The following is a 109,303-nucleotide window of genomic DNA, read 5'->3' as shown; positions in this document are numbered from 1 at the left end:
AGGACGACCGGGGCGCCGTCGCGCACAAAGCCCAGGTGGCAGACGTACCCCTCGTCGAGGATCGCGTGCACCGTCGCCTCGTCGTACGACGCGCGCTCGCGGGAGCGGGTGGGCGTGGTGCGCTCGGTCGGGGCAAAAGACTTCGCCTGCGTCATTGCGGTCTCCATTGCACTAGTGCATAATCAAGTTTGTGCTAGGAGAGTATCGGATCGAAGGGCGGCGCGCATCGGACATCGCCGCCAGTGTCGAGCGAGCTGTCGGTGCGGGAGAGCTCCAACCAGGCGAAGTGCTGCCGCCGCTAAGGGAGTTGGCGGTCTATCTGGAGGTCAATCCCAATACGGTCGCCGCCGCATATCGCACGCTCCGCGATCGTGGAGTGATCGAAACCGCGGGCCGGCGCGGCAGCCGGGTGCGCCCGAGGCCCGCCAGCACCTCACGCGAGGCGCTGCGGGTGCAGGTGCCACCGGGCGTCCGGGACGCCTCCGACGGCAATCCCGACCCGGCCCTGTTCCCCTCGCTGGAACAGGCACTGGCGGAGGCCGCGGCGCGCAACGCCCGGCGCCCCGTGCTCTACGGCATGCCCGCCGTCGACGAGGACTTGGCGGCCCTGGCCCGCTCGGCCTTCGACGACGACGGGGTGGCCGAGGGGCCGGTGGCCGTCGCCAGTGGCTCGCTCGACGCCATCGAGCGCGTGCTCGCCGCGCACCTTCGGCCCGGCGACGCGGTGGCCGTCGAAGACCCGGGGTGGGGCAGCCTGCTGGACCTGATCCCGGCTCTGGGGCTCCGCCCCGTACCGGTCGGCGTGGACGACGAAGGGCCGCTCCCCGAACGGCTGGCGCCGGCGCTCGCGGAAGGTGTCCGCGCGGTCGTCGTCACCGACCGGGCGCAGAACCCCACGGGTGCCGCCATCAGCCGACCCCGCGCCGCCGAACTCCGCACCCTCCTGTCCGGACACCCCGATGTGCTCCTCATAGAGGACGACCACGGTCACGGCATAGTCGACCTCCCGCTCCACTCGCTCTCCGGGACCACCGACCACTGGGTTCTGGTGCGTTCGACGGCCAAGGCGTACGGTCCCGACCTGCGGCTGGCGGTGTTCACGGGCGATGCCGTGACCATCGACCGGGTGCGCGGACGGCAGCGCCTCGGTCCCGGCTGGGTCAGCCACCTCCTCCAGGACGTGGTGGCGCATCTCTGGCGGACGTCCGCGCTCGACCCCCCAACGGTGGCCGGCGCGTACGGCGAGCGACGGGACGCGCTGGTACGGGCTCTGGAGGAGCGAGGAGTGCGGGCGCGCGGGCGCAGCGGCATGAACGTCTGGGTACCGGTCCCGGACGAGACGGGTGCGGTGGCCCGGCTCCTGCACTCCGGCTGGGCGGTCGCACCGGGCGCGCGCTTCCGTCTGCATTCGCCCCCCGGCATACGGATCACCGTCTCCGGGCTCACCGCCGACGACATCGTCCCGCTCGCCGACGCGGTCGCCGCAGCCACGGGGGTCGGGGAGGCGCGGCGGTACGAGTGAGGCGGGCGGCTTGCACATGACATCTGACGCCCGACACCTGACTCCTGCTCCTGCTCCTGCTCCTGGTGGTGGAGGTTGGCGGGGTGCGGTGGGGTGGGGGCTGGTGTCTATGTGCTGCGCGGCTTGCTCTGGGTGAGGGCGGCGCCGGCCAGGACGATGAGGGCGCCTACGGGGGTGTTCCACGCCAGGTGCTCGTTGAGCAGGGCCACGCCTGAGGCGGTGGCGATGACGGGGATGAAGTAGGTGACCATCTGGGCTGTGGTGGGCCCGATCTCGGCGACCAGGCCGTACTGGAGGAGGAACGCGACGCCGGTGCCCAGGGCGCCGAGGGCGAAGACGGCGAGCAGCGGGATGATCGGGTACGCCGTCGGCGGAGGGCTGAACAGGAGGGTGACCACGGCGAGTTGGAGGGTGGCGAGCAGGAGCTGGGTGCTGGACATGGCGAGGTGCGAGTGCTGGGTACCGCCCAGGGTGCGGCGGACGTAGATCCAGCCGATGGGGTAGCTGAGGGAGGCGCCGAGCGCCATCGCGGTGCCCGTCAGGTCCGTGCCGGCGAAGCCCTGCCAGGCGCCGAGGACGGTGAGCACGCCCAGGAAGCCGATGCCCAGCCCGGCGACCCGGCGGCGCGTGGGGCGGTCCTCCGAGAGCGCGACGACCGAGAGTGCCATGCCCCACAGCGGTGAGGTGGCGTTGCAGATGCTGGCCAGGGTGGAGGGGATCGTCAGCTCGGAGTAGGCGAAGAGGGAGAACGGCAGCGCGTTGAGGAGGAACGCGGCGACCGCGAGGTGACCCCAGGTCCGTGCCGACCGCGGAAGCCGTTCGCGCTTGATCACGAGGATCGCCAGCAGTACCAGCGCGCCGAACGCCACGCGGCCCAGCGTGACCTGGAGCGGCGCGAAGCCCTCGGTGCCCACCTTGATGAAGAGGAAGCTGAAGCCCCAGACCAGGCAGAGGAAGGCGAAGCGGATCCGCCAGCCGAAGGCGCGCCGGCGGGTGCGCCCACCGCCGGGGGCGGTGGTGTCGGCGGCGGTGGCTCGGGCGGGGCCGGTCGCCGCCCTTGAGGTCGTCGCGCCCGTAGCGGCTATCGCAGGTGATGCGGTCGTGTCAGGCGTCGCGGGTGCCGCGGGTGTCGCGGACAGTGCGGTCGTCCTGGGCGTTCCTGACGTCGCGGGCATCCCCGGCGTCGCGGTGATCGCGGTGGTCGTGGCGGGAGGGGCTGGGGTGTTGCTGGAGGCGGTGGGTGTGCCCGCGGCGGTGCTCATGGCGTCTACGATGCGGTCTGCAAATACGTAGCACAAGTGAGAATTCGTGGCAGGTATCGCTTAGCATTGCTTACATGTTGAATCTTGATCGCCTCCGGACGTTGTCTGCGATCGCCCGGCACGGTTCGGTGAGTGCGGCGGCCGACGGTTTGCATGTGACGACCTCGGCGGTCTCGCAGCAGATCGCCAAGCTGGAACGCGAGACCGGGCAGCAACTGCTGGCCAAGAACGGGCGCGGGGTGCGGCTCACCGACGCCGGACGGCTGCTCGCCGATCATGCCGGGCGCATCCTCTCCCAGGTCGAGCTGGCGCAGGCCGATCTGGAAGCGCATCGCGGCCAGGCGGTGGGTGAGCTGCGACTGGGCGCGTTCCCCACCGCGGCGCGCGGCCTCTTTCCGTTCGCGCTCGTCTCGCTCCGCGCCGAACACCCGCAGTTGCGTCCCCGGCTGACGGAGCTGGAGCCGGACGAGTCGGTGCGTGGCGTGGTCCGCGGCGACCTCGATCTGGCGGTCGTACTGGACTGGTACAACCGGCCGTTGTCACTGCCCGACGGGTTGGCCAAGGCTCCGCTGCTCGACGATCCGGCGGATGTGGCGATGCCGTCGGACCATCCGCTGGCCGGACGGCGGTCGGTGGAGCTGGAGGACTTCGCGGACGATGAGTGGATCTCCTGGCCGCAGGGGGAGTTCTGCCACGACTGGCTGATGTTCACCCTGCGCAGCAGGGGAGTTGAACCGCGGATCGCGCATATGGCCGAGGAGCATCACACTCAACTCTCCCTGATTGCGGCCGGGTTGGGCGTCGCGGTGGCCCCGCGGCTGGGGCGTGGGCCGGTGCCGGCGGGGGTGAGCGTGGTGCCGGTACGGCACACGATGCGCCGCCACGTTTACGCCATCTGGCGCGCGGACGCCGACCGTCGTCCCTCGATCCGTGCCGCCGTGCGAGCGCTGCGGACGGCAGGGGAGAGCGTCGGCGCGGAGGTGGGAGCCGGAGGCTCCTGAGAAGCGGAGTCCGCGGCGGAACGCGGCACAAAGGGAGGGGGAGGAAGAGAGAGGGGGGGAGGAAGGGAGGGGAGAACGGGGTGCGGAGCGGCTGTCGCGCTGTCCCGCTGATCCTCTATCCATTGCACCTCTATCCGCTGGTCCTCCGTCCGCTGATCCCCTCTTCTGCTGGTCTCGCAGTCCCGTGATTGCGGCCTCTCTCGTGCCGGGTGTGCCCACCCTCCCCCGCGACGGGTGCGCTCACCCATCCTCGCGCCGGGCGTGCCCACCCTTCCACCGCTCTCCCCGCCGGCCCCGGTCGCTCACCTCCTGCCGACGATCTCGCGGATGACGCCCAGTTCCAGCAAGTCCTGTGGGCGGATGCGGAGTTGGTCGGCGGTCTCCTGGACCTGGTGTGTGTCGCGTTTGAGGATGGCGGCGGCCAGTTCCGGGGCGATCACCGAGAAGTAGCTGTCCGGGGTGGCCCAGAGCCGGTCCGGTGCGGCGAGGGCCAGCGCGCCGCCCGATCCACCCTCGCCGATGAGGAGCGAGGTGACCGGCACTCGGGCGGAGGCCAGCGCGGCAAAGGTGTCGGCGATGGCCGCGCCGGCGCCCGCGCGCTCCGCGTCCGCGTCGTTGGCGGCGCCCGGGGTGTCCACCAGGGTGAGGACCGGGATGCCGAGCCGGTCCGCGAGCCGGACCAGGCGGGTCGCGGTACGGAAGCCCGCCGGGCGGGTGGCCGTGCCGCACTGGGCCGCGAAGGCGATGGTCCGGCCGTCGCGGTGGCCGAATCCGCACCGTATGCCGGGGTCGCGTCCGCCGCACCGGTCGCCGCTGATCTCCTCCCGGTCGTCGAAGTACGCGCGCAGATACGACTCGGCGCGCGGCCGGCGGGCATCGCGGGCCCGGCCCACCGCGTCCCAGCCGGTTTCCGGGAGGTCGGCCGCGCCGAGGGCATCCGGTGCGGTGGCCGGTTCGGCGGGATCGTGGGGCAACCCTCTTGCACCGCCGAGGAGTCGGAGCCAGCGCTGGAGGGTGGCACGGAGCCGGTCGGCCGGGACGACGGCGTCGACCTGGCCGGCGGCGAACTGCCCCTCGGCGGAGTACGCGGCGGGGTCGGCGTCCGGGGGGCGTACCCGTGAGCCCGCGAAGCCGACCTGGGCCTTGGGCAGCGCCAGGATCACATCGGCTCCGGCGCCGAGCGTCGCCCAGCCGCCGCCGGTGGTCGGATCGCGCAGTACGGCGATCTGCGGGAGCCCCGCGGCGCGGTTCAGCGCCGACTGCCGGGCGACGCGCTGGAGTTGTGTCAGGGCGCGCATGCCTTCCTGCATCCGGCTGCCGCCCGTGGCGATCAGCGAGACGAGTGGCAGCCTCCGCTCACGCGCCTCGGTGTATGCGGCTTCCAGCCGGTCGCCGGTGCGTTCGCCGAGTGAGCCGCCCAGGAAGCCGAACTCGAAGGAGAGCACGATGGCTTCGGCGCCGCCTATCGTCCCGCGCGCGGTGATCACCGACTCGTCCTCGCCGGTCCGGGCTCGGGCGCGCTCCCGCGAGGCGCCGTAGCCGCGCCAGCCGAGCGGGCCGTCGTCCTGCGGGCCGTGCTCCGGTGTGCCGGGCCCCGGAGCGCCGGGCAGGGGTGCTGCCGCGGAAGGGTGGGCTGCTTCGGGCGTTCCCGGCCCCCGGGAGCCCTCGCCGCCGCCCTCGGTCAGCTCCACATACGCATCCGTTACGGCCGCCAGGGCTTGACGGGCCGTCAGCCGCTGGCTCGGCAGGGGCGCCGGCGCATGCTCATGCATGGAGCTCTCGCTTCAGCACCTTGCCCATGTCATTGCGGGGCAGTGCCGCCACGAAGTGGACGGTGCGTGGTCGCTTGTGGGGTGCCAGCTGGCGGGCGACGTGGTCGGCGAGCTCGTCGGCGGTGGGCGCGGGGCCGGCGTCGGGGCCGGTCTCGGTGACGACCCAGGCGACGATCCGTTCGCCGAGGTCCTCGTCCGGGGCACCGGTGACGGCGGCCTCGGCGACCCCCGGGTGTGCCAGGAGGGCGTTCTCGATCTCGCCCGCGCCGATCTTGTAGCCGCCGCTCTTGATCAGGTCGGTGGCCTTGCGGCCGACGATGCGGTAGTTCCCGGCGGCGTCGCGGACGGCCATGTCGCCCGTACGGAACCAGCCGCCGTCGAAGGCGGCGTCGGTGGCGTCGGGGCGGTTCAGGTACTCGGCGAAGAGGTTCGGGCCGCGGACCTGGATTTCGCCGACGGTCTCGCCGTCGTTCGCCTCGATGGCCTGGCCCGCGTCGTCGACGAGCCGGACATACACCCCCGGGAGCGGCACCCCGACCGTGCCCGTGGCGTCCGGGCCGTCAGCCCGGACGCTGGTGTTCATCAGCGTCTCCGTCATGCCGTAGCGCTCGATCACCCGCCGGCCGGTGGCGGCCGTGATCCGCTCGTGGTCGGTGAGCGGCAGTGCGGCGGAGCCGGAGACCAGCAGCCGGGCCCGGCTCAGTGCCTTGGCGAGAACCGGGTCCCGGCCGGCGTCGAGCGCCAGGCGGTGGTACATCGTCGGTACGCCGAAGAGCATCGTGCCGTCCGCGGAGAGCTCCCGGGCGACTGCTGCGGTGCTGAAGCGCCCCAGGTGGTGGACGCTGCCGCCGCGCCGCAGCGGACCGAGGACGCCCAGGATCAGGCCGTGGACGTGGAACAGCGGCAGGGCGTGCACCAGCACGTCGCCGGCCGTCCACTGCCAGGCGTCCTCCAGGGCGTCGAGGGTGTGCGCGATGGCGCGCCGCGGGAGGACGACGCCCTTGGGCGGCCCGGTCGTACCTGAGGTGTAGACGATCAGCGCCGGCGTCTCGTCGCCGGGCTCCAGCGGGAGCGGACCCGGCGCGGCCTCCTCGGCGGGTGCGGCGACCTCGATGTCGACGCGGGGCAGCCCGGCGAGCGGGCCCGGCAGGTCGGCCCCCGGCTCGGCCAGCACGAGCGACGGCGTGCTGTCCGCCACGATGTGCGCCAGCTCGCTCTCGCCGATCTTCGGATTCACCGGCACCGCGGCCACTCCGGCGAGCAGCGCGGCCACCACGCCGACGGCGGTCTCCAGCGTCGGCGTCGCCCAGACCGCGATCCGGGCCGCGCCGCCCGCCGGGCTCCGGTCGACGATCCGGTCGGCGAGCCGGCCCGCCACCGCGGCCAGTTGGCGATGGCTCAGCGCACGGTCGCCGAAGCGCAGCGCGGGGGCGGGTGAGCCGTCGCGCAGCGCGGGGAAGAGCACGTTCACCGGATCTCCTTCGTCCTCGTCGGCGCCCGGCCGTCGCGGCCGGAGCTGCCCCGCCCCGCAGGCGCCGCCGAGCGGAGCGGGCTGACCTACCCCACTCTCGCAGAGACCACTGACAATGTGATCGCCGCACGGCCGACGAGAGGACCGGTGCGCGGTGCCCCGCGCGCCCTCACCCCGGGATCTTGCGGAAGTCCCAGGACACCACGGACTCCGGTGCCAGGCGCAGCCAGGCGTGCCGCCCGTCGTGCGGCATCTCCTCGATGCCGAAGTACTTCTCGGCGAACAGCCGCTCCGGAGCGGCCAGTTCCGGACACGGGTCGCCGCGGCGCGGGGACTCGCCGACGAACTCCGCGCGGCCCGTCAGCTCGGCGCCGCGCAGCTCTCCGTACTCGTGTCCGTCGTCGACGAGCACCGAGGCCCGCGGATCCTTGCGGAGCTGCGCCCGCCGCTTGCTGCGGGTGATCGAATACAGCCACAGCGCGGTTCCGTCCCAGACGAACCACAGCGCCCCTAGATGTGGCGATCCGTCCCCGCCGACCGTCGCCACCCGGCAGGTCCGCTGCGCCGCCAGGAACGCCTCCAGTTCGGACGGGGTCATCATGATCCGGCGTCCGTGCCGCTGTGTGTCGGTCATCCCCACTGCCCTCCGCGAATCTGAAAGAGTGTCAGAAATCATGGGGGCTCTTCCGGACGGGCGCAATGGTGGATACTCTCGCGCGTCTTCACCCCACCCGCCGCAGCCGCGGATACGGCCGTGGGCGGGGACGGGGGCGCCTGCGCCGTGGGCGCGGACCTCAACGCATACGCGGACGCCGGTGCGCGCGTCCGCAGAGGGGACTGGCAATGCCTTCGGACGCCCGGCTCATCGAGCAGCTGGACCCGGCCTCCACTGTGCTGCTCACCGTCGAGTGCCAGCGCGGCGTGGTCGGTACGGACAGCGCGCTGCCCGAACTGGCCGAAGCGGCCCGCACATCAGGAGCGTTGGCGAATATCGCACGCCTCGTGGCGGCGGCGCACGACGCCGGTGTCCAGGTACTGCACGCGGTCGCCGAACGGCGACCCGACGGCCGCGGGGCCAGCCGCAACGCCCGGCTCTTCACGGCGGCCGAGCGGCTGCCCGTGCAGCAGATCAGCGGGTCCACGGCCGTACGGATCGCCGACCCGATACCGGTGTCGGAGAACGACCTGGTGGTGCGCAGACTGCACGGGCTCTCACCGGTCGCCGGCACCGAAGTCGACGCGCTGCTGCGCAACTTCGGGTGCCGCACGCTCGTCGTGACCGGGGTCTCGGCGAATGTGGCGATCCCCAATGCGGTGTTCGACGCGGTCAACCTCGGCTATGTGGCGGTGGTGCCCGCGGACGCCATTGCGGGGGTGCCCGCCGAGTACACCCCCGCGATGGTCCGCAACACCCTCGCCCTGGTGGCCACCGTCACCACGACCGACGAGGTGCGCAGCTGCTGGAAGCGACCGCGCCGCGCCCGCTGACCCCGGAGGACCGCGGCGCCCCTCAGGACGCACGGCCTACCGTGCCGCGTGCCGGGGGCGCCGCCCTCCTCACTCCCCGATGGACCGCTTCCCGATCTCCTTCTCCCGGGCCCGCAGGGCGTCCTTGAGGAAGTCCCGCTGTATGTGGAGCAGGTTCTCGGTGACCGCGTCGTCGGCCGGCAGATGGGTGGCGCCGGGCAGTGGCAGTACGGTGTGCGGCCTGCCCGCCGCGAGCAGTTCGGCCGAGAAGCGCAGGGTGTGCGCGGCGGCCACGTTGTCGTCCGCGAGGCCGTGGATGAGCAGCAGCGGGCGGCTCAGCAGATGGCCGTGGCCGGCCAGAGAGGAGCGCGCGTAGTTCTCCGGGTGCGTGTCGGGGTGCCCCAGGAACCGCTCCTTCCAGTGGGTGTCGTACATCCGCTGGTCGGTGGGCGGGGCGCCGGCGACCGCCGCGTGGAAGACGTCGGGGCGGTGCAGTACGGCCGCCGCCGCGAGGAAGCCGCCGAACGACCAGCCGCGGATCGCCACCCGCTCCAGATCCAGATCGGGGAAGCGCGCCCCGGCGGCCTGCAATGCCGCCACCTGGTCCTCCAGGGCGGGCCACAACTGGTCGCCGTGCACGGCCTTCTCCCAGGCCGGCCCGCGCCCCGGCGTACCGCGCCCGTCGACCACCAGGACCGCGAAGCCCTGCTCGGCGAACCACTGGGAAACACAGGTGAACCACCCCCGTGCCTGTACGGCGAGCTGCATCGCGGGGCCGCCGTACGGGTCGAGCAGTACCGGCAGCCGCCCACTGCCCTCCTCGTGCCACGACGGAAGGTAGAGGGCCGCACGCAACGCGCGCTCCCCGAGGGGGAGATGGACGGGACGGGGGGAGACCACCGGCTCCTCGGCGAGCGAGGCGATGCCCTCGTAGGAGGCGGGCTCCAGTTCCCCCTCCCGTATGACGCCGACCTCGCTGCCACGCGGTGTCAGCCCCGCCACCACGGCCGTCCCGCCGCGCCCCGCACCCGTGTAGCGGCCCGGTCCGCGGCTCAGTCGACGGTTGCCGGTGCCGGGCTCATGGCGCCACACATGGGTCTCCTCGGGGGCCTCACTCGCGGTGAACAGCACGCTCTCCCCCTCGATGCCGAGGACCTCGCGCAGTTGCAGCCCGGCGGGTGTGACCCGCCGGCCGCCGACGGTCAGATGGCGGGTCTCGCCGTCGTCCTCAGGGAGCACCAGGGCGCCGGAGGAGGTACGGGCCGGGGTGCCGGGCACGATCTCCACCCAGGCGGGATCGGTCTGCTCGTGCAGCACCTCGGTGCCACCGGTCGCCGGATCGACCGCGAGCGTCCGCAGCACGCGCTGGTCACGGCTCTGTACGGCGATCAGCGGGCCGTGCGCGTCCCACCGGGCATCGACGAGGTATTCGTAGGCCACGCGGTCCCAGGTCACCTCGGTGCGCTCGCCGTCCACGGAGAGCAGATGCAGGGTGACCTCCGCGTTGGCGGTGCCCGCCGACGGATAGCGGATCACCTGCGGGGGCCGCGCCGGGTCGGCCGGATCGGTGAGGTAACGCCGTTCCACGGGCGAGGTGTCCACCCTGGCCACAAGAAGGCGGCGGCTGTCCGGTGCCCACCAGTAGCCGCGCGTCCGGCCCATCGACTCGGCGGCGACGTACTCGGCGAGCCCGTAGGAGACCTCCGGCCCCTCCGCCCGCGCCAACTGCCGGTCGTCGCCGTCCAGTCCCACGACGTGTACGGACCGGTTGCTCACATACGCGATCAACCGGCCGTCCGGAGACGGGCGCGGGTCGACCACGGGCCCGGCCGCCGGCACCGGAAACGGTGCGCCGCCCTCCGTACGCACTGCCCACAGCGCGCCGGACAGCGCGAACGCGACAACGCGCGTGGCGTCATCCGCCGCGTACCCCACCACGCCGGCGGTGCGGTCGCGGGCCCGCTCCCGCCGCAGCCGCTCGTCCTCGGGCACGTCCTCGGCACCGGTGCCCACCAGGACCGCCGGATCGGCCAGCAGCCGCTCCGCGCCGTCCTCGTACTGCCACAGCCGTCCTACGGGATCGATGCCCGACCCCGTACGGACGAAGAGCACCCGCCGGCCGTCCGGAGAGACGCCGAACTGCCGGGGCACACCCAGGGAGAAGCGGCGGGTGCGGGCGAACTGCCGGGGGAATTCTGCTGCGTCGACGGTGCCGGGGGCGTTCTGCGGGTGCTGTGTGGTCCGCGCGGTCGGTTCCACGGTGCGGTCCTCCTGGGGCCGGTGAATCGGTTGTGGGCATGCGAAAGCCCAACGGCATCGGGCCGTTGGGCTTCGGGAGTACAGGCGGAGCGCGCGTGGGTACGCAGGTCGCACGGTGTGGGCTTCGCCGGAATGCGGGGGCCGGGCGGTTCGGATGCCGCCGGCCGGGGCGTCGCGCTCGCGTTCAGCTCAGCTCATCGCCGCGACGCCAAGGAGAACATACCCCGAAACACCGTTGCCCGCGGGCCTATTCCTCGGATCGCTGGGTGATGGCCGCCTCGGTGCGGTCGCCCAGGAACTCGTACCAGCGGCGTTCCAGGCAGACGTAGCGCACATCGGCTTCCACGAGACTGAGGAATCCGGCCACGGTTTCGGCCAGCCGCTCCCGCAACCCGGAGTCGATGAGCGTGCCGTCCTCGGCGAAGGCCGAGTAGCAGTTGGCGAGGCTGAACATGTCCGGATAGACGCGGGTGCCGAGGTGCTCCAGCGGAACCCGCAGCGCCCACAGCCCCCGATTGCCGCCGACCAGCGACGGCGAGGCGGAGACCAGCATCGCGTGCTTGGTCTTGAACGGCTGCGGCCGGACGCGCGAGACCCAGTCGATCGCGTTCTTCAGCACCCCCGGTACGGAGCCGTTGTACTCGGGGGAGGAGATGACGAAGGCATCGCACCGCTCCAGCCGGTCGCGCAGCGCGAGGGCGCCCGGCGGCAGCCCTTCGGCGACCTCCATGTCGCCGTCGTACATCGGCATGGCGAAGTCGCGCATCGCGGCGTGGTCGACGGTGGCGCCGGCGTCGGCGATCAGCCGGGCCACGAGGGAGGCGAGGCGGGCGTTGGCCGACTCGGCCCGCAGCGCGCCGCCGAAGACCAGTACCCGAAGCGGGCTGGGGCCGGCATCCGAGGGCATGGGCGGGTCCTTCCTTCGCGGGGCTCGCCCCCGGCGGACGGCACCCCTCGGACCATTCTGGTCCCGCACCGGCAGTCGTGCGACAGGACCTGGGCCCTCCGGACGAGTGCCCCCGGCCGGCCCGCGCCGCGCTACGCCGCTCCACTGGCCCGCTCCCAGACCGAGACGTGCCGGCTGCTCTCGCTCGTGAACGGTTCCCCCGTCCAGCCGTCCCACCGCTCACGCAGCCGCAGCCCGGCGAGCTGCGCCATCAGGTCGAGCTCCGCCGGCCACACATAGCGGAACGGGATCGACCGGTAGGAGGCGCGGCCCTCGCCGACCTCGACGTAGTGCGACCGCAGTGCCTGGGTGGCGATGTCGTAGGAGTCGAACGCCCACCGCGTCGGGCTCGTGTGCCAGGGCACGACGTTCTGCCCGGCCGGCAGCTTGCGCAGTTCGGGGGTCATGACCTCGATGACGAAGCATCCTCCGGGGGCGAGGTGCGCCGCGGCGTTGCGGAAGCAGGCCACCTGGGCCGCCTGGGTCGTCAGGTTCATGATGGTGTTGAAGACCAGGTAGGCGACCGAGAACGACCCGCCCACCCGCGTGGTCGCGAAGTCGCCGATCGTCACGCCGACCGCGTCGCCACCGGGCTTCGCGCGCAGCCGGGCGACCATCGCCCGCGACATGTCGATGCCGTGGACCGGCACCCCGCGGGCGGCCAGCGGCAGCGCGATCCGCCCCGTGCCGATGCCCAGCTCAAGGGCCCGGCCGCCGCCGGCGAGGCCCGCCAGCACATCGACCGTGGGACCCACCACGCCCGGCTCGAACATGTCCGCCGACGTCTCGTCGTACGTCGCCGCCACGGGCTCGCCGAAGTGACCGTCGCCATCGGGGATTTCGGGATGACCTGCTCCGTCGTCCATGGCCGGACGGTACTGCGCGAGGCGTCGCGGGCGCCCGGAATTTCCGGCGGGGCGCCGGCACCTGGGGATGCGCGGGCGGGGGAGCGCCGGACGTGCCCCTGCTGGTGACGGGGACACCGGCCGCTCGTGGAAATCCGTGGATCGCACCCCTGGAGCGCCGGTTAACCTGGTGAAATGTTGACCGAAGTCGTTGCGACGCGCTACGTCACGCCGTTGCGTGAGGGCGGATCGCTGCCGGGGATCGTCGAGGGGGACGATCTCGGCACGTACATCATGAAGTTCACGGGCGCGGGGCAAGGCCGTAAGACGCTCGTCGCCGAGGTGATCTGCGGTGAGCTCGGGCGCCGGCTCGGGCTGCGGGTGCCGGACCTGGTGCAGATGCAGCTCGATCCCGTCATCGGGCTGAGCGAACCCGACCAGGAGGTCCAGGCGCTGCTGAAGGCCAGCGGCGGGCTGAACCTGGGGATGGACTACCTCCCCGGGGCGCTCGGTTTCGACCCGCTCGCCTTTGAGGTGAGCGCCCGCGAGGCGGGACGGGTGGTGTGGTTCGACGCCCTGATCAACAACGTCGACCGCTCGTGGCGCAATCCCAATCTGCTGGTGTGGCACGGCGAGTTGTGGCTGATCGACCATGGTGCGGCGATGATCTGGCACCACAACTGGCCGAGCGCGGAGCAGGCTTCGGCCCGCCCGTACAACGCCTCCGATCATGTGCTGGCCACCTTCGGCCCCGATGTCGCGGCGGCGGCAGCGGAGTTCGGGCCGCAGATCACCGAGGAGCTGCTGACCGGGATCGCGGCCGATGTGCCGGAGGAATGGCTGCTCGACGAGCCCGGCTTCGACTCGCCGGACGAGCTGCGACGGGCGTATGTGCGCACGCTGATGGCCCGTGCGCGGACCATCAGCGACCGCATCACCATCGGGGAGCCGACGAAGGACAAGCCCTCGCAGGCGCCGGAGTGGCTGGCGGGCAAGCTGCCGCGGAGGGCCGTGAAGTGACTGGATTGCATAACGGGCGCGACGTTTTCGAGTACGCGCTGCTGAGGATCGTGCCGAGGGTCGAGCGCGGAGAAATGATCAACGCGGGGGTCGTCGTGTACTGCGGCGCCCGGCGGTTCGTCGAGGCCCGGACCCATCTGGACGAGGCCCGGCTGCTGGCCCTGGACCCGACGGTGGACGTGGCCGGTGTACGGGCCGCGCTGGGTGCCGTGGAGGGACTCTGCGAGGGCGGCGCACGGGCCGGGCAGGCGGCCGGGGAGGACGCGGGGCGGCGCTTCCGCTGGCTGATCGCACCGCGCAGCACGATCGTCCAGCCGGGCCCGGTGCACACCGGTCTGACCGCCGATCCCGCGGCCGAGGTGGCGCGCCTGCTGGAGCTGCTGGTGCGGTGAGGTGAGGAGTTGCCCGGGCACGTTGCGTGGGCAGACCCGGCATGAGGACACGTTGCGTGCGGAGGCGTGACGTGCGGTGAGGCGTGCGGGGCGGGCTTCCGTACGGGTGGGAGTGGCTTCCGTCGGGCGGCCGGCTGGTGCCGGAGGGCCGGTGCGGGGCCGCGCTCGGCTCGTACGGGGTCCGCCCCGCCCCGTATGGCGCCCGCCCTCGGCCCGTGCGGGGTTGGCCCGCCCGTGTGTGGCGTGCCCGACCGCTCGGTGGTGGGGCGTTGACAGCGGGTGGCCGGGCTTCTAGCGTCAGCCCTGCTGAGGCTACTAAGCGGTTGCTCACCCGCACCGGGGCGGCGGACCGCTTGTCGAGGTTTCGAGGTTTCGAGGATTCGAGGGTGAGGAGAACCCGCATGTCCACCACCGAACAGCGTGTCGCCATCGTGACGGGCGCGGCCCGCGGTATCGGCGCGGCCACCGCCGTACGCCTGGCCGCCGAGGGTCGCGCCGTCGCCGTGCTCGACCTCGACGAGGCGGCCTGCAAGGACACCGTCGGCAAGATCACCGCGGCCGGCGGCAAGGCCGTCGCGGTCGGCTGCGACGTCTCCGACGCGGAACAGGTGGCGGCGGCCGTCGAGCGGGTCGCGTCGGAGCTCGGCGCGCCGACCGTCCTCGTCAACAACGCGGGTGTGCTCCGCGACAACCTGCTGTTCAAGATGAGCGAAACCGACTGGGACACCGTCATGAACGTGCATCTGCGGGGCGCGTTCCTGATGTCGCGGGCCTGTCAGAAGCACATGGTGGACGCCAAGTTCGGCCGGATCGTCAACCTCTCCTCCAGCTCGGCACTGGGCAACCGCGGCCAGGTCAACTACTCGGCAGCCAAGGCCGGCCTCCAGGGCTTCACCAAGACCCTCGCCATCGAGCTCGGCAAGTTCGGCGTCACCGCGAACGCCGTCGCCCCCGGCTTCATCGCCACCGACATGACCGCCGCCACCGCCGAGCGCGTCGGCATGGGCTTCGAGGACTTCCAGGCCGCCGCCGCCACGCAGATCCCGGTGCAGCGCGTCGGCACGCCCGAGGACATCGCCAACGCGATCGCCTTCTTCACGGGCGAGGCCGCCGGATTCGTCTCCGGCCAGGTCCTGTACGTCGCCGGTGGCCCGCTCTGCTGACCGCCGCACCGACCGCAGAAGTACAGGAGCAGGAGAACCGCACATGACCGACATGACCGAGCAGGACAGCGGGCGCCCCGCACTCTCCGGCAAGGTGGCACTGGTCACCGGGGCCAGCCGCGGCATCGGGTACGGCATAGCGGAGGCGCTGGTCGCCCGCGGGGACCGGGTCGTCATCACCGGCCGCAATGAGGACGCCCTCAAGGAGGCCGCCGAGACGCTGGGCGCGGACCGGGTGCTCGCCGTCGCCGGCAAGGCGCACGACGAGGCACACCAGGCCCACGCCGTCGAGCGGGCGATGGAGACCTTCGGCCGGGTCGACTACCTCGTCAACAACGCCGGTACGAACCCGGTGTTCGGCCCGATAGCCGACCTCGACCTCAACGTGGCGCGCAAGGTGTACGAGACCAACGTGGTCTCGGCGCTCGGCTTCGCGCAGCGCACCTGGCACGCCTGGCAGAAGGACAACGGCGGCGCGATCGTCAACATCGCGTCGATCGCCGGGGTCAGCGCCTCGCCGTTCCTCGGCTCCTACGGGATGAGCAAGGCCGCGATGCTGAATCTTTCGCTCCAACTGGCGCACGAGTTCGCGCCGGTGGTGCGGGTCAACTCCATCGCACCCGCGGTGATCAAGACCAAGTTCGCGGCGGCGCTCTACGAGAACCGCGAGGAGGAGGCGGCGGCCGGCTACCCCATGGGGCGGCTGGGCGTCCCAGAGGACATCGGCGGGGCCGCGGCCTTCCTGCTGTCCGACGCGGCCGGCTGGATCACCGGCCAGACGCTGGTCGTCGACGGCGGGCTGTTCCTGAACGCCGGGGTGTAACGCCGGGGTGCGGGGACGGCGGCCGGCGGCGGTCGAGCGGTCGGTCGACCGGTTGCTCGGCCGCCTGGCCGTCAATGATCGGCGGGACGGGGCGTGGAGGGGGAACCCACAGGCCGGTCGGGCGTCGTGCCCGGTGCGTGATCGCTCCCGCCTTCCCCCGGCGGCTTGCCTTCGCGTGCGCTTCAAGAGGCAGAGTCGGTGGTGCCGGTCCCTCAAGGGGCCGGCACCACTTGCGTCAGCGGACCTGCCAGGAGGCACGCCATGCACTACCGCACGCTCGGTGGCGACCGGGGGCCACGGATCAGCGCCGTCTGCCTGGGGACGATGCCGTTCGGCACCACGGTGGACGAACCGACCTCCCTCGCCATCCTGGACCGCTTCGCCGAGGCCGGCGGTACCTTCGTCGACACCGCGAACAACTACGCCTGCTGGGTGCCCGGCGCGACCGGTGACGAGAGCGAGGTGCTGCTCGGCCGCTGGTTGCGCAGCCGGCGCGCGGCGGACCGTACGGTCGTCGCCACCAAGGCAGGGGCCCGGCCCGACCCGGCCCGCGGCCCCCGATGGCCCGGCAATGCCGAGGGCCTGGGCGCGACCGCCCTGCGCACCGCCGTCGAGGGCAGCCTCCGCCGGCTGGGCACCGACCGGGTGGATCTCTACTACGCGCACGTCGAGGACCGCGGCATCCCCCTGGAGGAGACCGTCGGGACGCTGGCCGGGTTCGTCCAGGACGGGCGCGTGGGCACTCTGGGGGCCAGCAACCATGCGACCTGGCGGCTCGCCGAGGCCCGGCAGACCGCCGCCGGGCGCGGACTGCCCGGCTTCCGGGCCGTACAGCAGCGGCACACGTATCTGCGCCCGCGCCGGGACCTGTCACCCGGTCCCCAACGGGAGACCGACGAGGAACTCCTCGACTACGCAGCCGCGCACCCCGATCTGACCCTGCTCGGCTATTCGCCCCTGATGGAGGGCGCCTACACCCGCGAGGACAGGCCGCTGCCGGAGCGCTACGACCATCCCGGCTCGGTGGTGCGGCTGCGGGTCCTGGCGGAGGTGGCCGCGGAGTGCGGGGCCACCGCGAACCAGGTGGTGCTGGCGTGGCTGATGGGCGGTCCGGCGCCGGTGGTGCCGGTGATCGGCGTCAGCTCCGTGGCCCAGCTCGACGAATGCCTGGCCGCGCTGGACCTCGTCCTGGACCCGTACCAGCGCGCCCGGCTGGACACGGCGTGAGGGACGGGCGGGGCCGGGGAGCCGGGCGGGGTGCCCGCCGCCGGATTTCGGCCCGGGACCGTGATTGTCAGTGGTCGCCGGTAGGTTCTCCCAGTGAGAACGGAACGCACACCGGAGGTTGTTGACGTGGTCACCGACATGCTGCCCGAGTCCTGGCGCGAGGTCCTGGGCGAGGAGTTGGCGAAGCCCTATTTCAAGGAGCTCACCGACTTCGTGGAGCAGGAGCGGACCAACGGTCCCGTCTACCCGCCCCGCGAGCAGGTTTTCGCGGCGCTGGAGGCGACGCCGTACGACCAGGTCAAGGTGCTCATCCTCGGACAGGACCCGTATCACGGCCCGGGGCAGGGGCATGGCCTGTGCTTCTCCGTGCAGCCCGGTGTCAAGACGCCGCCGTCGCTGCGGAACATCTACAAGGAGATGAAGGAGGAACTGGGCCACCCGGTTCCGGACAACGGCTATCTGATGCCCTGGGCCGAGCAGGGCGTGCTGCTGCTGAACGCCGTTCTCACGGTCCGCGAGGGCGAGGCCAACTCGCATAAGGGCAAGGGCTGGGAGAAGGTCACCGACGCGGTGATCCGCGCGGTCGCCTCCCGTCCGGACCCGGCCGTCTTCGTGCTCTGGGGGAATTACGCCAAGAAGAAGCTGCCGCTGATCGACGAGGAGCGGCACGCCGTGGTGCAGGGCGCGCACCCCTCGCCGCTCTCCGCGAAGAAGTTCTTCGGCTCCCGCCCCTTCACCCAGATCAACGAAGCGATCACCGCACAGGGCCACGCCCCGATCGACTGGCGCATCCCCGACCTGGGCTGAGCCGACCGGCCTCCGGTCCGCCCTGCCGGGCCGGGGCCCTTCGGCCCGTACACGACGCGCCGGGCCCCGGCGTCCGTGCCCCGCTCGCGTCGAGGTGGGGCTTTCGGCCTGGGCCGATCGGCCTCCCTCGGCGCGTCGCGCACGCCGGGCGCGGTTAGCGTCGAGGCAAGCCCGGTGGTGGCGGTGAGCGAATGCGGGGAGTGCGCGGTGGCGGAGGATCGGCGGGCGGCGACGCCCGAGGACGGAGTGCTGACCCGGATCGGCCAGGCGATCATGCTGCATCGGGCGGGCGACCGGGAAGAGGCACGCAACCGGTTCGCGGATCTCTGGCAGGAAATCGGGCCCCAAGGAGACGCCTTCCACCGCTGCGCTCTCGCGCACTACATGGCCGACACCCAGGACGACCCGAGAGACGAACTGGACTGGGATCTGCGCGCCCTGGAGGCGGCAGAGGGCTTCGTCACGGAGCGGCCCGTGGTGACCGGCGCCCCCGCCGGCGCATCGAACGTCGCGGACGGCCCGGGGCCCCGGCACCCTCTCGTCGCGCTCAGTGCGTTCTTCCCCTCGCTGCATCTCAACCTCGCGGCCGACTACGCCGGCCTCGACCGCCCGGCCGACGCCCGCGCCCAGCTCCTGCGGGCGCGGGCGTCCGTCAACGCCCTCGCCGACGGCGAATACCGCCAGAGCCTCAAGGACGCGATCGACCGGCTGGAGCGGCGCATCGGCAGGGCGGCGGGCCCGCCGCGCTGACGGCGTCGTCCCGGGAGAGCACCGCACCTCCACCCCCGGGTGCGCCCTCACCCCCGCAGCATGCGTCGAGCAGTTCCGCGCACGAGGCGCGCAGGGAGGCGAGGGTCGGCTCTCGATCAGGCGGTCCCGGCCCGCCTGTGCGCCGCGCGGCGCGGCGATGGCGGCCACCGCCCGGTTCGCACCGGACCGCCGGACCTCGCGCTGCGCGGCCTCGACGGCAACGCCGACTGGCGCCCGCCGGACGCCCCGTAGGCTTCCGTTACGGCGTCCCGCCCGGCGGCCCGGTCGAGGACCGCGGTGCCACCGGCCGGCGGAACCGCACACCGGCACGCCACACCGGCACCATCCCGAACAGATCAGAGGAGAGCGAGTGAAGGTCGGCTGCATCGGGCTCGGCGACATCGCGCAGAAGGCGTATCTGCCCGTACTGGGCGCCCGGCCGGGGATCGAACTGCATCTCCAGACCCGGAACCCGGCCACCCTCCAACGGGTCGGCGACACCTACCGGCTGACCGGGCGGCAGCTGCACAGGGACATGGACTCGCTGCTCGCCGCCGGCCTGGATGCCGCCTTCGTGCACGCCGCGACGGAGGCGCACCCCGAGATCGTGACCCGGCTGGTCGAAGCCGGCGTGCCGACCTACGTGGACAAGCCGATCGCCTACGACATCGCGGACACCCGGCGGATCGTCCAGCTCGCCGAGGACCGCGGGGTGGGGCTGGCCGTCGGCTTCAACCGCCGCTACGCGCCCGGGTACGCCCAGTGCCGGGAGCACCCGCGCGATCTGATCCTGATGCAGAAGAACCGGGTCGGGATGGCCGAGGACCCGCGCACGATGGTTCTCGACGACTTCATCCATGTCGTGGACACGTTGCGGTTCCTGGTGCCCGGCGACGTCGATCACATCGACGTGCGGGCCAGGGTCCGCCACGGGCTGATGGAGCATGTCGTGCTCCAGCTCTCCGGTGACGGGTTCACGGCCATCGGCACGATGAACCGCCTCAGCGGCTCCACGGAGGAACTGCTCGACGTCTCCGGGCAGGACACCCGGCGCCAGGTGGTGAACATGGCCGAGATCGTCGACCACAAGGGGCAGCCCACCATCCGGCGTCGCGGCGACTGGGTTCCGGTGGCCCGCCAGCGCGGGATCGAGCAGATCGTGCTGGCGTTCCTGGACGACGTGCGCGCCGGGCGACGGATCTCTGCCCGGGACGCGCTGCGGACCCATGAGCTGTGCGAGCGGGTGGTCAGGGAAGCGGTCGCGTTGTCCGCCTGAGGAGGGGCTGGGCGGCGGCCCGGGCGCCGTGGAGCAGCAGGGCGGCGATCGCTGCGTACAGGGCCCAGTCGCCGAAGCGGGTGTACGGGCTGGTGCCGGTGGCCAGGGGGAGGTCGTAGACGGCGGCGGCGCTGCGGTCGGTGTCGAGGCGGGAGCCGATCTGCTCGCCCCGGGGGCCGTGGACCGCGCTGACGCCGGTGAGGGTGGCGTGGACCATGGGGCGCCAGGTCTCCGCGGCGCGGAGCGCGGCGAGGGACGCGTGCTGGGCGGGGGCCCAGCTGTCCTGGAAGGTCGAGGTCGAGGACTGGGCGACCAGCACCTGTGCGCCGTCCCGGGCCAGGCGGCGGCTCATGTCGGGGAAGGCGGTCTCGAAGCAGACCAGGGGGCCGATCCGCAGCCCGCCCGCGGTGGGGATCGCCATCACGACCTGGTGGGTGCCGCGTTTGCGGTCGGTAGCGGCGGCCTTGCCGACGTGGGTGGCCCAGCCGAGGACCGAGCGGGCGGGTATGTACTCGCCGAACGGGACCAGCCGCATCTTGGAGTAGCGGTCGCCGGTCGGACCGTGCGGGCCGATGAGCACCGCGCTCTTGTAGATGCCGGGGCCGTCGGCGTTCGGGGCGTCGGCGTTGACGAGGAGGTCGGCGCCGGTCCGGCGGGTGAGCGCGGCCAGCCGGCCGGCCAGGGCGGGGTGGTCGGCCGGGTCCTGGTAGAGGCTGCTCTCGCCCCAGACGACCAGCCGCACCCCGCGGCCCGCCAGCGCGCTGGTGAGCGCTGCGCTGCGGGCCAGGCGCTGGGTCGGCGTGCCGCCGGGGCCCGGCTGTACGACCGCGACGCGGACCGTGCCGGCGGGCCGGGGGAGCGGTGCCCCGTACCAGGCCGCGGTGGTCCCCAGGCCGCACACCAGCAGTCCGGCGACGGCGGGCAGCCGTGTGGTCCGCAGGGCGATCAGCTCGGCGAGGGCGGTGTTCACGGCCACGATGAGCAGGCTCAGCAGCCATACGCCGCCGAGCGACGCCAGCCGGAGGGCGGGCGGCACCTGCCACTGGCTGGCGCCGAGCAGCCCCCAGGGCCCGCCCAAGTACTCCCAGGAGCGGACCAGTTCGACCATCAGCCAGCCGGAGGGCACCAGGACCAGTGCCGCGGCGCAGCGCCCCGCCCCGGGCGCCCCGGCCAGCAGGGCCCGTACCAGCAGCCCCCAGGGCGCCCACAGCGCCCCGAGCAGCAGGGCCAGTACGAGGATGAAGACGTGCAGGCTCGGCAGCAGCCAGTGGTGCACCGCCAGCATGAATCCGGCGCCGCCCAGCCATCCGTAGAGCGCGGCCCGGCGCGGTGTCGCCGCGGAGCGCACCAGCAGCAGCCACGGCACGAGGGCGACGTACGCCAGCCACCACCAGGACGGCTCGGGGAAGGCGAGGGCCGGCAGCGCCCCTGCGAGCGCGGCGGCCGGGCCCCGTGCCCAGAGGGATCCGGACCACGGCACCGTGCCGCCGGGCGGTGTGTCCATCTGCGCTCCCTGTCGCCGGTTGCTGCTGCGGTGAACCTTTCGCCGTGATGTCTTGCCACTGTCAAGCGTTGTCAGGCGTCAGCACCTCGCGCCACTTCTCGTCCACCACGACGCCGGTCAGCCGCCACCCATCAGGGGTGCGGCGGGCCGTGAAGTGATAGCGGCCCCCGCAGGTGTAATTGGGGGCGGCCGGGCCCGCGGTGTCCGGATCGGGGCCGGCCAGCTGCATCGGATTGAGGTAGTCGGCCTGGACGGTGGCGGTGTCGCCCGGGGAACCGTCCCGCGAGTCGAAGGTGATCCGGCGGTTGACGATCAGATGCTGCCGTATGGCGAAGAGGCGTAATACCTGGGCGAGCCAGACGGCGACCTCCTCCACGGTGCCTTCGATGCCGCCCGCCGAGCGGTAGTCGGCCCTGCCGTCCCGGCTGAACAGGGCCAGGTAGCCCGGCCAGTCGCCGTCGTCCACCGTGGCGGCGTAGCCGGTGACCAGATCCTCGATCGCGAGGCGGTCCATGACGGTCGAGTGTTCCGTGCGCTGCGTCATCGCCTCATTTTTCGGCATGCGGCGGCCCCCGCCAAGGGGCGGGGGCCATCCGGTGCGCCGTCAGTTGACCAGCGATGCCCCGGTGACGAGGTCGGGACCGGCTTCCGGTGCGGTGTCCACCGGGGAATCGATGCCTTCCGGGGACCCGGCCGGGCCCGCCGTGCCGGCCTGCGCGGCGGCGAACTGTGTCCGGTACAGCTCGGCGTACCGCCCGTCCTCGGCCAGCAGTGTCTCGTGGGTGCCCCGCTCGACGATCCGGCCGCCCTCGACGACCAGGATCAGGTCGGCGGCCCGTACGGTCGACAGCCGGTGGGCGATCACCAGCGCGGTCCGCCCGTCGAGCGCCTCGGTCAGCGCTTCCTGGACGGCCGCCTCGGAGGTGTTGTCCAGGTGGGCGGTCGCCTCGTCGAGGATCACCACCCGCGGGTGGGCGAGCAGCAGCCGGGCGATGGTCAGCCGCTGCCGTTCGCCGCCGGAGAGGCGGTAGCCGCGCTCGCCGACGACGGTGTCCAGGCCGTCGGGCAGCGAGGCGATCAGCGCGTCCAGGCGGGCGCGGCGCAGCGCGTCCCACAGCTCGTCGTCGGCCGCCTCCGGCTTGGCCAGCAGCAGGTTCTCCCGGATGGAGTCGTGGAAGAGGTGGCCGTCCTGGGTGACCATGCCGAGGGTGTCGCGCAGGGAGGCGGCGGTCAGCTCGCGGACGTCCTCGCCGGCCAGCCGGACCGCGCCGGAGTCGGTGTCGTACAGCCGCGGCAGCAGCTGGGCGATGGTCGACTTGCCGGCGCCCGAGGAGCCGACCAGGGCGACCATCTGGCCGGGTTCGGCGCGGAAGGAGATGCCGTGCAGGACCTCTTCGCCGCCCCGGGTGTCGAGGGTGGCGACCTCCTCCAGGGAGGCCAGCGAGACCTTGTCCGCGGCGGGGTAGCCGAAGTGGACGGAGTCGAACTCCACCGAGACCGGGCCCTCGGGGACGTCGCGGGCGTCCGGCTTCTCGGTGATCAGCGGCTGGAGGTCCAGCACCTCGAAGACCCGCTCGAAGCTGACCAGCGCGCTCATCACCTCGATGTGCGCGCCGGAGAGTGCGGTCAGCGGCGCGTAGAGCCGCGTGAGCAGCAGTGCCAGCGAGACGATCGAGCCGGCCGCCAGCTGCCCGCGCAGCGCCAGGAATCCACCCAGGCCGTAGACCACGGCCAGCGCCAGCGCGGAGACCAGGGTGAGCGCGGTGACGAAGTACGTCTGCACCATCGCCGAGCGGACGCCGATATCGCGCACCCGTCGGGCCCGGGCGGCGAATTCGGCGGACTCACGGGACGGGCGGCCCATCAGCTTGACCAGCGTGGCGCCCGGCGCGGAGAACCGCTCGGTCATCTGGGTGCCCATCGCGGCGTTGTGGTCGGCGCCCTCACGCCGCAGATCCGCCAGCCGCCGGCCGACCCTGCGGGCGGGCAGCACGAACACCGGCAGCAGCACCAGCGCGATCAGCGTGATCTGCCAGGACAGGCTGAGCATCACCGCGAGGGTGAGCAGCAGCGTCACGATATTGCTGACGACGCCCGAGAGGGTGTCGCTGAACGCCCGCTGGGCGCCGATCACATCGTTGTTGAGCCGGCTGACCAGCGCCCCGGTGCGGGTCCGGGTGAAGAACGCGATCGGCATCCGCTGGACGTGGTCGTAGACCGTGGTCCGCAGGTCGAGGATCAGCCCCTCGCCGATGCTCGCCGACAGCCAGCGGGTCAGCAGCCCCAGGCCCGCCTCGGCGAGCGCGATGGCCGCGATCAGCCCGGAGAGCCCCAGGACCAGACCGGCCGAGCGGCCTCCGACGATGGCGTCCACCACCCGCCCGGCGAGCAGCGGGGTGGCCACCGCGAGCATCGCGGTGACCGTGCTGAGCACCAGGAACCACCCGAGCTTGCGGCGGTGCGGGCGGGCGAAGGCCGTGATGCGGCGCAGCGTCCCCCTGGAGAAGCGTCGCCTGCCCTGCTGCGCGGTCATCGTGCTGTGCAGTGAATGCCAGGCGGTGACTTCCATGTCCATCGCGGGCCTCCTGAGTGCCGGGGTCGTCACGGGATCGCCGTGCGTGACCGGCGACAAGAAAGAACCTAGAACCTTAACCAATATTGAGGTCAAGGGATTCCGGAGCGATCACCCCTGAGGGCGCCCGGTCACCCGTCGCTACGATGACCGCCATGGGGCACGGGGGCGACCACAGGGGCGACGGGAACACCGTCGGGACCACCGCGGCCGGAGCCACGACACTGCTGCTGCCGCCCCGCCTCACGGCCTCCGCCACCGAGCTCCGCGACACCGCCCGCCGGCGCGGCCTGCGCACCGTCCAGCTGCCCACCTTCGCCGTCCCCGACGGACTGCGCGCCACCCATCTGCACGCCGGACCGAGCTTCGCCGACGCCGTCGCCGCCTCCCTGGGCATCGCCCCGCTCGAAGCGCCCCCGCACTGGCTCGCCGAGCTGCCCCGCGACCTGGTGTGCCGCGAGATCCGCGCGCTGCCGATCCGGGACGCCTACGCCCTGCGCCGCCCGGTCTTCGTCAAGTCGCCCAACGACAAGGGCATCCGGGCCATGGTCTACGCCGACGGCACCCGGCTGCCCGGCCCCGACGCCGTCGACCCCGGCACCGTCGTCCTGGTCTCCGACATCGCCGCCTTCGCCGTCGAATACCGGCTGTACGTCCTCGACGGCGAGGTCCGCACCGGCAGCCGCTACGCCGAGGACGGCCGCTTGCGCCCCGGACCCCTCGGCCCGGACGCGGCGGCCTTCGGCGCCGAACTCCTCGCCCGCTGCGGTGCGACCCTGCCCTCCGCGATCGTCGTCGACGTCGGCCGCACGGACGGCCGTTGGGCGGTCATCGAGGCCAACGCGGCCTGGGCGAGCGGCCGTTACACCGCGGATCCGGAGGCGGCGCTGGACACCGTGCTGCGGGCAGCGGGCCCGCATACGGCGGTTGTGGCACGGGACCTGCCGTTCGTACGGCGCGCGCCGGGTGAGCACGCCACCCCGTAGGACGGAGCCCACCGCCCCGGCCCGAGGCGCAGGCACCCGGCCACAGGCGCCCGGCCTACGGGACACCCGGCTGAACGGCCCTGCCTACAGCGCCCGTTCCCACACCACCGGTTCGCCGGCGTCGCCCCCGCCCGTCACCGTCAGCCGTACGCCCTCGCGGCCGTCGGCCAGCGCGGCGGTGGCGTCCACCACGACCCGGGCCGGCACCGCCGACCCGGCCCCCTCGGGCCTCGCGGGCCGTTGTGCCACCCCGGCCAGGGCCTCGCGCAGCGCCTTCACCAGGGCCCGTGCGGTCTCCTCGCCGACCCGGGCGTCCACCGGCCCCACGAACTGCACGGACGGGCGGCCACCCAGCGCCTCGGTGGCCGCGCGGGCCTCCCGCAGCACGCGGGCACGCAGCCCCGGCGGCGCCTCCGGCGGGCCCTGCTGGAGCGCGAAGATCGCGGTGCGGATCTCCTGGATCGTCGCGTCCAGTTCGTCGACGGCCCGGCCCACGCTCTCCTGGACCTCGGGAACCACGGCCCGGTGCCGGGCGCTCTCCAGCATCATGCCGGTGGCGAACAGCCGCTGGATGACCAGGTCGTGGAGATCGCGGGCTATCCGGTCGCGGTCCTCGTAGACCGCGAGCCGCTCGCGGTTGCGGTGGCTGTCGGCGAGGACGAGGGCGAGCGCCGCCTGGGCCGCGAACTGGGTGCCCAGCGTCCGCTCCACGTGCGAGAAGCGCCGGCCGTCGGACATCCGGCACAGGGCCAGCGCGCCCAGCACCCGCCCGTTGCTGCGCAGCGGCAGCAGCATCGTGGGGCCGTAGTGGCGGGACAGCGGCGAGATCGAGCGGGGATCGCCGGCGAAGTCGTCGGAGAAGACGGCGAGTCCGGCGTGTATCTGGTGCAGGACCGGGCTCTCCGGCGGGATCGTGCCGCCGAACGCCTCGGCCCGGACGGCTTCCGACAGCACGGTGGAGATCGCCACGACCTCCATCCCGCCGTCGGGGTGCGGCAGCAGGACCGCCCCGGTCGCCGCCTCGGCGAGCTCCCGGCCCTTCTCGGCGACGACGGTGAGCGCGTGCCCGGTCGTGGAGTGGGTCCCGGGGCCGGCCAGCAGCGCCGTGGTGACGGAGGCGGCGCCGTCGATCCAGCGCCGGCGCTGCCGGGCGGCGGCGTGCATCCGGGCGTTGCCCATGGCGATACCGGCCTCGGTGGCCAGCACCCGCACCAGATGGAAATCGACCTCGCTGAACTCCCCGTCGTCCGGCTTCCCGGCCAGATAGAGATTGCCGAACAGCTCGCCCTGCACCTGGATGGGCACGCCGAGGAACGAGCGGATCGGCGGATGCCCCACGGGGAGCGTGCCGCAGGTGCGCGGATCGTCCCGGACGTCGGCGATCCGCACCGCCTCCGAGCCGTGCAGCAGCGCGCCGATGATGCCGCTGTGGCCGTCCGGGAGGCGCCCGATCCGCTGCGCCTCTTCGGGGGAGATGCCATGGGTGACGAGATCGCGCAGCCCGTCGCCCTCCTCGTTGAGGACGCCCACGGCGGCGTAGCGGGCGCCGGTGAGCGAGGCGGCGGTCTCCGCGATCCGGTCCAGCGCATGGTGGACGTCCAGATCGGAGCCGACCATGACCATCGCCTCCAGCAGCTGCGGAAGGCGGGAGATCGGACCGCCGGCCAGATCGCGCAGGCTCCGCGCGGTGCGCTCCGCGAGATCCGCCGCCGACGCGGAACCGTCGTGCGGGGCGGCGGGCTCGGGGTGCTCTGCGGGCTGCGGCATTCGTTCGGCTTCTGGTCGGACGCATCGGGCTCGTTCGCACAGTCTAGTTCGCCCGGAAGAGTGACGTTCGTACGGTTGCGGCGAGGGAGCGCGGGAGGCGATGAACAGCCCGGTGCCCCGGGCCCCCGGGAGACGCGTCCTCCGGGTCCCGGCAGCCGGATGGCGTCGTCCGTGGGCAGCGGCGTGCCGCGGGGTACGCAGGCGGCCACGAGCGCGATGTCCGGGCCGCGGGCCAGCTGGTGCATACGGGCCGGGGGCCGCCGGAAGGCGGATGGGCCGTACGGCGCGACGTGCGCACGGGGTCGGTCGCGGCGGGCCGGTGTCAGGGCCGGACCGGCCCGCCGCCGCGGGTCAGGCCGCCGGGAGCGCGGACTCGATCGCCGCCTCGGCGAGCACGGCGGCCTCCGGCTCCATGCGCGGCCGGAAGCGGCCGGCGATCTCGCCCGTGTGGTCGATGAGGAACTTCGCGGGTTTCCTCTCCCGTGAACACACCGCCGTGACCTGGGCTCACTTGGCCATGCCACGGAGCCCAGGGACTGCCCGATGGGTCATGGCCGGGTCCACGCCTGACACGGCGTGGCATCGACGCCGGGCCATGGGCCCCGGGTGAAGTCGAAAGCAGATCACCCGTTCGAGGGGTTTGGTGCGGTAGACCTCCCGTGAGGCGGCCAATGTCGGTAGATCTCACCATATGACATCCAAAACTGGTGTACGGCACGCTGTGGCCGCAATCGCCGTTCTGGTCGCTTCCGGAGGTCTGCTGTTGATCCCCGCTACGGCTCAGGCGCATGACCGGAACGCGGCGGAGCCGGTGGTGCAGGCGTTCCGCCCCACCCGCGCCACAGCGGACGGGACGGCGCGGAGGAAAGAGCTCTGCCGCTGCGTCAACAAGGAGATGGAGAAGGAGAACGACGCACGCAAGGGAAAGGGCCGTCACCTCACGCATGAACAACTGAAGAAGCTGGAGAGGATCGTCGACGATGAAATCATGAAAGAGCCCCTCAAGAATTACACGGAGGAGGAGCAGAAGGTCATCCTGAAGAAGATCGAAGACGCAGCCAAGAAGGATCTGAAGGAGGTGCCCACAGCAACAATCGACAAAATCATGATCGAGCTCAAGGAGAAGGCAGCCCATTGCGCCTCGGTTATGTGGAGTCCCTCAGCGCTCCCACCGTCCGCCGCTACTCGTTTGGTCTGACGACACGGCCGGGGGGGGAGGTGGTTGGGTGCACAGGGCACGGTGCCGCATAGTCCGGCAGGCGCCGGTAGGGGCTAGGTGGCTGGACCTCTATGAGGGGGACCGGATTTTCAACGTGCTCCTCGGCGAGCAGGCCCTCTACTCGAATCACGGGGGCTCGGAGGCCGTGAGGGCACAACTCGACCGGCTCATAGCCGTATTGGCGCTGCCACGGCTGAATCTGGGGATCGTCCCACGGTCCGCGCCCCTCGCGATCTGGTTCGGTCACAGGTTCGTGATGTTTGACGACAAGCTCGTCAAGGTGGAGTCGTGCTCCGCAGAGATTTCCGTGAAGCAGCCGAGGGAAAGCGAGCTCTATCGCAAGGAATTTGACCTCCATCGCCATTCCGCTGTCGATGGCCAGGCCGCTAGAGACCTCATCTTGACCGCCATCGATCATTTCGATCGTCTGGGCAGGAGAAATCGTGGCTGAGATACGGAGTTGGCGCACCAGCACCTATACCAAGTACGAAAGTTGCGTCGAAGTCGCCGATGCTGACCCCAGCAAGATCATGGTGCGGGACAGCAAGGCCCGAGACAGCAGTACGCTGACCTTCTCCCCGGCTACCTGGGCCGGTTTCGTGGAATTCAGCAAGACCTTCAAGGACTGAGAGCACCCCTGTCGCGGCCCGAAACGCACAAATTCTCCCCGCACGGCCGCTGACGGCCGTGCGGGGAATGGGGTGCTTCTACCGGGCTGCGGTGGCCCGCCACGCGGTCACGAGGCGCCCGACAACGTCGACCAGGGCGGCGATGCTGTGAAGGGGTCAGCGGCGGCGATCGACGGCGTCGAGGCGGTTGTCGAGGTCGGAAAGTTGCCCGGCCGGCGGCCTTTCCTTCCGACTGCGGGTCGAGCGGACTCCCGCGAGCCGGCCTTACGAGGCCGAAAGGGTCTCCGTCCGGACCGTGTAGCGGAGACCGGGACCAGGTGTCATGCCCCGCTGCTCCCCGGCTTCGGTGCGTACCGGGCCTGCTCCGCCTTGTGTGCTTTCCCCGCCTTCCTTGCCTTCCTTGCCTCCGTTGCCTTCCTTGCCTCCGTTGCCTTCTCTACCCTCTGAGCCTCCGCCCTTGTGCGCGTCGCCTCCCTTGTCTCCGTTGCCCTCTCTGCCCTCCGAGCGTCCACCCTTGCCTTCGTCGCCGCCATTGCCGCCCTTGAAGCCGACGCTGTTGACGCAGCTCATGGTTGAGCCCACCCGGGTGCTCTGTGCACCTGGGGTGCCCTCGCCGCCGATCGCGTTGCCCGCCAGGCCGTTGGCGATCCCGACCTCGCCGAGAGCGTCAACATCCGCGTCGTTCGACCGGCACGCGTTTCTCTGTTTGACGTCGAAATCGGTGCCGCCGCGTCCGCTGGCGGCGTAGGCGGTGCCGGCGCCGAGGAAGCCAAGGCTGCCGAGTGTGACGGCCACGACGGTGGCCTTCTGAAGCTTGCGCATTTCTTCTCCGGTGGTCGAAGGGTACAATCCGTGATATAGCGACTTCGTACAGTCATAGGAGGCTAATGTGAAATATGCCGCAGCCGCTTAGCGACGCGCCGCGTCCTTGGCTGTCGCCAACGAGTGGCCGTCCGGGAGCCGTCCTGCACCCCGAGCTGGTCAGGGCAGCGGATTGCCGCGACAGGCGCAGACACTCCGTCCCAACGCCCTGTCTGGAGCTGGCGAAAGCGCCGGCCGGGATGCAGCGGAAGCCTCATGTCTCGGAGGTCCCGAGCGCAGGCTGACCGGGAGCACGGCGTCGAATGGCGTCATCTGCTGCCGCAGACTCGCCAATTGAGATGGCCTCTTCATGGTCCTTGGCGCCATCTAGCAGGCGGTGGTGGCCTACCAGATGGTCAGCAGCAGTCCGGCGACGGCTACCTGGGCATCCACGCTCGGGAGTGGCCAGCGGGCCCGTTCGAGGTTGTCGAGGCGCTGTTCGTGGTCGGCGCATTGTCGGTCGGTCCGGTCGGAGCGCTGGACGAGGAGGGCGAGGGAACCGTCGACGCGGGCGAACCCTTTGTCGACCGTGCTGCGGAGGCGTTCCAGTTCGAGGGCGACATTGCCGGGGTCGCGCACTGTCATGCGCCACCCCTCCGTCCGTGCGCGCAAGGGAACGCAGCTCGGCGTCGGCGGGCGGCTCGGTCCGCAGCCACGACGGGAGTAATGCCGGTACTCCGGGCAGAGTCATGACGCGGGCGGCCTTCCTGGCATGAGAAAACGCCCAGCGCAGCAGCGCGCGGGCGTGGTGAGTTCCTTGGCGCTGAGCGCTATTAGGCGGGCATGCACGGTCGCCTGTTCGGCTGAAGCTCCAGCGCATGCGGCATGGACCTCGGGTGCTCGGTCAAGGCAGGTTTCGGGAAGTCATCGATCGCGAATTCAAGGAGGAACTATGCGCGTCCGTAACGTGATTGCCGCAATGGCAATCACTGGTGCCGCTGTTCTCGGCGTTGTCGGTTCGGCCAGTGCTGTTGAAGGTGCGCGCGCAGCTACCGGCCGGACTGTGGAGCGGAGCATTCTGCGTCCTACAGATGACGGAGCGGACGTGAATGTTCCGGGCTATGGCCCCATGCACGGGACCCTCACCCAAACGGTGGACAGCGACGGCTAGATTCCCGGATCCGCCGTGGAATGCTTCTTGCCGGGTGGGCGAGGCGATGTGGCCAGGGTCAGGGAAGACCGGCTCCGTAGCAGGTCTGGCCCTCGGTCATGTCGGACGGCTTCGGCGTGGCAGGCAGTGTCGTGAGGGTGGTTGACCTGGTCTGGAGCCAGCGATGCACCCCGTTGACGTCGGCCGCCCTCGCGCCGGAAGACGTCGGGTTTCCCCTCCGAACACACTTCCGTGGCCTGGGCTGACTCAGCCAGGTTTCGGAGGCTGGGACGGGTCCGACGAGTGTGCGAGCGGGCCCCTGACTTCATCCGGGGCGCGTCGAAAACGAAGGGCTCATGGCTGACGTGATCACGGCCCCGGGCCGGCGAAGGGGCGTGGGGCCGTGATGAGTTCAGGCGAAGTTTGCCGCTGCGACCGTGGTGGTGAGTTTTTTGAGACCGTTGGTGGGGCAGTCGGTATTGATGCCGGCCACCAGCGGTGCCACGGTGGGGGTGTCACCCTTCAGAGGGCCGCTGGTGAAGGTGGCTGTGCGGTCGGGCGCCCTTGCCGAGATCGGTGTTGACGGTGAAGTGCAAGCCGCTCGTGGTGTTGTCGTTGCACACCACGGTTCCGGAGCCGGTGACGGTGAACCGCACTGGACATCGCCCCGGCCCTGAGGCGCTGACTGTGCCTGTCGTCAGCTGCGAGTAGTGCCCTGCATCTACGTTCCTGGAGGACACAGCCTTGCACGGCACATTCATCGGAGCCTCCGTCCTCTTTGGGGTGAGGGCGCCGCCACGTATCTGACGGTGGCCGGCAACCGGGCCCCGGACACGGACACGGACAGGCGGGCAAAAAGACGGGCGCGGCGGGCCGAGGGCCGGGGCCGGACCGGCCCGCCGTCGTGGGTCAGGCCGCCGGGAGTGCGGACTCGATCGCCGCCGGCAGATCGTCGGCCTCCGGCTCCGTGCGTGGCCGGAAGCGGCCGGCGATCTCGCCCGTGTGGTCGATGAGGAACTTCTCGGGTTTCTTCTCCAATGAACACACCCCGGGGCTTGAGCTGGAAACGTCGGCTCAAGCCCCGGGGGCCTAAGTGGTCGGCTCCGTAAATCCTTCGGGGGTTGACTGTGGAACCTGTGTTGCGTGTGGTGCGGGGTCAGATGCTGGGGTCGGTGAGGTAGAGGCCGCAGGCGCAGTCGAGGGCGTCTTCGGGGGTGCCGGCGAAGCCGCTGGTGGGCAGGATGGCGTCTTGGTACTCATCGGTGCTCGCGGGGTAGAGGGCGAAGCCCCAGGTACTGGCGGATCCGCCGTAGCGCAGACGCATCTGTTCGCCGTCATTCAATCGAGGCGTTTGACGGCGGACCCAGTCGTTCGGGCTTCCTTGTCAGCGAACCTGGTCGCTCTTCGGCCCGATGCCTTTGATCCTGGTCGGAGTTCCGCCCGGGGCGAACGAGCGGTGGAAGGTGAAGGCATGTGGCGCGGAGCCGTGGTCGTGGAGGTGCTCCAGCCTGGAAACCCCGTCCTGCCAGGTGGGTATCACGTCGTCGGAGACCCACCAGAACACGTAAGTTGGGTGTTCTGTCCTCTCGAACCAGTCGTAACGCCTGTTCAGCGCCTCACGGTGCAGGCCGGTGTAGATGGCGTCGAAGGCGGGGCGCAGGTCGGTCCAGAGTGAGAGGGTCGCGGCCAGGGCGGTGGTTTCCGCCGTACGGCCCTTGCCGTACCAGGTCGGTACGGTGAACTCTCCCCATGCACCCCAGTCCAAGTCGAAGTGTGAGCCCCGGTCACCGTCTGCCGCCTCAGCATGCGCGAGGTATCCGGGGTGCTGACTGATCTTCCGGTAGACGGCCTCACCAATGTCGTAGAACTCGCGCGTGAGAGGTGCGGGATCGGCGAGAGGTGACTTCAGGACGCCGAATGTGTACAGCGCAAGATGGGGCATGCGTCTCTCCCTGGTTGGGGGCCTGGTGTGGACCCGGTTCGGTGGCTTACGGATGGGGGCGAGGATTCGTGGGGCGTGGCCAACTCGTCCCGTCGCGGGTGGCTCGGTCTGAAGTAACTCCTGTGCGCCCGTGGGCGATCGCCGAAGACCAGGTGAAGGTAGCTGCCTTTGCGGGCCATGTCGAAGTTGCGTTTTCCCTGTCCAAGTGGCCTCTTGCACCGGTCATTGCGGGGGCTGGGGCGGTGACGGGCGGGGCAGGCTGCGGGGTACCAGTGATCCACTTCGGCCGATCGGTTCGCCCGTCATGCCCGTCCGCACCCCCTGTCCGATAGCCCCGAGTGCCGCCGAACGCGTGCGGTTGAAGAAGACGGCCTACAGCCAAAGACCGAGCACCGGCTGCGGGTGCGTGCACAGGTGGTGCTGCACGCCGCGCATGGACGCTCCAACGCATGCATCGCCCGGGAGACGGGGCTGCGTTTGGACACCGTGCGCCGCTGGCGTGGCCGGTTCGCCCAGGCGGGCCTGCCCGGGCTCAGAGACCGTCAACGCCGCGGCCGTCCCGCCTCGTTCACACCGCTGCAGGCCGCCGAGGTCAAGGCGCCGGCCTGCCGGCTGCCTGCCGAGAGTGAAGTACCGCTCTCACGCTGGTCGTGCCCGGAACCGGCCCGCGAGGCCGCCCGGCGGGGCATCGCCCCGTTCATGTCGGCGTCGACCGTGCGTCGCTGGCCGGCCCAGGACGCGCCCAAGCCCTGGCAGCACCGCTCCTGGATCTTCATCACCGGCCCCGGCTTCCGGCTGAAGGCCGCCTGGGTGCTGGACCTGTACGCCCGCACCTGGCAGGGCGAACAGCTCGGCGATGACGAGTACGTGATCAGCGCGGACGAGAAGACCTCCATCCAGGCCCGGTGCCGCTGCCACCCCACCCTCGCCCCCGGCAAGGCCAGGGCGATGCGCGTCGATCACACCTACGGACGCGGCGGTGCCCTGGCCTACCTCGCCGCCTACGACGTCCACGCCGCGAAGGTGTTCGGCCGCACCGAAGAACGCACCGGCATCGTCCCGTTCATGAACCTGGCTAACCAGGTCATGAGCCAGGAACCCTACGCAAGCGCCAAGCGCGTGTTCTGGATCGTCGGCAACGGCTCCTCCCATCGCGGTCAGAAGGCGGCCGACCGGCTCACCGCGGCGTTCCCGAACACGGTCATGGTCCACACCCCCGGGCACGCCTCCTGGCTCAACCAAGTCGAGATCTACTTCTCTGCCGTCCAGCGCAAGGCCCTCTCGCCCAACGACTTCACCGACCTCACCGAGGTCAGGGACCGGCTCCGAGCCTTCGAAGACCGTTGCAACGCCACGGCACAGCCGTTCCAGTGGAGGTTCACCACCTCCGACCTGGACGATCTGCTGGCCAGGCTCGACCGGCACACCGCCGATCACCACGAAGAATCCTCTGTCGCACCGGCAGCGTGAACAACCCCCGAAGGTTTTACGGCGCCGACCACTAAGGCGTGTCCGACGGGTCAGGGAGCAGGCTAGGCTTGCCCCGTTTCGAACCGGCTGACCTTTCCGCCGTCGACCGTGAAGCGCCAGGCAGTGCGCATCTCGCCCCAGGTGTCATTGCGGTAGTTGGCGACCAGGCCGAGCCCGTCCTGCGTCTGCGTCTCGACGTCCATGTGACCGCCCGAGGAGAAGATTTCGCGCTCGGTCCAGTCAGCTACGTCCCGGTCCGAGCCGTCGTCCGACATCGTGGCCCCGGGAGTGAGGGCGGCGGCGAAAGCCTGGCGGTCGCCCGCGTTGAGCGCGCCCACGAAGGCACGCACGGCCGGGTCGGTCAGCTTGTCGAGGGCGATGGTCACGGTCTCTCCAGAAGATACGAGGGCGGGCCGGAAAGCACTCTTCCCCTGGTCAGCACAGCACACACCAGGGGCCCCGCAACCGCTGAGCGCCGAATGGCGCCACGCGGCGGAGCTTCGCAACCGCCTCATGGCGCTGTTCACCGGACATGGCCGTGCCCTACGGGCGGCAAGCAGCCGCTCGGGTCTGGTCAGCCATCCACCTTCGCGAACGCCACCAGGCCGGCGAATGCGCGCGGGGTCAGGTACAGGTGGGGCATTGGAGATGCGGTGTCGTCGTTGCCGCCGACCTCCAGGGCGATGCCGGTCCCGTCCTCGCGGGCCATGCTCACGCCGTAGCGGCCGGTGGCGAACTGTCCCACCCCGAGAATCTGCGCGCCGCCGGGGGCGCGGACGTCGAGGGTTCCGCCCTCGCCGATGACAACGGTGCCCTGATTGATCTGGGTCATGACGGGCCGGGTCTGGGCGCGGCCGGTCAGTTCGCGGACCTGGCGTTCAAGGCTGCGGATGCGGTCGAGGAGGTCGAGGGGGACAGCAGCCGTTTACGGGGCCTCCAGGAAGAGTTTCGCGGTTTCGGGTCGGCCGCGCTCCGGCGGCGTGATGGCTGTGCCGACGCTGCGGTATCGCTCGTCGAGGCCGTCGGGCCACCGCAGATCGCGTATGCGTAGGCGGATGGTGGTGCCGAGCATGGCGGGGGAGAGGGGCACGCGGCTCATGTGCACAGTGATCTCGGGAATGGTGAGCGGCGCGCGGGCGGCGTCCCAGTCGGCCCGTGCGTGGGCGTCCAGGGTCGGTTTCTCGATCACGGTCGAGTAGTCCGAGGTGCCGTCGAGGCGGGGCCAGCCGGCCGCGAGGGCGGCGTCGTCCACGAGCAGATCAGACAGCAGCGGAACGGACTCCGCGGCCTGGTTGGTGTTGTCGCTGGCGCCGCGGGACTGCCAGACGTTCGCCTGCCCGGTGGCGTCCACGGGCCACGTGTAGGACATGACCGGGCCCGGATGGTCGAGGAGGGTGTCGGCGCCACCCGTCCGGATCACCGGTGACCCAAACCGAAGCCTTTTGACGCGCCGGCCGCTCTCGGGATCGCGGAAGGCGGCTATGTGCCACTCGAACCCGCCCTGGACTTTGCCGAGTTGGTCTATGAGAGCGCGGAGCGAGGGCACGTCGTACCGGCTGTAGACGCGATCCCGTGGCATGCCGGACGTCTCGGTGCGGTACTCGATGCCGATATCGCCGCCGGCGGCATGCTGCGCGTAGTCGATCAACTGGCGCGCGATGTCGAACTGCTCGACCTGCCGGGCCTCGAACGTGTCCAGGAGCCGCCGATGGTCGAGGTAGGAGTCGAAGGTGCCGGCCCGTACCTGTATGGACAGAAAGCCGCGGTCGGTGGACTGCACGGATGCGGTCCACACGCCCCCGCCCCACCAGATTTCCCGCCCCCGCTCGATCCACAGTGCTGTGCGGCCCGGGGTGACGGCGGCGCGAACCCGCTGGGCGAGCTGCCGGTTCGGCACCGGCACGGTCGCACTCGCCGTGCCGGTCTTGCCGAGGTAGTCGTCGAACGCCACTTCGGTGAGCGGCAGCACGTCGAGGACCTGATCGCTGCGGAGATCACAGAACAGGGCGCGGTATGCGGAAGGAGACAGGGAGCACCTCGCAATCTGGAACTTGCCATGGCGATCAATGAGTTGAGGGAGCTATGTTCGTGAAAGCGAGGCGGGGCCTCGCGCGCGGAAGTGAGGCAGGGCGACGGCAACGAGGACCGTCGTAAGGAGCTGCCTGACTGAGCTCCCCCATCGGTGGACGCAAGGGGGCACCGACGGCGTAGTTGCACTGAAGAGCGCTTTGATGCGTCCAAAGCCTCAGTAAGGCCACATCCATGTGGCCGAGCTGAGGCAACCCTGCCATCGGTTCGGCCGCCCTTCGAAAGGGATTCGGACCGGTGAAACTCTCCCCCTTCGCCGCGCAGGTGCTCTTCCTGGTCCTGGCGCTGGTCTCCTCCACCCTTGTCGCCGTGGTCGCTGGCGTGCTCTGCCACGTGGCTGGAACGGGAATCGCCGGCTCAGTGCTCTATGGCGGCGGCGCGTTCATCCTTGTGATGACGCTCTGCGTCACCATCCTCACGGCCCTCGGCCTCCTCGGAGGAGGCGGTAGCAGTGGCCCGTGAACAGGACCGGCTACGCCGGGCCCTGCCAGATGAGCGCGGCTTTGCTGTAGGCGGCGGGCACGATGGTGAGGGCCGTATCGGAGTAGACGGCCATCTCGACGTAGTCGCCGGCCTTGAGCACGATCGGGCGGGTGGCGGCGTTGGCCTGTCCGCCGCTGGAACTGGAGACGAACGACATGGTGAGGCCGGCGGCGGCGCCGTTCACGAGGATGGTGGCGCGCGCCATGGTGGCGCTGCCCGGCTGTATCTGATGCGCGCTGACCAGGTACAGGCCGTCGACGGGGGCGGTCAGTCTGCTGTCGCGAGACGCGCTCCACATGCCCGGATCAGACATGGCGTCGGCGCCCGCCCACGACAAGGTGGTGTACCTGCCTCCGGCGAAGCTGTAGTCGCTCGTCTTGTAGACGGACACGTAATGCCGCTCGACGGCGTCCCGCCACGCACTTGCCCTGTACCAGGGCGCGGTCAGTGGCGACCTGTACCTGCATGGCGGCGACGCCGGTCGCGTTGAGCGGATTGCCGCCGGCGATCACGCCGTCGCGGCTCGTCATCGCCGACTCGGGCAGGTAGGTGCCGAGCGGGGCGAGGCGGGTGTCTTCCCGGGTCTGCCCGGTGGGCAGCAGCCATGCGGCGCGCACGGTCACGGGCGGGTCTCCTCACCAGTAGGCCGAGCGCCACCGCGGGACGGCGGTTGCGCGGGGGTTGGTGAATCCGGGGGCGGCGCGAAACGCCCACGGTGTTGTGCCGGGGCGCAGGGTGAGGGTCTGCTCGGGGATCGAGCGGGCTGTCGTGTCGCTCAGTCGCGAGGCGGTGCCGTTGAGCGTGACCGTGCCGGCCGCGGTGTCGACGGTCAGCTCGTCGCCGTGGTGAGGGCGATGTCGTAGTCGATCACGTCGCCGGTCGTGAGGTTGGTGAGGCTGGGCCGGTCGACCGGCCCCCGGAACGCGATGGTCGGGTGTGTGTCGGTGGTGCCTTCGTTGGCGGCGGTGGTGGTGCCGGTCGAGCCAGGCGCGCCGAAGTCCAGCGGCCAGGCGAGGTGTTCGGGGCCGGGGGCGAGGTGCCAGTCGAGGCCCGGCTCGGCGGCCGGCAGTCAGATCTCGGCGCGTTCCTCGCTCAGGCTGTAGCGGCGGGGGTCGCCGGCCTCGAACTGCATCGCCCCACCTGGGATCGTGCCTATGCGGTACCCGGTGTCGACGGGCACGGAATGCCGCAGGCACCGGGCGTAGGCCGGCAGCGGCGGCGCGTCGTCCAGGCGGGCGACGAGCGGCAGTTCGTCGTCGCGGAACGCCAGGTGTACGCCCAACTCCCGTACTGCCGTGGTCATCGCGCCGGGCGGGGTGCGCAGTACGACGCCATCGACCGTGATTGTGCGGGGTTGTGCCAGGAGCCGGCCGGGGACCGCCCCGTGCGCGCCGGCCCGCGGAACGGTGCCGGGGCCGACGCCGGGAGAGTCCTCCCAGCCGGTGAGTTTTTGCCAGCGCACGGCCGTTCCGGGGCCGAGCAGCAGCTCGCCGAGCTGAATGTGCGGTAACGCCGCCCAGGGGGCAACCCGAGAGGCGGCGTGTGTGGTCAGGATTTCGGCGTGTTCGGGTGGTAGCCCTGCTGAATCTTTTCGTAGGCGTACGCGTAGCGGGTGGCGTCCGTGTTCGTCCTCCACCCGGAGATGCAGCCGATCTTGTTTCTGTCCGCGAACTGCCTCAACTCTTTGTGATCGTCCAGCGTCCACTTGTTGCCGCCGTCGTTGCCGTACATCGGGCATGCTCCGATGCGCAGCCATGCCTCCTCGTCGCTGAGCTTGAAGACGTCGCGCATCTGATGGTGGGCCGCTTCCATCGTTTTTCGTGCCGAGTCCCATGGTGAGTCGGGCAGGTACTCGATCAGCAGGTTCACCAGGGCAGGGACGATCCCTTCCTTCTGGAGATCGCGCAGGAGGTAGCGTCCGAATGTTTTGATCCCGACCTCATCTCTCGCGTTGATCTCGAGACTGTAGGAGATCCGTAGGTCCGGGTAGCCTTTAAGCAGGTCGCGCACCAGGGGAACATTGCGTTCTCGCACCGTATGGCCGCTGACGGTGGCTTCGATGTCGAAGTTGATATGACGAACCTTGTAGCCGTCGATGACCTTCTTGTAGCCCTCGAGCAGGACCTTGGGATCGGCGATGCTGTGCTCAGGGAGAATCTTCTCGGCGCCGCCAAAGCTGATGACGGGAATTCCGCCACAATCGTTCCTGAATTTGTTGATCTCATCGGCGGACCAATCCGGTGCCGGGTAGGAATCGAAGCCTGCCCAGGTGAAGTTCGTGTGACCCTCCTTCACGCCGACGAACGCCAGGGCGAATCCCTTGATGCCGGTGTCCCGGGAGTAACGGCTCAGGGTGTAGCCACTCCGGTCCGCCGTCATGTCTACATACGGCATGACGGGAACATCCCACTTCACGGCGGGCGGGGCGAACGGGGAATCGGACATGTCGACCTCACTTTCCGATCAGGGTAAGGCAAGCCAATCAACGCGGCCGTGCTCGCCCACAAAGGAAGACGACACCCGGTAGGCGAGCACGGCACGCGACAGCGCCGACGGTGCGCAGATGATGCATCGTCTCGTCGTCAGTTGTCCTCGACCTTGTACGAGTAAGATTCGTATGACAGTCGCGACTCGCCGCTATTCTTCTCGATCCTCTTCTCGTCACCCCAGCAGCCCTTGTCGCTGTCGTAGACGAAGATTGGATCGCCGGAATTGTTGTACACCGACTTAAACGACGCCTTAAGTGTGGTGCAAGTTTTGGTCGGTGCCTCTGCTCGTACCAATTTCTGGTACTCGAAGTCCTCATAGAAGCACACTTGGCCCGATGGGCAATCCTTTGGTGGGTTGTTGGGCGTGGTATTCATGCGTTCCTCCTTGTGCTCGAGTCACCACAGTAGGGCGACGAGGTCAGCGTTATTCCCTTTTCGGTCGGTTGGCTGAGGTCCGCTGATCGGTGCGCGAATACCGCCTACTTGCGGGCACCCTCGTCCGTGCTTCCACCAGGAGATCACAGGCAGTTGGGGATGGCGACTCGGCAGGACAAAGACGACCCGAGTAGGTTCTTGGTGTCACTCAATGTGCCTACGGCTTGTGGCCTGACCGCTGGGTATTTCTAGGCTGCCGCACCGCATCACACGTTTTAGAGACGCTGGTATGGGTGAAAGCCCTCGCTCCCCGCTATATTTGCTAAATAAACCATTCTGCTCGCCGCGGTACACCGGTGACGACTGGCGACCCGCGGGTGAACGCTCTTCCTCTCCCCCTGCCCCAGGCCAGTGAATCCAGGGTCAAGAATCACCAGTAGGTCGAGCGCCACCGCACGATGCAGGCGGCGCGAGGGCCGGATGTTCCGGACGCCGCCCGGAAGGCGTAGTTCGTGGTCCCGGGCGGGAGTGTGAATGTCTCCTCGGGCACGCTGCGGTTGCTGGCGCGGTCCAGGCGTGAGGTGCTGCCGTTGAGGGTCACGGTGCCGGTGGCGGTATCGACGAGCAGCTCGTCGTCGGCGGCGAGATGGAGGTCGTACTCGATGCAGTCCCCGGTGCGCAGGCTGGTCAGTGACGGCAGAGCGACCGGGCCGCGGAAGGCGATCACGGGATGTGCCGCGGTGTCGCCCTCGTCGACCGCGATCAGGCTCCCGGTCGAGCCGGGAGCGCCGAAGTGCAGCGGCCAGTCGAGGTGTTCGGGGCCGGGGGCGGTGTGCCAGTCGAGGCCAGGCTCGGCAGTCGGGTCTCGATGCGCTGCTCGGTGAGCGAGTAGCGGCGGGGGTCGGTGGCCTCGAACTGCACGGCGCCCCCGGTCACCGTGCCCGTGCGATAGCCGGTGCCCACGGGGATGGAGTGGCGTAGCCAGCGTGCCCAGCACATGAGCGTTTCGGCGTTGTCGAGTCTGATCACGAGAGGGATCTCGTCGTCCCGCAGTGCCAGGTGTGCGGCCACGGCGCATCACCTCCTCTGGGCATGCGAACGCCCCGCCGGCCGGGGGGAGTCGACGGGGCGTACCTTCAGTTTCCGGGCACGCCGGAAGCGCCACCCATTGGATCACGGTTTGATAACGGCAGCAAGCGGCGTTCTCAAGACCCGCTCAACGAGGCCGCGCAGCTCACCTTCCAGTCGCGCCGGACCCGACCACAGACTGAACGAACTCGCCGCACAGTCAAGGCTGTTTGGTCCATGCTCGACACCATGCCCAACCCCTCAGAGCGTCCGCAGCCACAAGGACGCCACACACCACACCTGAGGTCCGTGTGGATCGTCACCCCCATCGCCCTCGCCGTCGTGGGAGTGCTCGCCTGCGGCCTCTTCCAAGGTATGGACACGCTGCTCACTGCGGAGAATCGGACGGGGAAGCCGGTCGACGTCAACAACGTCATCAAGACCACCGCCACGGTTCTCACTCTCATCGGCGCCGTCCTCACCGGCGTCTACGCCTACCGCAAACAACTCCTCGCGGAGGGCGACTCACACCGGGCGGACGCGAGCCAACTCGCCGACCGATACTCCACCGCAGCGGAGCAGATGGGGCACGAGCAGGCCGCCGTTCGGCTCGCCGGCGTGTATGCGATGGCGAGGCTTGCGGATGACTGGCCCGAGCAGCGGCAGGTGTGCATCGACGTGCTGTGCGCCTACCTGCGCATGCCCTACAAGACCGCCCCCACTGCAACCGGCTACAAGCCAGGCGAGCAGGAAGTTCGGCTCACCATCATCCGGATCATCCGAGACCACCTCCAAAACCCAATGGCACCGACGACGTGGTGCGGGCTCAGCCTGGACTTCACCGGGGCCACTTTCGACGGCGGAGACTTCTACGGGGCGCGGTTCACCGACGGCACGGTCTCCTTCGCGGGTGCGCGGTTCTACGGCACCATGGTCTCGTTCCGAGGCGTGGAGTTCGCCGGCGGCACGGTCTCGTTCTCGGGTGCGCGGTTCGGAGGCGGCACGGTCTCGTTCCGAGGCGTGGAGTTCGCCGGCGGCACGGTCTCGTTCTCGGGTGCGCGGTTCGGAGGCGGCACGGTCGCCTTTGGCGACGCAAAGTTCACGGGCGGCACGGTCTCGTTCCGCACCACGCAGTTCGCCGGCGGCGAGGTCACCTTCCATGGCGCGGAGTTCATCGGCGGCTTGGTCACCTTCCATGGCGCGGAGTTCACCGACGGCGAGGTCTCCTTCCTTGGTGCGGGGTTCGCTGACGGCGTGGTCTCCTTCCTTGGTGCGGGGTTCACCGGCGGTGTGGTCTCCTTCCGTGGCGTGGGGTTCACCGGCGGCGTGGTCTCCTTCGACGGCGTGGGGTTCGCTGGCGAGGTCTCCTTCTCGGATGCACGGTTCGCCGGCGGCGAGGTCACCTTCCATGGCGCGGGGTTCGCCAGAGGTGTGGTCTCGTTCCGTGGCGCGGAGTTCACCGCCGGCACGGTCTCGTTCCGCGGCGCAGGGTTCGGCGGTGGCGCAGGGTTCGGCGGTGGCGCGGTCTTGTTCGACAGCGCGGGGTTTGCCGGCAGCGAGGTCACCTTCGACAGCGCGGGGGTAACCGACGGCGAGGTCTCGTTCCGTGGCGCGGAGTTCACCGCCGGCACGGTCTCGTTCCGCGGCGCAGGGTTCGGCGGTGGCGTGGTCTTCTTCGACAGCGCGGGGTTTGCCGGCGGCGTGGTCTCCTTCGCCAGCGCGGGGGTAACCGGCGGCACGGTCTCCTTCGACGGCGTGCGGGTCGAGAGTGCGGCCGACATCGATTGGGGCCCGTTCTACGCGATTCCGCCGAGACCGGAAGATCGGCAACACCAGGTGTAACGGCATACGCGACACCGTGTGCGGCGGCAAGCTCGGTCAGACCCGCGAACGACAGCCGAAAGGCACAGTCCCAGCAGCGCGAGCACCCGTCACGCGGCCATTGGGGGTGCCTGCCCCCGGCTTTGCCGCCGGCCTGCTGCGGGTCCATCGCGAGGACTGCCCGCGCGGCAAGCATCAGGGACATGCAGCTACTGCCGGCTCGTGTCGGGCGCTCACGAAGTAGTCATCAGCGACGAGCCATGGAAGGAGTACCAAACCCGGCGCCGAGCGGTAGCGGCGATGCCCCCGCGCAGCCGCCTGCCGAGCACCGAGGTGACCGGGCTGACCCGCTGCGGTCAGTGCAGCAGCGCCGCAACTGTGGCGCGCAGCCGCAACAAGCCAGGGTTCCGGTGCGCGCGGCGCGTCGAGTACCGAGACGACGGGTGTGTGGGCGTCTGGGCCCGCGGCGCCGACGTTGTCGCCGAGGTCCTGAAGTGGCTCCGCGGCGCGGCGTACGAGATCGACAACGCGCCGTCTACGCCGCTGGACAGCAACGGCCAGAACGACGACCGGGCGCGTGCAGCGCGCGAGCGGGCAAGGGTGCCGGCCGAGCACGCCAAGATCGAGGCATCGTTGACCCGGCTTGCCGTCGATGCCGCCAAGAGCCCGGAGAAGTACCCGCAGGGTGTCTTCGAGGCGGCGCGGGATGAGCCGGTGGCCGAGCGGGACCAGCTTTCAGAGCGGATCTCGGCCCTGGTTCAGGTCGAGGAGATGCCGGAGGCTGGGGACTATCTGCCTCTCGTGGTGGGCGTGTTGGACGAGTGGGAGACGCTGGCCGTGGCCGAGCGGAACCTGATCCTTCGGAAGCTGATCGGGCGCATCGTCCTGCACCAGCCGAGGCGGCCGGGCCCGGTCACGGTGAAGATCACCCCCGTATGGGAAGTGGCGCGGCATCCTGAACAGCGCCTTCACGCCGCTATGGCGTGACGTTCATTGGAGGGGAAACCCTCGAAGTTCCACTGCACATCTCCGGAAGCCCCCTCGGCGTCCGGCGCGCCGGTCAGTTCGGCGTACAGCGGGTGCCGCCGCTCGCCGTTGACGCCGGTCTTCTCGAACAGCGGGAAGCTGACGCCGTACGTCGTCGAGCAGAAGGTGGCGATCTCCTCGGCGGTGCCCGGCTCCTGGCCCGCGAACTGGTTGCTGGGGAAGCCCAGCACGCTGAATCCGTGGTCCCCGAAGCGCTGCTGGAGTCGCTCCAGGCCCTCGTACTGGGGGGGCAGCCCGCACTTGGACGCCACATTCACCACCGGCAGGGCCTTGCCCCGATAGTCGGCGAGGGAGGCGGGCTCACCGGTCAGGGTGCGCGGCGGAATGTCGTACAGACCCATGGTCGGGCTCCTCGGTGCGGTTCCGCGGGTGGGAACGGTCGTCATCGCTCCCAACAGCGGTGCCCGGCCTGGGCTTCCCCGGATCGTCGACCGGCCAGGTCACGACCGGCCGCAGCGCGCCGGCCCGCCACTCCTTGAGGAGCTGGTCGAAGATCGGCGTGTTCTCCTCGGCGGGGCGCCGGGGGGCTGGTGGCGGCAGCCGGGGTGGCTGGTGCGGGAGGGAGATGCGCTGAAAGGGGTGGCCTGAAGTCTTCTTGACGTCCATGTCCGGACTCAACACCAAATCGCCCCGCGAGTTGCGGGACCGGGCCGGTGCCGGCGCCAGATGCGCCTGGGGCGGTGACGGTCAGAAGATACGTTCCAGGGCCGGCGGCACGCCTGGACGTCCCACCGGCCCCATCCTCCCCTCCCGCCTCACGCGGTATGCGCCGACCGGGTCACTCCCGGCACAGCAGGCCTCCCAGCACCTCCCGGAGGGCCCCCTCCGGATCGGCCACCCTGCCCTCCGCGCGCCAGGCCACGAAGCCGTCGGGACGCACCAGCACCGCCCCCTCCGGCTCCGTCCCGTGGACCTCGGCCCAGTCGGCGCCGTCCTCCGGGGCCAGATCGGCGTCCGGGCCGTCGCCGATGCGGTAGTGGTCCAGCCGCGCCGACCGGTGCCGGGCGGCGCTCTCGGCGGCGGCGCGCCACGCCGTACCGTCGTCCGGGCCGGTGAGCAGGACGAAGGACCGCTCGTAGAGGTCCAGGGTGGAGCGGCGTTCGCCGGCGCCGTGCAGCCACATGTGGGGGGCGCGGGTGCCGGGCTCGCCCGTCAGGCGCAGCTGCTCGGGGACGACCGGCAGATCGGGGTCGGCGCCGATCACCGCGCCCTGCGGATAGCAGTAGCCGAGGGCGACGGTGAGCACCCCGCGCTGCCGGCCGCCGCCGGCGTTCGGCGCTGCCGCATAGCCGGGGTGGTTGTGCTCGGCGGACCGGGCCGAGGCGCGGGCACTGGTCGCCCGGGCCACCGGCTGCCGCTCCGCCTCGTATGTGTCGAGGAGCCCGGGGGCTGCGGCGCCCTCCAGTACGGCGGCGAGCTTCCAGGCGAGGTTGTGCGCGTCCTGGATGCCGGTGTTGGAGCCGAAGGCCCCGGTCGGGGACATCTCGTGGGCCGAGTCGCCGGCCAGGAAGATCCGGCCGGCCCCGTACCGCTCCGCCACCCGCTCCGCGGCGTGCCACGGCGCCTTGCCGGTGATCTCAACCGCCATACCGGGTACGCCGGTTGCCCGCCGGATGTGGTCGATGCACCGCTCGTCGGTGAAGTCCTCCAGGGTCTCGCCGCGGTCGGGGTGCCAGGGGGCGTGGAAGACCCAGTGCTCGCGGTTGTCCACCGGCAGCAGGGCACCGTCGGCCTCCGGGTTCGTGAGATAGCAGGCGATGAAGCGGCGGTCGCCGACCGCGTCCGCGAGCTCGGGGGCCCGGAAGGTGATGCTGACGTTGTGGAAGAGGTCGCCGGGGCCGGTCCGACCGATGCCGAGCCGCTCCCGTACGGGGCTGCGCGGGCCGTCGGCGGCGATCAGGTAGTCCGCGCGGAGGGTGGCGTGCTCGCCGGTGTCGTGGTTCTTGACGACGGCGGTCACCCCGTCCGGGTCCTGGTCGCAGGACATCAGCTCGGTGCCGAACCGCAGATCGCCGCCGTGCTCGCGGGCGCAGCGCACCAGGACCGGCTCCAGGTCGTTCTGGCTGCACAGACACCAGCCGGCCGGGCTGAATCTGGCCAGCCCGCCGCCCGGATCGATCTCCCGGAACAGCCACTCCTGGTCGTCGCCGGTCAGCGAACGGGCCTGAAGGATCCCGTGGTTGTCGGACAGGGTCGAGGCGGCCTCGCGGATCCGCTGTTCGGCGCCGGCCACCCGGAACAGCTCCATGGTGCGGACGTTGTTCCCCCGCCCGCGCGGATGCCGCGAGGTGTCCGCGTGCTTCTCGACCAGTGTGTGGGCGATGCCCAGGCGTCCCAGGAACAGCGAGGCGGACAGTCCCACGAGGGACCCGCCGACGATGAGGACCGGGACCCGGTGTTCGGCCTTGGGGTTCATACGTGCTCCAGCTCCATCGGGGCGTACGGCAGATGGAGCACGAATGCCCGCCCTGCGGGGGCTTCGATCACGGTTCACCTGCATGGCTCACAGATCTCGCGCCGACCGTGGGTCTTGGCCACGATCGAATCCGGACAGCCCCCGCGACACGCCGGGCCGGCGGTCCGCCCATCCGGCTCAGTCGCCCGGACAGCACCGGTCCCCCGGATTGCACCGGAACTGACGACGCACCACAGGGGCCCCTGCGCCCTGGAGGAGATGCGTAGACGATGACAACGCTGTCGGAACGAATATCGCAATCCGCCTTCGACGGTTCCCGACTCCGGGTCGTACTTCTGCTGGACCTCCAGGAAGGTGCCCAGCGGCGCTTCCTCGAAGCCTACGAGCAACTGCGCAACCAGGTGGCGTCCGTACCGGGGCACATCAGCGACCAGCTGTGCCAGTCCATCGAGAACCCCTCCCAGTGGCTGATCACCAGCGAATGGGAGAGCGCACCGCCCTTCCTGGCCTGGGTCAACAGCGAGGAACACGTCAAGATGGTCCAGCCGCTGCACGGCTGCGTCCGCGACACCCGCTCCCTGCGCTTCAGCGTTCTGCGCGAGACCTCGAACACCGCCGACCTCGCCCCCGAGCCCCACAAGGGACGGCTCCAGGTCAACCCCCGGGTCGGTGACGGAGTGGTCCGGCACGCCCTGACCTTCACCGTGAAGCCCGGCAGCGAGTCGGCGGTCGCCGAGATCCTCGCCGGGTACACCTCCCCGGAGTCCCGGGTCGACCAGACCACCCGGCTGCGCCGCACCTCCCTCTTCCTGCACGGCAACCGCGTCGTACGGGCCATCGAGGTGCAGGGCGATCTGATCGCCGCGCTGCGCCACGTCTCCCGGCAGCCCGAGGTCCGCGCCGTCGAGGAGGCCATCAACCCGTACCTGGAGCAGGACCGGGACCTCGACGACCCCGACTCCGCCCGGGTGTTCTTCACCCGCGCCGCGCTGCCCGCGGTGCACCACGTGGCGGCCGTCGGCCACGAGCACGAGCAGGTACGGCGCCACGCGCTGTACTACCCGGCCAAGCAGGGCTGCGGTTTGACGCTGGCCAAGATGCTGGCCCGTCAGGACGAGGAGGCCGCCGAGGACCCGGCGTGCCCCATCTACGGCAGCACCGTCTTCCAGCGCGACGACATCGTCGTCCGGCTCATCGATCTGCGGGTCCCCATCGAGAGCGACCCCGTGCTGTCCCTCGGAGCGCGCGGCCCCCGCAAGGTCGCCGTCCTGCGCCGGCTGCTCGACACCGATGTGGCGGGCGGTCTGTCCAACGACCGCGAGGTCGCACACTTCCTGGCGCGCGTCGACATGGACCTCGTCACCGACCGCCGGGCACCGGGCGCCTGACGGCTTCCGTCCGTCTGCCCGCCGCGGGCACCATCCCTCATCCGCCGGCACCACGCCCCTGGAGGAATCAGCCATGACCACGCACCGCCCACGCATCGTGAACCTCGGTGAGACCCAGCCCAACCGCCGGCGCGGAGGTGATCTGCGCGCCATGCTGACACCCAGCGCGGTGGGCGCCACGAGCGGCTTCATGGGCATGGCACTCGTGCAGCCCGGCGAGCGCATCGGCGAGCACTACCACCCGTACTCCGAGGAGTTCGTGTACGTCGTCCAGGGTGCGCTCGAGGTCGACCTCGACGGGGAGCCCTACCCGCTGCGCCCGGACCAGGGGCTGCTGATCCCGCCGTACATGCGGCACCGCTTCCGCAACGTCGGGGACGAAGAGGCCCGGATGGTCTTCCACCTCGGCCCGCTGGCCCCGCGCCCCGAGCTCGGGCACGTCGATACCGAGGGCGCCGAAGAGGGCGCGGCGGCAGCCCCACCGGAACGCACGGAGCCGGTGTCATGAACCGCCGCGTGGCGGTCACCGGCGTCGGCATCGTCGCCCCCGGCGGCGTGGGGGTCCCCGCGTTCTGGGACCTGCTGTCCACCGGGCGTACGGCCACCCGTGGCATCACCCTCTTCGACCCGACCGGGTTCCGCTCGCGGATCGCCGCCGAGTGCGACTTCGATCCCGCGGAGCACGGGCTGGGCCAGGAGCAGGTGGACCGCTCGGACCGGTACATCCAGTTCGCGCTGGTCGCCGCCGAGGAGGCGCTGCGCGACGCCGGCCTGGACACCGGGAAGGAGGACCCCTGGCGTATCGGGGTCTCCTTGGGCACCGCGGTCGGTGGCACCACGCGCCTGGAGCACGACTATGTCGCGGTCAGCGGGTCCGGCCTCCGCTGGGACGTGGACCCCCGTCCCGCCGGGCCCCATCTGCACCGGGCGTTCTCGCCCAGTTCGCTGGCCTCGGCGGTGGCGGAGCAGGTCGGCGCGCACGGCCCGGTGCAGACCGTCTCGACGGGCTGCACCTCCGGCCTCGACGCGATCGGGTACGCCTTCCACTCCATCGAGGAGGGCCGGGTCGACGTCTGCGTCGCCGGTGCGTCGGACTCGCCGATCTCCCCGATCACCGTGGCCTGCTTCGACGCCATCAAGGCGACCTCCGCCAACAACGACGACCCCGCCCATGCCTCCCGGCCGTTCGACGCCCGGCGCGACGGATTCGTCATGGGGGAGGGCGGCGCCGTCCTCGTACTGGAGGAGCTGGAGCACGCCCGTGCCCGCGGTGCGACCGTCCACTGCGAGATACGGGGCTACGCCACCTTCGGCAACGCCTACCACATGACCGGCCTGACCCAGGAAGGTCTGGAGATGGCCGAGGCGATCAACCGCTCGCTGGCCCATGCGCGGCTCGACCGCACCCAGGTCGACTACGTCAACGCGCACGGCTCGGGCACCCAGCAGAACGACCGCCACGAGACCGCCGCGGTCAAGAAGTCGCTGGGCGACCACGCCTACAAGGTGCCGATGAGCTCGATCAAGTCGATGGTGGGGCATTCGCTGGGCGCGATCGGGGCGATCGAGATCGTCGCGTGCGTCCTGGCGCTGACCCACCAGGTGGTGCCGCCGACGGCCAACTACGAGACCCCGGACCCCGAGTGCGATCTCGACTACGTACCGAAGACGGCGCGCGAACTGCCGCTGCGGTCGGTGCTGTCGGTGGGCAGCGGGTTCGGCGGATTCCAGTCAGCGGTGGTCCTGACCCGACCGGGTGGGAGGGCGAGATGATCTCCCCGCACGTACGTCGTTCCGTCGTCACCGGCATCGGTGTCATCGCCCCCAACGGGCCGAACACCGAGGCGTTCTGGAAGGCCACCAAGGAGGGCATCAGCGTCCTCGACAGGGTCACCCGCGAAGGGTGCGGGGACCTGCCCCTCAAGGTCGCCGGGGAGGTGCGCGGCTTCGACCCGGGCGAGCTGATCGAGGAGCGCTTCCTCGTGCAGACCGACCGGTTCACGCATTTCGCGATGGCCGCGGCCAACCTGGCACTGGAGGACGCGCTGCTGGGCCGGGCCGACTACAACCGCTCGCCGTTCGCGGTGGGGGTGGTGACCGCGGCCGGCTCCGGCGGCGGTGAGTTCGGCCAGCGGGAGCTGCAACACCTGTGGGGCCAGGGCTCGCGCCATGTCGGCCCGTACCAGTCCATCGCCTGGTTCTACGCGGCCAGCACCGGCCAGATCTCGATCCGGGGCGGCTTCAAGGGGCCGTGCGGAGTGGTGGCCAGTGACGAGGCGGGCGGACTGGATGCGCTGGCGCATGCCTCCCGCACCATCCGCCGCGGGACCTCCGCCGTGGTCGTGGGCGCCGCCGAGGCGCCGCTCGCCCCGTACTCGATCGTCTGCCAGCTCGGGTACGAGGACCTGAGCCGGTCCGACGACCCGATCCGCGCCTACCGCCCGTTCACCGACAGCGCCTGCGGATTCGTGCCTGCCGAGGGCGGCGCGATGCTGGTCGTCGAGGAGCAGGCGGCGGCCGAGGAGCGGGGCGCCCGGGCCCGGGCCTTCGTGGCCGGGCACGCCGCGACCTTCACCGGCGCCTCCCTGTGGGAGGAGTCCCGCGAGGGGCTGTCCCGGGCGATCGAGGGCGCGCTGGAGGACGCGCGGTGCGCTCCCGAGGAGATCGATGTGGTGTTCGCGGACGCGCTGGGCGTGCGCTCCGCCGACCGTGCCGAGGCGCTGGCGCTCGCCGACGCCCTGGGCGGGTATGCCGCGCGGGTCCCGGTGACGGCGCCCAAGACCGGCTTCGGCCGCGCGTACTGCGGTGCTCCCGTCCTGGACATCGCGGCGGCGGTGCTCTCCATGGAGAGCAGCGTCGTGCCGCCGACCCCCAACGTCGTCGACATCAGCCATGACCTCGACGTGGTGACCGGGAAGCCCCGGGCCGCCGAGCTGCGGACGGCGCTCGTGCTGAGCCGGGGACTGATGGGCTCCAACGCGGCGATGGTGCTGCGCCGGGGCGAGAAGTCCCCCTCGTGAGAAGGAGATTCCCATGACCGCTCAACTGACTCTCGACGAGCTGGCCGGGCTGATGAAGTCGACTGCCGGGCTCACCGTCGACCCGAAGGAGATGGCGGACCGGCCCGACTCGACCTTCGCGGAGTACGGCTTGGACTCGCTGGGGCTGCTCGGCATCGTGGGCGCGCTGGAGAACAGGTTCGGCCGACCGCTGCCCGCCGACGCGGAGCGCACCAAGACGCCGCGCGACTTCCTCGAACTCGTCAACACCGACCCGGTAACTACGACAGGAGCATGACATGTCCGGCCACACCGAGAACGACATCACCATCGCGGCCCCCCTCGACCTCGTCTGGGACATGACCAACGACCTGGAGAACTGGCCCCACCTCTTCAGCGAGTACGCCTCGGTCGAGGTGGTCGAGCGACAGGGCGACAGGACCACCTTCCGGCTGACCATGCACCCCGACGAGAACGGCACGGTCTGGAGCTGGGTCTCGGAGCGGGTGGTCGACCGCGCGTCGCGCAGCGTCCGCGCCCGCCGCGTCGAGACCGGCCCCTTTGCGCACATGGACATCCACTGGAAGTACGCGGAGATCCCGGGCGGCACGTCCATGCACTGGACCCAGGACTTCGCCATGAAGCCCGGGGCCCCGATCGACGACAAGGGCATGACCGAGCACATCAACCGCAACTCCCGTATCCAGATGGAGCTCATCCGGGACCGGATCGAGCAGCGCGACCGCGAGATCCGCTCCGCCGCCCCGGTCAACTGACGTACCGCCACGCCGCGTTCGCACCGCCGGCAGGCGGCAACGAAGGGACCTTCCCGATGCACCACGCTCTGATCGTCGCCCGGATGAAGCCCGGCTCGGCTCCGGACATCGCCGAGGTCTTCGCGGCCTCGGACCGCACCGAGCTGCCCCACCTCGTGGGCGTCAGCCGGCGGACCCTGTTCCAGTTCGGTGATGTCTATCTGCACCTCATCGAATCCGACCGGCCGCCCGGCCCGGAGATCGCCAAGGTGCACGGCCACCCCGAATTCCGCGGCATCAGCGAGAAGTTGTCCGCGTACGTCAGCGCGTACGACCCGGAGACCTGGCGCAGCCCCAAGGACGCGATGGCGCAGGAGTTCTACCGCTGGGAGCGCGACGGCGCCCGCTGACGGGGCCCCGGAACCGACCGGCGCTCTCCCGCCCACGAGGGGAGAGCGCCGGTCGTGTCGTGCGGGCCGCGACGCCCTGCACCGTCACTCGGGCACGGTGCACTCGAAGGCGTGCAGATACGGGTTCACGACCAGGATGTCGTGGACCAGCAGACCGGCCTCCGCCATGTGGCTGACCAGGCTCTCCTTGGAGTGCTTGGCCCCGCCGACGTTCAGGAGCAGCAGCAGGTCCATGGCGGTGGTGAACTTCATCGAGGGGCTGTCGTCGACGAGATTCTCGATGATCACCACCCGGGCTCCGGGCCGGGCCGCCTCGACGACCTTGCGCAGTGTCCTGCGGGTGCTCTCGTCGTCCCATTCCAGGATGTTCTTGATGATGTAGAGGTCGGCCTGTACGGGGATGTCCTCACGGCAGTCGCCGGGCACGATCCGCGCCCGGCCGGCCAGCGGCCCGCCGTCCCGCAGCCGGGGATCGGCATTCGCCACGACCTTGGGCAGATCGAGCAGGGCGCCGTGCAGTGTCTCGTACTTCTCCAGCAGACCGGCCAGCACATGGCCCTGCCCGCCGCCGATGTCCGCCACCGACGACACCCCGGTGAGATCGAGGAGTTCGACGATGTCCCGCGCCGACTGCTTGCTGGAGGTGGTCATCGCCCGGTCGAAGACCTGGGCGGAGTCCCGTGCGTCCTGGTGCAGATAGTCGAAGAACCCCTTGCCGTACAGGTCGTCGAAGACGCTGCGGCCGGAGCGCACCGCCTCGTCCAGCCGGGGCCAGGCTTCCCAGGTCCAGGGCTCGGTGCACCACAGGGAGATGTAGCGCAGGCTGTTCGGCACGTCGTCGCGCAGCAGCCGGGACATCTCGGTATGGGCGAACTCCCCGTCGGCGGTCTCCTCGAAGATCCCGTAGCACGCCAGCGCCCGCAACAGCCGTTGCAGCGCCCGTGGTTCGGTGTCCACCGCGGCGGCCAGTTCGGCCACACTGCCGGGCCGGTCTCCGAGCGCGTCGGCCACGCCGAGCCGGGCCGCCGCCCGTACGGCCGCCGCGCACGCGGCTCCGAAGACGAGTTCCCGCAGCCGCATGGCCGGCTGGGGGGTGGGGCTTACGGTGGTCATTCCGCCTCTATTCTCCCGTTGATGGTGACGCGTCCGCCGAGCACAGGCCGGCCGGTCGGGATGTCCGGCAGGTGTTGCGGACGAATCGGTTCCCCTTGCCGGCCGGGTCCCTGTTGACCAGATCCGCCGGAGAGTTGCGCAGCACCACGTTGCCGCGGATGAGATTGCGCTCGTTGCGAACGTCGACGAAGCTGCGGAAGAGCACGATGCCGCCCGAGAGCGGGGAGGTGCCGACGTTGTCCCGGATGAGATTGCGCTCGACGAGCGCCTCCTCGGTGCCCGTCAGGACGATGCCGGAGCCCTGGACGGCCGGCAGGCGCTTGACCGCGGGGCAGGACTTGTTGTTCCGGGTCACCTCGTTGTCCGCGACGGTCAGCGCCCCGGCCCGGGGGCGGTTCTCGTCGCCCACGATGAACATCCCGGCGCAGTTGCCGATCAGGGTGTTGTCGGCGACCAGCAGGTTCCGGAGGCGCCGGACGGTGATGCCGATCCGGTTGCCGGAGAGGCGGTTGTCGGTGATCAGCGTGCCCCGGGCGTCGATCGCCCCGACGTGCTCGTCGGCGGCGTTCGCCACGAAGATCCCCGCATCGCCGCTCTCCGCCACGTCGTTGCCCTGCACCGAGCTGTGCACCGACTTCTCCAGCGCGATCCCCCACCGGCCGTTGTGCCGGGCGGCCATGTCGTGCACCGTCAGCCCCTCGGTCCGCGAGGCCCACAGGCCGTTGCGCGGGAAGCCCTCGACGATCAGCGAGCGCACCTGGACGTCCCGGACGGGAGCGCCCGCGGTCCCGATGACGCAGATGCCGTTGCCGGTTCGGCCGCAGTCGTTCTCGGCGCGCCTCCCGGCGGGCTCGATCACCGTCCTGTCGTCCACGCCGCGCAGCGTCAGATGCGACGTGGTGATCCGGACGCTCTCCCGGTAGATGCCGGGCAGGACGACGACCGTGTCGCCGGGGCGGGCCGCGTCCACCGCCCGCTGGATCGACTCGCCGGGACGGACGACGATCCGCCCGTCGGCGTGGTGCGGGGCGGCGTGGGCCGGCGGAGCCGCCGCGGGACCGCCGGCCAGGGTCGCCGCGACGCAGCCCAGGGAGACCAACTGTCGTCGCGTCATGTGTCGTAGCGCCATGAGGCGAAGCTATGGGCGATCACCCCCGCTCGCCACATGTGGTAACCCGTTGACGGCGGTGCGTGCGGCGGTCAGCTTTCCGGCCGCGCCCCGGCCGGCGGCTCGGCCGCCCGGGGCTCGTGGACGGCGGCCGGTCCGGCATCGGCCTCCGGGGCGGGGGCGGGATCGGACGGGGTGTCAGCCGGCCGGTCGGGCAGCGCCTCCGCCAGCAGCGCCACGAGGCTGGCCGGCAGAAACCAGGGGCGGGGGCGGGAGACAGTCACGGATGGCCAACGCCGCAGCGCCGCATGACGACACCGGCCATCGGCCCGACCGTCCGCTCCGTCACTCCAACGGCCCCTGGCCGGGCACCGTGCCGGCCCGGGCGACCGATGCCTCGATGCCGTCCAGGATGACCGCGAGCCCGACCTCGAAGGTCCGCTGCGCCTCGCGTTCCAGATACGGCGTGCCGTCCGCCGGCGGCGCCGCGCCCTCGGTCTCCAGGCGGACCAGCAGCGGGAAGCGCTCCGCGAAGTCGGGGGCCACCTCGCTCAGCCCGCCGGAGCGCGCCTGCCACCAGTCCTCGTCCGGCACGCCCGTGGCGGCTGCGGCCAGCCGGGACTCGGCGACGGTCTGTGCGGCGCCGCGGACGAAGTGGAACAGCACGCCGACGACCCGGCGCAGCACCGCGGATTCCAGCCCGGTGGCGTACAGCACCCGCAGCAGGCACTCCAGTGCGGCGTACTCGTTGGGGCCGAGGACCGGCCGGGCCTGGGAGACCTGGAGCACCCACGGGTGGCGCAGGTAGAACTCCCAGGTGTCCGCCGCCCAGGAGGCCGCCGCGGCCCGCCAGCCCGCCGAAAGGTCGTAGTCGGCGGGGAGTTCGGCCAGCGCCCGGTCGTACATCAGGTCCACCAGCTCGTTCTTGCCGGGGACGTAGGTGTACAGCGCCATGGCCGTACGGCCCAGCCGTTCGCCGACCGTGCGCATGGACAGGGCCGCCATGCCGTCCGCGTCGGCCACCGCGATGCCCGCGTCGACGATCGCGTCCACGCTGAGCGCCGGTTTGGGACCCCGGGGCGTACGCGTCCTGGCGGTGTGCTCGGGGGCGCTTGCGCGCCACAGCAGCGACAGCGAACGGCGGGCGTCGCCCTGGCCCGCGAATACCACCACTTGCAACTCCTTAGGGCGTAAAGTAATGTCGTCGGTCGAACTCTTTACGCCGTAAAGATATCAGGGGGGTGCGGTGGGCGTGATTCGTGGCCCGCGGTGCGGCGATCCGGCCGGTCGGCGACGGCGGCCCGGCCGCCGCCATCAGGCACCACCGGGGTGTGACGACCCGTGCCGACCGGTGCGTCGGTGCGGGGACGGGGCGGGACGCGACGGCGGGAAGGCCGTCGTCTTCGCCCGTACGCCCCGCGAACCCGTCGTGCACGGCAGCTCTCTGGCGATGCGTCATCTGCGGACGCACCTCCGGGCGACGCCCGCTCCGCCGCACCCCCTCCACCACCCGTACGTCTCCGAGGAGTTTCGATGACGGCCGTTCCGGTCGCGCTCATCCATGTCACCGACGTCCGCCGGATCACCCCGCGCATGGTCCGGGTCGCTTTCGCCGGGGACGGTCTCGACGCCTTCCCCACCTGGCCCGACCAGCAGCTCAAACTGCTCTTCCCCAAACCGGGCCAGCGCGCCCCCCGCCTCCCCGAGAAGACCGCGGACGGCGATGTGATGCGCTGGTACCAGGAGTTCCTCGCCATCCCGGAGGACGAACGGCCCTGGATGCGCAGCTACACGGTGCGCTCCTACGACCCCGGCCGCCGGGAGATCACCGTCGACTTCGTGCTGCACGGGGCGCCCGGCGCAGCTCCCGCGCAGGCCGGTCCGGCGACCCGCTGGGCGGCCACCGCTTCCGTGGGCGACACCCTCGCCCGCTACGGCCCGGCCGCGGAGTACGCCCGGCCGCTGCCGCTCGACACCCCCGGACCGATCCTGCTGGCCGGGGACGAGACGGCGCTGCCCGCCATCGGCTCGCTCGCCGCGGCGCTGCCCGCGGGCGCCCGCGCGGTGGCCTGCATCGAGATCGCCGACGCCGCCGAGGAGCAGCCGCTGCCCACCCGCGCCGACCTCACGGTCCACTGGGTGCATCGCGACCGCGCCCCGGCCGGGCGGACCGGCGTCCTGCTCGACGCGGTCCGCGCGGCCGTCCTCCCGGAGGACCCGGCCTTCGTCTGGCTGGCCGGTGAGGCGGGTGCGGTGCGCGCACTGCGGCGCCATCTGACCGGGGAGCGCGGTATCGCCAAGCATCGGATCGACTTCACCGGCTACTGGCGGCGCAGCCTCACCCAGGACGACGCCCCCACGGAGGACGACCTCGCCGAGGCCCGGGAGAAGGCGGCGGCCTGGGAGCAGGGCGGCTGATCCGGCCGGGGCGGAGGCCCTCGTCCGCCGCCGCGCGGATCAGGACGTCGGTCAGCTCGTCGGGCCGGGACCGCATCGGGTAGTGCCCGGCGTCCAGGTCGAAGAAGCCCCCTGGGGCTCGGTGAGGATCGCGAAGCGGGGGTCGCCGGTGGACACCGGGGCTTCCGCGGTGGCGATGCTCGTGCCGCCGGCGGTGCAGAAGATGCCGGTGGCCGGCCTGGCGGCCACCGCGCCGGTGAGCCGGGGCGGCTGGGTGAGGGCGCCCAGGGCGGGCAGCAGGCCGTAGCAGTGCCCGACGACCACCGCGTCCCGCGGCTGTTCCCGCGGGCGGGCCCCGGGGACGGCCGGGACCGGCGGCGGGAGTTCGTCCGGCGGCTTGTGCACCACCCGTTCAAGCCGCCGGACCCGTCGACTACAGTTGAAGAATTCCGCTATTCAACAGTGAACGCGATGGCCGGTCGGCCTGAACGCGGAGGGCATGCGTGGGCGGTTTCGCCGAGTCGGTACGGGAACGGGTGCGCGCGGCGCGGGCCGCCGTCGCGGCGGCGCGGACGGCGGATGACGCCTATGCCCTGGCCGTCGCGGAGGACGAGCTGGACGACGCGCTGCGGATCGCGCGCGGCGTCGGCATCGACCCCGACGGCGGGACCGCGGCCGGGGCGCAGGGCGGGGCCCCCGAGTGAGCGGCGCGGCGGCGCGGGTGGCCCGCACCGCGTGCGGCGCCATCGGATCCGGGTGATCGCCGATGTCCGGCGCATCGCGACGTAAAGGACCGCCGCCGTGGCGCGCGGTCCGCTCCCGCACGTGCATACCCACGGCCTCCCGACCGGGCTCCACGCGGCCCTGCCGGGGGCGCCACCACCTCGGCCGCGGCGCCCTGCGCCCCCCGCGCGGGCTGCGGCGCGCCTGCCCGGACATCGCCGCCCGCCATCTGGCGTCCCCGCGCTGCGGCGTCCGGCGGTTCCGGACCACCGCCGTCCGCCCCGGCACACGGCTGGCGCGGCTGCCCGGCACCCTCCTGGTGACCCACCGGACGACGACCTACGAGACGGCCCGACGCAGCCTGTGGATACGGGTGTTGCTCGCCGTCGTCGTCACCAACCTGGTGCTGGTGTTCCTGGCGCTGGTCGTCTACCTGGGACGGCACGCGGGCACCTGAGCCCGTCGTCCCGCCCGCTCAGGCAGGCCCCCGGGCCCGCCACAGCCACACCGTGTCCCGTCCGAACGACCACACCAGCAATGCCAGCGCCACCGCCACCGTGCCGGACTCCGCCTCGCGCGGCACGATCCCGGCCGCCGCCACCACCAGCACCATCCCCTGGAGCGCCGCCACCGCCTTGCGGGCCATGCTGTGCGGCAGCGCGGCGCGCAGCCACGGCAGCGCCCAGGACGCGGCGACGAAGGCGTAGCGCATCGCGCCGATGGCCAGCACCCACGGACCCAGCGCCATCGCGACATACACGCTCAGCACCAGGATCAGGATCGCGTCGACCTCCATGTCGAAGCGGGCCCCCAGCGGCGTCGCCGTCCCCGTACGCCGGGCCACCCGGCCGTCCACCGCGTCCAGGACCAGCGCGACGGTGGCCAGTCCGATCAGCGCGGTCAGCGGAGCCCGCCTGCCGAAGGAGTCGGCGACCAGCGCGGTCACCCCGCCGACCAGCGTGGCGCGGGCCAGGGTGACGCGGTTCGCCGGGCCGAACGAGTCCAGCCAGGACCGGCGCAGCGCCCGGGTGAGCGTGGCCCCGGTGGTCACCGCGAAGACGGATCCCGTCAGCCACCCCGCGGTCCCCAGTCCGACCGCCCGGCACAGCACCTCCAGCAGCACCATCTGCGCGACCGCGCCCGCGGCGGCGTCCGGGGCGAACGGCCCTGTCCCGTACTGCCCTTGTACGGCCATCGTGCCTCCCGGCGCGTATGGCGGACTCGATGGGCGCCGCGTATCGTGACGGCGTCATCAAGATCCGCACCGTGCGTTCTCCAGCATCGGCGACGCATCGCCACACCGTCCAGGAGGCATCCGTTGCCGTGCGTCGCCCGGGCATTCTGGCTCGACTCTCCGGGTCAGGGCGAGATCCGGACCGTTGACCTGCGGCGACCCGGCGCCGGCGAGGTGCTGGTGCGCACGCTCTACTCCGGCGTGAGCCGCGGGACGGAGAGCCTGGTCTTCCGCGGCGGCGTCCCGGAGAGCCAGTACACCGCGATGCGCGCGCCGTTCCAGGAAGGCGAGTTCCCCGCACCGGTCAAGTACGGCTATCTCAATGTGGGCGTGGTGGAGGAGGGGCCGGACACGCTGCTCGGGCGGACGGTCTTCTGCCTCTTCCCGCACCAGACGCGGTACGTCGTCCCGGTGGCCGCGGTGACCCCCGTCCCGGACACCGTGCCCGCCGCACGGGCCGTACTGGCCGGCACCGTCGAGACCGCGGTGAACGCCCTGTGGGACGCCGCGCCGCTGCTCGGCGACCGGATCGCGGTGGTCGGCGCGGGGATGGTGGGCTGCGCGGTCGCCGCTCTGCTGGCCCGATTCCCGGCCGTCCGCGTCCAGTTGGTCGACGCCGACCCGGCACGGGCCGCCACCGCCGCGGCGCTCGGGGCCGGCTTCGCGCTGCCCGCGGACGCGGCCGGCGACTGCGACCTCGTCGTGCACGCCAGCGCCACCGAGGAAGGGCTGGCCCGCGCGCTCGAACTGCTCGCCCCTGAGGGCACGGTGATCGAGCTGAGCTGGTACGGCGACCGGCGGATCAGCCTGCCGCTGGGGGAGTCCTTCCACTCCCGGCGGCTGGTCGTCCGCAGCAGTCAGGTCGGTGCGGTCGCCCCGGCCCGGCGCGCCAACCGCACCTTCGCCGACCGGCTCGCGCTCGCCCTCGACCTGCTCGCCGACTCCGCCTTCGACGCCCTGATCACCGGTGAATCCGCCTTCGAGGAGCTGCCGTCCGTCCTGCCGCGGCTGGCCTCCGGCGAACTCCCGGCGCTGTGCCACCGCATCCGCTATCCGGCGGCCGGATCCCCTGCCGGCTAGCGGGCGGCAGGCCGGGCGGCACCGATCGAGACATCCGCACCGCGACACCACTCGGAGGTACACCGTGTTCAGCGTCACCGTCCGCGACCACCTGATGGTCGCCCACAGCTTCCGCGGCGCGGTCTTCGGGCCCGCACAGCGGCTGCACGGCGCGACCTTCATCGTGGACGCCACCTTCCGGCGCCCCGAGCTCGACGCCGACGACATCGTCGTCGACATCGGCCTGGCCACCCGGGAGCTGGGTGCGGTGGTCGGCGAGCTCAACTACCGCAATCTCGACGACGAACCCGCCTTCGCCGGGACCAACACCTCGACCGAGGCGCTGGCCAAGGTCGTCGCCGACCGCCTGGCCGACCGGGTGCACGCCGGAAGCCTCGGCGAGGGCGCCCGCGAGCTGGCCGGGATCACCGTGACCCTGCACGAGTCCCATATCGCCTGGGCCAGTTACGAGCGCACCCTGTGACCGGGCACGGGCCCCGGTGACGACCCGCCCCGGCGCCCGGGAGACGCCCCGCGTGGTGCACGTCGTGCTGCCCGGCGGCATCGCCGACCCGGCCGCGCCGAGCGGCGGCAACACCTACGACCTGCGGGTGTGCCGCGACCTCCCGGCCGTCGGCTGGCGGGTCCGGCGCCTTGCGGTGCCCGGCGCCTGGCCCCGGCCGGACCCGGCCGCCGGCGCCGGACTGGCCCGCCGCCTCGCCGAGTTGCCGGACGGCGCCGTCGTCCTCTTCGACGGACTGGTGGCCTGCGGCGTTCCCGACGTCCTCGCCCCGGAGGCCACGCGGCTGCGGATGGCCGTACTGGTGCATCTGCCGCTCGCCGACGAGACCGGGCTCGCGCCCGAGGTCGCGGCGGAACTGGACGCCCGCGAGCGGCGCGCCCTGCACTCCGTGCGGGCGGTGATCGCCACCAGCGAGTGGGCCGCCGGCCGGATCCGTACGCACCACGGGCTGGCGGCGTCCCGGGTCGCCGTCGCCCGGCCGGGAGTTGACGCCGCACCGCCGGCGGCCGGTACGGACGGTGCCGGCGGACTGCTCTGCGTCGCGGCGGTGACCCCGCGCAAGGGCCAGCACCGGCTGGTGGACGCCCTGCTGCCCCTCGCCGACGAGTTCCCCTGGACCTGCGATGTCGTCGGCGGCACCGGACGGGACGCCCGTTACGCGGGCGAACTGCGGCAGAAGGTACGGCGGTCGGGCCTCGGCGGGCGGATCCGGTTCGCCGGCCCGCGGTCCGGCGCCGAGCTGGACGCGTACTACGCCGCCGCCGACCTGCTGGTGCTCACGTCGTACGCCGAGACCTACGGCATGGTGCTCACCGAGGCGCTGGCGCGCGGCATTCCGGTGCTCGCCACGGCCGTGGACGGGGTACCGGAAGCGGTGGGGACGGCTCCCGACGGGAGCGTGCCCGGACTCCTCGTACCGGCCGGGGAACCGGCGGCGATCGGTGCCGCGCTGCGGGCCTGGTTCGGCGATGCCGGGCTGCGGCGGCGGCTGAAGATCTCGGCGCGCGGACGGCGTGCCATGCTGGAGGGGTGGGAGATGACGTCGCACAGTCTGGCGGAAGTGCTGGAACGGCTCCGGGACGAGCCCTGGAGCCCGTGACGGGCGGAGTCGGCCGACCGCGGTTCGCCCCGCAGTGGCTCGCGTTGCGGGAACGGGCCGATGCCGCGGCCCGCGCGCCCGAGCTGCTGCGACCGCTGCGCGACTGGTCACCCGCCCTCGATCCGGACCGGATGCCCGACCCGGACGGTCTGGTGATCCGCGACCTGGGCTGCGGTACGGGCTCCATGGGGCGCTGGCTCGCGGTCCGGCTGCCCGGTCCGCAGCACTGGATCCTCCAGGACCACGACCCGGTGATGCTCTCCCGGGCCGCCACGCGGATGCCGTCAACCGCCGCCGACGGCCGGCCGGTTACGGCCGTCGCGGTCCTCGGGGACCTGGCCGCGTTGACCGCATCCGCCCTCGCGGACACGTCCCTGGTCACCGCCTCCGCCCTGCTCGACCTGCTCACCCGGGAGGAGTTGGAGCGCGTCGCCGCGGCGTGCACGGCCGCCCGGTGCCCGGCGCTGTTCGCACTCTCGGTCACCGGACGGGTCGAACTCACCCCGCACGACCCCCTCGACGCCGAGATCGCCGCCGCCTTCAACGCGCATCAGCGCCGGACGGACGGCGGACGGCGGCTGCTGGGGCCGGATGCGGTGCCGGCGGCCGTCGAGGCGTTCGAGCGGCGCGGGGCGACGGTGGTCACCCAGGCCAGCCCCTGGCGGCTGGGCGGGCCCGAGTGCGCGCTGACCGAGCAGTGGCTGCGCGGCTGGGTGAGCGCCGCCCGCGCGCAGCGGCCGGGGCTGGCACCGGCGACCGACGCGTATCTGCGACGGCGGCTGGAGGCGTGCGCGGCAGGGGAGTTGGGGGTCGCGGTGCACCACACCGACCTGCTGGCGCTGCCGGGCCCGTACGGGGCGGAAGCCGGGACCGGGGGATGAACCGCCGGGTCGGGTCCTGGCTGCGGACGCTCGGGGGACTGGGCATCCTGGCGCTGCTGGTGCGGCAGCTGGGATCAGCCGCCTTCCTGGACGGGCTGCGCCGGATCGACGCCGGCACGCTGCTGGCGGGGCTCGGCATCGGTGTGCTGACGACCGTGTGCAGCGCCTGGCGGTGGTGCCTGGTGGCCCGCGGCCTGGGCCTGCGGCTCCCGCTGGGCCGGGCCGTCGCGGACTACTACCGGGCGCTGTTCCTGAACGCGGCGCTGCCCGGCGGCGTGCTGGGCGACGTCCACCGCGCCGTACGCCACGGCCGGGACGCCGGGGACCTGGGGCGCGGCGTGCAGGCGGTGGTGCTGGAACGCACCGCGGGCCAGGTGGTCCTGCTCGCGGTGGGCGCGGTGGTGCTGGCCGTGCGCCCGTCGCCCGCGCTGGCGCCGGTCGGCCGGGCCGTCGGCGCGCCCGGGGCGCTGCTCGCGGTGGCCGGAGCGGGCGTCCTGGGCGTCGCCGCGGCCGTGCTGCTCCGCCGGCGGCGGCGCGGCGGGAGCGGGGGCCGGGACGGGCGTGCCGCGCCGTCCGAGGCGCGGCAGGCACTGCTCGGCCGGGCCGTCTGGCCGGGCGTCACCCTCGCCTCCGCCGTCGTACTCGCCGGATATCTCGGGATGTTCCTGCTGGCCGCCCGGGTCGCCGGAGCGCGGGCGCCGACGGCGGAACTGGTGCCGCTCGTCGTGCTGGCCCTGCTGGCGATGGCGGTGCCGCTGAACGTCGGCGGCTGGGGGCCGCGGGAAGGCGTCGCGGCCTGGGCGTTCGGCGCCGCCGGACTGGGCGCGTCACTGGGCCTCACCACCGCCGTGGTCTACGGCGTGCTCGCCTTCGCCGCGAGTTTGCCCGGCGCCGGGGTCCTGGTCGTCCGGTGGGCCGGGCGGCCCCTACGATCCGGCCGCCGTCCGCAGATCCAGCTCGAAGAGCGTGTCCTCGCCGAGCAGGGCCCGCCGCAGCGGCGGGCGTAGCGCGTCCCGCATCACCGGCGTCCCCGGAAACCGCAGCCCCGGGACCCCGTCGCCCAGCAGCACCGGCGCGACGGTCACATACAGCCGGTCCAGCGCCCGCGCCCGCAGGAACCGCGAGACGGTGACCCCGCCCCCCTCGATCAGCACCCGGCCCAGTCCGCGGGCCGCCAGCGCCGCCAGCAGCCGCTGTGGAGCGAACGCCGCGGTGTCCGGCAGCGCCAGCACCTCTACGCCGTCCCCGACGCCGTCCGTGGCCGCGTCCGGGCCCACCACCCACAGCGTCGGCGCCGCGCCGTCGGTGAACACCTGCCGGTGCCGGGGCACCCGGCCCCGCGGATCGAGGACCACCCGCACCGGATCGCGGCCGGCACACGCCCGTACGGTCAGCCGGGGATCGTCCGCCACCGCGGTGCCCGCGCCGACCAGCACCGCGTCCGCCAGCGCCCGCAGCCGGTGCAGATGCCGGCGGTCCTCCTCGCCGGTGACGTAGTCGGCGTCACCGGTGCGGGTCGCGATGAAGCCGTCCAGGCTCTGCCCGAGCTGCCCGAACGCCACCCGGGGCCCGGCCAGGCACAGCGGCAGATAGCGCTCGGCGAGCCATACCGCCTCCGGCGTGGCCGCCCCCGCCCAGCGCGCCCCGCCGGCGCCGTCCGGCACCAGCCCGGACGCCACCGCCCGGTCCGCCGTACGGATGCTCAGCAGCCGCTCCCAGGCCGTCGTCGCATCGACCGCCCCGTGTGCCGCGTCGGGTGCACCGGTCATCGGCCACCGCCCAGCAGCTCCGCATACGCCCCGAACGCCTCGGCCAGCCCCGCCAGCAGCTGCGCGCCCTTCGCTGCGGAGGCCAGGGAGGGGCGCCCGATGACGCCGGATTCCGTGTAGGCCGGCATGCCCAGGGTGAGCAGATGCGGCCGGTCGTCGGCGAGATGGTCGGCCGACGCGTAGCCGGGGCGCACGAGTTCGGGATGGGTGTGCAGCAGGATCGACGTCTCGGTCTCGCCCGCGTGCATATCGCTGTGCGCGGACGTCCGCACGCCCGCCCGGGAGCGGGCCGCGGCCCAGTCCGCCGATCCCGGGAAGAGCGCCATCCGCGTCCCGCCGCTCTCGTTGGATTCCTGAACGGCATGGCGCAGCACGTAATTTCCGCCGTGGCCGTTGACGAGAACCAGCGTGCCGATGCCGGAGCGGCACAGCGAGGCGGCGATATCCGTGACCACGGCATGCAGGGTCGGCGCGGACACGCTGACGGTTCCGGGCCAGGCGGCGTGTTCCTGGGAACAGGAGACGGTCAGCGGCGGCAGCAGCAGCACCGGGTACCGCGCCGCGATTTCCGCGGAAATGGCGCAGGCGACGAGCGTGTCGGTGGTCAACGGCAGGTGCGCGCCGTGCTGTTCGAAGCTGCCGATGGGCAGCAGCGCCATCTCGGGCCGTGCGGCGCGGACATCCTCGGTGGTGTCCGCCGGCAGCAGGCCGGACGGTGAACTCCGGTGGCCCGGAACGGTCATCGGCAGGCTCCGATCGGCATCAATCCGGCGGCGCCGGTGCCCAGTTGAGGGGAATTGTCACGGGCTGGATCGTATACCGCTCGATTCCGAACGCGGGTACGATCATGCCATGACGGACCCCGATACCGCTGCCGAGGTCGGACCCGATGCCAACGCCGCTGTCGCAGGGGGTGATTCCGCCGCCGCTGCCGATGCCGGGCTTCATCTGGGAGTGCAGCGGATGGTGGCCGTCCGGCTTCCCACCGCGCACGGCGCATTCCGCGCCGTCGGCTATCTCGACCGCCGCACCGGAGTCGAGCAAGTGGCCCTGGTGCGCGGCGATGTGGCGGGGGAGAAGGTGCTGACCCGTATCCATTCGGAATGCCTGACGGGTGACGCCTTCGGGTCCATGCACTGCGAATGCGGTGAGCAACTGGCCGCGGCCCTGCGGGCGATAGCGGACGAAGGGCGCGGAATTCTCGTCTATCTCCAGGGGCACGAGGGCCGGGGTATAGGACTGCTGGCCAAACTCCGGGCGATGAAACTCCAGGAGGACGACGGGCTGGACACGGTCGAGGCGAATATCGCGCTCGGACTGCCCGTGGATGCCCGGGAATATCGGGCCGCGGCCGGAATTCTCCAGGACCTCGGCGCCCGGTCCGTACGGCTGCTGTCGAACAATCCGCGCAAGGGTGAGGCGCTGGAGCGGTACGGCCTCGATGTCGCCGAACGGGTCCCGCTGCTGGTGCCGCCCGGTGCGGAGAACATCCGGTATCTGCGGGCCAAGCGGGAGCGCCTGGACCACGACCTTCCGCATCTGGACGGCGCCCCGGGCCCGTCCTGACCGGCCCTGCCGCGGCCGTGTGAACCGGACGGGCAGCCGCCCGGACGGACCCTTCGGTCATTTCCGTGAAATTCCCACCCGTCGACATCTACACATAAAGGCGACATAAGAGCAGAATAAAGGTGCGCGGCTGATGCCACGCAAGGCGGCCTGACTTGTGGACGAAGGAGGCGAGTCGTATGGCCGACGTCTCACACACCAGGGGAGATCTCGCTGGTCACCCCGACGCTTCTGAGATGAGGGCCCGCTACGAGAGGGTGCTCGGCGGGCGTGATGTGGTGCTGGTCGACGGGCCGGTATTCCTGGTCGGTCTGTACTGCGCCGCTTCGCCGTGGATCGTGCACTACGCGGCCTCGCAACCCGCGCTGATGACCCACAACCTCATCGTCGGTATCGCGATCGCCCTGCTGGCGGTCGGGTTCACCGTCACTCCGGAGCGTATGTACGGCCTGAGCGGCGCGATGTGCGCGATCGGCGTCTGGCTGATCGTGTCGCCCTGGATCGTCGGCACCGGCCCGGACAAGGGAGTCATCTGGAACAACGTCATCATCGGCGCTCTGACGTTCCTGTTGGGCGCGATGTGTGTCGCGGTGGTGGCATCGAGGAGCCGCGACGTCACATGATGCGCGCTCCCCACGGGGGCGTGTGAAAACCACCGGCCCGCTGCCGTACGACACCAGAGCGACGGCAAGCGGGCCGGGCACGTGTCCGGCGGCACCCCTCGGTCCGCGGCCTGCTACGGCCGGTGATCGCGGTCCGGGGCGGTGGGCGGAGCGGGCGCGACGAGCTGTCCGGCGACCCCGGCGAGCACCAGCCCGCCGGCCAGGATCAGACCGTGCGACAGTGCGACGCCGGCGATCAGGACGGTGATCGCGGTGCCCAGCATCAGCCAAACCGCACCGCGCCGGAAGGGCGGCACCGCGCCGGCCGCCGGTAGCTGCGGGTGCGGGCAGGGGGCGGCGTCGTTGTGGAACGTCTCCGCGAGGTCGCGGAGTTGGCGGTCGTCGTCGGGGGACAGGGAGCGTCCCTCCTCTCCCGGGTGGTGCTGCCGTTCTCGCCGTAGGGGCAGGGTGCGGGCAGGCGGGCGGATGGGGGCATTGCCTCGAAGATCCAGCGAAATCGGGGTTGCCTCACTGCGGGTGACCTTGCGTGGCGCGCAGCGTCACACAGGCGTTGTTGTGCCCTGCTCGGCCCCGCCCGTAACGCCGTTGTCCGGACATCACCGGAGAGGTGCCGCACCGTGCCGTACGAGGCGCCGCAGCAGCAGCAACAGCAGCAACAGCCGGAGATCTCCGCCCGGTTCGGCGCCGCGATGAGCCGGGGCGCCGCGCGCACCGCAGCGCTGCTGCCCACGGCGTACGCCTCCGACCGCTTCACGACCGCGGCCGGTATCGGTGGTGGCGAGGGCGCGCTGCGGGCCTGGGTGTTCTGTCCGAGGCAGGCCCCCGGCTCGCCCGCGACGGGCTGGACGGCCGGCGCTCCCCGCCGAGCCGGTGTGGTGCCGTGATCGCGTGACCCACACGTGCGATAACCGAGCATTTTAGGTTAAATCGGACGTGTGGGCCATGCGCCCGTGGTGGCCCGCCGTCCCCGAGAGGTGGCGCGCCGTGACCGCTGTGCCTGTGGATGAGCACGCTGTGCCCGTCGATGACCACGAAGACTTCGCCGACGCCGACCGCGGCTTCATCGCCTCGCTCGACCCGCCCCGCATCACCGCGGCGGACGGACGGGTGGTCTGGGACGCCGAGGACTACGCCTTCCTGGCAGGGAACTGCCCCGAGACCGCGAACGAGAGCCTGTGGCGCCAGGGGAGGCTGGTGAGCCGGCAGGGCCTGTACGAGGTGACCGACGGCATCTACCAGGCGCGCGGTCTGGACCTGTCCAACATGACGCTCATCGAGGGCGATCACGGGGTCCTCGTCGTCGACCCGCTGCTCTCCGCCGAGACCGCCGCCGCGGCGCTGGAGCTCTACCGAAAGCACCGCGGTGACCGGCCGGTCACCGGCCTGATCTACACCCATGCGCACATCGACCACTTCGGCGGCGGACGCGGCGTGCTGCCGCCCGGCCGGGACCCCGTACCGGTCCTCGCGCCGACCGGATTCCGGGCGCACGCGGTCGGCGAGCAGCTCTACACGGGACCGGCGATGAGCCGGCGCGCGGAGTACATGTACGGCACCCGGCTCCCGAAGGGGCCGGGCGGCCAGATCGGCTGCGGCCTGGGCACCACCACCTCCACCGGCACCCGCACCTTCATCCCGCCGACCGTGGACATCACCCGCACCGGACAGGAGGAGATCGTCGACGGCGTGCGCCTGGTCTTCCAGCTCACCCCGGGCACCGACGCCCCCGCGTCGATGAACTTCGCCTCCCCGTCCCACCAGGCGCTCTGCACCGCGGAGAACGCCATCCACACGCTGCACAGCATCCTCACCCTGCGCGGTGCGGTGGTCCGTGACACCCGGCGCTGGGCCCGCTACCTCAACGAGGCCCTGGCCCTCTTCGGCGCCGACACCGAGGTCGCCTTCGCCTCCCACCACTGGCCGACCTGGGGCAACGAGCGGATCCGCACCCTGCTGGCCAACCAGCGCGACCTGTACGCGTATCTCCACGACCAGACGCTGCGGCTGCTCAACGAAGGGCACACCGGCGCCGAGATCGCCGAGGAGCTGCGGCTGCCCCCGGACCTGGAGCGGCGGTGGGCGCACCACGGCTACTACGGCTCGCTCAGCCACAACGTCAAGGCGATCTACCAGCGCTACCTCGGCTGGTTCGACGGCAACCCCGCGCACCTCTGGGAGTACCCGCCGGCCGAGCAGGCCCGGCGCTACGTGGACATCCTGGGCGGCGTGGAGGCCACCGTGGACGCGGGCAAGCGGTTCGCCGCCGACGGCGACCTCCGGTTCGCCGCCACCCTCCTCAACCACGCCGTCTTCGCCGCCCCGCAGAACCTGCGCGCCCGCCGCGAACTGGCCACCGTCTACGAGCGGCTGGGATACGGCTGCGAGAACGGCACCTGGCGCAACTACTACCTCACCGGCGCCATGGAACTGCGCGGCCGTCCAGCCGACGCACGACCGCCCGCCACCGACCCGGAGGCCCCCGGACCCGACATCGTCCGGGCCCGCACCGTCGACCAGCTCCTCGACTCGCTCGCGATCCGCGTCGACGGCCCCCGGGCCTGGTCGGCCCACCTCACCATCGACCTCTACCTCGCCGACGAGGACCGCACCTGGCACCTCACCCTCTCCCACGGCGCCCTCACCCACCTCAGCACCCCCGGCCGCCCCACCGCCTCCGGCGACCGGCAGCCGGATCTGACGCTGAGCCTCACCACCACCCAGCTCCGCGATCTGCTCACCGGCGGCGGTCTGTCCGCCGTCACCCACGAGGGTGAGCCGGGGGCGGCCCTCCACGAACTCCTCGGCCTGCTCAGCACCCCCGACCCCGACTTCCCCATCGTCACACCGTGATCCGCCCGGGGCCCGCGCGATGTGGGTTCCCTCCGGAGTGGGGCAAACTGGGCCGGTGACCAGCGATATTCCCGACGAGTCGACAAGCTTTGTCGGCCGGCGACCCGAACTGAGGCAGCTGTACCGCGAGTTGAGCCAGCACCGGCTGATCACCCTGACCGGCCCCGGCGGCGTGGGAAAGACCCGGATCGCCATGCGGGCCGCCCGGGCCGCGGAGCCGCGCTTCCCCGACGGCGTCCGGTGGGCGCCGCTCTGGCCGTTACGCGGCGACCAGTTGCTGGTCGCCGCCGTCTGCGACGCCGTCGGGCTGGCCGACCACTCGGCACGGACGCCGGTGGCCGCGCTCTGCGAATGGCTCGCCGACAAGCGGCTGCTGCTGGTCCTGGACTCCTGCGAACACCTCGTCGCCGCCTGCCGGGACCTGGTCGGCGATCTGCTGACCGCCGCCCCCGCCGTCACCGTACTGGTCACCAGCAGACAGCCGCTGGACGTCGTCGGCGAGTGGATCACCGAGGTCGGCCCGCTGCCGTGCACCGGCGACAACGACGCGCTGGCGCTCTTCACCGATCGGGCCGGCACCGCGGCGCCGGACCTCCAGCTCACCGACCCGGCCAACGCCGGGGCCGCGGCGGAGATCTGCCGGCGCCTCGAAGGGATCCCGCTCGCCCTGGAACTGGCCGGCGCCCAGCTGGCGCACAGCCCGCTCGCCCGCGTCGCCGAGCGCATCGGCTCCCGCTTCGACGTCCTGGACGGCACCGAGACCGCCTGGACCCCGCGGCACCGCACGCTGCGCACCGCCATCGGCTGGAGCCACGAGCTGTGCGAGCCGCTGGAGCGGCTGCTGTGGGCCCGGCTCTCCGTCTTCCGCGGCACCTTCGACGCCGAGTCCGCGGGTGCCGTCTGCGCGGGCGGCCCGCTCACCGGCGACGGCGTGCGCACCGCCCTGGCCGGCCTCGCCGCCAAGTCGGTCATCCACCGCGAGGGCGTCCGCTTCCGGATGCTCGACACGCTGCGCGAGTACGGCCGGATGTGGCTGGCGGAACTGGGCGAGGTGGCCGGCGTCGCCGACCGGCACGCCGCGCACTTCGTCGGCTTCGGATGCCGCGCCGAACTCGGCTGGCTCGGCCCCGAGCAGGTCAGCTGGTACGGCCGGGTCGCCGACGCGCATGTCGATCTGTGCACCGCGCTGGACCACCTGCTGCACGCCGCGCCGGAGCGCGCCCAGGAACTCAGCGCCGCCATCGGCTTCTTCTGGAGCTGCTGCGGCCATCTGCACGAGGCCCGCGACTACTTGGAACGTGCCCTCGCCGCCCATGACGCCCCCGGCCCGGCCCGCACCCGGGCGCTGTGGGCGCTCGGCGTCGCGGTCCTCCTCCAGGGCGACCTGGACACCGCCGAGACGCTCGGCCGCCGGTGCGCCCGCGCCGCGCGCGAGGACGGTGCCGACGCGCTGCTCGCCGCCGGCTACCTCATCGGCCTCACCCATCTCATGGCCGGCCGCCCGCTGACCGCCTTCACCGTCGCGGAACAGGTCCTCGGCCCGCCGCCGGACGACCCGTTCGCCTCCGCCGGCCGGCTGCGCTGCCATCTCGTGCGGCTCTTCGCGCTCACCGCCCTGGGCCGGCTGGACGAGGCCCGTGCCCAGGCCACCGCGCTGCGGCACGGCTGCGAGGTGCGCGGCGAATACTGGTCCCGCTCGTACACCGACTACCAGCTCGCCCTGATCGCCCTCTTCCAGGGTCGGCCCGAGGAGTCCGCGGACCACGCCCGGGCCATGCTCGCCGCCAAGCAGCACATCGGCGACAAGTTCGGTATCGCGCTGGGCCTGGACCTGCTGGCGGCTGCGGTCGCGGCCCAGGGCGACGGCGCGGCGGCAGCCCTCGTCTACGGCGGCGGCCAGGCCGTGTGGCGGACGGTCGGCCACCCGCAGCGCGGCACACCGGAGTTGCGCGCGGTCCGCGAGGAGTGCGAGCAGCGGGCCCGCGCCGCGATCGGCGACGAGGCGTACGCCGAGGTCTTCGACCGGGCCGCCGAGCAGAGCCCCGAGGCGTTGCTCGCCCGCATCGTGGCCGGGGAGCTGTGACCGCGGCGACCACGGCGCCCGACGGGCGGCTTGGGCCTCACCCGGCCGGTTCGCGGGCCAGCGCGTACAGCAGCTCGTAGGCGGTGGTCACCATCCGGCAGGTACGGCCGCGCCGGGTGGCGAGCGCGACCAGCCCGGTCCCGGTCGCCGGGTGGTAGCCGAGGAACGCCTGCTGGCCGAAGGTCGCCCCGCCGTGGAAGAGCAGCGGCCCGTACCGCGCAGGGTGCTGAAACCACGTCAGGGTGTGGGTGTTGCGGTGCCGCCAGCCGCGCCGCAGCAGCGGGATCTGCACCTCGCGCAGCGCCCGCGGCAGCGGGGAGCCGTCGGGGGAGAGGTGGGCCTCCAGGTAGGTCAGCAGGTCGGCGGGGGTGGCGCGGACCGCCCCGGCGGCGGCGAACGCGCCCATGTCGGCGCCGCGGACCGGGGTGCTCCCGTTGGTCCGGTGGCCGATGGCGTCGGTGCCGGTCGCACCGGGCGCCAGGGAGGTGCCCGTCAGCCCGAGCGGGCCGAGGATCCGGGTGCCGAGCAGGGTGGCGTAGTCGGTGCCCGCCGCACCGCTCATGGCCGGGCCGAGCAGCGCCAGACCGAAGTTGGAGTAGCGCCAGCGGGTCCCGGGGCGGTGCCGCGGACGGGTGTGTGCGAAGGTGCGCAGCAGCCGCTCGGTGTCATAGCGGGAGTAGGCGTCGTCGTACGGGCGCAGCAGCGCGCCGGCCAGCAGGTCGGTGGGGATCCGCGGCAGCCCGGAGGTGTGGGTGGCCAGATGCCGCAGGGTGATGCGTCGGGACTGCGGGTGCGGCAGCGGCAGCCGCGGCAGGTGGGCGGTGAGCGGGTCGTCCAGGCGGAGCACTCCGGTCGCCGCCAGTTCCGCGAGCAGCAGCACGGTGAACGTCTTGGAGAGCGAGCCGAGTTCGTAGCGCAGCGCATGGCGCGGGGTCGGCGGTGCCGGCGCGGTGCCGCCGCTGACCACGGTGCGCCGGCCGTGCCGGGTGACGGCCAGCACGACGTCCGGGGCCTCGATCCCGGTGACCGCGTCCGCGAGCCGGTCCGCGAGCGCCGTCCCGCCGCCTTCGGGCCGCATCAGCGGGCGTCGCCGGACAGCACCCGGGACGTCGCCATCGCCGAGGCGAACGCGGCGACCAGGGTGGGGTGGTGGACCTGGTCGAAGACCTCCGCCGCATCGCCCTGCGGCATCGCGTGGTGGATGGGCATCGCGCCGTTGGCGGCCTGGGCGGCGGCGTACCGCTGCCACAGCCGTGCGTCCAGTGTGGGGCGCGGCAGGCAGGCGTCGACGATCAGGAGCTCGCCGAGCAGATCCCAGTGTTCGAGCTCCGCCCAGTCCTCCATCCAGGCGGGCAGGTACCGGCTGAGGTAGTCGGCGATCGCCGGCGGGATCCGGTCGGGCGCCTCGCCCCAGTCGGTGAGGTGGAAGACGGTGTGGGTGATGTCGTACGCGATGTGCAGCTGCACCGTCCAGGGCTCGGGGAGCTGCCCCAGCCAGGTGCGCTCCAGCGCCTGGTCGAAGTCGGCGCTGGGCGCGAGCCCGAGTTTGCGCTCGGCGTTGAGCACCCCGAGCCGCCGGTTGGGCACCATCTCCAGCGTGGTCCACGTGGTGGTCCGCCGGGCCGCCTCCAGGGCCGCCTCCAGGCCGGGGTGGCGGTGGCCCAGTTCGTGGAAGTGCGCATAGACCTCCAGTGGCACCGGCGAGTGGGGTTCATCGTGCTGGAGGGCGGCCAGTACGTTGCCGCCGTCCAGCAGCTCCCGCCAGGTGAAGTCCAGCAGCTGCCCGGCCCGGGTGCGCTGCCGGGACCCGGCCACGCCCTCCCGGAAGAGCACCTGCATGTTGACGGCCAACTCCCCGATGGGCTTGAGCCGTTCGATCATCGCGCTGCCCGTGGCGCGGTCCTCGGGGGTCAGCCGGAAGTGGTCACGGTGCGCGTCGATCCAGGTCAGGGCCCGGTCGCCGACACCGTGCACCAGTGCGGCGGAGGCCGGGGACACCATGGACGCAGCCGGCACGGTCACGGCGCCGCCTCGCTTTCGCAGGGCGTCCGCCCGGCCCCCGCCGCGACCCCGGCCAGCGGGCCGGCTTCGGCCCCGTCCGGGGCGGTACGGGCGAGGGTGCCGGCGAACGCGGTCACCAGGGTGGAGTGGTAGCAGGCCAAGAACGCCTCGGCCCGGTCGGCGGGGCGCGGTGCGGCGCCCGTCTCGGGCACGCTGCCGTCGGCGGCCTGCGCGCCGGCCAGCCGCTGCCAGGCCGCCGGATCGTACGGGGCCTCGGGCAGGCAGGCCGCCACGGCCAGCAACTCGCCCACGAGGTCCCACAGTTGCTCCTCCAGCCAGTTCTCCAGCCAGGAGGGAAGCCAGAGCCGCAGATAGCCGGCCAGCTCGGGGGAGAGCCGCCGGCGGTCGCGCCCCCAGTCGGTGAGATGGAAGACGTCATGGGTCACGCCGTAGGCCGCCCTGCGGTCCAGCGCCCAGGGCTCCGGCATCAGCCCCAGCCCGGTCAGCGCGAACTCCGCGTCGAAGTCGGTGTGCTGGGCCAGTCCGATCCGCCGCTCCGCGTTGAGCACGCTGAGCGTACGGGTGCGGTCCTCGCGCGCCACCCGCCAGCCGCGCAGTCCGGTCGTGGCCGGCACCAGCTCCTCGACGGCCGGATGCCGCAGACCGGACTGCGCGAACACCCCGTAGATCTCCACGGGATAGGTGGCGTGGGGCTCACCGCGGATCAGCTCGGCGAACAGCTCCCCCTCACGGGTCTCCCGCCAGGCGAAGGCGAACAGCCGGTCCGCAGCGGCGCGGAGCCCGGCCCGGGGATGCGACGCCGCGATGAGCTGGGTGAGTTGGGCCAGTTCACCGATCGGTTTGAGGGTGAGGTTGGGATCGGCGTCCGTCGTCGCGTTCGGCGGCAGGCGGAAGAACTCCCGCATCTCCTCCAGCCACCCCAGGCTGTTGCCGACCATCCGGTCCAGCAGCCCGGGGTCGGCCCGGCCGCCGGTCACCAACCCCTCCCGTGGAACCGCCGGGCCGCCACGACGTGCAGTGCGACCCTGGGGTCGGCGCCGCCCATCTGCCGGACGAACGCCAGCCCGGCGTCCAGCCCGAGGGTGGGCGGTACGTCGGGGAGCCGGGCCAGCCAGCGGCCGACCCCGGCCGCCTGGAGCCAGTCCCGGCGGCGTACCGCCCGGACGAACCCGCGGGCCAGGTCATCGGTGCGCGCCGCCAGTTGGTCAGCCAGGTCCGCCGCGAGGCCGGGCAGCGCCAGCGCGGCGAGCTGGGACACCCGGTGCGCCAGCTTGGGCCAGGGGTCGGTGCCGATCCAGTCGGACCCGGCCTTGGGGGGCCGTGGCCAGGGCTGGTCACCGACGGGGAGGTAGGCGTGCGACGCCTCCACCAGGCCCCGGTAGCTCCATGCCGACACCGCGGAGGCGTCCGCCCCCGGGGGGTAGGCCGCGAGCGTCTGCCGCACCACTGCTTCGTCGTCCGCGCCGCCGGGCGCCGCCCGGTGTTCCAGCGCGTACGGTGCGAGCGCGTCGGCGCCCAGTACCCGGACCGCGGCCGGCGCGAGCGGATCGTCCTGCCGCAGGATCCGGGACAGTGCGTAGGGGTCGCCCCCGCCCTGGAGGGCGAGGGCGACCCCGGTTGCGGCATCGGCGATCACAGCGCTGAGCGCGACTGCTCCCTGCGTCTGTTCAGCCAACGGACTACCCCTCAGCTGTGAGTCTTCGGGCGAGGGGTGGGGGGCGAGATCAGGATCAGGCCGAGCGCGAGCAGCCCGTCCACGCACTTGCGGGTGTCGCGGAAGACGCCGTCGGGTTCTTCGGGGGACAGCAGCCCCTCGACTTCGGTGGCCAGAGCGGTGGTTTCGCCCGGTGCTGTGCGATCCGTAACCATGCGATCAACTCCTTCGAGGAATGGGGTATCAGGCTTACATCCGCCATAAACCGCCGCAATCCGGACTAATGCCATCAGTGGTGGCCCTGGGGAGCCCCGATGCCGCGGTGTTGACGGACCGGGGGCCCACCCCCTTCCCCAACTCCTCCACAGAACAAGAGAGTTGACCGATGTGGCGCTACGCCCTGCGGACGTACGGCGTGGTCGTGCCGAGCACGGCGAACCCCAGCCGGCGCAGAATCGGACTGCTCTGAACGGTGGCATCCACCTGTAGGTAGCGCACCCTCCGCGCGGCGGCGATTTCGGCGCGCCGGGCCACAAGTGCCCGGTAGATGCCCCGTCCACGCCAGGCGGGGAGCGTGCCGCCGCCCCACAGGCCGGCGAAGTCCTTACCCGGCGTCAGCTCCATTCGGGCTGCGGACACCGGGGTGTCGCCCGCCATCGCCACCGTCATGACGAGGGAGTCCGGATCCTGTGCGAGCCGGGCCAGCAGCCGGTGCCGCATTCGGGTGGCGGACGTCCCGAAGACCGCTTCGTGGACCCGTACCACCAGCTCCACCCCCGCCGGACCCGTCACCGGCACGAGCCGCACCCCGGGCGGCGGGTCGGCATCCGTGGCGAGGTCGCGCACCGGCGCCACCATCAGGGACTCCGGGGGCTCCGGCACGAACCCGGCCGCCCGCAGCCGGTCGCCGAGGTCGGCGGGGCGGTCATGGGCGTACAGCTTCCACTCGCAGTCCCGGCCCAGACCGGCGAAATACCGGACCTGTGCCGCGATGGCCGGGCCGGCGGTGGATTCGTCGAGACCGGACCACAGGACACCGTTCCAGTCGTCGGGCCCGCCGACCTGCCGCACCACCGGTCCGTCCCGCTCCACCCGGGCGCCGGGGGAGTCGGCCGGCGCCTCCCGGCGCAGTTGACGGTCGAACAGGGCGAGCACCTCGTCGTGATCCATCGGCCCATTCCAGCAGACGGTCCACAGCCCTGGCCGGACCCGTCGGGGCGTTCTAGATTGGTTGATGTCAAGCAACTGGATTCCCGGTGGGAGTGGTGTCCCGTGGGAAGCAAATGGGTCGCCCTGTCGAATACGACGCTCGGCGTGCTGATCGTCTCGATCAACATGTCGATCATGCTGATCGCGCTGCCCGACATCTTCCGCGGCATCGGCGTGGATCCCTTGCACCCCGGCAACACCGGGCTGCTGCTGTGGCTGATCATGAGCTATCTGGTGGTCACCGCCGTCCTGGTGGTCAGCTTCGGCCGGCTCGGCGACATGTGCGGCCGGACCCGGATGTACAACCTGGGCTTCGCGGTCTTCACCCTCTTCTCCGTACTCCTCTCGGTGACCTGGCAGCACGGCACGGCGGGCGCCCTGTGGCTGATCGCCATGCGGGTGCTCCAGGGCGTCGGCGGCGCCATGCTGATGGCCAACTCCAGCGCGATCCTCACCGACGCCTTCCCGTCCGACCAGCGCGGGCTCGCCCTGGGGCTGAACCAGGTCGCGGGCATCGCCGGATCGTTCATCGGGCTGGTGCTGGGCGGGCTGCTCGGACCGCTGAACTGGCGGCTGGTCTTCCTGGTGTCGGTGCCGTTCGGGCTGTTCGGCACGGTCTGGGCGTATCTGAAGCTGCGGGACACCGGGATCCGCACCCCGGCCCGGCCCGACTGGTGGGGCAACCTCACCTTCGCGGCCGGACTCATCGCCGTACTGGTCGGGATCACCTACGGAATCCAGCCGTACGCCGGACACACCATGGGCTGGACCGACCCTGCCGTGCTCGCCGCGCTGGCGGGCGGGGTGGCGCTGCTGGTGCTGTTCTGCTTCGTCGAGACGAGGGTGGCCGAGCCGATGTTCCGGCTGGGGCTGTTCCGGATCCGCGCGTTCACCGCCGGGAACCTGGCCAGTCTGCTCGCCTCGCTCGGCCGCGGCGGCCTCATGTTCATCCTGATCATCTGGCTCCAGGGCATCTGGCTGCCCCGGCACGGCTACGGCTTCACCCAGACCCCGCTGTGGGCCGGGATCTACATGCTGCCGCTGACCCTGGGCTTCCTGGTGGCCGGACCGGCGTCCGGATGGGCCTCCGACCGGTTCGGGGCGCGTACCTTCGCCACCGGCGGGATGCTCCTCGCGGCCGGGACGTTCGTCGCCCTCCAGTCCCTGCCGGTCGACTTCGGCTACCCCGGCTTCGCGGTGATCCTCCTGCTCAACGGCGTCGGCATGGGCCTGTTCGCGGCACCCAACCGCGCCGCCATCATGAACAGCCTGCCGCCCGACCAGCGCGGCGTCGGCGCCGGTATCAGCACCACCTTCCAGAACTCCGCCATGGTCCTGTCCATCGGCATCTTCTTCTCCCTGATGATCACCGGTCTGGCCGGATCCCTGCCCGGCGCCCTCACCGGCGGCCTCACCGCCCAGGGCGTGCCGGCGGCGGACGCGGCCAAGATCGCCGGACTCCCGCCGGTCGGCGTGCTCTTCGCCTCCCTGCTCGGCTACAACCCCGTCCGCACCCTGCTCGGCCCGCAGATCCTCGGCCATCTCCCGCCCGGCCACGCCGCCTATCTCACCGGCCGGGAGTTCTTCCCCCAGCTGATCTCGCAGCCGTTCGCCCAAGGACTCGCAGTCGCCTTCGACTTCGCCGCCTGTCTGATCGCCGCCGTCGCCTCCCTGCTGCGCGGCGGCCGGTACGTCCATGACGACCGGGCCCGGCGGCCCGCGGAGGGCCGGGGCCCGCAGCCGGTCGCGGCGCCCGCCGCCGAGGATCCGGCCCCCGCGCCGCCCGCGCCCCCGCCCTGCACCGGGAGCCCGTGATGGACCGGCCCGGGCCCGCCGAAGACGCCGGACGGCTGCGCGCCGTGCTCCAGCAGCTGCTGCCGCTGCTCCGCGGCCGGTCCCCGCACCGGGACCTCACCCCCAGCAGGCTGGCCGCCCTCGCGGAGCTCGCCGCCCACGGCCCGCTGCGGGTCGGCGAACTCGCCGCACGGATGAACATCGCGCTGTCCACCACCTCCCGCATGGTGGACCTGCTCGACGGCTGCGGCTGGATCGCCCGCCGCCCCGACCCCGCCGACCAGCGCGCCAGCCTGATCAGCCTGAACGACGACGGGGCCGCCCTGCTCGGCACCGTACGCCGGGAGACGACCGGCATCCTCGCCGAGGAGATCGCCGCTCTCACCGCCGACCGCCGGCGCCTGCTCCACGAGGCGCTGCCGGCGCTGGAGTCGCTGGCCGAGCGGATGCGCGGACGGTCCGCCCCGTCAGCGCGGCCCAACGGCCGTGCGGATGCCGTAGTTTGATGTTGTATCAGGTTGCGTCGCCGGACCGCTGCGGGGAGCGAGTGGGGCCCGCGGCCCGGGCGTTCGGCAGCGGGCCGCCCGCCTCACGCGCCGTCGGCGAGCCGGCCGGCGAAGGGGGCCTCCCGGCCGGCCGGGAGAGCGCGCACCGGCGGGACCGGTCGATGGGTCTAGAGTGCGAGGGTGCCGTCGTACAGCATTGGTCAGGCAGCCCGGCTGCTGGGTGTGAGTTCGGAGTCCGTCCGCCGCTGGGCCGACGGCGGTCAGCTGCGGATGGACCGGGACGGCGCGGGCAACCGCGTGATCGACGGGGTGAGCCTGGCGGCGTTCGCCAAGGACCGGGCGGCGGGGCTGCACCCGGTGCCCGGCGAGATCCGTACGTCGGTGCGGAACGCGTTCGCCGGGATCGTCACCGCGGTCACCCTCGACGATGTGATCGCCCAGGTCGAGATCCAGTCCGGGCCGCACCGGCTGGTGTCGGTGGTCAGCCGGGAGGCCGTCGAGGAGCTGGGCATCGAGGTCGGGGTGGAGGCCACCGCCCGGGTGAAGTCGACCAATGTCCATATCGACCGGGCGGACGAACGCGGTTGAGCCCGGGTGCCGTCAGCGGCACAGCAGCGCGGCGTGCAGGTCGAGTTTGTGGTCCAGCCGGGACAGATCGCGGCCGGTGAGCGTCTCGATGCGCTGGACGCGGTAGTGGACGGTGTTGACGTGCAGATGCAGGATCTCGGCGGTACGCGCCCATGAGCCGTGCTGCGCGAGGAACACCTCCAGGGTCTCCAGCAGCATCCGGTGCGAGGCGCTGCCGCCGTGCGCCAGCGGGCCCAGGACCCGGCTGCTGAAGGCCGCACGGACCTCTGCGGGGACCCCGGCGAGCAGCGCGCCCAGCGTGGTGAGGTCGTCGACGGAGGTCACCCCGGCGGCGTCCGGCGCCGCCGACCGGGCCGCCGCGAGGGCGTAACGTGCCTGGTCCAGCGCGGAGTTGAGGCCCTCGGCGCTGGCGACCGGCCCGCTGACCCCGGCGTGCAGCGGCGTCTGCGGCCGGCAGCCGTGCAGCGCCGGCCATACCTCGGCGAGCGGGGTGCGGCCATCGGTGCCGGTGCCGGTGGCGGTGCCGGCGCGGACGACGGCCGCCGCCTCGCCACCCGGGAGCCGGCCGACCGCGAACGGCTCGCCGGGGGAGTGCCGCAGCGCCTCGGCCAGCGCGCTCACCGCCTGGCCGGGCTCGTCGCCGTCCAGCGCGGCGATCACCACCCGGTACGGTCCGGTGGCGGGCAACCCGCAGGCGTGCAGCGCGGTTTCGAGGGCCGCGCCGTCGGCGCCACCCGTGTCGGCGAGCGCCAGCAGCTCCTTCGCCGCCCGCCGCCGGGCCAGCTGCCGCGGTGCGCTGTGGTGCCGGTGCTGGGCGATGACCTCGGCTATCTCGTGCAGCACCCGCGGCGGTGCGTCGGCCGCACCGGGCAGATGCAGGAACCAGCCGTCGTACGGCCCGGCGTCCCCGTCGATCCGCAGGCTGGTGCCGGCCGCCGTCCTCAGGTCCTGTGCCGCCCGACCGGCCGGCAGGACCGGAGCCGCCGGGGTGCGGGCGATCTCCCGGCCGGTCGCCGTCAGTACGTAGCAGGCCGGGCCGCCCAGATGCGCGAATGCCCGGTCCAGCAGGGCGTCCGGGGCGGCGTCCTCGGCGAGCAGCCCGGCCAGTTCGGTGCGGACGTTCTCGGGCAGGGCGTAGTGATCGGTGGGGCGGCGGCTGAGGTCTCCCCACTGGCGCAGGTACACCGCTTCGGTGATGGCCCGGAAGGTGGTGTGCGCGGGGACCGCGAGCAGCGCGACGCCGTGCTCGCGGCAGGACTCGACCAGGACCTCGGGCACCTTCCCGTGGGTCTCCTCGCCGGCCAGCAGCGCGGCTGCCCCGGCGGTGGCCAGCGCCGACACGAAGCGGTCCACCTTCGCCCGGCCGTCCCCGGGCGTCCACCACACCAGCCCGCTCAGCACCAGCTCGCCCGGCTGGAGGAAGCGCGTCGGGTCCTCCAGGTCGGTGGCGGTGACCCCGCCGACCTCGCGGGTGAGCAGCGGGCCCTCGCCCCACAGGAGGGACAGATCGAGCGATGCGAGCTGGAGGAGATCGTGGACGTGCATGTGCTGGCTCCTTGGACGGCTGCCGGGCGCGGAACCCTGCATCTCACATTCACGAGGCGAATATGAGTGATCGCATCGTAAATGCAAGCCTCAGCAGCGCATAACCTTCTTGGTTGATCATCCAGGTACGGGCCGCGGCGTTGGTGCTTTTTCCGTGCTGCGGACCAGTCGTGCCGACCGCCGCCGCGTTGCTTCACTCGGCGGCATGGATCTGAACACGGTGCTGGAGGTGCGCGACGCCCGGCAGCGCACCCCATGGCGCACCGGCGACGCCTGGCTGGGTGGCGGCACCTATCTCTTCTCCGAGCCGCAGCCCCACATCCGGCGCCTGGTGGACCTGAGCCGGATGGGCTGGGAGCCGGTCCAGCAGCTCCCGGACGGCTCGCTGGAGATCGCCGCGACCTGCACCATCGCCCAGCTCTCCCGCTTCGCGGCCACCTTCCGCGTCCCGGCGGCACCCCTCTTCGAGCAGTGCTGCCGCGCCTTCCTGGCCTCGTTCAAGATCTGGAACATGGCGACCGTCGGCGGCAACCTCTGCAACGGTCTGCCCGCCGGCCCGATGATCTCGCTGACCGCCGCGCTCGACGGCAGCTGCCTGCTCCAGGCCCAGGACGGCTCCCTGCGCCGCACCAAGGTCGCCGACTTCATCACCGGCGCCGGCCGCAAGGACCTCGGCGCCGGCGAGCTGCTCCGCTCGGTCACCCTGCCCGCCCGGGCGCTGACCTGCCGTACGGCGTTCCGCCAGGTCTCCCTCTACGGGCTCGGCCGCTCCGGAGCGCTGGTCATCGGCGCCCACGACCCGCTGGACGGCTCGCTCGCCGTCACCGTCACGGCCGCCACCGTCCGGCCGGTCCGCCTCTGGTTCCCGACGCCGCCGAGCGCCGCCGCACTGCGCGGCACCCTGGCGCGGGCCGTCGCCGACGACGAGTGGTTCGACGACATCCACGGACTGCCCGCCTGGCGGCGGCACATGGCGCTGCGGCTCTCCGAGGAGATCCGCTCCGAACTCGCCCACGGCCCGGAACTCACCAGGGAGAGTGCCCGATGACCTTCGCCCTCCACGTCAACGACCGGCCCTTCGACGCCGAGCCCCGCCCCGGCCAGTGCCTGCGCACCTACCTCCGCGACCGCGGCTGGTTCGGGGTGAAGAAGGGCTGCGACGCCGGTGACTGCGGGGCCTGCACGGTCCATGTCGACGGCGAGCCGGTGCACAGCTGCCTCTACCCGGCGGTACGGGCCGAGGGCCGCCGGGTCACCACCGTCGAGGGCCTGGCCGAGCCGGACGGTGAACTCCATCCCGTACAGCGCAGGTTCCTCGACGCCCAGGGCTTCCAGTGCGGGTTCTGCACGGCCGGCTTCCTGATGACGACGGCGAAGCTGAACGAGGACCAACTCGGCGATCTTCCCCGGGCGTTGAAGGGCAACCTCTGCCGCTGCACCGGCTACCGCGCGATCGAGGACGCCATCCGCGGCGTCCGGCACGTCGAGGAGCCCTGCCCCGGGCAGTCGGTCGGCCGCAACCTGGGCGCACCGGCCGGGCCGCAGGTGGTCACCGGCACCGCCCGCTACACCTTCGACATCGAGGTCGAGGGGCTGCTCCACATGAAGCTGCTGCGCTCCCCGCACCCGCACGCCCGGATCGTCTCCATCGACACCGCGGAGGCGCTGCGCGTCCCGGGCGTGCACCTCGTCCTGACCCACCACGACGCCCCCGAGCGGCTGTTCTCCTCGGCCCGGCACGAGCACCCCACCGAGGACCCGGACGACACCCGGGTGCTGGACGACGTGGTCCGGTTCGTCGGGCAGCGGGTGGCCGCCGTGGTCGCCGACAGCGAGGGCGCCGCCGAGGAGGGCTGCCGCCGTATCGCCGTCGAGTACGAGCGACTGCCGTACGTCCTCGACCCGGAGGAGGCGATGCGGCCCGGCGCCCCGGTGATCCACCCCAAGGGCCCGGAGAGCCGGATCGCCCGCGCCGGGAACAACGTCGTCGGCGAGGTGCACGGCGAGGTCGGCAGCGTCGAGCAGGGCTTCGCGGACGCCGACGTCGTCTACGAGGAGACCTTCCGCACCCAGCGGGTGCAGCACGCCAGCCTGGAGACGCACGGCGCCCTCGCCTACTTCGAGGAGAAGGAGGACGGCGACGGCGAACGGATCGTGGTCCGCTCCAGTACTCAGGTCCCGTTCCTGACCCGGCGGGCCCTGTGCGCGCTCTACGACCTGCCGCAGGACGAGGTCCGGGTGGTCGCGGGCCGGGTCGGCGGCGGCTTCGGCGGCAAGCAGGAGATGCTGACCGAGGACGTCGTGGTGCTGGCCGCGATGCGGCTGCACCGGCCGGTGAAGCTGGAGTTCACCCGCGCCGAGCAGTTCTTCGGCGCCACCACCCGGCACCCGTTCACCATCGGCATCAAGGCCGGCGCGCGGCGGGACGGCACCCTGACGGCCCTTCAGCTGCGGGTGGTCTCCAACACCGGCGCGTACGGCAACCACGGCCCCGCGGTGATGTTCCACAGCGTCGGCGAGTCGATGGCCGTCTACCGCGCGCCCCACAAGAAGGTCAACGCCTTCTCCGTCTACACCAATTGCGTACCGGCCGGCGCGTTCCGCGGCTACGGCCTGGGCCAGGTCACCTTCGCGGTGGAGTCGGCGATGGACGAGCTCGCCCGGCGCCTGGGCATCGATCCGCTGGTCTTCCGGGAGCGCAACATCATCGGCCCCGGGGAGCACATGATCAGCCCCGGCGGCGAGGAGGAGGACCTGCACATCGCCAGCTACGGCCTCGACCAGTGCCTCAAGGTCGTCCGCGACGCCATCGCCGCAGACCGCAGCGCCGAGGACGCCCCCGAGGGCTGGCTGGTCGGCCAGGGCACCGCGATGTCGATGATCGCCACCGGCCCGCCCGGCGGCCACTACGCCGACGCCACCGTGACGCTCCTGGAGGACGGCACGTACGACATCGCCGTCGGCACCGCGGAGTTCGGCAACGGCACCACCACCGTCCACAAGCAGATCACCGCCGGCGCGCTGGGCACCACCGTCGACCGGATCGCCATCCGGCAGTCCGACACCGACGTGGTACGCCACGACACCGGCGCCTTCGGTTCGGCCGGCACGGTGGTGGCCGGCAAGGCGGTGATGAAGGCGGCCAACGGGCTGGCGGAGCGGATCCTGTCGTTCGCCGCGGAGCACGCCAGGGCCCCGCGGAGCCTGTGCCGGCTGCTGGCGGACGCGGTGGAGTGCGACGGGCGGACGGTCTCGCTCAAGGAACTCCACGAAGCCGCGCGGGAGAAGGCGGTGGAGCTGGCGGCAGCCGGGCACTGGGGCGGCTCACCCCGCTCGGTGGCCTTCAACGCCCAGTGGTTCCGGATCGCCGTGGACCCCGGCACCGGTGAGATCAAGATCCTGCGCAGCGTCCACTCGGCCGACGCGGGCAAGGTCATGAACCCGATGCAGTGCCGCGGCCAGGTCGAGGGCGGCGTGGCGCAGGCGCTGGGCGCGTCCCTCTTCGAACAGGTCCTGGTCGACGGGGGCGGCAAGGTCCTCACCCCCGCCTTCCGCCGCTACCGGCTGCCCGCCTACGCCGATGTCCCGCGCACCGAGGTGCACTTCATGGAGACCTCGGACGCCATCGGTCCGCTGGGTGCCAAGTCGATGAGCGAGAGCCCGTTCAATCCGGTGGCGCCGGCCTTCGGCAACGCGCTGCGGGACGCCACCGGGGTGCGCTTCACCGAGGTGCCGTTCCTCCGGGACAAGGTGTGGCTGGCCCTGGAGGAGCATCGCGCCGCCGGCGGGGAGGACGGCCGCCCGGCGCGGCAGCACCCCGCGCGCGAGGGGTCGGTGTGAGGAGCAGGTGACCGGCGGCGGTGTGCTCGGGGGCCGCACAGGGGGCGGCCTCGGACATGCTGCCCTCTTGTCCTCTTTCATCTCACTTACGCAAGGGAAACATGTGTGCGTGGATGGCATATGTGATTGAGTCACCGGCCGGTGGGGCATCACAGGAGGCAGCCACCCCGCGGACCGCCTCAAGGGGACCAGAATGAGCCGACTCAGCCCGCCACCCCGCACCGCCGCCGCATCCGACACACCCGTGGACGTCCCCGACGCCCCCCGGGGCTTCCTGATCAGCGGTCAGCTGCGCCACCCGCTGGCCCTGACCGTCGCCGACCTGCGGGAGCGCTGGCCGCAGCGGCATGCCCCGGTGGTCTTCGACTGCGCCACGAACGGGCCGCAGCACCACGCCTTCGACGGGCCGCTGCTGCGGGACGTGATGGACGAGGCGGGACCGGCGTTCGACGTCCGGCGGCGCAAGGACCGCTCCCGCTTCCTGCTGGCCGTCACCGGCGGGGACGGGCATCACACGGTGCTGTCCTGGGCCGAGATCGACGCCGACTTCGGCGACGCGCCGGTACTTCTGGCCACGGCGATGGACGGCCGGCCGCTGGACGCGGTGGGCAGCCAGCTGGTGGTGCCGTCCGACCGCTGCGGGGCGCGCTACATCAGCGCGATCACCGGCATCTGGTGCGGGCCCTGCCCCTCGCCCGCAGAGCCGCTGCCCTGGCCTTAGGGCCGGTCCGACGGGTCAGGGCGGGCAGGGCCCTGGTCCGGGTCAGCCCCGGCCGTCGGCGGCGAGTGCGATCTCGGTGGACTTGATCAGCGCGGTGACCTCGGCGCCGGCGGCCAGCTTCAGGTCCTCGGCGGCGTCCCTGGTGATCGCCGCGGTCAGCTCGCCGCCCGCGACGGCGACCTTGACCCCGGCCATGGCGCCGCCGGTCGCCACGTCGACGACGGTGCCCGGGAGCTGGTTGCGGATGCTGACCCCGTCGAGCGGGCCGGTGGAAAGGGCGACCTCGGTGGATTTGATGAGGGTGCGGACCGCCGAGCCGGCCGTGATGCCGAGGTCCTCGACCGCCTCCAGCGTGATGGCGGCGGTGATTTCCTGGCCGCCCGCAAGACGCACTTTGACGGTCGCCATGACTTCCCCGGGGGTGACGGAGAGGACGGTACCGGGGATCTGGTTACGGATGCTCAGACTCATGGGAAATGCCTCATCGCGAAGGGAAATGTCAGGAAATGTCCTGCTGTCTCTTCGTCACTTTAGTCGGGCAGCCGCACGGATTCCTTTTGACATTCGGTCCTCGATATAGGGCCCGCGGTCCACGGCATTCGGGACCTCCGGCCACCCCGGCGGGCCATTGGCCCATCCTCCAATAAGGGTGGCATCTGCTATATAGCTTCGCCTTAAGAATTGTAAATGCGAGCCAATACCTCATATCTTGTCGCACATGCAGTCCTACACGATCGGCCAGGCGGCGCGTCTGCTGGGCGTCAGCCCGGACACCGCCCGCCGCTGGGCGGACGCCGGGAAGGTGGCCACCCACCGCGACGAGAGCGGTCGCCGCCTCATCGACGGCCGGGACCTCGCCGCCTTCTCCATCGAGGTCGGCCAGTCCGCGGGCGGTGAGGAGGACGCCTCCTACACCTCCGCGCGCAACGCCTTCCCCGGCATCGTCACCGCCGTCAAACTCGGCGATGTCGCCGCCCAGGTCGAGATCCAGGCCGGTCCGCACCGGCTGGTGTCCCTGCTGACCCGCGAGGCTGTGGAGGAACTCGGCCTGGAGGTGGGGATGCAGGCCATCGCCCGGGTGAAATCCACCAGCGTGCACATCGACCGCACCTGAGCCGCCCCCTCCCAACCCCCCCGCGGCACCACCGGCCGGTCCATCCCCCGTCGTTCCGGCGACGGGACCGGCCGTTTTGCACCAGCGGCGTCGCCCGTCCACGGCGCGGCTATGTCCCCAACCGCTGAGGCGACAGCGTCGCCCCGCGTCAGAAGGAGTCCCGCACCATGTCCCACCTCTTCACCGGGCGCCGCACCGCCGCCGCGATCGTCACCGCCGCCCTCCTCGTCCCGCTCGCCGCCTGCGGCAGCAGCAGCGGCAAGAAGGACGGCGCCGACGCGTCCGGTGGCAGCACCGCCAAGACGGACCTCACGGTGCTCGCCGCCGCCTCGCTGACCGACGTCTTCAAGAAGGCCGGCGCGGCCTACGAGAAGGAGCACCCGGGCATCAAGGTCGACTTCTCCTTCGCGGGCTCCCAGGAGCTGGCCGCCCAGGTCAAGCAGGGCGCCCCCGCCGATGCCCTGGTCACCGCCGACACCAAGACCATGGACGGACTGAAGGCGGACGCCGGCACGCCCACCGTCATCGCCAAGAACCGCCTGGTCATCGCCACCGGTCCGGGCAACCCGAAGAAGGTCGGCGGCCTCAAGGACCTCGCCGACAGCAAGCTGAAGGTCGTGCTGGCCGCCCCCGAGGTGCCGGTCGGCCGCTACAGCAAGAAGGTGCTCGACGCCCAGAAGCTGACCGTCAAGCCGGTCTCCCAGGAGCCCAACGTCCGCGCCGTCCTCAGCAAGGTCGAACTCGGTGAGGCGGACGCCGGCATCGTCTACAAGACGGACGCCGCCACCGCGCCGAAGAAGGTCGACGCGATCGACATCCCCGACGCGCAGAACGCCGTGGCCTCCTACCCGGCCGCGACCCTGAAGACCTCCAAGCACGCGGATGCGGCAGCCGCGTTCGTGAAGTGGCTGAGCACGCCGGAGGCGCAGCAGCTGCTCCAGCAGGCGGGCTTCCAGAAGCCGTAGCCGCCGCGGGTGTACGGGACGGTCCGGCTCGGGGGAGCGGACCGCCTCGTACGGTCCCGTCGTCCGCCGGCCCGCACCTATCCCGGGAACCCCGATGACACGCCTTCGCACCCCCGCCGCGCGCCCGGCGGTCAGGCTTCGCGCACCCGGCGCCCGCACACCCGTCGCGCTGGCCGTACCGGCGCTGCTCGCCTTCGCGTTCCTGCTGATGCCGCTGATCGGCATCCTGAGCCGCACCAGCTGGGGCGATATCGGCACCCATCTGACCACTCCGGGTGTGCTCGAAGCGCTCCGGCTGTCGCTGCTGGTCTCCTTCTGGGCGCTGGGGCTGTCGCTGCTCCTCGGCGTGCCGCTCGCCTGGCTGCTGGCCCGGGTGGAGTTCCCCGGCAAGGCGCTGGTCCGCTCGCTGGTGCTGCTGCCGATGGTGCTGCCGCCGACCGTCGGCGGTGTCGCCCTGCTCCTCGGCTTCGGCCGCCGCGGACTGCTCGGGCCCTGGCTGGAGAACACCTTCGGCATCGTGCTGCCGTTCCACACCTCCGGTGCGGTGGTCGCGGCCACCTTCGTCGCGATGCCGTTCCTGGTCATCAGCCTGGAGGGCACCCTCGCCGGGCTGCGCCTCAGCTACGAGGAGACCGCGGCCTCCCTGGGCGCCTCGCCCGTACGGGTCTTCTGCACCGTCACCCTCCCCATGGTCGCCCCCGGCCTGGCCGCCGGGGCCGCGCTGACCTGGGCCCGCGCGCTCGGCGAGTTCGGCGCGACCATCACCTTCGCCGGCAATCTGCCCGGCACCACCCAGACCCTGCCGCTCCAGGTCTACCTCCTGCTCCAGGACTCCCCGGAGGCCGCCACCTCCGTCTCGCTGCTGCTGCTCGTCATCGCGATGGCCGTACTGGTCTGCCTGCGGGGCCGCTGGATCGGCGCCGGCGCCGACCGCGGCAGCCGCGCCGTACGCCCCGCCGACACGGACGGGGAGACGGACACCGGCACCGGCAGCGAGGCCGGTCCCGTCCCGGCGCAGCCCGCCGGCGCGGGCGCCGGGCAGCCGGACGCGCCGTCCCCGGCCGCCGACGGCCACTGGCCGCTGCACGCCGAGGTCACCGGCTTCAACCAGCTGACCCTGAACGCCGAACCAGGCACCACCATCGCCGTCGTCGGCCCCAACGGCGCCGGCAAGACCACGCTGCTGCGCGCACTGCTCGGGCTCACCCCGCGCGCCCACGCCGCACTGCGCCTGGGCGACACCGACGTCACCGCCCTGCCCCCGCACCGCCGCGGCGTCGCCTGGGTCCCCCAGGACGGCGCGCTCTTCCCGCATCTGTCGGCGCTGACCAACACCGCTTACGGGCTGCGCGCCCACGGCGTCCCGCGCACCGAGGCCCGGCGCGCCGCCCAGCAGTGGCTCGACCGGCTCGGCGTCGGCCACCTCGCGCACCGCAGGCCCGACCGGCTCTCCGGCGGCCAGGCCCAACGGGTCGCCCTGGCCCGGGCATTGGCCGCCCGGCCGCGACTGCTGCTGCTCGACGAACCGCTGGCCGCGCTCGACCAGACCACCCGCGCCCATGTCCGCCACACCCTGCGCGGCCACCTCGCCGGCTTCGGCGGGGTCTGCCTGATCGTCACCCACGACCCCGTCGAGGCCGTCTCGCTCGCCGACCGCGTACTGGTCCTGGAGGACGGGCGCGCCCTCCAGGACGCACCGCCCGCCGAGGTCACCCGCGGCCCGCGCTCCCCCTGGGTGGCACGGATGCTCGGCCGCAATGCCTGGCCGGGCACCGCCGACGGCGACGGGCTGGCGCTCAGCGGCGGCGGGCGGCTGGTCATCGCCGACCAACTCCCCGACGGGGCAAGGGCGTTGGCGATCATCGCCCCCGAGGCCGTCTCCGTCCACCTCGACCGGCCGTCGGGCAGCCCGCGCAACGTCTGGCCCGGCACCGTCCGGGAGATCACCGCGGCCGGCAGCCGGCTGCGCGTCCTGGTCACCTCACCGGAGGCGCCCGACCTCGTCGCCGAGATCACCCCGTCGGCGGCCCTGGAACTCGGCCTTGCCGACGGCGTCGCCGTCTGGACCAGCGTCAAGGCCACCGAGGTCTCGCTGGTGACGCTCTGAGGGCGCCGAGCCGGAGCGGGGCCGTGGGGGGCCCGATCGGCCCGTGACGCAGCCCGGCCGAATCCGTGGCGCGCCGGCCCCCGGCCGAACGCCGTGCAGCAGAACGGCAGTTCACCGGACGGGGCGGTGGGTCAGCCCGAGTGAGGGATGTCCGCCGGCTCCAGCACGAAGACCGGTATCTGGCGGTCCGTCCTCTCCTGGTAGTCCGCGTAATCGGGGAACGCCTCGACCGCCCGCGCCCACCACGTGGCCTTCTCCTCGCCCGTGACCTCACGGGCGACCATGTCCTGCCGGACCGTGCCGTCCTGGAGCTCCACCCGGGGGTCGGCGACGACGTTGTGATACCAGACCGGGTGCCGGGGCGCGCCGCCCATCGACGCCACCGCGGCATACGCGCCGTCGTGCTCCACCCGCATCAGCGGGCTCTTGCGGATCTTCCCGCTCCTGGCGCCGCGGGTGGTCAGGACGATCACCGGCAGTCCGCGCAGCGCCGTGCCTTCCGTGCCGCCGGAGCCTTCGTACCGCGCGACCTGGTCGCGCACCCATTGCGCCGGGCTCGGTTCGTACTCTCCCTGAAGAGGCATGCCGTCCGTCCCCTCGCCGAAGACCGCGGGTCGTTGCTCCGCGCTTCCGCTCTCCGTGTCTGTCTGCTGCTGACTGCGTCTCTCTGCGTCTGCTTGCGTCTGCTTGCGTCTGTCTGCGTCTGTCTGCTCTCAGTAACGGCGGAGCCGGCCGGATCATTCCGGCTCCGCCGTCGCATTCCGTGACGACCTGTCGCGCGCCGGGGGCGACAGGTCAGGAGACCGGCTCGACCGCCCGGCTCCGGCTCCGGCGGTGCTGCTCGGCCCAGTTCGTCAGTGCAGCCTCGCAGGCGTGGTCGAGATGGCGCAGACCACTCAGGTCGAGTTCCACGTCCCGGTCGGCGGGCAGCGCCTCCAACTGGTCCAGCAGCTTGGGCAGCCGCAGGAAGGTGGCGTTGCCGACGGCCCGCACCTGGATCGGCCCGGTGAGTTCCGGGGTGTGGACCTCCAGTTGGACCTGGGAGGTCTCCCAGGCGGTCTTGGCGACGGCCAGCAGCAGCCCGATCAGCACGCCCTCGAACATGTTCACCGTCACGATGGCGGTCGCGGTCACGAACAGCACCACCGCCTCACCGCGGTGCTCCCGCCACAGCGGGCGCAGTTCGCGCAGCGGGAGCAACTTCGCGCCGGCGTGGACCAGTACACCGGCCAGCGCGGCGACCGGCACCACACCCAGCGCGGCCGGGAACGCCGCCGCGAACAGCAGCAGCCACACCCCGTGCAGCACCCGCGACGCCTTCGTCCTGGCCCCCGCCTGGACGTTGGCGGCACTGCGGACGATCACCGCCGTCATCGGCAGCGCGCCCAGGATCCCGCACACCGTGTTCCCGGCGCCCTGGGCCATCAGCTCCTTGTCGTAGTCGGTACGCGTCCCGTCGTGCAGCCGGTCCACCGCCGCTGCGCTGAACAGCGACTCCGCCGACGCGATCAGCGCGAAGGCGAGCACCGTGCCCAGTACGCCGATATCGGTCAGCCGGCCGAGGTCCGCCAGGCCGGGCGGCTGGATGGCGTCCAGCAGCCCGCTGACCTGCACCCGGGCGACCGGCAGAGCCAGCGCCCAGACCGCCGTCGTGGCCAGCGCGACCGCGGCCAGTGGCGCCGGCAGCACCCGCGCCCCGCGCCGCCAGCGCGGCCACAGCACCAGCACGGCGATGGTCCCGGCACCGACCCCGAGCGCGGACAGCGCGGTAGCGGACACGATCGTGTCGCCGATCAGCCGCGGCAGCGAACCGATGTTGGCGAGGCCGCTGCCCGGCGCCTTGGCGTCGGCGAGCGCGTAGAGCTGCCCGGCGATCAGGACCAGCCCGATGCCGGCCAGCATGCCCTGGACCACGGCGACCGAGATCGCCCGGAACCAGCGACCCAACTTGAGTGCCCCCATGGTCAGTTGGAGCACCCCGGCGGCCAGCACCAGGGCTCCGAGCGCGCCGAGGCCGTACTCCTTGACGGCCTCGAAGACCAGCACCGTCAGCCCGGCGGCCGGACCGCTGACCTGGAGGCTGCTGCCGGGGAGCAGACCGGTCAGCAGGCCGCCGACGACACCGGTGACCAGGCCCAGCTCCGCCGGTACGCCGGATGCCACGGCCACTCCCACGCACAGCGGGACGGCGACGAGGAAGACCACGAGGGAGGCGGTGAAGTCCGCCCGGAGGAAAGGAAACCGCTTCATCATGTGCGCACCCGCCTTCACAGCGGGAGGAACGCGTCGGTGGCCGGCTGATGGGCGGACACCGATCCGGTGTGCACCTCGTAGAACCAGCCGTGCAGCCGCACCTCGCCGGCGTTCAGCCGCTCCCGTACGCAGGGGTAGCCGCGCAGCCGGTCCACCTGCTGGGTCACATGCCGCTGCACGGCCGCGGCGAGCGTCGGCTCCTGGCCGGCCGGCAGTTCGTCCGACAACTGGAGTGCCAGCCAGTCCCGTACGGCGGGCGCACCGGTCAGATCCTCGCGGCGGGCCTTGGCGCCGACCGCGCCGCAGTGCGAGTGGCCGCAGACGACGATGTCGGCGACGCGCAGCACCCGCATCGCGTATTCGATGGTGGCGGCCTCCGAACTGGCCGCCATCCCTTCCTGGTAGACGGGCACGGCGTTGCCGGCCGTGCGGAGTTCGAAGAGCTCGCCGGGGCGGGCCCCGGTGATCAGGGACGGTATGACCCGGGAATCGGAGCAGGTGATGAACAGGGCGAGGGGGGACTGGCCGGCGGCGAGCCGGCCGAAGGTCTCCCGTTCCTCGGTGCGATCGGCGATACGGGCCGTCAGGCCCCGGGCATGCTGGATGAAGGTCTCCACGAGGAGGTCTCCTGCTGATGAGTGATGCCACCGTGGGGATGGCGGGAACGTGCGGCGCGAGGTGGTGCCCGGCGTCGGGGCCGGCCACCACGGCCGCCCTCAGCAGCGGAAGACGCAGTGCAATACGGGGAGTTGGTCCGGTCTCGATGCCGCGGAGCTGGTGAGACCGGCGGGTTGGCGTCCGGCGGCGGAGTCGCTTGCCGTATCGGTGCCGAACGGGGGCCGCGCCCGGCGGGTCGGCGCCGGGTCCGCCGAAGAGGGCGCGACGCGCCGTGGCCTGCCGCGCTCGGTCTCGCGCTTGGGGTGCTTCTCCTCGTCGGAACCGGCGTTGGCCGACGCTGCGGTGCTCGCCGACTTGACCGCGGCGGCGGCCGGAACCGCGGGCTTGGCCTTGCACGGGGAGGCCGCCGCGCCCAGCAGGAACGCCAGGACGACGGCGAGGGCGGTCAGCGGCATACGGAGCCGGGCCACCAGGCGGGATATGCCCGCCGTACCGGTGTCCTTCCGCCTCATCGCTCTCCGCCTGCTCGTCCGTCGTCCGTTGCGCGTCGGGTCAAGGGGCCGGCCGGTCGTCGTGCCGCGGCCGACGGCGGACCCGCGCTCTCATAGTGCAGCATCCAGGTTTCCGGCGTGATAACGAGAAATGACGCCATGTTGAGGATATTTTCCGGATTGGTCTGATCCATCGTCATCGACGGGCCGCTGCCCGCCGTGGCCCGCCGTGGTCCGCCGTCATGCGAGGGCCGTGGTCACCTCCGGGCGGCCGACGCGACCACCGGGATCACCGCCAGTGCCAGCAGCCCGCCCGCCAGCGCCAGCGCCGGGAAGCCGCCCAGGGCGACGACCAGGCCCGACGACATCCCGCCCGCCGCCCCGGCGATCGCGATCCCCACGTCCACCAGCCCCTGGACCGAGGCCCGGCGGGCCGGCGGCAGCGCGTCGGTCACCAGCGCGGTGCCGCTGATCAGGCCGAAGTTCCAGCCCAGGCCCAGCAGTACCAGCGCCACCGCCAGGGCCGGCAGTCCGTGCGGCGGGGCGACCGCGGCGAGCACCCCGGCGGCCGACAGCGTCACACCGGACGCTGCGGCCATCCGGAGCCGGCCGATCCGGTCCACCAGCAGCCCGGTGAGCGGCGACGGCAGGAACATCGCCCCGACATGCAGGGCGATCACCCACCCCGCCGTCTGCGTGCCATGACCGTGGGCGAGCAGATGCACCGGGGTCATCGTCATGATGGCGATCATCACCAGCTGGCCGATGACCATGACGGCGGTGCCGGTGACCAGCCCCCGCCGCCGTACGGAGCGGGCCGCCGCACCGCCGTCGGCCGCCGTCGGGCCGTCCGGATCCGGTGCCGGCCGGTCCTCGGCCGGCGCGCGGGCCGGCCACAGCGGATCCGGCCGCAGCAGTACGGCCAGGACGACGCCCGCCGTCCCGAACGCCGCCACCGCCAGCAGAAACGGACCGGCGAGCCGCGGAATGCCCCAGGCATGCGCCATGTTGCCGGTGACCGTCACCAGGTTCGGGCCGATCACCGCACCGAGCGTGGTGGCGAACAGCACCGTGCTGACCGCGCGTCCGCGCCGTTCGGGTGGGGCGAGATCGGCGCCCGCGTAGCGCGCCATCAGATTCGTCGCGGTACCGGCCCCGTAGACCAGCAGGGACAGGAACAGCAGCGGCACGCTGCCCACCGCCGCCGCTGCCACCACGCCCAGGCTGCCGAGCGCCCCGGCGCCGTACCCCAACGCCAGCCCGGGGCGCCGTCCCCAGCGCCGGCAGAGGCGTCCGATGCCCACGGCGCCCAGCGCCGCCCCGGCCGTGAACAGGGCGCTGGGCACCCCGGCCGGTCCGGTCGACCCCAGCATCTCCTCGGCGAGCAGGGCGCCGACGGTGATCCCCGCCGCCAGCCCCGCCCCGCTGAGCGCCTGGGAGAACACCAGGACGGCCAGGATCCGCCGCTGGGCCGGGACGTGCGCCGCGGCCGGGGCGGTGGTCCGCGCGCTCATGCGGGCAGCGGCTCCAGTGCGGCGATGTCCGCCAGGGACAGTCCCATGCGCCGGTGGAGAAAGCGGACGATCGTCCAGTGCGGCAGTGCATCCTCGTCGAACGGCCCGAACTCCCGGCAGTACAGGGGAATCCAGCGCAGCGCCTCTTCCAGCACCTGCTCGCGGCCGGGCTCTTGCCGGTAGTCCTCGTAGGCGATGCTCCGGTGCTCGATGAAGAACCGGCCCGGTAGCCGTTCTTCGCACAGCGTCCGGTATTCGCGGGTCTGGAGAATGAGGTAGTGCCAGATCTCGTCGATGTCCTGCTCGACGGGGAGGAAGAGCCCGCCGAGCCGGTCGCGGTGGCGGGAGACGAGATAGAGGTGGCGCAGGCATTCCAGCACCTGGCGCTCCACGAACTCCTGTGGCGCATCGGTCTTTTCGGCGAAATGCGCCACGACCTCGCGGTACATGTCCGCGCCGAGCAGTGCCGTCAGCTCCTCGGCGGATATCGGCGGTGTGCCGGTCATGCTGCTCCTTGCGCGAGCCAGGCGTATTTGCCCGACTTCCCGATGGGGATGTGCGTACGGTGGTCGAGTCGGCAGAGCCGCCCGGTGAGTTCGGTGACTCCCCGCTCCAGCGCGACGGTGTCGGCCGGTCCGAGGGGTGCGCCGTGGAAGGTCGTGTACGCCAGCCGGGCCTCGGCGGCGCCGATCAGCCGCAGCTGGTGGACGAAGACCTGCGGGGTCACCTCGCCGATCCGCCGGTCCAGGTCGCCCTGGGCGACCGGGCCGTGCCGGGTGCTCAGCAACTCCTGCTGCCGGCCGCAGAATTGGGAGATCTTCTCCGGATCGGGGGAGCCGTCCGCCGTCCGTACGAGGTCGCCCGTGCGATACCGGATCAGCGGCATATAGGGATTGCGCACGCTGGAGACGATGAGCTGGTGGATCGTGCTGTCCGGGGCGATCGGGTGGAGTTCGACGCTCATCCGGTCGAGGTGCGGCCGGTATTTCCCCCGGCGGTCGCTGGAGAAGAGATAGCCGAGTTCGGTGCTGCCGAAGAGGTCGATGATCGGGCAGGCGAAGTGCTGGTGCAGAAAGCGCCGCACGTTCACCGGGGTGTATTCGTAGGCGTGAATGATGCTGGCCGGCGGCGGGAAGTCGTCCCACAGTCCCCATTCACCGACTTTGCGCACCAGATGCGCCAGGTGGTAGCCGGAGCAGTCGAGGTGGTACGAGCCCTGCGGATGCGCTTCCCGGGCGGCCTCGATCTCGGCGAGCATCCGCACCACGTCGTCGCGCTCCCACCGCGCCGGATCCAGCCGCAGATTGAGATAGCAGGTCCGGTCGTCGAGCCGACGGTCGGCCGGCGGCGGCACCGGTTCCGGCGGTACGCCGCGCTTGACGGCGTTGATCCGTGCGACGTGTTCCGTCGCCAGCACCGTCGTCAGCGAGACCCGCCGGCAGCCGGATGCCCAGGTGCCGGCGATGTCCGGGTGCTCGCTCCACAGCCGGTAGTAGGAGTGCAGCAGGAAGTACGGGGGCCGGATGAGCTGCATCCGGGCGTGGTGGGTGCCGGTGGAGAGCACGAACTCGGCCTCGCCGGATTCCAGCGCGGCGGCCAGGCGGGACGTCATCCAGTTGTCGGGGAACCCGCGCGCGATCTCCGGCTTGTCGAGTATCGGGAAGTGGCCCTTGGCCAGTGACTCGCGGTAGATCGGGATGTCGCGGATCTGCTCGATGACCTCGGCGGTCGGCTGACCTTCCATGGAATCCCTCGGTGTGCTCGGAAGATGGTGCCCCGCTCCGATTCCGGGCGCCGCGCCCGGCGGGCCGGCGGCGGGGGAAGTCGCCGACGGCCCGCCTCGGGCCGTCGGGCGGCCGGGGGACCGGCGTTTCAGGAAATGCAGCCGGCCTTGGGCGCCGCGCTGATGCAGCCGGCCTTGGGTGCGGCGCTGATGCAGCCGTCCTTCGCCGCCTGCTGGGCGGAGTTGGCGGCTATCCAGCCCTGCCAGATGTCGTCCTGGGCCATCTTCTTGATGAGCTGCTCCACGGGGACCTCCGAAAGGTGTGGGGAAGGGGAGGCGGCGACCGGTGCCGCCCGGATGACCTGCGCCGATGCCGCCACCACCGAAAGTAAAAGGAGTGCCAAGTCAATGTCAATGGCGGGCAATATCGGGTGACGGGAAGAGGGGCGGGGTGCGCCAACTTTGGCGGGATTCCATCGAGATGATCGGCTGCGGAACTTTCTGACGGAGGGTCAACTGGACGGATGGGCCGCGCCGTCGTAAGGCGCCGCCCGGCGACCGCCGCCCGGGTCTGATCGGGTTTCGTTCGGGTGACCTGTCCAGCGGGTCCGAGGCCTCCCGGCCGCGCACGGGGAACGATCACGACCGTCCACCGATCAACCCTGCACCCACCCGGGAGTCCGTCGTGCGCATTCTGCTCATCGCGGGCGCGTTCAACAGCCTGACGCAGCGCGCCTACGCCGAACTCACCGACCGCGGGCACCGCATCGCCGTCGAGCTGGTCACCCGCGAGACACCGCTCGCCGGGCTCGTACCGCGGCACGCGCCCGAGCTGATCGTGGCCCCGATGCTCAAGACGGCCATCCCCCGGGAGGTGTGGTCGGCCTGCCCCTGCCTGATCGTGCACCCCGGCCCGCTCGGTGACCGCGGCCCCTCCTCAGTGGACTGGGCGGTGCACCTGGGTGCGGACCAGTGGGGCGTCACCGTCCTCCAGGCCAACGACGAGATGGACGCCGGCGATGTCTGGGCGACGGTCAACTGCCCCGTCCCCGACGTGGGCAAGAGCGACCTGTACCGCAACGAGATCGCGGACGCGGCGATGGCGGCGCTGCTGACCGCCGTCGACCGCTTCGCGTCCGGCGGCCACCGCCCGCAGCCCCAGCACGCGCTGGCGCCCGACCGCATCATCGGCTGCCCCCGGCCACCGCTCCGCCAGGACGCCCGCCGCATCAACTGGTCCACCGACCCGACCGCCACCGTGGTCCGCACCCTGCGCGCCGCCGACTCCCAGCCCGGTGTACGGGACGAACTGCTCGGCGAGACCTGGTTCCTGCACGGCGGCCACCCCGAGGACACCCTGACCGGGCGGCCCGGCGAACTTCTCGCCACCCGCCACGGCGCCGTCTGCCGGGCGACCGCCGACGGCGCCGTATGGATCCCCGAACTCCGGCAGCCGCGCGCCCCGGGGGAGCCCGCCACCTTCAAACTGCCCGCGACCCTCGCGCTCGGCGACCGCCTTCCGCCGCTGCCCGAGGTGCCGGCCCCGCTGGAGCCCACCGAAGACGCCCGCACCTGGACCGACATCCGCTACCACGAGGACGGACCGGCCGGATTCCTGCGCTTCTCCTTCCCCGGCGGCGCGATGAGCACCGACCAGTGCCGGCGGTTGCTCGCCGCGTACGAGTACGCCTGCGCCCGGCCCACGTCCCTCCTGGTCCTCGGCGGCCGGCGGGACTTCTTCTCCAACGGCATCCACCTCAACGTCATCGAGGCCGCCGCCGACCCCGCCGCGGAGTCCTGGGCCAACATCAACGCCATCGACGATCTGGTGCACGCCGTCCTGACCACCACCGACCGGTTGGTGGTCGCCGCGCTCGGCGGCAACGCGGCGGCCGGCGGGGTGATGCTGGCGCTCGCCGCCGACGAGGTGTGGTGCCGCTCCGCGGCCGTCCTCAACCCCCACTACCGGCTGATGGGGCTCTACGGCTCGGAATACTGGACGTACACCCTGCCCGGCCGGGTCGGGGCCGAGACCGCGGACCACCTCATGGCGCGGGCCCTGCCGGTCAGCGCCGGAAGCGGGCAACTGCTGGGACTGGTCGACCGGATCATCGACTGCGCCCCGGAGGACTTCGCCGACCGCACCGCGGGACTCGCCCGCCGGCTGGCCGCGGCGCCCGCCACCCCGGCCCGGATCGCCGCCAAGAAGGCCGACCGGGAGCGGGACGAGGGGCGGCGCCCGCTCGCCGCCTATCGGGACCACGAACTGGCCCGAATGCACCGGACGTTCTTCGACCCCGAGGAGCCCTACCACGCCCTGCGGCGCGCCTTCGTCCGCAAGGAGCCCCCGGTCGGCACCCCGGCCCACCTGTTGACGGTGGCCGGGACGTTGGCCGAAACGTGCCGGGACGGGGAGAGTTGAGACGTCCGGCGCGGGCCGGCGTCTCCAGGGAGGCGCCCCCACCGTCGGTCGGCTGACATGGCGTCAGCGGGCCGGTGGCCGATCTTCCCATCGGCCACCGGCCCGCACGCCTCCGCCCGGTGGACTGCCGCCGGGCGGCCCCGGGTGTGCTTCCGGTCGTTCAGCGCCCGCGGTTCACGGCATCGGGAGGTACTTGTACCCGATCCCGAAGACGGTGCTGATGGACTTGCGCCGGCGCGGTCCGAGCCGCCGCCGCAGCCGGGCGATATGGACGTCCACGGTGCGGGCGCTGGACTGGCAGTCCGGCCAGACCGCGTCCATCAGCTGTTGTCGGGTGAACGCCCGCTGCGGGTGCAAAACCAGGTGGGCGAGCAGGTCGAATTCCAGCCGGGGGACGTTCAGTTGCCGACCGTCGATGGAGACCGTCCGGGCGGCCTCGTCGATCTGGATCGGGTCCGGCCGCACGGCGCGGGCCCGGACGTGCGCGCCGACCGCGGCCGGGCCGGGCGGCGCTTCACACGGTGGTGCGAGGATGATCCGGAGCTCGTCCGAGGTCGGTCGGTGCATCGATACAGGCTCCAAATCGTGCAAGGTGAGCTGCCACTTGCCGTCGGGAAGCCGATCGACCGCCAGGGGCGGGCCTTCGCCGGGGCCGGCCATCGCCGGCCGGCTGAAGTCGGCCTCCAGTCGCAACGCAAGGGGGGTCGTCGAGGAGTTCAAAAACATGATCTGGGCCCATTCCTCTTGCAAAGCAGGCGTGTTCGGACAGACATGGCGGTGCTCGACGTTCGGGGTGCTGTTCTGCTGCGCAGCGATCACGGCGCAGCCCACGTACGGTGCCGGGCCGGGGCGCCGGCACTCGTGATGCGGGTGCACCCATCGGGGCAATCGCTCCCTTCGTGCTCGGGAGTACGAGTGCGCCCATGCCCGTGTTCAGCCATGACGTGATGCGAAGTCACGGCTCCGGTCCGAACGAACGCTACATGTGATCGCGCGCTTCCGGATAGTAGCTTCCGCTAATTACGGTTGCTCTTGAGCCGATTTCATGTTTGCCGGGCTTCGCGTCCGGCGGCGATGCGGCGCACCGGTTCGACGGCGGGCCGGTGGATTGGTTTAACGGACACCGTTTCTTCGGCTGTCCCTCAGGCCCGCGCGGGCGCGGTGCCGGCGTACCGCATCGCGGTCGGCGCAGGTGGGGGAGCGGTAGCGCTGCCGTCCGGCACGGCTGAAGTCCGCATACGCATGACCGCATTCGGCCAGTGCGCAGCGGCCGAGCCGGTGCGTGCCCAGGCCGGTCAGATGCAGTGCGGTGCCGACACTGCCCACCGCCCGCAGCACTCCACCGAGGCTCTGGCCGTCCTCCCGGTAGTGGATGTGCCGGCCGCCGTTGGCGTGATCGGTCACCCTGGGGTGGCAGGCCGCGTCCGCGAGGAGCGCGTTGAGCAGCGCCGCCCGGCGCTCGTCCGCGGGGGCGTCGACGACCTCGGCCCAGCGGTCCGGGAAGGCCGGCACCACGGTCGGATCGGCCTCCGTCACCGGGCGGTCCAGGGCCATCCCGGCGGCGGTGGAGCGTTCGGCCAGTTCGTCCGCGCTGGTCGGCGGGGAGGTGGTGAGCTCGATCTCATAGCGGACCGCGTCCGCCCCGTAAGGGGGGTCGCCGCCCGGGCGGTGCAGGGCATCGCCGGCGCGGCGATGTTCGCCCCCCTCGTCCCGCTGATCGGTCTGGCCTATGAGGGGCGGGACCACGCCCGCGCCTTCGCCGTCCGGGGTGCGGTCGCCGGGGCGGCGGCGGGCATCGGCAACGTCGCCGGCGGCATGCTCACCCAACTCCCGTCCTGGCAGTGGATCTTCTACGGTGCGCTGCCGCTCTGCGCGGTCGCCCTCCGGCCTGCCACCGATGTGCCGGCCGATCACCCGGTACGCCGGTGCCGATCGACTGGCCGGGAATCGCCGCCTTCACCCTCGCCGCGACCGGGATCACCTTCGGCTTCGTGCGCGGCGGCGAGGCCGGGTGGTGCGACGCCTCGACCCTGTTCGGGTTCGGGCCGGGTGCGGCGCTGCTGCTCGCGTTCGCCGTCGTCGAGCGGGCGTCGGCACATCCGATGATCCCGCTCGCACCGTTCCGCACGCCCGCGTTCGACGGGCTGGTGCTCGCGTCGGGCGCCTACTGCCTCGGCGCGTTCGCCTTCCTGCCGGTGCTCTGGCTCTGGCTCCGGAACGGCGCCGGGCCCAGCTTCTTCGCCGCCTCGCTGGTGATCACCGCTCAGCCGCTAGCCTTCTTCGCCACCTCCGCACTGGCCGGCGGCGCGCTGCACCGGATGCCCGCCCGGTGGAGCATCGGGGGGGGCGGCACCCTGCTCGTCGGCCTCGGTGATCTGGTGCTGCTGCTCGTGGCGCAACCCGGTACCTCCTGGCCGGTGTTGCTGCCCGGGCCGGGGGTCACCGGCGTCGGCGCGGGGTCGGTGTCACCCGTGCTGCCGGCGGTCGCGATGGCCTCGGCGCCGCCGGCGCGCTCCGGTGTCGCCGCCGCGGCGGCCAACAGTGCCCGCCAGCTCGGACCGGCGCTGGGCGTCGCGCTGTCGGGCACCGTCTTCCACCGCTCGGTGCCGGGAACCGGCGCGGGCGCCTCGGCGGTGGCGTACGCGGACGGGCTGAGCGAGGTGTTCCTCGTGGCGGGCGTGATCGGGGGCCGGGGGCCTGGTGGCCGGTGCGGTGTGTGTGAAGGAGCGAATATGCCAATCGACCGCCCGAGGCGGTGGTTTGATTTTCAATCTCATGGCGGCGAAAAGGTGCGGAACCAGATATTCCAGACGAGTGTTTTCGAAATGAGGAGGAAATGAGTAGGGTGTGGGCCGCCGCCGTTCGACCAGCGGTGGCGGTCCAGCCGAATTCGGCATGGACGGAATACGTGGGAGTCGCAAGGCATCCGCGTGGACCGGGAGGGGAACATGCCGGCCGACTCCTTCGAGGGGCACTATGTGTGGAGCCCGGCGGCCGATGACCGGGCGCTGGCGCGCGCGTGTATGGATGTCCGGGCCGGGCGGTACTTGAGCGCCCATGAGGTGCTCAAGGAGGCCCGCCAGGATTTCGAGGTCCGGGCCCACCGTTCCCTGGTGCTGGCGTCCGTGGCGGCCGACTCCGATCTGGCCGAGCGCTGGCTCGACGAAGAACCCGGCCCGGAAGCGGCCCTTTTATGGTCACGGGTGGCGATGCTCCGGGCGCTGCGTATGGCCGACGCCGGTGACCGGCGGGCGGGCGCCCTCGTACGGATAGCGCAGACGGCCTGCGAGCGAGCCGCGAAAACGGCGCCCGAGGACCCCACTCCCTGGGTCGCCCAGCTCGCCCTGGCGCGGCTCGAACGGCAGCAGGACCCCGCTCCCAAGGGGCTGCTGACCTCGCCCATCGGCCCCTGGTACCTCTTCGCGCACATCCTCCGGCTCGACCCGTGGCACCGCGAGGCGCACCATCGCTTCCTCGCGTTCTTCTTCACCCGCTACGGCGGCTCCTCCAGCGCGAGCTGGGACGTCGCCGCCTTCCTGAGCCAGCGGGCCGCCGCGTCCTCACCGCTCCGGCTGCTGCCGCTGGTGGCGCTGGTCGAGGACTACAACCCGGACGCCCTGCTGGCGGACCGCACCTGGGAACAGCCGCAGTGGATCACCACCGCCATGGGGATCTACAACAACTGGTTTCCGCAGGTGGCCGGTTACCGCTTCACCCCGGTGCTCGATCTTTCCTATCTGGCCCATGCGCTCTACATGGCGAAACACGAATTCGAGGCCCGGGAAGTCCTCACCGCCATGGGGCCCTATGCCTCCCGTATGCCCTGGAGCGTCTTCGGTGATCCCGAGGAACAGCTCACCAAAGCCCGCCGATCCTGTGGCCTCCCCGTTCCGCACGCTGTGTGACGCGCCGACCGACTGTTTCGACGATCCGTCGATCATCCCCCACCAGAAAGGTTGCGGTAGTGCCCGAGCGTACCTCGTCCCCCACTCGCGCGAAAAACCGCTCGAAAGTGCCCGACAACGCGGATCCCGTCGCTCTCGACGATGATGCGACGCTGCATGCCATGGGTTATCCGCGGAAACTCACCCGGAGATTCCGCGCCTTCGACAATTTCGCCATCTCGTTCACGATCATCAATATCATCTCAGGCATCTTCTCGTCCTTCGGCTTCGGCATGGGCGCCGGTGGTCCACGCATTCTGGTATTCGGCTGGATCGGCGTCTCGGTCATGGTGCTGTTCGTGGGTGCCGCGATGGGCGAGATCGCCTCCGCGTACCCGACCAGCGGTGCGCTCTACTTCTCGGCCGGCAAGCTCGCCAAGCGGCACCAGGGCGCCTGGTCCTGGTACACGGGCTGGCTCAACTTCGTCGGCCAGGTCGGCGGCACCGCCGCCACCAACTTCGCCGCCGCCACCTTCGTCCAGGCGTTCATCGCCATGCAGTGGCCGTCCTACGTGCCCACCGCACCGCAGACGGTGGCCATCACCGCGGCCATTTTGCTGGTGCAAGCCCTGGCAAACACCTACACCGTGCGGCTCGTTGCCGTACTGAACCGGATTTCGGTGTGGTGGCTGCTGATCGGCATGGTGGTGATCGTCGGCGCGCTGGCGCTGATTCCGACGCACCATCAATCCCCGTCGTTCGCCGTGCACTTCGCGAACAACACCGGCTTCACCAACGCTATTTACGGCGGAATGCTCGGACTGCTCGTCACCAGCTGGACGTTCACCGGTTTCGACGGCAGCTTCCACATGTCCGAAGAAACGGTGAAGGCGACCGTCAACGCGCCGCGTGGGATCATGCGTGCGATCAGCTACTCCGCCATCACCGGCCTGATCCTCATGCTCGCTCTGGTGTACGCCATCCGTGACTATGGCCACGCCGCGAAGGCGGATGCCCCGCCGGTGCAGATTCTCGTCGACGCTCTCGGTGTGGACACCGCGAAGTTCCTGCTGCTCATCGTTATCGGCGCCATGCTGTTCTGCGGCCTCGCCAACATGACCAGCAATACCCGGCAGATCTTCGCCTTCTCCCGCGACGGCGCGATGCCCGGCTCCCGTTGGTGGCATTCGGTCTCCGCGCGCACCCGCACCCCCGTCAAGGCCGTGTGGCTCGCCGCGGCCTGCCCGCTGGTCCTGGTGGTGCCCGGCTGGTGGTCGCACACCGCCTTCACCGCGGTCGTCAGCGTCAATGTCGTCGGGCTCTTCCTCGCCTACGGCGTGCCCATCTTCCTGCGGCTGCGGCTGACCCACTTCCAGGCCGGACCATGGAATCTGGGCCGCTACGGCAAGCCCGTCGCCGCCGTCGCGGTCATCTGGATCGCCGTCAGCAACGTGCTCTTCATGCTCCCGCAGGCGTACCCGGTCACCCCGGAATCCTTCAACTACGCCCCGATCGCGCTGGCAGTGGTGCTGCTGATCGCCACGGTCTGGTGGTTCGCCACCGCCCGCCGCCGGTTCCAGGGCCCGGTCAGCTACGGCAGCCCCGACGAAGTCGCGGCCATGGACCTGATCTGACCCCACAGCACCCCACCAGAAGGGACGCACCCCACATGCGACCGCTCAGCGACACCTCGCAGCTGCCCCCGCGCACCCCGGATGAACTCACCGTCACCGCCGCCCCGTTGGACCTCTGGCACGACGTGGTGCAGTGGACCGCCGACGAAGGCTGGAACCCCGGCCGCGGCGACATCGCCTGCTTCCACCCGACCGACCCCGACGGCTTCTTCATCGGCCGCCGCGGAGACCGGACCCTCTCGGCCGTCTCCGTCGTCAACTACTCGGACCGCTACGCCTTCCTGGGCTACTACCTCGTCGCCCCCGGCCACCGCGGCGAGGGCCACGGACTCGCCACCTGGCGCGCCGCCGTCCCGCACGCCGCGGCCCGTACGGTCGGCCTGGACGCGGTCCCCGCCCAGCAAGCCACCTACCGGCGCGCCGGGTTCACCCCCGCGTACGACACCCTCCGCTACACCGGCCGCCCCACCCCCGCCGGCGCGACCCCGCCGGAGGTCGTACCGGTCTCCGCCGCCCACCTCGACGCCGTCGCCGCCTACGACCGCCGCTGCTTCCCCGCCGACCGGCGCGGCTTCGTCGCCCGCTGGCTGACGGCCGACGGCCACACCGCCCGGGTCTTCCTGCGGGACGGTGCGGTCGCCGGCTACGGAGTGATCCGGCCCGCCCGGTCCGGCCACCGCATCGGCCCGCTCTTCGCCGACACACCCCGGGCCGCCGAAGCGCTCTTCGACGCGCTCACCGCCCCGCTCGACCCGGCCGACGAGGTCACCATGGACATCCCGGAACCCCGCGGCGCCGCCCACGCCCTCGCCACCGCCCGCGGCCTGACCCCCAGGTCGCACACCGTGCGGATGTACACCGGGCCGGTCCCGGCGGTGGACGAGGAGCGCACCTTCGGCGTGACGAGTCTGGAACTGGGCTAGATCCGAGCGCTCAGGCGCCCACGACCCCGTCGATGCCCTCCCGCAGGAAGTCGGCGTGGCCGTTGTGCCGGGCGTACTCATGGATCATGTGCAGCATCACCAGGCGGAGCGAGACCTCCTCGCCCCACCTGGGCTGGTAGGCGGTCACATCGAGCGAGACCGCCGCCTGTTCGATGCGGCGGGCGTGGGCCACCTCGGTCTGCCAGGCTTCGAAGGCCGCGGCGCGGGTGGCCCCGCTCGCGTCGTACGCCGCCTGGAAGTCGCCCTCGTCGGACCAGACGAGCGGGATGTCCTCCCCGTTGATCACCCGGCGGAACCAGGTCCGTTCGACCTCGGCCATGTGCCGCACCAGGCCGAGCAGCGTGAGCGTCGACGGCGGCATCGAGCGGCTGCGCAACTGCTCGTCGGTGAGGCCGTCGGTCTTCATGGCGAGCGTGGCCCGGTGGAAGTCGAGATAGGCCCGAAGGGTCTCCCGCTCACCGGCGACTCGGGGCGGATCGATGCGTTCGGTGGTCATGGGAAGCGAGGGTAGCGGCGGGCGCACGCGCGCAGGCCGGCGCCGGCCGCTGTGCCGCGGCCGGCGCGCACCCCGCCCGCCGCCCCGAGGGACGGCGGCGTGCCGTGGTGCGGCTGTCAGGGGAGGTACCGCTCGATGGCGGCGGCCCCCTTCTCCTCGATGAGACGCTTGGCCCACTCCAGGCTCTCGGGTGTCGGCTCCCGCCCCGACGCCCTCACCAGATCTTCCGCATCGAAGGGCCGCTCGCCACCGGTGTACAGCTCGGCCGGCCGCCGCTCGGCCGGGGTCTTGCCGCCATTGGTCGTCACAGGTCCTCCTCTGTCCGCGCCCGCCGAGTCGCCGGGACCTCGCTGGTTCCATCATGGGACGGGCTCCGGAGACCCGCACGGCGTGCACCGGGCCGCCGGCCCCGCGCCCGGTCAGCCCACCGGCCGCGGCGCCCCCGGATACCCGGGCGGAAACTCCTGCTCGGTCCAGATGGTCTTGCCGAACGGCGTGTACCGCGTCCCCCAGCGCTGGACCAGCTGCGCCACGATGAACAGCCCCCGCCCGCCCTCGTCGTCGCTCGCGCTGTGCCGCAGGTGCGGCGCGGTGTGGGCGGTGTCCGACACCTCCGTCAGCAGCGTCAGATCGCGCAGCAGCCGCAGATGCACCGGCCCCGCCGCGTACCGCACCGCGTTGGTGACCAGCTCGCTGACCACCAGCTCACCGGCGTACGACAGCTCCTCCAGGCCCCACGCCCGCAGCTGCCCGGTGGCCAGCTCACGGGCCGTACCCACCGCGGCCGGCTCGGCGGGCAGCTCCCAGGCGGCCACCTGCCGGATGTCCAGCTCCCGGGTGCGCACCAGCAGCAGTGCCGCGTCGTCCGGTGCCGCCCCGCCCGGCAGCAGCTCCGCCAGCGCCCGGTCGCACAGCTCCTCCAGCGGCTGCCGGTGCTCCCGCAGCACCCCGCCGAGGAGGTCCAGCCCGGCGTCGACGTCCCGGTCGCGGCCCTGGAGCAGACCGTCGGTGAACAGGGCGAGCAGACTGCCCACCGGCAGCTCGGTCTCCCAGCACTCGAACGGCAGGCCGCCCAGCCCCAGCGGCGGGCCGGCCGGCAGATCCGGGAAGGTCACCCGGCCGTCGGGGTCCACCACCGCAGGCGGCGGATGCCCGGCCCGTGCCATCGTGCAGCGCCGCGACACCGGGTCGTACACCGCGTACAGACAGGTCACCCCGGTCGCCATGTCGTCCGGACCGGGCTCCGCCGCGGCCCCGGCCGCCCGCTCCTCCGGCGTCTGCCCCACCAGGTCGTCCAGCCGGCTGAGCAGTTCGTCCGGCGCCAGGTCCAGCCGCGCCAGCGCCCGTACGGTCGTCCGCAGCCGCCCCATCGTGGCCGCCGCCTGGAGGCCGTGGCCGACCACGTCGCCCACCACCAGCCCGACCCGGGTCCCGGACAGCCCGATGACGTCGAACCAGTCGCCGCCGACCCCGGCCCGGTCGTCGCTCGGCAGATACCGGTAGGCCGCGTCGACCGCCGACTGGGCGGGCAGGCGCTGCGGCAGCAGATTGCGCTGGAGGGTCAGGGCCGCGGCGTGCTCCCGGGCGAAGCGGCGGGCGTTGTCCAGCGACACCGCGGTACGGAGGACCAGCTCGTCGGCGAGGTCGATCTCCCCGCTGTCGAAGATCGCGGGGTGCGTGCCGCGGGAGAACGTGACCAGCCCCATCTGCCGGCCGCCGGTCCGCAGCGGTACGACCATGGTCCGCTCGTCGCGGATCATCCCGCCCGAGGACAGACTCCGGTACTGGAGCGTGCCCGGCCGGTAGACCACCGGGTACGGCGCACGCGGCGGCTCGTCCGGCCCGTCGGCCGCGGAACGGGCCGCCACCCGCACCAGTGCCGGCACCCCGCTCCCACCCGGCTCCGGATCCCCGCCCGCCAGCACGGACCGCACCAGATCGACGGTCACCTCGTCGGCGAACTCCGGCACCGCGACCTCGGCGACCTCCCGCGCGGTGACGGTCATGTCGAGCGTGGTGCCGATCCGGCTGCCGGCCTCCACGAGGAGGTTCAGCCGGCGCTGCGCCCGATAGCGGTCGGTGATGTCGAAGGAGTCCTCGCACACCCCCAGCACCCGGCCGTCCGGATCCTGGAGCCGGTAGTACGAGCAGGACCACACGTGCTCGGTCCCCGGGTCGGTCGGCTGCTCGCCCACGAAGTGCAGATCGACGATCGACTCACCGGTCGCCAGCACATGCCGCATCACCGTGTCCAGCCCGTGCGGATACCCCTCCGTCACGAACTCGCCCGGATACAGCTCGTCCGCCCGCTTGCCGGTCAACTCCCACAGCGGCAGCCCGATCTCCCGCCCGTACGAGGTGTTGAACCACGTCAGCCGCAGATCGCCGTCATAGATCGCCAGCCCCACCGGCGACCGGGTGGCCAGCCCGTGCAGCATCGCCTGCCGCGACTCCCACGTCCGCAGGTCCGCAAGCGCCGCCGCCACCAGCACCCGGGCCGGCCGCGCCCCGTCATCGGAGGCCGCATCGGCCGGCGGGGCATCGTGCAGCGCGCACACCGTGATCGCCACCGGCAGCGGCCGGCCGTCCGCATGCCGCGCCGTACGGACCTCGATGTCCCGCCCCGGCAGTGTCGTCGCCGCCCCGGAGTTCCCGGGCGATGCGGGCGGCAGAAAGGTCTCCACTGGCCGCCCGACGATGTCCTCCGGCGCGTAACCCAGCAACTGCCGGGCGGCCGGACTCCACCCGATGACCCGGCCCCGGGCGTCCAGAACCGCAGTGGCCGCCCTGGTGACGTCGAGGGGACCACGGAAGTCGGCGCTCTCCGCCGCGTTCCATGTGTTCATGGCATCTGTCCAGCCCGGTTCCGTACTTTCCAGCATCGAGCCGGGGCCGGAGCCGCACAACCGGCCCTGCCCCGAGCGGGGGCCGCGGCCGTCCCTTGGTGCGGGCCCGGCGGGTCGCTGGCACAGTGGGGAGGGGCGCCGGCCAGGAGGCACGCCGGCCTGTCGGGCAGAACCGAGCAGCTGGAGGCAGATGGCCATGCCGTCCCCACGCTCCACCACTCCGGTACGCGGCGCACCCTGCTGGGTGAGTCTGACAACCCGCGATCTGCGGTCCGCGCAGGCGTTTTACGGCGCCGTGCTGGGCTGGCGGTTCCGGCCGGCCAGCCTGGGGGAGGAGTTCTCGGTCGCGCTGCTGGACGGGGAGCCGGTCGCCGGACTCGGTGCGCCGGCGCCCAGTTTCCGGGCCGCGGTGGCCTGGACCGCGTACTTCGCGGTGGAGAACGCCGATGACACCGCCGCGCGGATCCGGGAGCGCGGGGCCACCGTGGCGGTCGGGCCGCTGAAGCTGGGCCCCGGCCGGGCCGCCCTCGGCGCCGACCAGGACGGTGCCACCTTCGGCTTCTGGGAGGGCCGGACCACGGCCTGGTCGGTGGGGCTGGGCAGCGCGCCGGCGCTCCTGGAACTGCGCACCCGGGACGCGTTCGCCGCCGCCATCTTCTACGCGGAGGTCCTCGACTGGGCGTCCGAGCGGCCGGGCGGCTGCCAGGTGACGTACGAGCACGACCAGGTGGTCGTCCACGACGACACGCACACCGTCGCGCTGCTGCGCGGCGGCGCCGTCGAGGCTGCGCCGGATCCCCGGGTGCGCCCCCAGTGGCACGTGCACTTCCGGGTGCGGGACATCGAGGCGGTGCGGGATGCCGCGGTGGCCGCCGGCGGGACCGCCACGCCGGTGACCGCGACCCGGGACGGCACGGGCAGCCAGGCGCTCATCCGCGACCCCGACGGGGGCCTGTTCACGGTGACGTCCCCCGTGCAGGTTCCGGCCTGACAACAGGGGACCTCCGCACTCAGGACTCCGCACGCAGGACTCCGCGCTCGGAACTCGGAACTCCGAACTCCGCGCTCACGGGCCGGTCCTGGGCTGCCGGACCCGCCCGCCCACCTGGTCAATGCGGGCGGGCAGGTCCGGCAGGACAGTCAACTCCCTTTCTTCCGGGGTCAGTTCGGGGAGGTTCCGCTCCCCGAACCGGGGTCGCCGCCGCTGCCGGCTCCGGGGGCCTGGGCTCCGGTACCGGGGTCCTGGCCGCCGGTACCCGGGTCCTGCGTTCCCGCGCCGGCCGTCGAGCCCGGGTCCTGGGTGCCCGCACCGGAGCTGCCGGCACCGCCGGTTGAGGCCCCCGCGTCGCCGCCGCCTGCGCCGTTGCCGCCGCCTGCGCCGTTGCCGCCTCCCGTGCCGTTGCCGCCTCCCGTGCCGTTGCCGTTCCCGGCTCCGATCTCCGCCCCCGTGGCCTGGAGTGCGGCGGTGACCGGCTGGAAGAACGTCTGGCCGCCACTCTTGCAGTCGCCGCTGCCGCCGGAGGTCAGCCCGACGGCCGCGTCGCCGGAGAACATCGAGCCGCCGCTGTCGCCGGGCTCCGCGCAGACGTCCGTCTGTATGAGGCCGTTGACGATATCGCCGTTGCCGTAGTTGACCGTCGCGTCCAGGCCGGTGACGGTGCCGTCGTGGAGCCCGCTGGTGGAGCCCGACCGCTGGACCTTCATGCCGACGGCGGCCTCCGCGGCCTTGGTGATCTGCTGGGTGCTGCCGTTGCCCAGGTCGACCGCGCTCTGCGGCTTCGCGCCGGGGTCGTTGTAGGTGACCAGCGCGAAGTCGGTCTTCGGGAACTGGGAGGTGGTGACGGTGCCCAGCGGTTGGCCGCCCTGGTCCGCCGACCAGGTCTTGGAGTCGTTGCCGCAGTGACCCGCCGTCAGGAATGCGGGCGCGCCCTTCACCGTGACGTTGAAACCCAGGGAACAGCGGGCGTTGCCACCGAAGATGGCACTGCCGCCGATCGGGCCGG

At 72.0% G+C, this 109,303-nt stretch carries 116 protein-coding genes and 1 pseudogene (2 of these 117 only partly in view); 55 read left to right on the top strand and 62 right to left on the bottom strand.

Translation table 11 applies throughout. From position 1 onward, the window contains the following. Positions 1 to 155: the 5' end (the start) of a pyridoxamine 5'-phosphate oxidase family protein gene (locus IEZ17_RS14245; protein WP_189300001.1), read on the bottom strand. Its footprint begins 517 nt before the window's first position; the window shows 155 of its 672 coding nt (coding positions 1-155); the start codon lies at positions 153 to 155; its stop codon lies beyond the left edge, outside the window. Positions 156 to 190: 35 nt separating this feature from the next. Between IEZ17_RS14245 and IEZ17_RS14240 the strand changes: the two genes are divergently transcribed. Then, a complete protein-coding gene (locus tag IEZ17_RS14240) occupies positions 191 to 1,522 on the top strand; it encodes an aminotransferase class I/II-fold pyridoxal phosphate-dependent enzyme (protein ID WP_189299999.1) in 1,332 nt (443 codons plus the stop codon). A gap of 107 nt (positions 1,523 to 1,629) precedes the next feature. Here IEZ17_RS14240 and IEZ17_RS14235 read toward each other — a convergent pair whose 3' ends face one another. Then, positions 1,630 to 2,784 (bottom strand): DMT family transporter, encoded by a 1,155-nt coding sequence (locus tag IEZ17_RS14235; protein WP_373299813.1) that lies wholly within the window; start codon positions 2,782 to 2,784, stop codon positions 1,630 to 1,632. Between the two features lie 74 nt (positions 2,785 to 2,858). On the opposite strand from IEZ17_RS14235, the gene IEZ17_RS14230 reads away from it, so the two are divergent. Beyond that, positions 2,859 to 3,785 carry a LysR family transcriptional regulator gene (locus IEZ17_RS14230; RefSeq protein ID WP_189299997.1) on the top strand — a complete coding sequence of 309 codons (927 nt, stop codon included), beginning with the start codon at positions 2,859 to 2,861 and terminating at the stop codon, positions 3,783 to 3,785. Between the two features lie 302 nt (positions 3,786 to 4,087). Here the strand turns inward: IEZ17_RS14230 and IEZ17_RS14225 are convergent, their stop codons facing one another. From IEZ17_RS14225 to IEZ17_RS14215, 3 genes are all read right to left on the bottom strand, one after another. Further along, positions 4,088 to 5,557 (bottom strand): carboxyl transferase domain-containing protein, encoded by a 1,470-nt coding sequence (locus tag IEZ17_RS14225; protein WP_229852255.1) that lies wholly within the window; start codon positions 5,555 to 5,557, stop codon positions 4,088 to 4,090. Next, entirely contained in the window at positions 5,550 to 7,028 is a 1,479-nt protein-coding gene (locus IEZ17_RS14220; RefSeq protein ID WP_189299995.1) for an acyl-CoA synthetase, read from the bottom strand. Before IEZ17_RS14220 ends, IEZ17_RS14225 begins: the two co-directional genes overlap by 8 nt. A gap of 169 nt (positions 7,029 to 7,197) precedes the next feature. Continuing rightward, positions 7,198 to 7,662 carry a pyridoxamine 5'-phosphate oxidase family protein gene (locus tag IEZ17_RS14215; protein WP_189299993.1) on the bottom strand — a complete coding sequence of 155 codons (465 nt, stop codon included), beginning with the start codon at positions 7,660 to 7,662 and terminating at the stop codon, positions 7,198 to 7,200. A gap of 209 nt (positions 7,663 to 7,871) precedes the next feature. Between IEZ17_RS14215 and IEZ17_RS14210 the strand changes: the two genes are divergently transcribed. Further along, positions 7,872 to 8,516 carry a cysteine hydrolase family protein gene (locus tag IEZ17_RS14210; RefSeq protein ID WP_189299991.1) on the top strand — a complete coding sequence of 215 codons (645 nt, stop codon included), beginning with the start codon at positions 7,872 to 7,874 and terminating at the stop codon, positions 8,514 to 8,516. A gap of 69 nt (positions 8,517 to 8,585) precedes the next feature. Here the strand turns inward: IEZ17_RS14210 and IEZ17_RS14205 are convergent, their stop codons facing one another. From IEZ17_RS14205 to IEZ17_RS14195, 3 genes are all read right to left on the bottom strand, one after another. Further along, positions 8,586 to 10,754: a S9 family peptidase gene (locus IEZ17_RS14205; RefSeq protein WP_189299989.1), complete on the bottom strand. Its 2,169-nt coding sequence runs from the start codon at positions 10,752 to 10,754 to the stop codon at positions 8,586 to 8,588. A gap of 247 nt (positions 10,755 to 11,001) precedes the next feature. Then, positions 11,002 to 11,661 (bottom strand): NADPH-dependent FMN reductase, encoded by a 660-nt coding sequence (locus IEZ17_RS14200; RefSeq protein WP_189299987.1) that lies wholly within the window; start codon positions 11,659 to 11,661, stop codon positions 11,002 to 11,004. Between the two features lie 131 nt (positions 11,662 to 11,792). Continuing rightward, positions 11,793 to 12,566 (bottom strand): class I SAM-dependent DNA methyltransferase, encoded by a 774-nt coding sequence (locus IEZ17_RS14195; RefSeq protein WP_229852254.1) that lies wholly within the window; start codon positions 12,564 to 12,566, stop codon positions 11,793 to 11,795. 174 nt (positions 12,567 to 12,740) lie between these two features. On the opposite strand from IEZ17_RS14195, the gene IEZ17_RS14190 reads away from it, so the two are divergent. From IEZ17_RS14190 to IEZ17_RS14155, 8 genes are all read left to right on the top strand, one after another. Beyond that, complete coding sequence (locus tag IEZ17_RS14190; protein WP_189299985.1) at positions 12,741 to 13,565, top strand: HipA family kinase; 825 nt, start codon at positions 12,741 to 12,743, stop codon at positions 13,563 to 13,565. Continuing rightward, positions 13,562 to 13,957 (top strand): DUF3037 domain-containing protein, encoded by a 396-nt coding sequence (locus IEZ17_RS14185; protein WP_189299983.1) that lies wholly within the window; start codon positions 13,562 to 13,564, stop codon positions 13,955 to 13,957. The genes IEZ17_RS14190 and IEZ17_RS14185 overlap by 4 nt, the downstream gene beginning before the upstream one ends. Positions 13,958 to 14,358: 401 nt before the next feature. After that, the gene (gene fabG / locus IEZ17_RS14180) at positions 14,359 to 15,120 is read left to right on the top strand and encodes a 3-oxoacyl-ACP reductase FabG (RefSeq protein ID WP_189299981.1); all 762 of its coding nucleotides are present in this window, start codon (positions 14,359 to 14,361) and stop codon (positions 15,118 to 15,120) included. A gap of 52 nt (positions 15,121 to 15,172) precedes the next feature. Further along, positions 15,173 to 15,943, top strand: a complete 771-nt coding sequence (locus IEZ17_RS14175) for an SDR family oxidoreductase (protein ID WP_189300120.1) — start codon at positions 15,173 to 15,175, stop codon at positions 15,941 to 15,943. Positions 15,944 to 16,204: 261 nt separating this feature from the next. After that, entirely contained in the window at positions 16,205 to 17,170 is a 966-nt protein-coding gene (locus tag IEZ17_RS14170) for an aldo/keto reductase (protein WP_189299979.1), read from the top strand. Positions 17,171 to 17,308: 138 nt separating this feature from the next. After that, positions 17,309 to 17,977, top strand: coding sequence for a uracil-DNA glycosylase (locus tag IEZ17_RS14165; RefSeq protein ID WP_189300119.1), 669 nt, complete (start codon positions 17,309 to 17,311; stop codon positions 17,975 to 17,977). A 177-nt stretch (positions 17,978 to 18,154) separates the two neighbouring features. Next, positions 18,155 to 18,727 carry a hypothetical protein gene (locus IEZ17_RS14160; protein WP_189299977.1) on the top strand — a complete coding sequence of 191 codons (573 nt, stop codon included), beginning with the start codon at positions 18,155 to 18,157 and terminating at the stop codon, positions 18,725 to 18,727. A gap of 370 nt (positions 18,728 to 19,097) precedes the next feature. Next, positions 19,098 to 20,003, top strand: a complete 906-nt coding sequence (locus tag IEZ17_RS14155) for a Gfo/Idh/MocA family protein (RefSeq protein WP_189299975.1) — start codon at positions 19,098 to 19,100, stop codon at positions 20,001 to 20,003. On the opposite strand, the gene lnt is transcribed toward IEZ17_RS14155, so the two are convergent. From lnt to IEZ17_RS14140, 3 genes are all read right to left on the bottom strand, one after another. After that, positions 19,975 to 21,507, bottom strand: coding sequence for an apolipoprotein N-acyltransferase (gene lnt / locus IEZ17_RS14150; RefSeq protein ID WP_189299973.1), 1,533 nt, complete (start codon positions 21,505 to 21,507; stop codon positions 19,975 to 19,977). The two genes, IEZ17_RS14155 and lnt, sit on opposite strands and share 29 nt — an antisense overlap. A gap of 61 nt (positions 21,508 to 21,568) precedes the next feature. Next, positions 21,569 to 22,051, bottom strand: a complete 483-nt coding sequence (locus tag IEZ17_RS14145) for a nuclear transport factor 2 family protein (RefSeq protein WP_189299972.1) — start codon at positions 22,049 to 22,051, stop codon at positions 21,569 to 21,571. A 60-nt stretch (positions 22,052 to 22,111) separates the two neighbouring features. Next, positions 22,112 to 24,082, bottom strand: a complete 1,971-nt coding sequence (locus tag IEZ17_RS14140; RefSeq protein WP_189299970.1) for an ABC transporter ATP-binding protein — start codon at positions 24,080 to 24,082, stop codon at positions 22,112 to 22,114. Positions 24,083 to 24,234: 152 nt separating this feature from the next. Here IEZ17_RS14140 and IEZ17_RS14135 point away from each other — a divergent pair, with 152 nt between their 5' ends. Then, positions 24,235 to 25,065, top strand: a complete 831-nt coding sequence (locus IEZ17_RS14135; protein WP_189299968.1) for an ATP-grasp domain-containing protein — start codon at positions 24,235 to 24,237, stop codon at positions 25,063 to 25,065. Positions 25,066 to 25,149: 84 nt separating this feature from the next. Here the strand turns inward: IEZ17_RS14135 and IEZ17_RS14130 are convergent, their stop codons facing one another. Continuing rightward, positions 25,150 to 26,832: a sensor histidine kinase gene (locus IEZ17_RS14130; protein WP_189299966.1), complete on the bottom strand. Its 1,683-nt coding sequence runs from the start codon at positions 26,830 to 26,832 to the stop codon at positions 25,150 to 25,152. Positions 26,833 to 27,183: 351 nt separating this feature from the next. Continuing rightward, positions 27,184 to 27,324, bottom strand: coding sequence for a hypothetical protein (locus tag IEZ17_RS14125; RefSeq protein ID WP_373299810.1), 141 nt, complete (start codon positions 27,322 to 27,324; stop codon positions 27,184 to 27,186). 229 nt (positions 27,325 to 27,553) lie between these two features. On the opposite strand from IEZ17_RS14125, the gene IEZ17_RS14120 reads away from it, so the two are divergent. Genes IEZ17_RS14120 through IEZ17_RS14110 form a run of 3 tightly spaced genes read left to right on the top strand, consistent with a single transcriptional unit; the run spans position 27,554 to position 28,680 of the window. Further along, positions 27,554 to 28,030 (top strand): ribosome-recycling factor, encoded by a 477-nt coding sequence (locus IEZ17_RS14120; protein WP_189299964.1) that lies wholly within the window; start codon positions 27,554 to 27,556, stop codon positions 28,028 to 28,030. Positions 28,031 to 28,058: 28 nt separating this feature from the next. Then, positions 28,059 to 28,502 carry a Scr1 family TA system antitoxin-like transcriptional regulator gene (locus IEZ17_RS14115; protein ID WP_268249821.1) on the top strand — a complete coding sequence of 148 codons (444 nt, stop codon included), beginning with the start codon at positions 28,059 to 28,061 and terminating at the stop codon, positions 28,500 to 28,502. Then, on the top strand, positions 28,495 to 28,680 hold the full coding sequence (locus IEZ17_RS14110; RefSeq protein ID WP_308427644.1) for a DUF397 domain-containing protein: 186 nt from the start codon (positions 28,495 to 28,497) through the stop codon (positions 28,678 to 28,680). Before IEZ17_RS14115 ends, IEZ17_RS14110 begins: the two co-directional genes overlap by 8 nt. Positions 28,681 to 28,944: 264 nt before the next feature. Here the strand turns inward: IEZ17_RS14110 and IEZ17_RS14105 are convergent, their stop codons facing one another. From IEZ17_RS14105 to IEZ17_RS14085, 5 genes and pseudogenes are all read right to left on the bottom strand, one after another. Beyond that, complete coding sequence (locus IEZ17_RS14105) at positions 28,945 to 29,502, bottom strand: hypothetical protein (RefSeq protein WP_189299961.1); 558 nt, start codon at positions 29,500 to 29,502, stop codon at positions 28,945 to 28,947. Positions 29,503 to 29,886: 384 nt separating this feature from the next. Continuing rightward, entirely contained in the window at positions 29,887 to 30,126 is a 240-nt protein-coding gene (locus IEZ17_RS14100; RefSeq protein ID WP_189299959.1) for a hypothetical protein, read from the bottom strand. Positions 30,127 to 31,540: 1,414 nt separating this feature from the next. Then, positions 31,541 to 31,654 (bottom strand): annotated as a pseudogene (locus tag IEZ17_RS14095) (glutathione peroxidase); the annotation flags it as partial. Between the two features lie 133 nt (positions 31,655 to 31,787). Further along, on the bottom strand, positions 31,788 to 31,955 hold the full coding sequence (locus IEZ17_RS14090) for a hypothetical protein (protein WP_189299957.1): 168 nt from the start codon (positions 31,953 to 31,955) through the stop codon (positions 31,788 to 31,790). Between the two features lie 60 nt (positions 31,956 to 32,015). Beyond that, on the bottom strand, positions 32,016 to 32,573 hold the full coding sequence (locus IEZ17_RS14085; protein WP_189299955.1) for a DUF3291 domain-containing protein: 558 nt from the start codon (positions 32,571 to 32,573) through the stop codon (positions 32,016 to 32,018). A gap of 402 nt (positions 32,574 to 32,975) precedes the next feature. Between IEZ17_RS14085 and IEZ17_RS14080 the strand changes: the two genes are divergently transcribed. Then, complete coding sequence (locus tag IEZ17_RS14080; RefSeq protein WP_189299953.1) at positions 32,976 to 34,043, top strand: IS630 family transposase; 1,068 nt, start codon at positions 32,976 to 32,978, stop codon at positions 34,041 to 34,043. Positions 34,044 to 34,105: 62 nt separating this feature from the next. On the opposite strand, the gene IEZ17_RS14075 is transcribed toward IEZ17_RS14080, so the two are convergent. From IEZ17_RS14075 to IEZ17_RS14065, 3 genes are all read right to left on the bottom strand, one after another. Then, complete coding sequence (locus tag IEZ17_RS14075; protein ID WP_189299951.1) at positions 34,106 to 34,429, bottom strand: nuclear transport factor 2-like protein; 324 nt, start codon at positions 34,427 to 34,429, stop codon at positions 34,106 to 34,108. Between the two features lie 188 nt (positions 34,430 to 34,617). Further along, positions 34,618 to 34,875, bottom strand: a complete 258-nt coding sequence (locus IEZ17_RS14070; protein WP_189299950.1) for a hypothetical protein — start codon at positions 34,873 to 34,875, stop codon at positions 34,618 to 34,620. Between the two features lie 93 nt (positions 34,876 to 34,968). Beyond that, positions 34,969 to 36,012 carry a hypothetical protein gene (locus tag IEZ17_RS14065; RefSeq protein WP_229852250.1) on the bottom strand — a complete coding sequence of 348 codons (1,044 nt, stop codon included), beginning with the start codon at positions 36,010 to 36,012 and terminating at the stop codon, positions 34,969 to 34,971. A 356-nt stretch (positions 36,013 to 36,368) separates the two neighbouring features. On the opposite strand from IEZ17_RS14065, the gene IEZ17_RS14060 reads away from it, so the two are divergent. Continuing rightward, the gene (locus IEZ17_RS14060) at positions 36,369 to 36,593 is read left to right on the top strand and encodes a hypothetical protein (protein ID WP_189299948.1); all 225 of its coding nucleotides are present in this window, start codon (positions 36,369 to 36,371) and stop codon (positions 36,591 to 36,593) included. Between the two features lie 10 nt (positions 36,594 to 36,603). On the opposite strand, the gene IEZ17_RS14055 is transcribed toward IEZ17_RS14060, so the two are convergent. The 7 genes from IEZ17_RS14055 to IEZ17_RS14025 form a co-directional block, all read right to left on the bottom strand. After that, complete coding sequence (locus tag IEZ17_RS14055) at positions 36,604 to 36,912, bottom strand: hypothetical protein (RefSeq protein WP_189299946.1); 309 nt, start codon at positions 36,910 to 36,912, stop codon at positions 36,604 to 36,606. A 7-nt stretch (positions 36,913 to 36,919) separates the two neighbouring features. After that, positions 36,920 to 37,237, bottom strand: coding sequence for a hypothetical protein (locus tag IEZ17_RS14050; RefSeq protein WP_189299944.1), 318 nt, complete (start codon positions 37,235 to 37,237; stop codon positions 36,920 to 36,922). Between the two features lie 446 nt (positions 37,238 to 37,683). Then, entirely contained in the window at positions 37,684 to 38,076 is a 393-nt protein-coding gene (locus tag IEZ17_RS14045; RefSeq protein WP_189299942.1) for a hypothetical protein, read from the bottom strand. Between the two features lie 86 nt (positions 38,077 to 38,162). Then, positions 38,163 to 39,059, bottom strand: coding sequence for a glycoside hydrolase family 18 protein (locus IEZ17_RS14040; protein ID WP_189299940.1), 897 nt, complete (start codon positions 39,057 to 39,059; stop codon positions 38,163 to 38,165). 137 nt (positions 39,060 to 39,196) lie between these two features. After that, the gene (locus IEZ17_RS14035; protein WP_189299939.1) at positions 39,197 to 39,478 is read right to left on the bottom strand and encodes a peptidase inhibitor family I36 protein; all 282 of its coding nucleotides are present in this window, start codon (positions 39,476 to 39,478) and stop codon (positions 39,197 to 39,199) included. Positions 39,479 to 39,908: 430 nt separating this feature from the next. After that, positions 39,909 to 40,241 carry a phage distal tail protein gene (locus tag IEZ17_RS14030; RefSeq protein WP_373299816.1) on the bottom strand — a complete coding sequence of 111 codons (333 nt, stop codon included), beginning with the start codon at positions 40,239 to 40,241 and terminating at the stop codon, positions 39,909 to 39,911. Continuing rightward, entirely contained in the window at positions 40,241 to 40,549 is a 309-nt protein-coding gene (locus IEZ17_RS14025) for a hypothetical protein (protein ID WP_189299936.1), read from the bottom strand. Before IEZ17_RS14025 ends, IEZ17_RS14030 begins: the two co-directional genes overlap by 1 nt. Positions 40,550 to 40,795: 246 nt before the next feature. Here IEZ17_RS14025 and IEZ17_RS14020 point away from each other — a divergent pair, with 246 nt between their 5' ends. Together IEZ17_RS14020 and IEZ17_RS14015 are read left to right on the top strand one after the other, a co-directional pair. Continuing rightward, positions 40,796 to 42,388, top strand: coding sequence for a pentapeptide repeat-containing protein (locus tag IEZ17_RS14020; RefSeq protein WP_229852249.1), 1,593 nt, complete (start codon positions 40,796 to 40,798; stop codon positions 42,386 to 42,388). Positions 42,389 to 42,814: 426 nt separating this feature from the next. Then, positions 42,815 to 43,354 (top strand): hypothetical protein, encoded by a 540-nt coding sequence (locus tag IEZ17_RS14015; RefSeq protein ID WP_189299934.1) that lies wholly within the window; start codon positions 42,815 to 42,817, stop codon positions 43,352 to 43,354. Here IEZ17_RS14015 and IEZ17_RS14010 read toward each other — a convergent pair. The 3 genes from IEZ17_RS14010 to IEZ17_RS14000 all read right to left on the bottom strand — a co-directional run bounded on the left by IEZ17_RS14010 (position 43,336) and on the right by IEZ17_RS14000 (position 45,830). Then, on the bottom strand, positions 43,336 to 43,755 hold the full coding sequence (locus tag IEZ17_RS14010; RefSeq protein ID WP_189299932.1) for a glutathione peroxidase: 420 nt from the start codon (positions 43,753 to 43,755) through the stop codon (positions 43,336 to 43,338). The genes IEZ17_RS14015 and IEZ17_RS14010 overlap by 19 nt on opposite strands. Further along, positions 43,715 to 44,020, bottom strand: coding sequence for a hypothetical protein (locus IEZ17_RS14005; protein WP_189299930.1), 306 nt, complete (start codon positions 44,018 to 44,020; stop codon positions 43,715 to 43,717). The genes IEZ17_RS14010 and IEZ17_RS14005 overlap by 41 nt, the downstream gene beginning before the upstream one ends. A gap of 172 nt (positions 44,021 to 44,192) precedes the next feature. Beyond that, positions 44,193 to 45,830: an FAD-dependent oxidoreductase gene (locus IEZ17_RS14000; RefSeq protein WP_189299929.1), complete on the bottom strand. Its 1,638-nt coding sequence runs from the start codon at positions 45,828 to 45,830 to the stop codon at positions 44,193 to 44,195. Positions 45,831 to 46,099: 269 nt separating this feature from the next. Between IEZ17_RS14000 and IEZ17_RS13995 the strand changes: the two genes are divergently transcribed. From IEZ17_RS13995 to IEZ17_RS13965, 7 genes are all read left to right on the top strand, one after another. Next, positions 46,100 to 47,218, top strand: coding sequence for a SchA/CurD-like domain-containing protein (locus IEZ17_RS13995; protein ID WP_189299927.1), 1,119 nt, complete (start codon positions 46,100 to 46,102; stop codon positions 47,216 to 47,218). 73 nt (positions 47,219 to 47,291) lie between these two features. Beyond that, a complete protein-coding gene (locus IEZ17_RS13990) occupies positions 47,292 to 47,726 on the top strand; it encodes a cupin domain-containing protein (RefSeq protein ID WP_189299926.1) in 435 nt (144 codons plus the stop codon). Continuing rightward, positions 47,723 to 48,991: a beta-ketoacyl-[acyl-carrier-protein] synthase family protein gene (locus tag IEZ17_RS13985; RefSeq protein WP_189299924.1), complete on the top strand. Its 1,269-nt coding sequence runs from the start codon at positions 47,723 to 47,725 to the stop codon at positions 48,989 to 48,991. Before IEZ17_RS13990 ends, IEZ17_RS13985 begins: the two co-directional genes overlap by 4 nt. Then, entirely contained in the window at positions 48,988 to 50,238 is a 1,251-nt protein-coding gene (locus tag IEZ17_RS13980; RefSeq protein ID WP_189299922.1) for a ketosynthase chain-length factor, read from the top strand. The genes IEZ17_RS13985 and IEZ17_RS13980 overlap by 4 nt, the downstream gene beginning before the upstream one ends. Positions 50,239 to 50,251: 13 nt before the next feature. Continuing rightward, the gene (locus tag IEZ17_RS13975) at positions 50,252 to 50,515 is read left to right on the top strand and encodes an acyl carrier protein (RefSeq protein ID WP_189299921.1); all 264 of its coding nucleotides are present in this window, start codon (positions 50,252 to 50,254) and stop codon (positions 50,513 to 50,515) included. Position 50,516: 1 nt separating this feature from the next. Then, positions 50,517 to 50,993, top strand: a complete 477-nt coding sequence (locus IEZ17_RS13970; protein ID WP_189299920.1) for an SRPBCC family protein — start codon at positions 50,517 to 50,519, stop codon at positions 50,991 to 50,993. Positions 50,994 to 51,049: 56 nt separating this feature from the next. After that, positions 51,050 to 51,382, top strand: a complete 333-nt coding sequence (locus IEZ17_RS13965; RefSeq protein ID WP_189299918.1) for a TcmI family type II polyketide cyclase — start codon at positions 51,050 to 51,052, stop codon at positions 51,380 to 51,382. 84 nt (positions 51,383 to 51,466) lie between these two features. Here IEZ17_RS13965 and IEZ17_RS13960 read toward each other — a convergent pair whose 3' ends face one another. The 4 genes from IEZ17_RS13960 to IEZ17_RS13945 form a co-directional block, all read right to left on the bottom strand. Next, positions 51,467 to 52,495, bottom strand: coding sequence for a methyltransferase (locus IEZ17_RS13960; protein ID WP_189299916.1), 1,029 nt, complete (start codon positions 52,493 to 52,495; stop codon positions 51,467 to 51,469). A 7-nt stretch (positions 52,496 to 52,502) separates the two neighbouring features. Then, positions 52,503 to 53,624 carry a right-handed parallel beta-helix repeat-containing protein gene (locus IEZ17_RS13955; RefSeq protein WP_373299808.1) on the bottom strand — a complete coding sequence of 374 codons (1,122 nt, stop codon included), beginning with the start codon at positions 53,622 to 53,624 and terminating at the stop codon, positions 52,503 to 52,505. A 71-nt stretch (positions 53,625 to 53,695) separates the two neighbouring features. Continuing rightward, a complete protein-coding gene (locus tag IEZ17_RS13950; protein WP_189299914.1) occupies positions 53,696 to 53,887 on the bottom strand; it encodes a hypothetical protein in 192 nt (63 codons plus the stop codon). 61 nt (positions 53,888 to 53,948) lie between these two features. After that, entirely contained in the window at positions 53,949 to 54,776 is an 828-nt protein-coding gene (locus IEZ17_RS13945) for a TetR/AcrR family transcriptional regulator (RefSeq protein ID WP_189299913.1), read from the bottom strand. 360 nt (positions 54,777 to 55,136) lie between these two features. Here IEZ17_RS13945 and IEZ17_RS13940 point away from each other — a divergent pair, with 360 nt between their 5' ends. Beyond that, positions 55,137 to 56,021 (top strand): siderophore-interacting protein, encoded by an 885-nt coding sequence (locus IEZ17_RS13940; RefSeq protein ID WP_189299911.1) that lies wholly within the window; start codon positions 55,137 to 55,139, stop codon positions 56,019 to 56,021. A gap of 51 nt (positions 56,022 to 56,072) precedes the next feature. On the opposite strand, the gene IEZ17_RS13935 is transcribed toward IEZ17_RS13940, so the two are convergent. After that, complete coding sequence (locus IEZ17_RS13935) at positions 56,073 to 56,408, bottom strand: hypothetical protein (protein WP_189299909.1); 336 nt, start codon at positions 56,406 to 56,408, stop codon at positions 56,073 to 56,075. Between the two features lie 95 nt (positions 56,409 to 56,503). Between IEZ17_RS13935 and IEZ17_RS13930 the strand changes: the two genes are divergently transcribed. Both IEZ17_RS13930 and IEZ17_RS13925 read left to right on the top strand, forming a co-directional pair. Beyond that, positions 56,504 to 56,704, top strand: coding sequence for a hypothetical protein (locus IEZ17_RS13930; RefSeq protein WP_189299907.1), 201 nt, complete (start codon positions 56,504 to 56,506; stop codon positions 56,702 to 56,704). Between the two features lie 62 nt (positions 56,705 to 56,766). Further along, a complete protein-coding gene (locus IEZ17_RS13925; protein WP_189299905.1) occupies positions 56,767 to 57,180 on the top strand; it encodes a DUF6126 family protein in 414 nt (137 codons plus the stop codon). A gap of 18 nt (positions 57,181 to 57,198) precedes the next feature. Here IEZ17_RS13925 and IEZ17_RS13920 read toward each other — a convergent pair whose 3' ends face one another. Further along, positions 57,199 to 57,918 (bottom strand): CDP-alcohol phosphatidyltransferase family protein, encoded by a 720-nt coding sequence (locus tag IEZ17_RS13920; RefSeq protein ID WP_189299903.1) that lies wholly within the window; start codon positions 57,916 to 57,918, stop codon positions 57,199 to 57,201. 123 nt (positions 57,919 to 58,041) lie between these two features. On the opposite strand from IEZ17_RS13920, the gene IEZ17_RS13915 reads away from it, so the two are divergent. The 5 genes from IEZ17_RS13915 (at position 58,042) to IEZ17_RS13895 (ending at position 62,526) form a co-directional block, all read left to right on the top strand. Continuing rightward, a complete protein-coding gene (locus tag IEZ17_RS13915) occupies positions 58,042 to 59,037 on the top strand; it encodes a zinc-dependent alcohol dehydrogenase (protein ID WP_189299901.1) in 996 nt (331 codons plus the stop codon). A gap of 64 nt (positions 59,038 to 59,101) precedes the next feature. Beyond that, complete coding sequence (locus tag IEZ17_RS13910; protein ID WP_189299899.1) at positions 59,102 to 59,500, top strand: 6-pyruvoyl trahydropterin synthase family protein; 399 nt, start codon at positions 59,102 to 59,104, stop codon at positions 59,498 to 59,500. A 16-nt stretch (positions 59,501 to 59,516) separates the two neighbouring features. Further along, positions 59,517 to 60,638, top strand: coding sequence for a glycosyltransferase family 4 protein (locus IEZ17_RS13905; RefSeq protein WP_229852248.1), 1,122 nt, complete (start codon positions 59,517 to 59,519; stop codon positions 60,636 to 60,638). Further along, positions 60,635 to 61,519: a class I SAM-dependent methyltransferase gene (locus tag IEZ17_RS13900; protein ID WP_189299897.1), complete on the top strand. Its 885-nt coding sequence runs from the start codon at positions 60,635 to 60,637 to the stop codon at positions 61,517 to 61,519. The genes IEZ17_RS13905 and IEZ17_RS13900 overlap by 4 nt, the downstream gene beginning before the upstream one ends. After that, on the top strand, positions 61,516 to 62,526 hold the full coding sequence (locus tag IEZ17_RS13895) for a lysylphosphatidylglycerol synthase transmembrane domain-containing protein (protein ID WP_189299895.1): 1,011 nt from the start codon (positions 61,516 to 61,518) through the stop codon (positions 62,524 to 62,526). The genes IEZ17_RS13900 and IEZ17_RS13895 overlap by 4 nt, the downstream gene beginning before the upstream one ends. Here IEZ17_RS13895 and IEZ17_RS13890 read toward each other — a convergent pair. Both IEZ17_RS13890 and IEZ17_RS13885 read right to left on the bottom strand, forming a co-directional pair. Next, positions 62,446 to 63,288, bottom strand: a complete 843-nt coding sequence (locus IEZ17_RS13890; protein WP_189299893.1) for a RibD family protein — start codon at positions 63,286 to 63,288, stop codon at positions 62,446 to 62,448. The genes IEZ17_RS13895 and IEZ17_RS13890 overlap by 81 nt on opposite strands. Further along, a complete protein-coding gene (locus IEZ17_RS13885) occupies positions 63,285 to 64,031 on the bottom strand; it encodes a creatininase family protein (protein ID WP_189299892.1) in 747 nt (248 codons plus the stop codon). Before IEZ17_RS13885 ends, IEZ17_RS13890 begins: the two co-directional genes overlap by 4 nt. 220 nt (positions 64,032 to 64,251) lie before the next feature. Here IEZ17_RS13885 and ribA point away from each other — a divergent pair, with 220 nt between their 5' ends. Both ribA and IEZ17_RS13875 read left to right on the top strand, forming a co-directional pair. After that, complete coding sequence (ribA, locus tag IEZ17_RS13880; RefSeq protein WP_229852262.1) at positions 64,252 to 64,854, top strand: GTP cyclohydrolase II; 603 nt, start codon at positions 64,252 to 64,254, stop codon at positions 64,852 to 64,854. A gap of 179 nt (positions 64,855 to 65,033) precedes the next feature. Next, complete coding sequence (locus IEZ17_RS13875) at positions 65,034 to 65,477, top strand: SPW repeat protein (RefSeq protein WP_189299890.1); 444 nt, start codon at positions 65,034 to 65,036, stop codon at positions 65,475 to 65,477. A 113-nt stretch (positions 65,478 to 65,590) separates the two neighbouring features. On the opposite strand, the gene IEZ17_RS13870 is transcribed toward IEZ17_RS13875, so the two are convergent. Further along, positions 65,591 to 65,740 (bottom strand): hypothetical protein, encoded by a 150-nt coding sequence (locus IEZ17_RS13870; RefSeq protein WP_189299889.1) that lies wholly within the window; start codon positions 65,738 to 65,740, stop codon positions 65,591 to 65,593. 354 nt (positions 65,741 to 66,094) lie between these two features. Between IEZ17_RS13870 and IEZ17_RS13865 the strand changes: the two genes are divergently transcribed. The 3 genes from IEZ17_RS13865 to IEZ17_RS13855 are packed head-to-tail and all read left to right on the top strand — an operon-like array spanning position 66,095 to position 70,410. After that, entirely contained in the window at positions 66,095 to 66,361 is a 267-nt protein-coding gene (locus IEZ17_RS13865; RefSeq protein WP_189299888.1) for a hypothetical protein, read from the top strand. A 58-nt stretch (positions 66,362 to 66,419) separates the two neighbouring features. Then, positions 66,420 to 68,327, top strand: coding sequence for an alkyl/aryl-sulfatase (locus IEZ17_RS13860; protein WP_189300109.1), 1,908 nt, complete (start codon positions 66,420 to 66,422; stop codon positions 68,325 to 68,327). A gap of 55 nt (positions 68,328 to 68,382) precedes the next feature. Then, entirely contained in the window at positions 68,383 to 70,410 is a 2,028-nt protein-coding gene (locus tag IEZ17_RS13855; protein ID WP_189299887.1) for an ATP-binding protein, read from the top strand. A gap of 37 nt (positions 70,411 to 70,447) precedes the next feature. Here IEZ17_RS13855 and IEZ17_RS13850 read toward each other — a convergent pair whose 3' ends face one another. The 6 genes from IEZ17_RS13850 to IEZ17_RS13825 all read right to left on the bottom strand — a co-directional run bounded on the left by IEZ17_RS13850 (position 70,448) and on the right by IEZ17_RS13825 (position 75,256). Beyond that, positions 70,448 to 71,488, bottom strand: a complete 1,041-nt coding sequence (locus IEZ17_RS13850) for a serine hydrolase domain-containing protein (RefSeq protein ID WP_189299886.1) — start codon at positions 71,486 to 71,488, stop codon at positions 70,448 to 70,450. Beyond that, entirely contained in the window at positions 71,488 to 72,411 is a 924-nt protein-coding gene (locus IEZ17_RS13845; protein WP_189300101.1) for a DUF6895 family protein, read from the bottom strand. Before IEZ17_RS13845 ends, IEZ17_RS13850 begins: the two co-directional genes overlap by 1 nt. A 17-nt stretch (positions 72,412 to 72,428) precedes the next feature. Then, the gene (locus tag IEZ17_RS13840) at positions 72,429 to 73,409 is read right to left on the bottom strand and encodes a DUF6895 family protein (RefSeq protein ID WP_189299884.1); all 981 of its coding nucleotides are present in this window, start codon (positions 73,407 to 73,409) and stop codon (positions 72,429 to 72,431) included. Then, complete coding sequence (locus tag IEZ17_RS13835; RefSeq protein ID WP_373299807.1) at positions 73,406 to 74,107, bottom strand: hypothetical protein; 702 nt, start codon at positions 74,105 to 74,107, stop codon at positions 73,406 to 73,408. The genes IEZ17_RS13840 and IEZ17_RS13835 overlap by 4 nt, the downstream gene beginning before the upstream one ends. Before the next feature lie 11 nt (positions 74,108 to 74,118). Further along, complete coding sequence (locus tag IEZ17_RS13830; RefSeq protein ID WP_189299882.1) at positions 74,119 to 74,301, bottom strand: hypothetical protein; 183 nt, start codon at positions 74,299 to 74,301, stop codon at positions 74,119 to 74,121. Positions 74,302 to 74,479: 178 nt separating this feature from the next. Continuing rightward, positions 74,480 to 75,256, bottom strand: coding sequence for a GNAT family N-acetyltransferase (locus tag IEZ17_RS13825; RefSeq protein WP_189299880.1), 777 nt, complete (start codon positions 75,254 to 75,256; stop codon positions 74,480 to 74,482). Between the two features lie 102 nt (positions 75,257 to 75,358). Between IEZ17_RS13825 and IEZ17_RS13820 the strand changes: the two genes are divergently transcribed. The 3 genes from IEZ17_RS13820 (at position 75,359) to IEZ17_RS13810 (ending at position 78,183) form a co-directional block, all read left to right on the top strand. Next, positions 75,359 to 77,110 (top strand): MFS transporter, encoded by a 1,752-nt coding sequence (locus IEZ17_RS13820; RefSeq protein ID WP_229852246.1) that lies wholly within the window; start codon positions 75,359 to 75,361, stop codon positions 77,108 to 77,110. Continuing rightward, complete coding sequence (locus IEZ17_RS13815; RefSeq protein ID WP_189299878.1) at positions 77,110 to 77,595, top strand: MarR family winged helix-turn-helix transcriptional regulator; 486 nt, start codon at positions 77,110 to 77,112, stop codon at positions 77,593 to 77,595. Before IEZ17_RS13820 ends, IEZ17_RS13815 begins: the two co-directional genes overlap by 1 nt. Before the next feature lie 180 nt (positions 77,596 to 77,775). Next, entirely contained in the window at positions 77,776 to 78,183 is a 408-nt protein-coding gene (locus IEZ17_RS13810) for a TOBE domain-containing protein (RefSeq protein ID WP_189299876.1), read from the top strand. 12 nt (positions 78,184 to 78,195) lie between these two features. Here the strand turns inward: IEZ17_RS13810 and IEZ17_RS13805 are convergent, their stop codons facing one another. Beyond that, positions 78,196 to 79,728, bottom strand: coding sequence for a helix-turn-helix domain-containing protein (locus tag IEZ17_RS13805; protein ID WP_189299874.1), 1,533 nt, complete (start codon positions 79,726 to 79,728; stop codon positions 78,196 to 78,198). Positions 79,729 to 79,933: 205 nt separating this feature from the next. On the opposite strand from IEZ17_RS13805, the gene IEZ17_RS13800 reads away from it, so the two are divergent. The 3 genes from IEZ17_RS13800 (at position 79,934) to IEZ17_RS13790 (ending at position 84,289) form a co-directional block, all read left to right on the top strand. After that, positions 79,934 to 80,776: an FAD binding domain-containing protein gene (locus IEZ17_RS13800; RefSeq protein ID WP_189299872.1), complete on the top strand. Its 843-nt coding sequence runs from the start codon at positions 79,934 to 79,936 to the stop codon at positions 80,774 to 80,776. Then, positions 80,773 to 83,568, top strand: a complete 2,796-nt coding sequence (locus IEZ17_RS13795) for a molybdopterin-dependent oxidoreductase (RefSeq protein ID WP_189299871.1) — start codon at positions 80,773 to 80,775, stop codon at positions 83,566 to 83,568. Before IEZ17_RS13800 ends, IEZ17_RS13795 begins: the two co-directional genes overlap by 4 nt. A gap of 193 nt (positions 83,569 to 83,761) precedes the next feature. Further along, on the top strand, positions 83,762 to 84,289 hold the full coding sequence (locus IEZ17_RS13790; protein WP_189299869.1) for a molybdopterin-dependent oxidoreductase: 528 nt from the start codon (positions 83,762 to 83,764) through the stop codon (positions 84,287 to 84,289). Between the two features lie 42 nt (positions 84,290 to 84,331). Here the strand turns inward: IEZ17_RS13790 and IEZ17_RS13785 are convergent, their stop codons facing one another. After that, positions 84,332 to 84,760, bottom strand: a complete 429-nt coding sequence (locus tag IEZ17_RS13785; RefSeq protein ID WP_189299868.1) for a TOBE domain-containing protein — start codon at positions 84,758 to 84,760, stop codon at positions 84,332 to 84,334. A 247-nt stretch (positions 84,761 to 85,007) separates the two neighbouring features. Between IEZ17_RS13785 and IEZ17_RS13780 the strand changes: the two genes are divergently transcribed. The 3 genes from IEZ17_RS13780 to IEZ17_RS13770 all read left to right on the top strand — a co-directional run bounded on the left by IEZ17_RS13780 (position 85,008) and on the right by IEZ17_RS13770 (position 88,475). After that, positions 85,008 to 85,403 (top strand): TOBE domain-containing protein, encoded by a 396-nt coding sequence (locus IEZ17_RS13780; protein WP_189299866.1) that lies wholly within the window; start codon positions 85,008 to 85,010, stop codon positions 85,401 to 85,403. A 167-nt stretch (positions 85,404 to 85,570) separates the two neighbouring features. Beyond that, positions 85,571 to 86,368: a molybdate ABC transporter substrate-binding protein gene (modA, locus tag IEZ17_RS13775; protein WP_189299864.1), complete on the top strand. Its 798-nt coding sequence runs from the start codon at positions 85,571 to 85,573 to the stop codon at positions 86,366 to 86,368. 94 nt (positions 86,369 to 86,462) lie between these two features. Beyond that, positions 86,463 to 88,475 (top strand): ABC transporter permease, encoded by a 2,013-nt coding sequence (locus tag IEZ17_RS13770; protein WP_189299862.1) that lies wholly within the window; start codon positions 86,463 to 86,465, stop codon positions 88,473 to 88,475. Between the two features lie 131 nt (positions 88,476 to 88,606). Here IEZ17_RS13770 and IEZ17_RS13765 read toward each other — a convergent pair whose 3' ends face one another. The 8 genes from IEZ17_RS13765 to IEZ17_RS13730 form a co-directional block, all read right to left on the bottom strand. Next, positions 88,607 to 89,059, bottom strand: a complete 453-nt coding sequence (locus IEZ17_RS13765; RefSeq protein ID WP_189299860.1) for a nitroreductase family deazaflavin-dependent oxidoreductase — start codon at positions 89,057 to 89,059, stop codon at positions 88,607 to 88,609. A gap of 211 nt (positions 89,060 to 89,270) precedes the next feature. After that, positions 89,271 to 90,725 carry a SulP family inorganic anion transporter gene (locus tag IEZ17_RS13760; RefSeq protein WP_189299858.1) on the bottom strand — a complete coding sequence of 485 codons (1,455 nt, stop codon included), beginning with the start codon at positions 90,723 to 90,725 and terminating at the stop codon, positions 89,271 to 89,273. 17 nt (positions 90,726 to 90,742) lie between these two features. Further along, positions 90,743 to 91,345, bottom strand: coding sequence for a carbonic anhydrase (locus IEZ17_RS13755; protein WP_189299856.1), 603 nt, complete (start codon positions 91,343 to 91,345; stop codon positions 90,743 to 90,745). Between the two features lie 99 nt (positions 91,346 to 91,444). Continuing rightward, complete coding sequence (locus tag IEZ17_RS13750) at positions 91,445 to 91,858, bottom strand: hypothetical protein (protein WP_189299854.1); 414 nt, start codon at positions 91,856 to 91,858, stop codon at positions 91,445 to 91,447. A gap of 236 nt (positions 91,859 to 92,094) precedes the next feature. After that, the gene (locus tag IEZ17_RS13745) at positions 92,095 to 93,351 is read right to left on the bottom strand and encodes an MFS transporter (protein ID WP_189299852.1); all 1,257 of its coding nucleotides are present in this window, start codon (positions 93,349 to 93,351) and stop codon (positions 92,095 to 92,097) included. Continuing rightward, positions 93,348 to 93,857 carry a glycine-rich domain-containing protein gene (locus tag IEZ17_RS13740; RefSeq protein WP_189299850.1) on the bottom strand — a complete coding sequence of 170 codons (510 nt, stop codon included), beginning with the start codon at positions 93,855 to 93,857 and terminating at the stop codon, positions 93,348 to 93,350. Before IEZ17_RS13740 ends, IEZ17_RS13745 begins: the two co-directional genes overlap by 4 nt. Further along, the gene (locus IEZ17_RS13735; RefSeq protein WP_189299848.1) at positions 93,854 to 95,095 is read right to left on the bottom strand and encodes an acyl-CoA synthetase family protein; all 1,242 of its coding nucleotides are present in this window, start codon (positions 95,093 to 95,095) and stop codon (positions 93,854 to 93,856) included. The genes IEZ17_RS13740 and IEZ17_RS13735 overlap by 4 nt, the downstream gene beginning before the upstream one ends. 128 nt (positions 95,096 to 95,223) lie before the next feature. Next, positions 95,224 to 95,379: a hypothetical protein gene (locus IEZ17_RS13730; protein ID WP_189299847.1), complete on the bottom strand. Its 156-nt coding sequence runs from the start codon at positions 95,377 to 95,379 to the stop codon at positions 95,224 to 95,226. Between the two features lie 380 nt (positions 95,380 to 95,759). Here IEZ17_RS13730 and IEZ17_RS13725 point away from each other — a divergent pair, with 380 nt between their 5' ends. Beyond that, the gene (locus IEZ17_RS13725) at positions 95,760 to 97,496 is read left to right on the top strand and encodes a hydrogenase maturation protein (RefSeq protein WP_189299845.1); all 1,737 of its coding nucleotides are present in this window, start codon (positions 95,760 to 95,762) and stop codon (positions 97,494 to 97,496) included. 174 nt (positions 97,497 to 97,670) lie between these two features. On the opposite strand, the gene IEZ17_RS13720 is transcribed toward IEZ17_RS13725, so the two are convergent. After that, the gene (locus tag IEZ17_RS13720) at positions 97,671 to 98,063 is read right to left on the bottom strand and encodes a winged helix-turn-helix domain-containing protein (protein ID WP_229852244.1); all 393 of its coding nucleotides are present in this window, start codon (positions 98,061 to 98,063) and stop codon (positions 97,671 to 97,673) included. A 546-nt stretch (positions 98,064 to 98,609) separates the two neighbouring features. Continuing rightward, a complete protein-coding gene (locus IEZ17_RS42325; RefSeq protein ID WP_229852243.1) occupies positions 98,610 to 99,323 on the bottom strand; it encodes a CGNR zinc finger domain-containing protein in 714 nt (237 codons plus the stop codon). Between IEZ17_RS42325 and IEZ17_RS42320 the strand changes: the two genes are divergently transcribed. From IEZ17_RS42320 to IEZ17_RS13695, 5 genes are all read left to right on the top strand, one after another. Then, complete coding sequence (locus IEZ17_RS42320; RefSeq protein WP_229852261.1) at positions 99,210 to 99,602, top strand: MFS transporter; 393 nt, start codon at positions 99,210 to 99,212, stop codon at positions 99,600 to 99,602. The two genes, IEZ17_RS42325 and IEZ17_RS42320, sit on opposite strands and share 114 nt — an antisense overlap. Then, entirely contained in the window at positions 99,488 to 100,336 is an 849-nt protein-coding gene (locus IEZ17_RS13710) for an MFS transporter (protein ID WP_229852242.1), read from the top strand. Before IEZ17_RS42320 ends, IEZ17_RS13710 begins: the two co-directional genes overlap by 115 nt. 108 nt (positions 100,337 to 100,444) lie before the next feature. Then, positions 100,445 to 101,401: a hypothetical protein gene (locus IEZ17_RS13705; protein ID WP_189299844.1), complete on the top strand. Its 957-nt coding sequence runs from the start codon at positions 100,445 to 100,447 to the stop codon at positions 101,399 to 101,401. Positions 101,402 to 101,562: 161 nt separating this feature from the next. After that, complete coding sequence (locus IEZ17_RS13700) at positions 101,563 to 103,014, top strand: amino acid permease (protein WP_189300091.1); 1,452 nt, start codon at positions 101,563 to 101,565, stop codon at positions 103,012 to 103,014. Between the two features lie 35 nt (positions 103,015 to 103,049). Further along, positions 103,050 to 103,937, top strand: coding sequence for a GNAT family N-acetyltransferase (locus IEZ17_RS13695; protein WP_189299842.1), 888 nt, complete (start codon positions 103,050 to 103,052; stop codon positions 103,935 to 103,937). Positions 103,938 to 103,947: 10 nt separating this feature from the next. Here IEZ17_RS13695 and IEZ17_RS13690 read toward each other — a convergent pair whose 3' ends face one another. From IEZ17_RS13690 to IEZ17_RS13680, 3 genes are all read right to left on the bottom strand, one after another. Beyond that, positions 103,948 to 104,454, bottom strand: coding sequence for a DinB family protein (locus IEZ17_RS13690; protein ID WP_189299840.1), 507 nt, complete (start codon positions 104,452 to 104,454; stop codon positions 103,948 to 103,950). Between the two features lie 116 nt (positions 104,455 to 104,570). Further along, positions 104,571 to 104,762, bottom strand: coding sequence for a hypothetical protein (locus IEZ17_RS13685; protein WP_189299839.1), 192 nt, complete (start codon positions 104,760 to 104,762; stop codon positions 104,571 to 104,573). Between the two features lie 111 nt (positions 104,763 to 104,873). After that, complete coding sequence (locus IEZ17_RS13680; RefSeq protein ID WP_189299837.1) at positions 104,874 to 107,300, bottom strand: SpoIIE family protein phosphatase; 2,427 nt, start codon at positions 107,298 to 107,300, stop codon at positions 104,874 to 104,876. A 196-nt stretch (positions 107,301 to 107,496) separates the two neighbouring features. Here IEZ17_RS13680 and IEZ17_RS13675 point away from each other — a divergent pair, with 196 nt between their 5' ends. Further along, the gene (locus IEZ17_RS13675) at positions 107,497 to 108,291 is read left to right on the top strand and encodes a VOC family protein (protein WP_229852241.1); all 795 of its coding nucleotides are present in this window, start codon (positions 107,497 to 107,499) and stop codon (positions 108,289 to 108,291) included. 170 nt (positions 108,292 to 108,461) lie between these two features. On the opposite strand, the gene IEZ17_RS13670 is transcribed toward IEZ17_RS13675, so the two are convergent. Beyond that, on the bottom strand, positions 108,462 to 109,303 hold the 3' portion of the coding sequence (locus tag IEZ17_RS13670; RefSeq protein WP_444544823.1) for a S1 family peptidase. 805 nt of this gene lie beyond the right edge of the window; the window shows 842 of its 1,647 coding nt (coding positions 806-1,647); its start codon lies off the right edge, out of view; its stop codon occupies positions 108,462 to 108,464.

Origin of the sequence: Streptomyces albospinus, from assembly GCF_014648695.1 — a bacterium.
GTDB lineage: Bacteria > Actinomycetota > Actinomycetes > Streptomycetales > Streptomycetaceae > Streptomyces > Streptomyces albospinus.
This window is presented reverse-complemented; position numbering and strand designations above follow the sequence as displayed.

Excerpts from the sequence above, each read along its gene's own strand:
- IEZ17_RS14210 (WP_189299991.1), top strand. The coding sequence starts at position 7,872 with ATGCCTTCGGACGCCCGGCTCATCGAGCAGCTGGACCCGGCCTCCACT.
- IEZ17_RS13980 (WP_189299922.1), top strand. The coding sequence starts at position 48,988 with ATGATCTCCCCGCACGTACGTCGTTCCGTCGTCACCGGCATCGGTGTC.
- IEZ17_RS13870 (WP_189299889.1), bottom strand. The coding sequence starts at position 65,740 with ATGCTGGGCACCGCGATCACCGTCCTGATCGCCGGCGTCGCACTGTCG.
- IEZ17_RS13845 (WP_189300101.1), bottom strand. The coding sequence starts at position 72,411 with ATGGTGTCCCCGGCCTCCGCCGCACTGGTGCACGGTGTCGGCGACCGG.
- IEZ17_RS13795 (WP_189299871.1), top strand. The coding sequence starts at position 80,773 with ATGACCTTCGCCCTCCACGTCAACGACCGGCCCTTCGACGCCGAGCCC.
- IEZ17_RS14000 (WP_189299929.1), bottom strand. The coding sequence starts at position 45,830 with ATGAACCCCAAGGCCGAACACCGGGTCCCGGTCCTCATCGTCGGCGGG.
- IEZ17_RS13675 (WP_229852241.1), top strand. The coding sequence starts at position 107,497 with ATGCCGTCCCCACGCTCCACCACTCCGGTACGCGGCGCACCCTGCTGG.
- modA (WP_189299864.1), top strand. The coding sequence starts at position 85,571 with ATGTCCCACCTCTTCACCGGGCGCCGCACCGCCGCCGCGATCGTCACC.
- IEZ17_RS13780 (WP_189299866.1), top strand. The coding sequence starts at position 85,008 with ATGCAGTCCTACACGATCGGCCAGGCGGCGCGTCTGCTGGGCGTCAGC.
- IEZ17_RS13940 (WP_189299911.1), top strand. The coding sequence starts at position 55,137 with ATGACGGCCGTTCCGGTCGCGCTCATCCATGTCACCGACGTCCGCCGG.
- IEZ17_RS14070 (WP_189299950.1), bottom strand. The coding sequence starts at position 34,875 with ATGACCCAGATCAATCAGGGCACCGTTGTCATCGGCGAGGGCGGAACC.
- IEZ17_RS14140 (WP_189299970.1), bottom strand. The coding sequence starts at position 24,082 with ATGGACATGGAAGTCACCGCCTGGCATTCACTGCACAGCACGATGACC.
- IEZ17_RS13765 (WP_189299860.1), bottom strand. The coding sequence starts at position 89,059 with ATGCCTCTTCAGGGAGAGTACGAACCGAGCCCGGCGCAATGGGTGCGC.
- IEZ17_RS14105 (WP_189299961.1), bottom strand. The coding sequence starts at position 29,502 with ATGCGCAAGCTTCAGAAGGCCACCGTCGTGGCCGTCACACTCGGCAGC.
- IEZ17_RS13990 (WP_189299926.1), top strand. The coding sequence starts at position 47,292 with ATGACCACGCACCGCCCACGCATCGTGAACCTCGGTGAGACCCAGCCC.
- IEZ17_RS14175 (WP_189300120.1), top strand. The coding sequence starts at position 15,173 with ATGACCGAGCAGGACAGCGGGCGCCCCGCACTCTCCGGCAAGGTGGCA.
- IEZ17_RS14005 (WP_189299930.1), bottom strand. The coding sequence starts at position 44,020 with ATGGACGTCAAGAAGACTTCAGGCCACCCCTTTCAGCGCATCTCCCTC.
- IEZ17_RS13740 (WP_189299850.1), bottom strand. The coding sequence starts at position 93,857 with ATGACCGGCACACCGCCGATATCCGCCGAGGAGCTGACGGCACTGCTC.
- IEZ17_RS13885 (WP_189299892.1), bottom strand. The coding sequence starts at position 64,031 with ATGACCGTTCCGGGCCACCGGAGTTCACCGTCCGGCCTGCTGCCGGCG.
- IEZ17_RS13925 (WP_189299905.1), top strand. The coding sequence starts at position 56,767 with ATGTCCGGCGCATCGCGACGTAAAGGACCGCCGCCGTGGCGCGCGGTC.
- IEZ17_RS13985 (WP_189299924.1), top strand. The coding sequence starts at position 47,723 with ATGAACCGCCGCGTGGCGGTCACCGGCGTCGGCATCGTCGCCCCCGGC.
- IEZ17_RS13770 (WP_189299862.1), top strand. The coding sequence starts at position 86,463 with ATGACACGCCTTCGCACCCCCGCCGCGCGCCCGGCGGTCAGGCTTCGC.
- IEZ17_RS14200 (WP_189299987.1), bottom strand. The coding sequence starts at position 11,661 with ATGCCCTCGGATGCCGGCCCCAGCCCGCTTCGGGTACTGGTCTTCGGC.
- IEZ17_RS13970 (WP_189299920.1), top strand. The coding sequence starts at position 50,517 with ATGTCCGGCCACACCGAGAACGACATCACCATCGCGGCCCCCCTCGAC.
- IEZ17_RS14225 (WP_229852255.1), bottom strand. The coding sequence starts at position 5,557 with ATGCATGAGCATGCGCCGGCGCCCCTGCCGAGCCAGCGGCTGACGGCC.
- IEZ17_RS14215 (WP_189299993.1), bottom strand. The coding sequence starts at position 7,662 with ATGACCGACACACAGCGGCACGGACGCCGGATCATGATGACCCCGTCC.
- IEZ17_RS13790 (WP_189299869.1), top strand. The coding sequence starts at position 83,762 with ATGAGCCGACTCAGCCCGCCACCCCGCACCGCCGCCGCATCCGACACA.
- IEZ17_RS13720 (WP_229852244.1), bottom strand. The coding sequence starts at position 98,063 with ATGCACCGACCGACCTCGGACGAGCTCCGGATCATCCTCGCACCACCG.
- IEZ17_RS14035 (WP_189299939.1), bottom strand. The coding sequence starts at position 39,478 with ATGAATACCACGCCCAACAACCCACCAAAGGATTGCCCATCGGGCCAA.
- IEZ17_RS13700 (WP_189300091.1), top strand. The coding sequence starts at position 101,563 with ATGGGTTATCCGCGGAAACTCACCCGGAGATTCCGCGCCTTCGACAAT.
- IEZ17_RS14190 (WP_189299985.1), top strand. The coding sequence starts at position 12,741 with ATGTTGACCGAAGTCGTTGCGACGCGCTACGTCACGCCGTTGCGTGAG.
- IEZ17_RS13680 (WP_189299837.1), bottom strand. The coding sequence starts at position 107,300 with ATGAACACATGGAACGCGGCGGAGAGCGCCGACTTCCGTGGTCCCCTC.
- IEZ17_RS13705 (WP_189299844.1), top strand. The coding sequence starts at position 100,445 with ATGCCGGCCGACTCCTTCGAGGGGCACTATGTGTGGAGCCCGGCGGCC.
- IEZ17_RS14195 (WP_229852254.1), bottom strand. The coding sequence starts at position 12,566 with ATGGACGACGGAGCAGGTCATCCCGAAATCCCCGATGGCGACGGTCAC.
- IEZ17_RS14170 (WP_189299979.1), top strand. The coding sequence starts at position 16,205 with ATGCACTACCGCACGCTCGGTGGCGACCGGGGGCCACGGATCAGCGCC.
- IEZ17_RS13960 (WP_189299916.1), bottom strand. The coding sequence starts at position 52,495 with ATGACCACCGTAAGCCCCACCCCCCAGCCGGCCATGCGGCTGCGGGAA.
- lnt (WP_189299973.1), bottom strand. The coding sequence starts at position 21,507 with ATGGACACACCGCCCGGCGGCACGGTGCCGTGGTCCGGATCCCTCTGG.
- IEZ17_RS13860 (WP_189300109.1), top strand. The coding sequence starts at position 66,420 with ATGCGCCCGTGGTGGCCCGCCGTCCCCGAGAGGTGGCGCGCCGTGACC.
- IEZ17_RS13690 (WP_189299840.1), bottom strand. The coding sequence starts at position 104,454 with ATGACCACCGAACGCATCGATCCGCCCCGAGTCGCCGGTGAGCGGGAG.
- IEZ17_RS14055 (WP_189299946.1), bottom strand. The coding sequence starts at position 36,912 with ATGTGGAGCGCGTCTCGCGACAGCAGACTGACCGCCCCCGTCGACGGC.
- IEZ17_RS14020 (WP_229852249.1), top strand. The coding sequence starts at position 40,796 with ATGCCCAACCCCTCAGAGCGTCCGCAGCCACAAGGACGCCACACACCA.
- IEZ17_RS13695 (WP_189299842.1), top strand. The coding sequence starts at position 103,050 with ATGCGACCGCTCAGCGACACCTCGCAGCTGCCCCCGCGCACCCCGGAT.
- IEZ17_RS14145 (WP_189299972.1), bottom strand. The coding sequence starts at position 22,051 with ATGACGCAGCGCACGGAACACTCGACCGTCATGGACCGCCTCGCGATC.
- IEZ17_RS13895 (WP_189299895.1), top strand. The coding sequence starts at position 61,516 with ATGAACCGCCGGGTCGGGTCCTGGCTGCGGACGCTCGGGGGACTGGGC.
- ribA (WP_229852262.1), top strand. The coding sequence starts at position 64,252 with ATGGTGGCCGTCCGGCTTCCCACCGCGCACGGCGCATTCCGCGCCGTC.
- IEZ17_RS13890 (WP_189299893.1), bottom strand. The coding sequence starts at position 63,288 with ATGACCGGTGCACCCGACGCGGCACACGGGGCGGTCGATGCGACGACG.
- IEZ17_RS13975 (WP_189299921.1), top strand. The coding sequence starts at position 50,252 with ATGACCGCTCAACTGACTCTCGACGAGCTGGCCGGGCTGATGAAGTCG.
- IEZ17_RS14130 (WP_189299966.1), bottom strand. The coding sequence starts at position 26,832 with ATGCCGCAGCCCGCAGAGCACCCCGAGCCCGCCGCCCCGCACGACGGT.
- IEZ17_RS13875 (WP_189299890.1), top strand. The coding sequence starts at position 65,034 with ATGGCCGACGTCTCACACACCAGGGGAGATCTCGCTGGTCACCCCGAC.
- IEZ17_RS13995 (WP_189299927.1), top strand. The coding sequence starts at position 46,100 with ATGACAACGCTGTCGGAACGAATATCGCAATCCGCCTTCGACGGTTCC.
- IEZ17_RS13830 (WP_189299882.1), bottom strand. The coding sequence starts at position 74,301 with ATGGTTACGGATCGCACAGCACCGGGCGAAACCACCGCTCTGGCCACC.
- IEZ17_RS14135 (WP_189299968.1), top strand. The coding sequence starts at position 24,235 with ATGGGGCACGGGGGCGACCACAGGGGCGACGGGAACACCGTCGGGACC.
- IEZ17_RS14085 (WP_189299955.1), bottom strand. The coding sequence starts at position 32,573 with ATGCCCCATCTTGCGCTGTACACATTCGGCGTCCTGAAGTCACCTCTC.
- IEZ17_RS14235 (WP_373299813.1), bottom strand. The coding sequence starts at position 2,784 with ATGAGCACCGCCGCGGGCACACCCACCGCCTCCAGCAACACCCCAGCC.
- IEZ17_RS14165 (WP_189300119.1), top strand. The coding sequence starts at position 17,309 with ATGCTGCCCGAGTCCTGGCGCGAGGTCCTGGGCGAGGAGTTGGCGAAG.
- IEZ17_RS14040 (WP_189299940.1), bottom strand. The coding sequence starts at position 39,059 with ATGTCCGATTCCCCGTTCGCCCCGCCCGCCGTGAAGTGGGATGTTCCC.
- IEZ17_RS13965 (WP_189299918.1), top strand. The coding sequence starts at position 51,050 with ATGCACCACGCTCTGATCGTCGCCCGGATGAAGCCCGGCTCGGCTCCG.
- fabG (WP_189299981.1), top strand. The coding sequence starts at position 14,359 with ATGTCCACCACCGAACAGCGTGTCGCCATCGTGACGGGCGCGGCCCGC.
- IEZ17_RS13850 (WP_189299886.1), bottom strand. The coding sequence starts at position 71,488 with ATGCGGCCCGAAGGCGGCGGGACGGCGCTCGCGGACCGGCTCGCGGAC.
- IEZ17_RS14090 (WP_189299957.1), bottom strand. The coding sequence starts at position 31,955 with ATGCGTCTGCGCTACGGCGGATCCGCCAGTACCTGGGGCTTCGCCCTC.
- IEZ17_RS13735 (WP_189299848.1), bottom strand. The coding sequence starts at position 95,095 with ATGGAAGGTCAGCCGACCGCCGAGGTCATCGAGCAGATCCGCGACATC.
- IEZ17_RS13920 (WP_189299903.1), bottom strand. The coding sequence starts at position 57,918 with ATGGCCGTACAAGGGCAGTACGGGACAGGGCCGTTCGCCCCGGACGCC.
- IEZ17_RS13955 (WP_373299808.1), bottom strand. The coding sequence starts at position 53,624 with ATGGCGCTACGACACATGACGCGACGACAGTTGGTCTCCCTGGGCTGC.
- IEZ17_RS13805 (WP_189299874.1), bottom strand. The coding sequence starts at position 79,728 with ATGCACGTCCACGATCTCCTCCAGCTCGCATCGCTCGATCTGTCCCTC.
- IEZ17_RS13745 (WP_189299852.1), bottom strand. The coding sequence starts at position 93,351 with ATGAGCGCGCGGACCACCGCCCCGGCCGCGGCGCACGTCCCGGCCCAG.
- IEZ17_RS13750 (WP_189299854.1), bottom strand. The coding sequence starts at position 91,858 with ATGAGGCGGAAGGACACCGGTACGGCGGGCATATCCCGCCTGGTGGCC.
- IEZ17_RS13800 (WP_189299872.1), top strand. The coding sequence starts at position 79,934 with ATGGATCTGAACACGGTGCTGGAGGTGCGCGACGCCCGGCAGCGCACC.
- IEZ17_RS13815 (WP_189299878.1), top strand. The coding sequence starts at position 77,110 with ATGGACCGGCCCGGGCCCGCCGAAGACGCCGGACGGCTGCGCGCCGTG.
- IEZ17_RS14010 (WP_189299932.1), bottom strand. The coding sequence starts at position 43,755 with ATGGGTCTGTACGACATTCCGCCGCGCACCCTGACCGGTGAGCCCGCC.
- IEZ17_RS13760 (WP_189299858.1), bottom strand. The coding sequence starts at position 90,725 with ATGAAGCGGTTTCCTTTCCTCCGGGCGGACTTCACCGCCTCCCTCGTG.
- IEZ17_RS13825 (WP_189299880.1), bottom strand. The coding sequence starts at position 75,256 with ATGGATCACGACGAGGTGCTCGCCCTGTTCGACCGTCAACTGCGCCGG.
- IEZ17_RS14230 (WP_189299997.1), top strand. The coding sequence starts at position 2,859 with ATGTTGAATCTTGATCGCCTCCGGACGTTGTCTGCGATCGCCCGGCAC.
- IEZ17_RS13785 (WP_189299868.1), bottom strand. The coding sequence starts at position 84,760 with ATGAGTCTGAGCATCCGTAACCAGATCCCCGGTACCGTCCTCTCCGTC.
- IEZ17_RS14100 (WP_189299959.1), bottom strand. The coding sequence starts at position 30,126 with ATGACAGTGCGCGACCCCGGCAATGTCGCCCTCGAACTGGAACGCCTC.